Here is a 115,343-nt window from a genome sequence, read left to right as displayed (position 1 = left end):
GTTAGACCAATATATGGTGATAACGTATCTTATGGCAACACCCTTCCAAGTGATTTCAACATATTTAAGGGCGATTTTGTGAAGTTGAAAAACGTTACGTTAGGGTATAATCTACCTAAATCAATTGCCTCAAAAATAAAAGTTAACAATGCCCGCATATATGTAAGCGGTCAAAATTTGGCTATCGCTACTAAATATCCTGGTCCGGATCCGGAAGTTGCCTCCAACGGAACAAGTTCTTCTGGTCAGGGATCTGACAGAAACGGTGGCCCTAACGCCCGTACCATTACATTCGGTGTGAATTTCGGGTTTTAATTATTGTTATACGATTCAAAAAAAAGCAATGAACAAGAAATATTTATTTGCAACAGTTCTGGCAGTGGGTACTTCGGTATTTACAGCTTGCAATAAAGAACGATTAAATGATGTGCCGAAAGATTCTATTGTGGCAGAAACTGCTTTAACCACGCCAGCACGAATTGTAGCCGGGGTTAACGGATTATACGCAACAATCAGGAGTGGTACATTTTATGGTGGCCGTTACCAGGTTTATAATGACATTCGTGGAGAAGACTTTCAGATAGAAACATCTAACCTGGTTACTGGTGCAGATGTATATCAGTTAAATTTAGCTAACAGCGCAACGGCCGTACAAGGCCTATGGGCTCAGGCTTATCTAGCCATCAACCGTATTAACGTATTTTTGGAAGGAATGGAAGCTACCGGGACAGCTACTATTGGTAATGCCGCTACGTCTAATGCTTATATAGGCGAGGCTCGCTTTTTGAGAGCTTTGTGTTACTATAGTTTATTACAACTGTATGCAAAACCCTATATAGATAATAATGGCGCTAATCCGGGCGTGCCGCTGCGTTTAACCGGAAATACCGGTGCCGGCAACTATGATTTAGCAAGAGCCAGCGTAGCACAGGTTTATGATCAGATATTACAGGATTTGAACTTTGCAGAAACTGCAGTACCGGTAGGCGCCTATGCAACGGTGGGTACCGTACCCAGCGCTACAGTTACTGTAACCAGGGCACACAGAAATACTGTAATTTCGTTCAAAACACGTGTTCTTTTAACCATGCAGCGTTATAATGATGTAATTATTGAGGCAAACAAGATGGTGCCGACTACAGCTCCTTTTAAAGCAACTTCTGGTGTTGCACATGAGTTGCAGGCCGACCTTAAAACAGTTTTTACAAATTATACCACTACTGAGTCTATACTATCCATGCCATTTGTTGCCGGCGTTGAAAACCCGGGCGGCCAAAATCAGCTGGGTTACTACTGGTTTCAGAATGGTAGTACGCCGGGCGTGGGTGAGTATGCAGTTAGTTCATTACCTAACGGTATATTATCTAACCCACAATGGGGGGCTGCCGATAAAAGAAGAACAGATCTCTTGTTCGCAAGATCAAATAAGTTCTGGGTTTCAAAATTCCCTACGGGTGGCCAATATCAGGATTATGCACCTGTAATGCGCTGGCCCGAAGTGTTGCTTAACCTGGCCGAAGCCCGTGCACGCACCGCCGCCGCTGCTGCCGTTCCAGATGCACAGGCATTAGCCTTATTGAATGCGGTTCACCGCCGTTCGGACGCAACAGTTACCCTGGCGCCTGCTACCAATGCAGCATTGATTGATCAGATACTTACTGAAAGACGCATCGAGTTTATAGGTGAAGGCTTGCGTAACATTGACCTGATGCGCTTGAGGCAAACTATACCGGCTAAACAGTCTGTGTCGGCAAAATCACCTACTGAACAGGGTTATATTTGGCCAATATCAGCTAATGAGTTGATATTGAATAAATTGGCAGTAGATAACAAATAATTAATTATAGTAGAATAAATAAAGCCCGGAGGCACTCGCCTCCGGGCTTTTTGTTTATGAGCCCTTTTCTTACAGTAGTTTTACAACAGCACTTTCTACGTCCAACCGCACTTCCCTGCCAAAAATCAGCGCGCAATTATTAGCCACATGCCCGGCCGGAAAATCAAAGCATACGGGGTACGTATATTCATCAACCAGTGCCTTTATAATTTCTTGTGCATTTTGGCCAAAGGGAATGTCGTTGTCCTTTATTTCCGTAAAGCCGCCTACTATAAGCCCCGCTAGTTTAGCCAGTCTGCCTGCTCGTTTTAAGGTGTACATCAGTCGGTCAATGTTATACAGGTACTCGCCTACATCTTCAATAAATAAAATCTTGCCTTCATAATCAAAGTCTGATACCGAACCTGAAAGTGAAACCAATATTGCCAGGTTTCCACCTGTTAAAATGCCCTGGGCTTTGCCACTTCTGTTTAAGGGGTGCGCCGGTATCTGGTAACTTACTTCGGCTCCAAAAAGGGCTTTCCGCAGTGTTTCAAGCGAGGTTGATGTGGCATCGGGGATGTTAATTGGCATCTGGCCGTGTAGGGTTTCTATGCCTAAGTTCTGTTGTATATGTGCATGCAGCACAGTAATGTCGCTAAAGCCAATAAGCCATTTAGGGCTGCTTTTTAATCTGCTGAAATCAACTTTATCAATCATCCTAACGGTACCATAGCCACCGCGGGCGGCAAAAATAGCTTTAATGCTGTCGTCATCAACAAAGCGTTGCAGGTCGCGGGCACGGGTGTCATCATCGCCGGCAAACTGGTGGTAATCGGCCGTAATAGTTTCGCCTAATACTACTTCCAAACCCCAGCTTTGCAGCAGAGCTACGGCATCATCCATAGGCTGGGGGAGTTTTTTTGCCGGGCACACAATGGCCACACGGTCACCTTTTTGAATATATGGGGGAGTTATGCTCATATTTGAATTATCTTTGCAAAATAGAAAAACGGAACAACAATTTGGAAGCTCAAAAATATAAACGATATACCATAACTGCGGCATTACCTTATGCTAATGGCCCAAAACATATTGGTCACCTGGCGGGCGCTTACATTCCGGCCGATTTGTATGTGCGTTACCTGCGCCTGCAACGCCGCGATGTAGTGTTTGTATGCGGGTCTGACGAGCACGGCACAGCCATTGCCAATCAAGCCATGAAAGAAGGTACAACCCCAAGGGCTATTATCGATAAATATCATGAGCTGATCAAATACTGTTTCGAAAAGCTGAATATCTCTTTCGATATTTATCACCGCACTAGTGCCCCCCTGCACCACGAAACGGCGCAGGATTTTTTCAGGGTGCTAAACGCCAAAGGCGATTTTGTGGAGCGCGAGTCGGACCAGTATTATGATGAAGAAGCCAAGGCTTTTTTGGCCGACCGTTATATAATAGGTACCTGCCCTGTTTGCAGCAACGATAATGCCTATGGCGATCAGTGCGAAAAATGCGGCAGCTCCCTGAGTCCCGATGAGCTGATTAATCCGCGCTCTACCCTGAGTGGTAATAAGCCGGTATTAAAACCTACCAAACACTGGTATTTACCGTTAGATAAGTATGAAGGCTGGCTGCGCGAGTGGATACTAGAGGGACATGCCAACGACTGGAAAACAAACGTATACGGCCAGTGCAAAAGCTGGATTGACGGAGGCTTGCACCCACGCGCCGTAACGCGCGATTTAGACTGGGGTATAAAAGTGCCTGTTGAAGGTGCCGATGGCAAAGTGCTGTATGTTTGGTTTGATGCGCCTATAGGTTATATATCGGCCACTAAGCAGTGGGCCTTAAATAACGGTAAAGACTGGAAACTGTACTGGCAAGACCCCGAAAGCAAATTGGTACACTTTATTGGTAAGGATAATATCGTGTTCCATTGTATCGTTTTTCCGGCCATGCTAAAAGCGCACGGAGAGTTTGTGTTGCCTGATAACGTACCTGCTAACGAGTTTATGAACCTGGAAGGCGATAAAATGTCGACCAGCCGTGGTTGGAGCATTGAAATGCATGAGTACCTTGAGGATTTTCCGGATAAGGTGGACGAGCTGCGTTACTACCTAACGGCCATAGCGCCCGAAACCAGCGACAGTGAGTTTACCTGGAAAGATTACCAGGCCCGTGTAAATAACGAGCTGGTGGCCATCTTAGGTAACTTGGTTAACCGGGTAATGATACTGATGCATAAGTTTTTTGACGGTAAGGTTGAAGCCGATACTGCGCAGATTACTTTAAAAGATGAAAGCTTAAATACCGAACTCCATCGCTTGTACAACGAGCTGGAGCAAAGTTTTGAAAGCTATAAATTTAGGCAGGCACAGCAGATTGCTATGGAGATTGCACGCTTGGGCAACCGTTATCTAACCGAGCAGGAACCCTGGAAGACCATTAAAACTAACCCTGAAGCCGCACGCGAAGCACTGCACAATTGTTTGGTGCTGATGGGGCATATTGCTACCTGCCTGCAGCCGTTTTTACCGGGTACCGCGCAAAAGATATTGTACATGCTCAACTGGCCCGATGATGTGATCTACTTTGATCAGGAAATGGTATTTACCAGTGGTCATCAGCTGAATGCGGCCAGTCTGTTATTTGAAAAGCTGGAAGACGAAGTGATTGAAAAACAGATACAGAAACTGATTAATAAAAAGCAAGCTTTGGAAACCGTAATAGAAGAAACCACACCATTGGTGCCTGCTAAAGAAAACATCAACTATGAGCAGTTTGCAGCTATGGATATACGTACCGGCACTATTTTAACAGCCGAAAAGGTGGCTAAGACCAAGAAGCTGTTAAAGCTCACTATTGATACCGGACTGGATCAGCGCACGGTAGTGTCGGGCATTGCCGAGTATTTTGAGCCGGATGCCATTATTGGCAAGCAGGTTAGCATACTCGTCAACCTCGAGCCACGCGAAATCAAGGGTATCCTGTCGCAGGGGATGATCCTGATGGCAGAGAATGCCGAGGGTAAGCTCAGCTTTGTATCACCCGGTGCCGATATGCACAACGGCTCGGTGGTCAGGTAAAAAAGCTGCAAAAAATAAGCAGCGCTGTAAATGTGCAGATAAATCAAAAAATTTGCACATTTGCACTTTAACCGAACCGCCCCTGTAGTTCAACGGATAGAATAGAAGTTTCCTAAACTTTAGATATGAGTTCGATTCTCGTCGGGGGTACAAAAGCCCTTCCATGGCAAATGGAAGGGCTTTTTTGTATAATGTGTATAATTATTGTATTAATTTATAACATTAGTAAGAAATACAGATTTAATCTACCAACCTCCATTTATTAAAAAAGGCCTTGCTTAGCAAGGCCTTTTTTAATAAATGGAGGTTCTAATAACCTGTGTTCTGCCTCAGTTGCGGGTTATTGTCCAGCTCACTCTGCTGAAACGGCAATAGGTAATTGTTAGTGCCAAATACCAGCGTTGTGCCCGCAGGTGTTTTTAAAGTTGGCAGCTTAATGTGGGCTATATTCCAGCGCTTCAAATCAAAATAGCGTTGTCCTTCCAAGGCCAGCTCAATGCGCCGTTCGTGGCGTATCGCTTCGCGCAGTAGATCTTTGGTGCTATAGCGGGTTCGATCCAACGGCGGCATATTAACGCCGGCGCGGCCCCTTACGGCATCCACGGCATCGTACACGCTACTGCTTGGGCCGTTGGCCTCGTTCTGCGCCTCCGCATACATCAATAAAACATCAGCATAACGCAGATGTACATAGTCCTGGTCGGTAGACTGCGCTGTTGAGGTGGTAAAAGGCGCTCGCGAAAGGTCGACATACTTTTCCATAATGAAGGTGGTTTGCGACACGTAGCTACCTGACCAAACCGTGCCCTGTGCGTTACGCCAGACTTCACCCGGCAATTTAATCGTAAGATCTAAACGCGGGTCCCGGTTAGCATAGGGTGTCGCAGCATTATACAAAGGAGATTCTGTAATACGCCTGCCATCGGTCATCTCATAATCATCAATCAAATCTTTATATGGCATAATGAGCGAGAACCAGCCCAATTCAATATCCATACCCTGGTTGGCCCTTTGAATGTTGTTAGGCGCCAGGTACTGGGTGGAAAACATAATTTCGTTGTTACTGCCTGCACCGCTACTCTGCCCGGCTGTTTTAAACAGGTTGGCATAGTTGTTAGCCAAAGCAAACTTACCTGAGCTGATGATTTCCTGTGCAAGGCCTGCAGCTTCAGCCCAGCGTTGCTGGGTTAATAGGACTCTTACCTTTATGCCTTTGGCACTGCCTCTTACCGCATGGCCGGTATATCGGTCATCGGGCAGGTTGGCAATGGCAAAGTCCAGGTCTTCGTTTATAAAGGTATATACGTCTGCCGCACTGCTTTTGGCAATCTTGGCATCATCTGCGGTAGGCGGACTGGTACGGTATATAGGCACACCGCCAAACAACTGCACCAGGTCAAAATAGGCCAGTGCCCTGATGAATCTTACCTCGGCTTTGTACACGTTCTTTGCGGCATCCGTAAGTGGTGCTTTGTCTACGTTATCCAAAAAGAAGTTACAGCTTGATATAGCCCGGTAAGGTGAGCTGTATAGGTTGTTGATGGCGCCGCCTGTGGCAGCCGAAAGGTTACCCGTGGTAAGAGTATTCATGTTACCACCTTGATTGGTATTGTTATCCAGAAAGGCATTATCTGAAAGGCCGTCCAGATAAACCCTTTCGTAACCTAAAAAGTTTTGCTGCAGTCTGGAGTACACGCCTGTAAGCGCGGTTTGCACATCGGTTTCAGACTGCCAGAAGATCTGACTCGAAACACTGTTGAGAGGATTGCGATCTAAAAAGTCCTTGCTGCAGGATGTTATAGCTACCAGCACAATCATTGAGGCCGACCGCAGTAAATATTTTGTTTTCATGATGCTCAGTTTAAAATTTAACATTGATGCCAAAGTTGTAGATACGGGTTTGCGGATATTGCGCGTAGTTACCCGTTACGCTAGGGCCCCCAACGCTGCCGTTCAGCCTTTCAGGATCAGCACCTTCATAATTAGTTATGGTAAACAGGTTTTCGCCTGAGAAATAAATACTGGCGCCCTTGGCCCCCACTTTCCGTATCAGGTCGGTTGGCAGTGTATACGTAAGCGTAACATTCTTCATACGCAGGTAAGACGCATCCATCAGGTAATAAGTTGAACCTACATAATTGGCCACCCCGGTATAACCGGCAATGTAAAGTGCAGGTAAGGTTTGGCTGCGGTTCTCAGGTGTCCAGGCGTTGCGCCACTTTTCCGTTGGTGCAGTGCCCTGCATAAATGGATCAATGCCCCAGTTATTTACCCGGTTTTTTAAGCCTTGTACACCCTGAAAGAAAGTACTCAGGTTAAATGCTTTGTAGCCCACATGAAAACCGAACGAGTAGGTGTAGTCAGCATAAGCGCCATCAACAACAGTACGATCATTGGCATCCACTACGTTATCACCATTAAGATCTTTCATCTTCAGATCGCCGGCTTTAGGATTAGGGTTAAGTGCGTGGCGTGGTACCGCCGGATTACCTATATCTTCTACCTGGAAAATGCCGTCCCATACATACAGGTAGTGGGCATCGTATGGTAAGCCAACCTGCCTTATACTGGTGCCGCTGGTACTTGGCGTACGTATTTTAAGCAGCTTGTTTTTAGCAGTAGCAAACACCACGTTGGCACCGTAGGTGAACTGGCCAATCCGGTTATCGTGTCTTAGTTCCAATTCCACACCACGGTTTTGTAGTTCGCCGTCGTTAGTGGTGGGGGCACCTAGACCCAAACTCGCGGGTACGGGTTGTTGTGCCAGTACGTTGTAGGTCTTCTTATTAAACCAATCAAACGTAATACCTAACAAACCCCGCCAGGCCTCAAAATCAAAGCCCAGGTCAACTATACGGGTTGATTCCCAACGCAGGCTCTGGTCGCGCAGTATGCTGATTACGGCGCCTTGCTGCAAAGCCGTGTTGCCAAATGGATAACCAATATTATCAGTCACCAAGTTATCCTGGTACAAGTAAGTACCTACATCCTGGTTACCCAGTACACCGTATGATCCACGCACTTTAAAGCTCGTTAACCAGTTAAACCGGCGCATAAAGCTTTCCTCGGAAACCAGCCAGCCTGCCGAAACTGAAGGGAATGCTCCCCAGCGGTATTGTGGCGAAACTTTGGAAGTGCCGTCATAACGCAAGTTAGCTTCGAGCAGGTATTTGTTCTTAAAGTTATAATTCAACCGGCCGAAAAATGACTGCATGGCCCACTCCGATGGGTTAACCGGTATTCCCGGCAGCCTGGGTGAAGTGTTAAATAGTGTCTGATTGGTTGGCGAATAACCGCTCAATTCCTCCAAAATAGGAAACGCGCTATTGGGCCGGTTTGCGCGCAAGGTTTGATAGCGGTTGAATAGCTGCTCATACCCGGCCAGTACTTTAAAGTTGTGATCTTTTGCTACGGTGGTTTGATAAGTTAGCGTACTGTAAACGGTAGGTGATATGGTTTTGGTATACTGATCGGTAACGCCCAGAATATCTGGCGGACCATTATCAAAAAACTTGTAATCGCCGTTGGCGCCCCGTTCCTGCAGCAGGTAGGTATTGATACCGTGCTGGTACATCTTATAGTACTCATCCACATAATTTACCGCTACTTTCGTAGACCAGGTAAGATTAGGCAGAAACTTTACATCCAGGTAGGCCTGTCCGTTAAAATTGTACTCCTTGGTATTTTGGTAACCCATGTTGAAAACCGTTTCTGGGTTACGGTTACGGCCTTCGTTCTCGTATGCGCGCTGTGCAATACGGCCGCTGCCATCGGGCAGGTAGGGACCATAAAGCGGACCAGCAGCCAATACCAGTAGCATCATGTTCTCGCTTGTAAAAGGCGGATCAGTACGGTCACGATAGGCCAGGTTTAAGGATGTACCAAAACTTACCGCTTTGCTGATTTGGTTGGTATAGTTAAGCAATGTGTTATACCGCTTAAACTTGTAATTGGGCAATACACCGTTCTGATTCAAATAGCTGGCCGATACATTGAATGCACTTTTATCACTACCACCCGACACGCTGATATTATGGTTGTTAACCACTGCTGGCTGGATATAATAATCCAGGTAGTCGAAATTGGGGTACTGGTTTTTATCCGAAGCGTTGCGGTAAGCATCAATACGTGCTTGGGTGTAAATTTCGGGCAGGCCCTGCCTGCGTGCTGCCGTGCGGTACATTTCCATATAGTCTACCGAGTTGGTAATCAGATCAGGCAGTGCATTGGCTACGTTGATAGAGACGTTACCACGGTAGCTTACCGTGGTAGTGCCTTTTTTTCCTTTTTTAGTGGTTACCAGCACGACGCCGTTAGCTGCACGTGCACCGTATATAGAGGCCGATGCGGCATCTTTTAACACCGTAACATTTTCAATATCATCAGGCGAAAGAACAGACATATTACCAATCACGCCGTCGACCAATACCAAAGGCTGTGTATTTGTACCCGAATTGAACGAGCCACGTCCCCTGATGAGAAAGCCCGGATTGTCACGACCTGGTTCGGCCGAAGGCTGGGTTACCTGCAGGCCTGCTATACGACCTTGTAACAAGTTAGCCGCGTTTGGGGCAGGCCTTTCGGTTAGGGTTGCCCCGGTAACTGTGCCTACTGAACCAGTAAGGTTGGCCCTTCGTTGCACGCCATAGCCTACCACTACTACGTCTTCAAGCGCTTTATTATCGTTTTGTAAGGTAATATTCACGTTTTGCCTTCCGGCAAGCGCAACTTCCTGGGTAACATAGCCTACATAAGTAACCACAAGGGTGACATTGTCAGGAGCTATTATTTTGAAGTTACCGTTCACATCAGTCATGGTAGCGGTACTACCATTTTTAATTCTAATGCTGACGCCTACCAATTCTTCGCCACTATTAGCGGTAATACGGCCGGTAATAGGCACAGGTGTGTTGGTTTGGGCCGTAAGCCGGCTAGTGCAGAGCAGCAGCAACAGAAAAAGCACCTGAAAAGTGCGGCTGCCTGCTTTTTTGAGCAGAGTAAAGTTTTTCATAATCGTTGGTTTTAGTAATTGGTCTTGTAACAAGCGTGGTAGCTTACCAGAATCGCTTTTGCGTGAGGTTAGATGTACTGTTAGGTCATAATGTAAGTTTTAAGGTTAACGAAATTGTAGTTTAACAAACAGCTCAGACCACCCACAAATTAGACAATAAACTGCTGGCCTGTTTGTATACACAAGCGCAAACGAAATTGAAGTCGAAGCAGTACCCCCGGCAGTAGCATTAGCCTGCCATGATGATGCTTGCTTTACTCGGTTTAAAAAGCAATTGTCTAGCTTCGGTTATGGTAATTGGTAGCGGCTGTTAAAACCTGTGGTAATAGTAATTATAGATAGCGTGAGATAATTGCACTTGATTATCATTTTCTTGTAGCATTTTGACAACGATTATGTACGGAGCTTGAATTTTGCGAGTATTGAGGTAAGTTTCTGTTTAATTGCTTAAGAGTGTTTAATAAAACCATGCATACTTTTTATGAAATTAATATCAGCAATAAATCACTGATACTAAAAGGCTGGATTGAAGATAAGCAGGTCGGCTCAATGAACCCTTACCTAGTAAGCCGGGGAGACAAGATTTATACTTACGGAAATTAGCAATCAAGCGGTTATGTGTCGATTTATTCATCGCTTTTTGCGATGTATAACTTGGAGGATGACAAACGGCCACCAGTCAAGAATTACAGTTATTATACCGGCTGGGTCTGTTAAACTGAGGGATTCATGATGGAAATAAACAATAAGCTATACTTGGGTTTAGGACGCGACCGATACTTCGATAGTAAATATGTATGCCAGTAAAATAATAAGAACTTGTACCAGGTCTCGATCATTTACATCCTAAAACGAAATAGTGATGTGAATTTAAATCTTTAGTTCTAAGCAGGTTACTAATGCCAAGTAGTCCAGTTTCCACTATGAGTTTACATTTTTGTGGTTAAGGAACAACATCAAATCTAGCTGAATAACTAGCGAATCATCAATGCCGGTGGGTTGCATGTTTGTGACACCCGGGATGCTCAACTGATCAAGGTGCTCGACAATCTCAGCTTCTGATATTTTAAGTTTGGATGCAGTGCTTGCAAACTGGTATTAAATAGTATGTTTTAGATGGGTTGATGGAAATGCTTCTTTGTATTTAGGTGTCAGTATTAGCAATGAGGTTTCTTATTTAGAAATTCGGTCCCAATTAAACCACTTGTATTCTGTAAGGCAAGAGTTAGCTGCCGATGGATAAGTTACGCTATAAAAACCTAATGCGGTTTCACTGAATTCGTGAAACTCAAACTTAAAATTAGAGATTGCGTTTACTAGCAAATCATCTGGTTTTGAATTTACAATCTTATAGTTGGAAAACTTGATAAAGAAGTGGTCAATATCCTGATCAGAATAAGTCCAATTGAATGTTGCTAAAAGCTCCCCGTTTGCGGTAATATTGCCAGAGCCATCAGGACTGATCAAAAGAATATTCGATAATTGACTTCCCTCTCGCGTTACACTGCTGCTCCCAGGGTTGCCTGCATTTCCGCAATTAACCACATCAAGGCTAAATTTTCTGGCCTTCCAGGTACCAACAACAGTGAATTCAATTTCTTCGTCTTCTTTCTTTTCACATGAGGTAATAAACAGTAAACTCAACAACGACAAATAGACTAACTTCTTCATGATTATAAGAATGATATTCTATAAACATCTGTAAACTAAACCTTAACAGTACAATAATATAGTTGATTGTGTATTTAATTGTGAAGGCAGTGGTTGGCGATTTAGACCAACATTCGCGTTAAATAGCTTTGTAGCCCGCACTAACACTCCAGGCCCGATTTTTAAAGTAATATATTTGAGAGCGATTAAATATTATGAAAGGAAAGCTTTTTGTTGCTATGTTGACTGTGCTTATAAGTGCATCATCGTTCGGACTGTGGGGTAGAAACGAGACTGCTCTTTTCGATAAAGAAGGTGAAGCTAAAGCATTTATTAGTGAAGATTCGACAATATACTTATGGGACGGCGCGCCGGTTGCCTATTTAAGTGATGCATATAATGCCTGGCATATTTACGGGTTCAATGGCGATCATTTGGGTTGGTATGCAAACGGCATTATATATAATAATGACGGGGACATTGTTGGTGCTCAAAAAGGCGCTGCCAACTTGATTACCTTAAGTGAAATAGGAAAGGGAATGAAAAGTATGAAGCCATTTCCAAGTCTCAAGAAGATAGCTCCTGGAAAACCCATATTTTCAAGTAGTTGGAGCAAAACACCATTAGAGGGGTTTTTAAAAGCAGGTAAAGATTAAAGTCAGATAATACTACACTGCACACTTTTTCTCACCATTGCGCAATCTGCTTTACGAGGGTTTAAAGACGTTCATAATGCCGTTATTATTAGATAACTATGCTCTAAATAATGCGCAATGATCAGGCTTTTTGCTTCAGTACTCATTTCATCAGCGTCTTTGACCCAAAACAGCTACTACGAACTGAACCTGAAAGCACGTTTGTCTATCAATCTATCCATTGAAATAGCTTACTAATTTTGGTAGCGTGTATGCCATCATCCAGGTTAATGGAAAGATTATATAGAAGTAATGGTGAACCCGAAGGGGTTTCTAAAAACCTATTCAAGGTCGTTAAGCACCCCGCATTGAAATAATTGCAGAAGATTTTCTGTTGGCTAGATATATCGCTTAATGATGTGACTTACGTGTTGGGCGCTTAAAAATTTAATAAGTCAGTTAATAGTTAGAGCCGGCAAGGGTTTCATAGTACCTGAGCCGGCTTATTTTTAATTACGTTCTATTGCTGTTGTATTAGGTGATGCCTGATTGCTTTGGTATCAATAAACTATGGGAGACTTAAAACCTCGCTGGTATGGCTGGTAACGTAGTTCTGCAGTTCATGTACATACTTTATGGTTTGACTGTTATTATTTGCCTCACTTGAAATGGTGATTTCTTCCACGTCTGCGTCAGTTGGTTGCAACGATAGGGTTATGCCATTGCGAGTAAACTTTTTTTGTGTGGGTATGGCAAAGTTTTGGTCTCCGGGGGCTTGGGTAAAGTTAAGCTCCAGTAGCCATAAATCTGTCAGCGGAATGGGTGCTACTTCTGCAGGCTGTAACTGCAGGTTTGCAAATGGATCATTGATAGATGCAACTGTGATTTGGTCGCCGACACCTAAAACACGGCAGATTTCTAACGCCCCGGCAGCTTGCAGGTGTACATAATTATTAACTGCTATTTTATCAGTTTCCATAAGTAATATATAAAGGATTGGCCCGATAGAATTGTTTTTTTAATTGATTATAGCCGCAGGAAATTGCTTGATAGAGAAAGAATAAATTGACAAATCGAAGCTCTGATTTAATTTTTATTTAATTTATATTCTCGATAATTAATATGTAGATTGCTCACGCAAAAATCTTAATCACATGAAAAAAAAATTACATTATGCCAGCTACCTGCTGGTTATGCTGCTGATTTTCAGCGGTTGTAAAAAAGACCGTAACGAAGATGAACCCGAAAAAACAGATTCTAATAAGGAGTTCTTTGTGTCGTCTGCAACTTCGGGTAGTTTTACAAAAGTACAATTGCAAGCTTTAGCTGCATTGCAAGGTTTTGGATCTTTTTTGCCGCTTATACAGTATGATGTAGACTTTTATAAAATTACTTACCAAACAACATACAAAGGCAGTAAGATTAATGCTTCCGGCTTGTTGTGTATTCCCAAAGGCATGACCACAACTCCCGCGTTGCTCAGCGCGCAGCATGGTACTATGTTCAGAGATGCTGATGCGCCGTCGAACTTTCCAAACACGTTTACCGGTTTTGAACTATTTGCATCAGCTGGTTTCATTACGGTTATCCCCGATTTTATTGGCTATGGCGTATCAAAAGATATTATTCATCCTTACTATGACATGCAAACTTCAGGTTTGGCTGTAACCGATATGCTGAAGGCTGCCAAGTATTACCTGAAGGATAAGAACATTGCAGTTAATAATAAGCTGTTTCTGATCGGGTATTCGGAAGGCGGGTATGTAACTATGGCGGCTCAAAAAGAAATTGAAACCCATACCAGTCATAACTTAACCTTAACAGCCGCTGCTGAAGGTGCTGGTGGCTATGATGTTTCGGGCATGTTAGCTAAGGTGGCCACGGTTCCTACCTACCCTGATCCGTCTTTTTTTGCGTTATTTATGATGGGTTATAATTCTATTTATAATTATAACCATCCTTTAACCGACTTTTTTACCCAGCCCTATGCCACTAATATACCAGGCTTATTGGATGGCAGCAAAACCAGCGACCAGATTAACGCTGCCCTGCCTGCTGCCCCTTCTGCGCTTTTTAACCCCACTTTTTACAGTAGTTTAAGTAACCCGTTGGCCGAAACTAATTTCAAAGCTCAAGTAGCGGCCAATAGCTTTCCTAATTGGTATCCGGTTAGCCCAACCAGGTTATACCATGGCACGGCAGATCAAAATGTTTATTATGAAACCAGCCAATCTACATTTAACAGGTTTAAGGCGGCCGGTTCGGCGCAAATAACGTTAACTTCAATTCCGGGAGGCACACACGAAACCAGTGTAACGCCCATGATGCTGGATGCCTTACCCTGGTTTAAATCATTAGCGCAATAATCCTTTTTAAGCTTGCTTGGTAGTTAATAATATAGCAAGATGTTATAACTAAAACGCAGCTTTATCCAAAGGAAAAGCTGCGTTTTTCCTAAAGGTGAAATTTTTAATAAACCAACAGTTAAATATACTATTAGTTGATTGTGTATTTAATTGTGTATTAATATTTTACAATTGAAATGTTATATTTGTATTGTCACCCCTAAATTGACTAATCAACTATATAACCCATTTCATGAACGCCCCTAAAAATACATGCCCTAAATGTGGTATTGCGCCGTTACACCGTATTAAGCGAAGCAGGCTGGTAAAAAGCCTGTTCTTTTTCTTGCCCATACGTAGGTTTTGCTGTTATTATTGTAATGATACGCTATACCTTGTGGGAAAGCAAGGCAATTATTTGTCATCACAATCCTTTATCAAGGAGTCATCTTCATCTTTCACATCCTGATAGGTCTGGATGCTTCTCTAATCATGCTTTTCGATACAAAATGGCATAAGTAAGGCAAATTAGTTGTAACAAAATCCAGTATATAACGTACACAAGCTACATACCCCCTAAATCACTATTGTATGTATAAAGCTTTTCGTAGTATACTAAGCCGTACTTTTACATTAAGTGCCCTATTAGTGCTTGCATTTATCAGTAATTTTTTTTTATTGGCAATGGTTGCCAACCAGCTAATAGAAAAGTGTATGGAATACATTAACCCCGACCGTGTTGTGTCAATGAAGCAACCAACAGTTAAACGCGAGGAAAGATTTACAACACCGGCAATCGTTTAACGTTCTGCAGGCTTTTGTTCCTCCTTGCGTTGTTGATATAGTTTTAACGGATGTTTAAGAAGTTAACATTGCTTTTTATTCGGCCGTTAAAACATTCTCTTTTTAAAATTCCTTTTATAGTTTTGACATACGTTTAGTGGGCATGTAATAATGCATACACTATACGTATTGGGGCAAATGTTATGCAAAATTTATCTGTTCTCTTATTATCTACAACCTCTTGGGTAACTATTGCTATATGCAGTGTTATAGTGCTGATGCTTTTCCTGAAAATTGTTAAGTTCTGGCTAAAGTTGATACTCATTATTGCGCTTATCTTCTTTATAGGGAAATGCTATTTTACTAAGAAGAGCACTGGCCGGTCTGCATACCATTCTTCGGCTTGTGCAATGGGCCATAGCCTTGCCTAAGGATATAACCTCTCTACCTAACTGTGCAAAATTCAGAACAGAAGGCTGACAAGTGACGTATTTAATGATTAGGCAAGGGATATTTAATTGTGACGATGAGGCTTTGCAAGTAATGATATTGATTGCGTAACCAGATGAGTCTGCGCTGGTTTGCAGCATTGCTCAGCTTTTAATTTTTAAGCTTTAAGTTACTTCTTTTGCATGTCAGCATGCTGATGTGCTATACACCGCTGCTATAAAACAACGGTGTAAGCTATTTATTCATGTACCTCGTAAAGCATTACCGGTTTGGCCTTGTTTTTTAAATGCACTTCGCCAATAGCTTCGCAACTAAAAGAGGTTTTTGCTTTCTGATAAGTTTCTTCGGTAATAACAATTTGGTTGGCTTTGGCTGCCGATTGAATGCGCTGAGCCAGGTTAACCGCATCGCCAATTACCGTATAGTCAAGCCGTTTAAGGGAGGCTGAACCAATGTTGCCAGAAATCATTTCGCCAGAATTTATTCCTACCGAAATTTGTGGTTTGTAAGTCTTGTCGCCAGCAGTAATGTCTTGTACATCGTTCAGCGCATGTTTTATCGACAGCGCGGCATCAATGGCGCGGTCCAGGTGGTAATCGCCCCTAAATACCGCCATTACCGCATCACCCATAAATTTATCTACGTGGCCGCCCTGGGCTATAATTTCTTTTACTATCTTATCAAAAAGGCTGTTCAGTAGCTCAACCACCTGGTTGGCCGGCACCTGCTCGGTAATGGCAGTAAAGCCGCATACATCTACAAACATCACCGTAGCTTCCAGCAGTTCATTTTTTAATAAGCTGCTTTCAAACTCCTTGTGCGTCATAAAATTGAGTACGTTCTCATCCACATACATTTTCAGGATGTTGTTCTCTTTTATGGCTTTAAGGGTATCCTGAAGCTGCTTTACATGATCTATCGTCTTTTGCATGGTGAGTTCAAGATCCTCAAAATCAACTGGCTTGCATACAAAATCATAAGCGCCGCGGTTCATGGCGGTACGAATATTCTGCATATCGCCATAGGCCGATACTACTACTGCTTTTATCATCGGGTTGGCCTCGGGTAATTTGCTCAACAGGGTCAACCCGTCCATAATGGGCATATTGATGTCTGACAGGATAATGTCCAGATCGGGGTGTGCCGCTACCTTTTCAAGCGCTTCCTGGCCATTGCGGGCAAATACAAACTCATATACATGCTCTCTTATCTTGCGCCTAAACTTTTGTTTTACCAGCACTTCCAGGTCTTCTTCATCATCCACTACCAGTATTTTGGCCATTATGCAGTAAAGTTTTTAAGTTTTTCTTTTAATAAACTAAAATCGAGAGGCTTTGTCAAAAAATCGTTGGCGCCATTTTGCATGGCCTGGCGGTGGTTTTCCTCATCACCATAAGCCGTAACCATCATTACCACCGGCGGTGGTGGCGGGTTAGCAAAATCATGTCTAATGTGGCCAAGTAGCTCAATGCCGCTCATGCCCGGCATATTAATGTCCGAAAGGATAAGTACAACTTCGGAGTGTTTGTTATGCAGGTAAGTAAGCGCCTGCTCCCCAGACAGGGCAAAATCGAACTCCAGCTCTCCACTACGAATTTCTTTGCGAAAACGCTGTAAAAAAAGTGGCTGTACGTCGGCCTCATCATCTACAACTAAAATTTTCATAGCCATCAGTCAAATATAATCAATAGTTTAAGTTATGCCTGTACAGGCAGGGTAATTATAAATTCGGTGTATTCACCTTCCTGCGTATCAATGTCAATCTTTCCGCCGTGGCCTTTTACTATAATGTCATAGCTGAGGGATAAGCCCAGCCCGGTACCCTCGCCGGTTGGCTTTGTGGTAAAAAAAGGTTGCATAATTTTGCCTTTCACAGCTTCGGGTATACCGGTGCCGTTATCCTTAACCGATACGTAGATGCGGTTACCTATGAGCGATGTTGTTACCTGCACCGTTGGCTTAAAGTTAGGGCCTTGTTGTGCGGCTTTTTGCTTTATGGCATAAAAGGCGTTGGTGTACAAATTAAGCAGCACACGGCCAACATCCTGCGGCACTGCACTTATTTTGGGTAGTGCCTCCTGGTACTGCGTAATCATCTCGGCATTAAAGCTTTTATCTTTGGCTCTAAGCCCATGGTAAGCCAGGCGCAGGTACTCATCGGCCAGTGCATTAATATCGGTAGGTTCTTTTTGGCCGTTGCTGGCCCGGCTGTGCTGCAGCATGCCTTTCACAATGCTATCGGCCCGGTGTCCGTGGTGGGTTATTTTCCCCAGGTTTTGCTTAATGTCTGAAACGATAGCTGTAATCTCCTCGCTATCACCTTTAGTAATTTCTTCCTCCAGTTCATCCATTAATTCGATGGTAACTTCAGAGAAATTGTTTACAAAGTTTAAGGGGTTTTGTATCTCATGCGCTATACCGGCTGTAAGCTCACCTAATGAGGCCAGCTTTTCGGCCTGAATTAATTGCTGTTGGGTGGTTTTTAGCGTATCAACTGTTTGCTGAAGCTCATTCTTTTGCCGCGTAAGCTCGGCCGTGCGTTCGGCCACCAGCATTTCCAACTGCGTGTTTTTACCAGTAACGGCTTCCACTTCTTTCTGTTGTTTTCTGAAGGTGGCTGCCCGGCCAAAAATCCAACAAAACGCGCCTAATATGGCTAATTGCAAGTATTTGTGCCAGCTGTAATCTGGCGCTATTAGTTCGGCTAACCCATATATTATAGATAGTGCACCAAGCGGAACATGTGAGTAAGCAAACGCTCTGAATGATTTAAAATCCTCTTCATTTTGCGCATACCAAACCAAACCAAGCAATATTAAACCGCTTATGATGTTATTTATCCAATCATCCAGCAAATTTTTTGTGGCGAAAAACACAGCAACTATAATCCATCCTGTTGTGGTTAGTAGAGCGGTCCATTTAAGGAATACATCTGTGGTTTTTAACCCTCGTTTTACATGCCGCAGAAAAAGGAAAGCTGCCAGAAGGGGGAAAATCTGCATATAATCAATTACGGTTCTAAGTTGTGGTTTAAAGATAGCTATTTGCCTTACAAATGAAAATTATATTACTTAAGGGGATAATAGCTGGTTGATTGTTCGAAGTATTTATATTAGCCTGCAACAATTACGATCAACACATGCAGTTTGAGCCCGCCGGCACCTATATTCTTCAAAAGCTACAGCGCGAGTTGCCCCATCACTTCTATTATCATAGCGTTGAGCACACGCAAGATGTATATCATGCAGCCGCTGAGATTGGTGCACAGGAAGGCTTAACGGAATACGAGATGAAACTGCTGCTTACAGCGGCATGGTACCATGATGCCGGCTTTTTAGAAGGCCCCAATCAGCATGAAGAAACCTCCTGCAGAATAGCACTGACCGTATTACCAGGCTTTAATTATACGGGCCAGGAGATTGACCGTATTTGTGGCATGATTAGGGCTACCCGCATTCCGCAATTGCCGCAAAACAAGTTGGAGATGATATTGGCCGATGCCGATCTGGATTATTTAGGCCGCAACGATTTCTTTGCCATAGGGGAGAAGCTTTTTGCGGAGTTATGCACATTAGGTGTAATAAGTACCCGCAATGAATGGAATAAACTGCAGATACGCTTTTTAGGAAATCATCATTATTTTACAAATACTGCAATTAATACCCGCCAGGCTCAAAAAGACAGGCATTTAATGGCACTTAAGTTAAATAATAAGTAAGTTTGCGAGACATGAAAGGTTTGAATTTACCGCATTGGCTTACAGACTCTCTTTATACTGTAGCCGGTATTTTATTTTGCGGATTTGCATTAAAAGGCTTTTTGGTTCCTAATAAATTTTTTGATGGTGGCGTAACCGGCATATCTCTTCTGCTGCACGAGCTGTACCATTTCAATATTGCCTATGTGATTGTGCTGGTAAACCTGCCCTTTATAGTGATGGGCGCTTTTCAAGTAAATCGCAATTTTGCCCTTAAAACTCTTGTTGCGGTTATTGGCTTGGGGTTATGTCTGCAGTTTATTCCTTATCCGCAAATTACGTCCGATAAATTGCTGGTTTCTATTTTCGGCGGCGTATTTATGGGTATAGGCGTAGGTTTGGCCATGCGTGGGGGTTGCGCACTTGATGGTATCGAAGTGTTGGCCTTGTATACAGGTAAGCGCATCAGCTTTACCATCAGCGAAATTATCCTGGGTATAAACATTGTCATTTTCCTTATAGCGGCGTTAGAACTGGGATTGCCTACTGCTTTGTATTCTATACTTACGTATTATACAGCATCGCGCACTATTAACTTTGTGATTGAAGGTTTGGAAGAATACACTGGTGTTACCATTATATCGAGCCAGAGCGAAATGGTTAAACAGCGGCTGGTGATGGAGTTAGGGCGCGGTATTACCGTTTATAAAGGCGAACGGGGCTTTTTGAAAGAAAGCTTTGATATTAGCCAGCCTGTAGATATTGTATTTACGGTAGTAACCCGCCTGGAGGTAAGACGCCTCCGCAATATGGTGCATGAGATAGACGACAAAGCCTTTGTATTTACCAGTACCATTAAAGAAGCAGCGGGCGGCGTTTTAAAGCGCCGAGCCAGGCACTAGCCTCACACGTAGACGCCAAAGTGCCATTCCATTCACACTCTGCAAGCCTTGTTATCAAAAACAGAGAGGCAGACGACGTGCTTTCGCTTTTATTCGTCATACCTGTTCGAACCTTCGGAAGGTGATTTTGCTAAGCAAATATCTATAGATTTAAGCCGATAAACACCGCCTCTCTTTACTGTGCAGCTATGCCTATGGCTCCTTTTTGATAATACGCTTTAACAGCATTGCGGAGGTAGCCTCCGTCGTCATCGGCGCTTTCGTTGCTGCCGGTTATACCGTCGTTTTTCTGGTCAAGGTAACTGGTGCATCCGCTGGCGCCGCGGCCAAATAAAAATCCTATTACACCGGCCTGTGCGTACTGGCTAATTTTATCCATATTGCCATTAGTTAATACCGGCTGCAAAAAGTATTCAGAGCGGTTATCTTTATAATGGCCGTTAGTATTGTTACAGGTTTTGGTTAGCGTGTTACCGATAGGTATTTGCCACAGCATAATTTTTTGGCCGGTATCAAAGTTTAGTCTTTTTAAGTAGCGCTGAAAGCGATCAAAATCACTCAGGTTGCCATTAGATGAATTAGCTTGGGTAGACCAAAGCGTGTTACCCTTGCCACCTACAAACTCATCATAGCCAGAATCACGGTCAGAAAATTCAGCAAAAATGAGATCAAAATGTGCGTTTAAAGATTTATAATAAGCAGCCGTTTGTGCAGCTAATTGCTCAGGGTTGTTTTTGCCTTTAATTAAATCCTGGCCAGTTGCCCACTGCGAGGCATGCCACCCTAACATCACATTAGGTGCATATTTATCGCGCATGCTTACAATAGCTTGTGCAAGTCCTCTGGCATCATTGGTAAAGGCTTTTACGTCTGGATAATTGCTTTCGCTTACCTTAATGGTGCTTTTAGCTGCATCGTTTTTAAACATTTGCATGTAACCCAACAGATCGGGTTCGTAATGGATAATAACCGGTCCGCCATATTCTCTGCATATTTTTAATAATAGCTTCCAGTCATCAAAGTACTTGTTCATTACCTCAGCATCGTTCAGGTTTGTAAAGCCTGGATCCTCAAAACGCCCTTTAGCTGGAACAATGTTGTAATATGAAAATATAGGCATTTTGCCCATTTGGCGGGTTTGATTTAAAAAAGTTCGGGCCCATTCGCCCGTTGGTGAGTTCCAGCTGGCCCAGCCATTCGAAAAAATGTCGCCAGCTAAGTAATGGTACCGGTAGTCGCTTTCTTGAATAATCTGACTAGTTTGAGAAATATCGTTTTCGACACCAAATCCAACTCGCTTAGGTAGTGCCGACGGCATTTGTTGGGGTGCCGGTGTTGTGCCTAATTCAATAGTATTGCTCTCGTTTAAGGGTGTATTGGCTGTTTCTTTTTTACAACTGGCAGCAAATAAGACTACCAGCGCGAGTAAAGCTATTTTGCGCATCTAATCAAATCAGTTTAATATCAATAGGGAATCCTAAAATAGTAAATTTATTTCGTTATACGCAAGTGCTTGGCTTAAGTTATTTTATTTTAATCGGGCTATTATAGATATTAAATACTAGTAACAATGCTTTAAGTAAGCGTTAAACATGATTTAGACAGTACTACTCAATATTATTAATAAAGTTTGATGCTTATGCGCTGTAAATGTAAACATTAGCCATAAATAGACCACCCGGCTTAAAAATGTTAAAGCCGGGTGGTCTAAATAAATGTTGAGTTTTTAAGAGAATAGGGATTCTGCTTTTTTCAGGGTTCTCTCTAAGTCAATACCTTCACCTAAAACAGCTTTAAACAAATCGCCTTCAGTTTTTAAGCGTTCTACAGTGTTAAATATGGTAAAATCGCGCATGGTAAGGCCTGGTTTAACCTCGTCCCAATGAAGCGGCATAGATACCGTAGCACCAATTTTAGGCCTTAAGGAATATGGTCCGGCTATGGTAGCTCCGGGCCTGTTTTGTAAGAAATCAAGGTACATTTTGCCGTTGCGGTGCGCAATGATGCGCTCCACGCTGGTAAAGTCGGGCAGTTGTTTATTCACTACATGTACCAGTTTGCGAGCAAAGTCCTGCGATTCGTCATAAGTATACTTAGCGCCCAGGGGTATATAAATATGCAGGCCAGTAGAGCCGGAGGTTTTTGGAAAGGTGGGTACGCCAAGCGCGTCAAGCACTTTTTTTACTTCAATAGCCGCTTCTATTACCTGCTCAAAGGTGTTCTTATCAGGGTCAAGGTCAATCACGCAATAATCGGGATTATCGGGCGAATGTGTTCTGCTGAACCAGGGGTTCATCTCGATACAGCCAGAGGTGGCAGCCCATAGTAGCGTGTCTTCATCATTTCCCACCAAAAACTCTTTATGCTGGCCATCGCTGGTGGTGTACGGAAAAGTCTGTGCCCACTCGGGCGCTTTTCCTTTAACGTTTTTTTGGTAAAAACTGGTGCCGTGTATGCCATTAGGGAAACGGTTAAGCGATAAAGGCCTATCTTTTAGGTAAGGAAGTATATAATCGGCTATCTGGTAATAATAGTTGAGCATATCTCTTTTGGTAACGCCATCTTCGGGCCAGTAAACTTTGCTTAGGTTACCAAACTTAATATCATGACCGCAAACCGGCCGTACCTGGCTATCATTAGTAGGGTTGAGCAGTGTTCTTCTTTCTCTAACCTCGGGCGGGGTAAGCGCACCGGCAAAAGCCTCACTTGCGGTAATGGCCGTTACTTTAACTGCCTTGGCGGTAGGTTGGGCCACCTCACGCACAATTTCAATCGCTTTCTTGTCCGATCGCATCCCCTGAAAAGATGGCTGCCTGAAAATGCCATCGCTGGTAATCTCAGTAAAAGCAACCTCACCCACCAATTCGGGCTTTAACCAGAAAGCCTCTGCTTTGGGCGGATCGGGTCTGAAACGCGAAGGCTTATTGATATCCGGAACTACTTTGAAAGCGCTTTTCTTTGTTAAATAGGGCTTAAACAACGCTATCAATTCTTCCTGTACTTTCTTAGTAAAACCGGTACCTACCTTGCCCACAAATTGCAGCTCGCCCTTTTCATAAACTCCTAGTAAAAGGGAACTGAACAGCTTGGATGTGCCTTCATTTTTGGTATAGCCAGCTATAACAACTTCCTGCCGTTGGTGTACTTTAATTTTTAGCCAGTCTTGTGAGCGTAAGTCAGGCGTATAAGTGCTGCTTCTTCGCTTGGCCATAATGCCCTCCAACTGCAGTTTTTCAGCATCTTGATAAAAAGAGGTGCCTTTGGCTGTAAATACCTGCCCAATACGCACGCGGTCGTCGCCTTTTGGCAAAATGTCTTTAAGTATCGCCTGGCGTTGAAAAAGAGGTAGCTCCATCAGGTTCTTACCCTCGTACCAAAGCAGGTCAAATACGTAGTAAACCAAAGCGCCATCAGCCTCGCTGCGCCAGTTTTGCAACTCGCCAAATTCGGATATACCTTTTTCGTTCAGCACCAGTATTTCACCGTCGAGCACTACGTTCATTTTCCACGCTTGCATCAGGTGATGGATGGGGTAAAACTTATCGCTAAAGCTTTTATTGTTTCGCGATAGCAGTTCCACCTCACCTTGCTGTATAAAAGCCAGCGTACGGAAACCGTCCCACTTTACCTCGTACTGCCAGTCAGCGTCATCAAAAGGTTTATCTACAAGGGTGGCAAGCATAGGCTTTAACCCGGTGGGTATAGGCGTTTCGGGTGCATGCTTTAGCAGCGCTTTTGTGTCTATCTTTTCCTCCTGGGTGGTGTTTGATTGGGTAATCTTATCCAGGGTATCAGCTATCTTGCTTTTCATGGGTGTATTGCTTAGGTAAAATAAAGGTGTCGGTAGTTTACACTCCGGCTTGCATAATATCAACACGGCGCAAATCATAAAGTTTAGGCAAAGCCTTGATGTAACTGCTGCCATCGTAAATATGAATGATAATCATTGCCAATACCACCGACACCTGCTAACTTTGCAGCGTGACGCCCGATAAATTGCCTGCGCCTGGTAAAAGGACAAGAACCGTGAACCCCAAGCCGACTGTTAAAGCTAAAAAGCCGGCTAAGCCCCGGTCTAATAAAAAGGCACAGCAGGGCCCGGCCATCCCCTGGAAACTGATTGCTGCAGGCGCATTGCTTGTTTTGCTTTCGCCGTTTTACTATGGTTATGTAGCTGGTTTTTTCTCATCTACCTGGCAGTGGATACGTAATATAGGGGCCTCGCCGCATTACCGCACCTATAAAAGTTTTGGCATACGCATACCTACACGCTATCATATACATGGCATTGATGTATCTTATGCACAGGGTAAGATTAACTGGCCTAAGGTAAAAGCTATGGAAGAAGATAGCGTACATATCAGCTTTGCATTTATTAAAGCTACAGAGGGCTTGCTAACGGTTGATCCGTACTTTAAGCGTAACTGGCGCGAGGCGGCAAAGGCGGGTATACGCTGCGGCGCTTATCACTTTTTCAGACCTAAAAAAAGCGGGCAGTGGCAGGCGCGCTTTTTTTTGCAAAATGTTAAGCTGGAAACCGGAGACCTACCCGCTGTAGTAGATATTGAACGCTTAGACGGTGTGGCACCTGCTGAGATGCGCAAGCAGCTTAAGGAATTTTTAGACCATGTACGAGCTAAAACGCATGTAAAGCCCATTATATATACCGGCTTGAGTTTTTACAAGGATTACCTGGACGGTTATTTTGACGATTACCGCCTGTGGATTGCCCATTACAACCGTGAGGAACTCAAAGCCGGAAAAAACACCAACTGGTGGTTTTGGCAACATTCAGAGACTGCCCGTGTAAACGGTATTAACCATGCAGTTGATTTTGACGCCTTTAAAGGTGACAGTTTGGAGTTTGAGCGGTTTATGGTGCAGTAATTATATTATTGGGTAACGGCTGCCGCTTGGTCGGCTTAAGTATAACTTTTTGATTTCCTTTCGCCTTGAGGTTATGCCGTTTGATGTGACCCTCTTTATACCATATTTCGCTGTGCTTGTCCTTAAAGTTTCGGGTGCTTATGGCGGCCAGTGTGCTATCATTCTTCAAGAAAACGGAACTGAAATAAGCTCCCTCGTTTTCGGGCAGGTTGGGCCAGGGGCACGATACGTTCGAAAAGTTTTTGGCTACACTGTTGCCCACCAGTACCAGCATGGTGTTCTTTTTCCACTGTGTGTACCGTTCTATAGGCCTGCCGCCAGCATCCTGAACGGATAGTATGGTTTCGCCGCTGGGCAATTGCAGCAGGCTGGGCGCACCGCCCCATATGTTTTCGGTACCGCACCAGCGCCGGCCATTATCGGCTGTGGCCGGGTCCTTATAACGCCACTTCGCTTTTTCAGATGACCATACAAAGCAGGGCGATTGTGCATTGTAAACCGACTCAAAAGCAAACACTATCCCTTTATGGTCTTTTAGCGCAACCGGTGTAGCCATCCCGTCCCGGCGCCCTCTAATAAAGGTTATGTCCCGGGGCTTTTTCCAATGAATGCCATTATCATTAGATGCAGCCATTACTATCTTCTGCTCGTGCCTGCCGCGCGCGCCTTTGGAACTGGTTAGTTCTATAGAAAAGAACATCTCTACAGCGCCATCTGCAAGCTGCACCAGCCCGGGCTCCCAGGCACGGCCCGTGGCTATAATGGCCGGCTTGGTCCATGACCTGCCCATGTTTTTGCTGAGGCGTACTTGGATATTGTTATGCGTACTGTCATCTGGCCGCCCCCTACCGGTATAGGCCAACACTAGCCAGCCATTTTTAAGCTTAATTAAGTCTGGTGTTGCAAAGCCGTAATAACGCTTGGGATGGTTGTCAGGCACAACAACTTGTGCAGGTTGCCAGGTTTTTCCGTTGTCGTAACTGCGGCGCAATGCAATATTGTCCCACTCATTACCAGGAGTACCACAGTGATAATAGAGCAACAACGTGTCCTTATTCCAGCGGCGTATACGGGCATACTCGGCAAAGTAAACGTGGTGTGATATTTTCCGGGCGACACTATCCCATACAATTTTTAATCGCGGACTATCAGTATCTACCGGCGGCTTGTCATCATCATACACTTGTTTGCCCGCATGGTTGCATTTTGTACAGCCAGCCGTAATGCATACAAGCAGAAGTAATATGACACACTTAAATTTCATTAGCCTAACAGGTTCACACGCTTTGAAGCAAGCACCAGTATAACCTTAAATTACAGACATAAGTTTATCTGCACACGAATATAATGAGAACCGGTATTTACACCGATGCTAAAATGGTGCCATTGCCACCCACCTCAAGCGTATGTATGGCGCCACACCTTAGGGCAAAATTATTTTTTTGATGCCCTACCGGAAAATCAAAGCACACGGGGTATTGGTAAGGTTTTACCTTATCTAATACTATATCATATATGGTTTTGCCAAAAGCGTCGTCCGCTTCTTCGGCTTTTACTTTGAAACCGCCAATGATAAGGCCGGCAAGATGGCTGAGCTTGCCGCTTCTTTTTAAATTATAAAGCATGCGGTCGATATTATACAGATACTCGCCCGTGTCTTCCAGGAAAAGGATTTTGCCACGGGTATCCAGGTCTGATGGGGTGCCCGTTAAGTTGGCTACAAGACTCAGGTTTCCGCCTACCAGGGGTGCACTTACCTTACCCATCCGGTTAAATGCAGATGCTGTGGCATTATACTGCAGTTTTTCGCCGGTTAAGGCTTGTTTTATAGAAAGGATGGTTTCGATTTGAATAGGTTCGGCCTTATTCCAGTCGGCTGGAAAACTGTTGCACATTTTGCTGTGCAGCGTAGCTACGTGGCAGTTTGTGTGAATATGGTTATGTAGCACTGTAATATCGCTGAAGCCAATAACCCACTTAGGGTGTGCCTTAAACTGTGTAAAGCTTAATCTATCAATTATCTGAACAACGCCGTAGCCTCCGCGTGCACACATAATGGCTTTAATGTTTGGGTTGTTGAGCATATACTGCAGATCATCGGTACGTTCGTCGGCCGTTCCGCCCATGGTAAAATCGCGCTTACCTACCGTTTTACCCATCTCAATTTTAAAACCCCAGCTTTGCATTAATTGTACAGCCGGTTGTACATCCTCCAGGCTAATGTAGCCGGCTGGTGAGGTAATGCCAATAGTGTCGCCAGGTTTTAAATAAGGCGGTATCCGTAAATTCTGATGTTTTGGCTTTACAGCATTATTGCCTCCAACTTTAAAAGATGATAGTGCTAGTGTTGCTGGTACCAATGCAGAAAGGAACTGTTTGCGATGCATAAGCCAAATAAGCTAAAAAACTTAAATTATAACGGGTTGACGGAAAATTTTATGTCAGGAATTTTCGGGCTTGGTGTTTATCGGCGATAAATGAGGTAACCTGCTTGCGTAAAGTTTCGTATAAGTTGAAACCGGCGCTGTGTAAGACCGGCAACCCGTTAAATAATCATTGTAATAGTATTTTTATCCCATATGGTCAAAATCTTACTTATTGAGGTCATTTCCACTCTTATTATTGGCTATTTAGGCATTTTAAGCCGTAAGGCTTTGCGCCCTGTATTAGCATTGCAGCCTGTTAATTTATAAAGTTTGCTTCTTAAATGCCGACGCATTCCTGTTGGAGTTCTTTTAGAAGAGGCTAGCGGGGAATTTGAATAGCTATGACAAAAAAATACATTCTTAGAGTACTGCTGCTTTTTGTGATGCTGGCCTGCGCCGTTAAGCCGGCTGCGGCACAGTACGCTATAGGCGGTAGTGCTGGTACTAACCTGGCTAACTCCGTTTACTGGTTAACCTGGGATAAAAATGCAGTGGGTACAACCTTAATATCTGCCCCGGCCTCGGCCAATGCTTCAAATATTGTAAATGGCACCTATGTATGGCAGTTTTCGCCAACGGTGCGTATCACCGCTGTAATCAGTAACCAGGTGCTGTCATTAGGAGCCGGAATGACCTCTTACACACCGGGTAATTATTCGGGAGATGGTTTGGATCTCATCTACTCAGGCAATAATCTGCCCAAACCTAATTCGAGGGGGGTGCTTAACTCTGCACTGGCCACTACTAACGGCGGTACAGTGACCTTCGATATCGATATCAAGGTAGCCATCCTTATCAATAACGTGTGGACAAATGTGGCCTACCCGGGTATGATTATAGCCGACGCAGAATCAATAGATGTGGGTGGCGAATATATATCGGGCAGTACGCCTAATGCCGTTGCGTGGCAGCTGCTCAACAAACGAACGCAGGGCAATATTGCTGATATTCATTACAAAATGGATTTAACCAACTCGGGCAGGTCCTTTAAATTATACGCTGATCTGCCCCTGGGCAATTTTGGCGTGCAGGCTGTAATGTTTGCACGCGGTGCCAGCAACCTCAACAATGTATCTATGAAGGGATCGGGTATAACTGCCCTTGCTTTGGGCTTTGTACTTCCCTTTGATTTGGGCGATGACCCCGCAACCTATGGCACTACCGGTCATTACATAGATGATTTTCAAATAACCGATTATTACCCGGGTGATGGCACCTACGAGGTGGTTAATTACAACACCACCCCGTTAGCTCCAAAGGCCCATGTGTACATAGGCACCAATAATCTGGATCCTGACGGGCAACCAGATTTTGGCGAAAACGCCGATAACGACGACCTTGTGGGTAACGCAGATGAAAGCACCCTTACACCTGCTTCTATACCGGCCGTGAAAGTTAACCAGCAGGGTAATGTTGTATTAACAGTGCCCGCTACCAACGAAAAGGCTGTACCTGCTACTCTTTACGGATGGATAGACTTTAATGGCGATGGCCTGTTTGCGCCCGATGAAATGATTAGCGTAAACGTACCAGCTAATACAGCAAACCAGGTATTTACCCTTACTTTCCCCAATGCCATGTTTGCCGGTAAAGTGAAAGTTGGGGCTTTATACGCCAGGCTGCGCCTCACTACAACCAGCTTGTTAGATGATGGCGGAACTCCGACCGATGAAAGAAGCATATCTTTCGCTGCTGATGGCGAGGCCGAAGACTACCGTTTAAGAGATGTTGTTGGCGTTAATATTTCGGGCGCTGTAGTAAGCGATGGGAATGGCGCTACGGATGGAGTCATTGCAGGAGCAGGGCTTCAGTTGGTAGGCGGAAAGCAGTTGTTTGCTTACCTGGTAAACAACGCCGGTACTATTGTTAATAAAGCAATTGTAGCTGCCGATGGCACTTACACATTACTTAATAATAACAGCGGTAGTTACAATGTGGCCATATCAACCAACAATGTTGCTATAGGCGGTAATATTACAGCAATTGCAGCTAATCTACCAGCCGGTTTCCAGGCCTCGGGTGCAGCTTACGGTGTTAATAATGCCGGTAACACAGGCCTCAAACCAGGCACTCCCGATCTGCAGATTAGTGTAAATACACCCGGTACCAGTTTAGATGTTAGCGGCGTAAATTTTGGTATTAACCGAGCCCCTGTTACGGTGGCCGATGCCGGTACGACAAACATAGCGCAGCCTATCACCCTGACCATTCCAGCCAATGACACCGACCCTGACGGAACAATAAATGCGGCCACAGTGTTATTAATAGATCCTGCTGATAACGGTAAAAAGACAACGGTTACCATTGCCAACCAGGGAACGTACACGGTTAACGCAACGGGGCAGGTAACCTTTACGCCATTGGCTACCTTTACCGGTAAAACCACACCTATAGCTTATACTATTAAGGATAATTTTGGAACTGAAAGCGTAAGCGCACTTATCAGCATCAATGTTAAACCTGTGGGCGTTAGTGATGTTGACGCAACTGCCATTAACACGCCGGTTACCACCATAGTAAAAGGCAATGATGGTGCCAGTGCTACCGGTACCACCGTAGCGGCTATTAACGGTACGCATGGCACCACAGTGGTTGATGCTACCGGCCGTATCACCTACACGCCTGCAACCGGCTATGCCGGTACCGATACTTATACCTATACGCTGGCCACGGCAGATGGTATTGTATCAGACCCCATCACAGTGACCATCAGCGTAAGGCCGGTTGGCGTGCCCGATGCGGATGTAACGCCCATTAACACACCAGTAACCACCATTGTAAAAACAAATGACGGTGCCAGCGCAATTGGCACAATTGTAACCGCCGGCAACGGTGCACACGGTACCACTACCGTTGATGCTACCGGCCGTGTTACCTATACGCCTGATGCGGGTTATTTAGGTAAGGATACCTATAACTACACTTTAACAACAAGTGATGGTGTGGCATCAGCCCCTATCGTTGTAACTATCAGCATCAAGCCGGTAGGTGTAAATGATGCGGTTACCACGCCGGTGAATACGCCGGTAGTAACCACTGTAAAAACAAATGATGGTGCCAGCGCTAATGGTACTACGGTAACGCCAACCAACGGCTTGCACGGCATTACCACGGTTGATGCAAGCGGCCGGGTCACCTACTCGCCGGTGGCTAATTACGTGGGTACCGATACCTATACGTATACACTCACTACACCCGATGGTGTGGTGTCAGATCCTATAACAGTAACGGTTACGATTTATAATGCTTCCCTTGCTTTAACTAAAGTGGCCAACAACAGCTACAGTAAGGTAGGCGATATTATTAACTATACACTAACGGTTACCAATACCGGCAGCTCGCAACTATCAAACGTAGTGGTTACAGACGTAGGTGCCGATGCAGGTTCTGTAACACCGGCTAATATTGCCAGCCTGGCGCCCGGTGCCTCGGCTACGGTAACTGCACGCCATACGGTAACACCGGCTGATGTAAGCAACCGCAGCTACAGCAACCAGGCCAGTGCCAGCGGTACTGATGCCAGCGGCGTTCTTATAACCCGGCCACGTTCTGATAATCCTAATACGCTGGCCGCCGATGACCCTACCGTAGTAGCTGCCACAGCAGTGGGTGCCGTAAGCTTAAGCAAAACCGGTGTGTTCAACTCGTATTACATTACTTACACTTTTGTAATTACTAATACCGGTAATTCGGTGCTTACTACCGTTAACTTAACCGATAGCAAGCTAGGACTTACCAACTCGGCGGTTGTGCTGCCGGCAAGTGGGTTACAGCCCGGCGCAAACGTTACCCTAAACTACAATTACACCCTAACCCAGGCCGATAAAGATGCAGGCACGGTAACTAATAATGCCAGCGTTAACGGGCGCGATCAGGCGGGCAACGCAGTGAGCAGCAATGCCAGTATCACTACCAGTTTCCCCAAATCTCCTGCGGCCGTTGCCGATAATGCTTTTACCAGCATTGACTTGCCGGTGGTTATAGACATCCTTAAAAACGATGATGCGTTGGGCAGTACTTTCAACCAGCAATCGGTAGAGTTACTAACCCAGCCAGCTCATGGTACGGTTACTATTGGCGGCAACGGTACAGTAACCTACACGCCAAATGCAGGTTATGCAGGTACCGACAGCTTTACCTACCGGGTTAAAGATCTGAATGGTTATTACACCAATCCGGCTACGGTAAATGTTACCGTGAGTGCGGTGTCATTGTTGCAAATACCTAACCTGTTTACACCAAATGGCGATGGAATAAACGATGTGTTTGAGATACGTGGACTGGAGAAGTTTGCCGAAAACGAACTGGTTATTGTAAACCGCTGGGGTAACGAGGTGTACCACAAGGTTAACTACCAAAACAACTGGACAGGCGAAGGCCTCAACGAGGGCACTTATTACTACATACTCAAAGTACGAACTACCGATTGGCAGGTTTTAAAAGGATACATCACTTTAATGCGCACGCTCAAAAACCAATAAAACAGTATTTGCCGCACGCAACAAACAGGATGACATGAAGAGATTTTTAATATACATTATATTTACATTAAGCAGCAGCCTGCTTTACGCCCAACAGGATGCGCAGCAAAGCCAGTATATGTTTAACGGTATATACATTAACCCGGCTTATGCAGGTTATAAGGAAAACCTGAACTTTCACAGTTACTTCCGCTCGCAGTGGACGGGTATTGAGGGGGCGCCTAAAAGTATGTCGCTGGCTGTTGATGCTATTGCTAATAACGGCAATGTAGGTTTGGCTTTGCAAATATCAAATGACAGGCTGGGTGCGCAAAGCAATCTTTCGGCCTACGCTAATTATGCCTATCGTTTGCGTATGAACGATGAAGGGAGTTCCCGATTAGCCTTAGGCTTTGGTATTGGCGTAATGCAGTTGGGCATTAATGGTGCATTGCTAAACCCTAACGACCCGGAGCCCAACATGCCTACCGGTATGCAAAGCACCATTGTGCCCGATGGCAGGGTAGGTGTCTTTTATTCGGACGATAAATATTACGCAGGTCTCTCGGCCGATAACCTCATTTCTCAATTTATTAATGTGCGCAACCGTGGATATATTGCACAGCCAAAGCCGCACTATTATTTAACCGGCGGTGCGTTGTTCCCGCTGTCTGAGGATGTGCTGATCAGGCCCAGCATGTTGTTAAAGGATGATGTCGGCGGACCTACCAGTTTAGATTTGAATGCGTTTGTGATGTTTGGCCAAAAGTTGTGGGTAGGCGGCTCTTACCGTACCGGTGTAAAACTTTACAACAAGAGTTATTTACAGAATGACCTGAGCAACCTCAATTCGTTTGTAGCGGCTATGGAGGTTTTCCCCGTAGAGAACTTGCGCGTGGGTTATGCTTATGATATTTCTGTAGGGCCGCTTAAAGGCTATAGCAGCGGCACGCATGAGATATCTATCGGCTTTTACATCAGAACGCAGAAAGCCCGTATGTTAACCCCCCGATTTTTTTAACAGGCTAAGTGAAAATTATGAAGCAAAGAGTACTCATCATCATTTGTTTTTTAACGCTTGGCCAGGCAGTTAAGGCGCAATATGTGCTTAAACAAGCTAATGAGCAATATAGCCTGTACAATTACAGCAAAGCTGCCGAATTGTATCTGAAAGCCTATCAAAAGAACCCTACGCTATATACGGCCGAGCATTTAGCCAACAGTTACCGCCTTATGCGTAATTACTCTGAGGCCGAAAAATGGTATGCTACTACCGTGAATATGCCCAATAGCAGCACCGATAACATTTTAAAGTATGCCGAGGTACTTAAGAACAACCTGAAATATGCTGAGGCAAAAACGCAGTATACCCGTTACTATACCCTAAGCCGCGGAGCGGACCAAACCCTGCTAAAAACATGGATTTCATCTTGCGACTCGGCCATCAAATGGATGAAGAGCCCCGTACCGGTACTGATTAAAAATGAACAGGCGCTTAATACGCCCGAATCTGACTGGGGAGCGGTTCGGTACCAAAATACGGTGGTATTTACTTCGGATAGGGAAGTGAAGCCTAACAAGGATGAACAGAAAAAGAAAAGCCCGTTTTACATTAAGTTTGACGGGAATGACGGGTTAGATAAGCGCATTTACGGTTGGACGGGCAATAAGTACCTGAATTTATATGAATCGCCTGTAGGTGCAAACGCCGCCGATGCTGTGAAGTTGTTCCCGTTTATTGCCGGTACCGATTATCATATTGGTGCAGCCAGCTTTACGGCCAATGGCATGGAGATGTTCTTTACTTTAACCCGCCTGCCAAAAGGCAAGGGGAAGGATACTGCCAAAATAAAAACCATCACTGTCGAAGTTTATTCGAGCAAACGCAATGCAGTAACCAATAGCTGGGAAACACCGGTTGCATTCCCGTTAAATAAAGAGGAAGTTTACTCCGTTGGCGACCCATTTATTACGGCTGACGGGAAAGGCTTATATTTTACTTCAGATATGCCTGGTGGGTTAGGTGGTACCGATATTTATTTTTGCGCCCGTACGCCCGATGGTACCTGGGCTCAACCGGTTAACCTGGCAGGCGTAAACACTGCCGGTAATGAGCGCACACCTTACCTGGATGCCATGGGCACGCTGTATTTCTCTACTGATGGCGACAAGGGTATGGGCGGCCTGGATGTTTTTAAGGCTGTGCAGCAAGGCACAAGCTTTGGCCTTAAACAAAACCTGGGCTATCCTATCAATTCGGCACAGGATGATTTTGCTTATGTGCTGGTGAATGACACCGCAGGCTACCTGTCATCAAACCGCATGAACGGTGTGGGTAGTGATGATATTTACAGCTTTTCGCCGTTGCCGGTGGTCAGTTATCAGCTGCAAGGGGTTGTTTATGATAAAAACTCGCGCAAGCCCATAGGTAACAGTGTGGTAACCTTAAGTAAAACCAATGGCGGAAAAATAAGTGTTAGTACCAATGCATCCGGGCAGTTCAATTTTAAGCTGTATGAGAACACCGAGTATCAGCTGAGAGGCGAGAAGAAAGGTTACCTGGCTGATAATTTAAATCCCTTCACGACCACCGGGTTGGAACCGGGGGCAACAGTTAAGAAGAACCTGTACCTGAATAAAATTGAAATCAAAAAGACCATCCGTCTTGAAAATATCTATTATGATTTAGATAAATCCTACATCCGGCCTGATGCGGCAGTGGAGCTGGATAAACTGGTAGCCATCCTGAAAGAAAACCCGACATTGGTAATAGAACTTGGCTCACACACGGATAGCCGCGGCGACGATGATTACAACATGGCGCTCTCGCGCCGCCGGGCTAACGAGGCGGTTGAGTACATTATTACCACTGGAGATATTGACGAAGACCGCATCATAGCCCGCGGATATGGCGAAACCCGCTTGCTTAACCGTTGCCGCAACGGCGTTCAGTGCAGCGAGGCCGCACATCAGCTAAACCGAAGAACAGAGTTTACAATAATTAAATATTAAGGAGCCCTCCCAAACTTCCACCGGGAGGGCCTGGGGGAGTGCTCCAAACTAATTGGCGGGCTTTTTGTTGTGAACAGGAATAATTCAACAGCATCAGCCATCGTTGCTGCATCTATTATAGTGCAGTTTTATCAAACAGCTTTCAACAATGGTGCTGATGCGTAATGTTTAAATTTTAGCACATAACTATGAAAGTTTCAATTTTGCCAATAGCTTTACTCGCCGTCGTTCTGGCGTCGGGCTGTGTAAGCTCCAAAAAGTATCAGCAGCTGCAAACCAGTTATGATACCCTGCGTACCAAGCACCAGGATCTTAATGTACGGTATTTAAATAGCCAAAAAGATTTAGCTTCTGCAAAAACACGCGTTACCAGTTTAGAAGATCAGATTGCTTCTGAGCGCTCTAACCTAAAATCGTTGCAGGCTGCGCTCGATAAGTGTTTAACTTCATCCGGCCAGGGTAACGTAAACATCTCTAAGCTGGTTGATGAAATTAATTCATCCAACAAATACATTCAGCAGTTGGTGAACAGCAAAAATAAGAGTGATTCGCTCAATATGGTGCTTACCAACAACCTTACCCGTTCATTAAGCCAGCAAGAATCTAAAGACGTAAACGTGCAGGTGCTTAAAGGCGTGGTTTATGTGTCGTTATCTGATAATATGCTGTACAAATCAGGCAGCTACGAAATTTCGGATGCGGCAGGTGCAACCCTGAGTAAAATTGCCAAGATCATTACTGATTATAAAGACTATGATGTACTGATTGAAGGTAATACCGATAATATTCCAATTTCTAAACCTAACATTCGTAACAACTGGGATTTGAGCGCGTTGAGAGCTTCATCAGTAGTGATGGCTTTGCAAACCAATTACGGTGTTGATCCTAAAAGGCTTACTGCCGGTGGCCGCGGCGAGTTTAATCCGCTAACCAGCAATGATAACGAAGCCGGCAGAATACGTAACCGCCGTACGCAAATTATCATCACACCAAAACTTGATCAGTTTATGGAACTGATAGACAAAGCTCCAGACAAGAAGTAAATCATCCTGTATATTGTATTAAAACAAGAACAGCAGTTGCTCGGCAACTGCTGTTCTTGTTTTATAGAGGGATGCTTAAATGTTTAATTAAACAGTGATGTCAGTTTTTCGCTCAATGCTTTACTAACCTCACCCGCCCCACCATTGCCAATTACATGGCCGTCTATTTCGGTAACAGGCAGTATGTTCTTAGTTGAACTGGTGATGAAGGCTTCTTTACAGGCCATTACTTCTTCCAGGCTTATTTCGCGTTCCTGTACGTTGAAGCCTTTGCCGTTAAGTCCTAATAATTGTTTGCGTATAATGCCTTTTAGCACACCTGTTCCGCTTGTAAGTACCTCATTATTGGAGGTAACAATAAAGAAATTAGCCCGCGGTACCTCCTTCACCATACCGTTATTATGATACAGCACATCATCAGCGCCTTTCTCTTTAATAAGGGGCTGCAGCCATATAGCCATTAAATAGTCTATTGTTTTAATGTGGGCCATTTGGCGCTGGTGAGGGTGAGTTATAACTTTAATGCCCTGGCTGTTAATCTCCTTACTTATGGTAAGCGGCTGTTGTGTAATGATCATGTTCGGCTTAACTACTGTATATCCATCAGGTGAGTAGCCGCCGGTAAGCGTAATCCGGATGCCGGAGTCGGATACTTCATTCTTTTTCATCAGCTCAAACAGCACTGCTTTCAGCTCATCGCGATTATAAGCAACGGGCAGACGCAATTGCCCGGCCGAATGATAAAAGCGGTCCAGATGATCTTCTAAAAAGATGGGCTGCCCATTAATGATTTTAAAAAAGTCAAAAATACCATATCCTCTTTGTACAGCTAAATCTGTAATTAAAACCGACGCCTCGCCAGCTAATACAAAATCATTATTAACAACGGTATACTTACTCATTTTTTCACAACGTTATATTTTTTTAAAATAGGCATTACCCTATCCAGCGGTAAGGCTGGTACTTGATGGCCTTCTTTGCCTTTCATATCCACACCTGCAAAGAGCGAGTTAATGATCGCTTCTTCGGTTGCCTCTATAGCAGCCATAAACACTGGTGATACGTAATCGTTTTGTAAATACTCCGCTTGTTGCAAGGGTTGGACAGGCTGGTGAAAAACCCGCACCGAGGCTGCTGTCGAAAAAGCGATCACATAGTCGCCGCTGCCGTTTGAGGCAATGCCACCTGTTTTGGCCAGACCCATAAAAGCACGTTTAGCCAGCCTTTGCAGATTTCGGCTATCCAAAGGCGCATCGGTGGCAACAATCATCATGCAAGAGCCATCTGCGTTGTTCATTAACTGGTTGCTAAAGTCGAACTTGCCCAGCTCGCGGCCTACAGGTGCGCCATCAATCTGCAATACGCCTCCAAAGTTGGTTTGAACTAAAACGCCTACCGTGTAACCGCCCAAGCTTTTAGGCAATAGCCGAGATGCGGTACCAATACCGCCTTTGAAACCAAAGCAAACCGTACCGGTGCCGGCACCAACAGCGCCCTCGGCTACATCGCTTGCTTTAGCGTTCCGGATGGCTAGTAAAACATCATTCTTGGTAACATGCCGGCCTTGTATATCATTCAGGTAGCCATCGTTGGTTTCCCCAACTACCGCATTGACCGACTGTAGTTTCTCATTACCCTTTTGCTGTAAAGTGTAATCTATCAGCGCATCCAGGCCGGTAGATACATTAAGTGTATTGGTTAATACAATGGGCGTTTCCAGGTTGCCCAGCTCCGCAATTTGTGTGCTGCCGGCCAGCTTGCCAAAGCCATTGCCTGCAAACACCGCAGCTGGTACCTTTTGCTGAAAAACGTTACCCTCATGCGGCATAATTACCGTAACGCCGGTACGTATGTTGTCACCTTTAATTAAGGTGGTTTGCCCCACCTTTACACCGGCCACATCTGTAATTGCATTCTGTTTGCCAGTGGGTATTACGCCAAACTGAAGGCCGTAGTCGCGTGCTCTCTTTAAAGGCTGGGCCCGCGCTTCCAATGCAGCAATAACAATATACAAGCAAACTAACAGCTTTTTCATACTACTTTAATTCAGCGCAATCCCTTTTACTGTGCGCTGTTGCGTGGATCCGGTTTAGTTTTTAGCTGGTATTCTTTTGGCGGCTCGGCACCCAGCAGGTTACGCACAAAATAATCCCACCGGCGGCGCATCATGTAGGGGCTGTAAGGGCCGTAACCATGTGCACTGTTAGGAAAAATCACCAAATCGTAATCCTTATTAGCTTTTTCCAATGCCTCAACTACCAGCAGGGTATTGTATGGCGGCACGTTATCATCCATCATACCGTGGGCCAGCATCAGCTTGCCTTTCAGGTTCTTGGCGTAATTTTGGTTAGCCTGATCCTCATAGTTTGATTTGCCGCTGGCATCTTTGGTTAACAACCCAATATAGCGTTCGCCCCAGTCATCCTCATAGTTGCGGTTCTCATGGTTGCCCGATTCTGATATGCCTACTTTAAAAAAGTCGGGGTATTTAAACATGGCCGATGCTGTGGCAAAACCACCGCCCGAGTGTCCCCAAATACCGGCACGGTTAATATCAATGTACGGGTACTTTTGGGCCAGTTGCTGCATGCCGCCAATTTGGTCGGGCAGTGTGTTTTCGGCCATGTTACCGTAGTTCATATCATGGTAACTTTTGGAGCGCAATGGGTTGCTGGTGCCTTCAATCAGTACCACTACAAAGCCCAGCTCAGCCAGTGCCTGGTGGTCGCCCCGTACAGGCGAAAAAGACCAGCTACCCACACTGCCGCCCTGCGGGCCAGGGTAGATGTAATTGATGATAGGGTATTTTTTAGAAGGATCGAGCTTAGTAGGCGTGAACATTAAACCAAATAAATCCGTTTTGCCATCGTGTGCTTTAACGGTTATAGCGGTGGGCGCTTTCCAGCCGGTAGCGGTAAGGCGCGATATGTCAGTTTTCTCCAGCAATACAATCAGCTTGCCATTCAAGTTGCGTAAAACGGTTACACCCGGTACATCGGGCTTCGAATAACTATCTACAAAATAGTTTTCGGTGGGTGAGAAGGTAATCTGGTGGTTGCCATCCTCGGGTGTAAGCAAAGTTAATTTCTTACCATCAAACCCTATGCGATATAAGTGGCTGAAGTACGGGTTACCCGGCTCGCGGCCACCGGCCAAAAAGTATAACTGCCGGTTTTTTTCATCAACCTTTAGCAGTTGTGTAACCACAAAGCTGCCCTTGGTAATCTGGTTTTTTAGTTTGCCGGTGCGCGCATCATACAAATACAAATGCCCCCAGTTGTCACGTTCCGAAAACCAGATGATCTCATTACTACCTGCCAGGTATTTCCAGTTAATGCTGTCCCAACCCGATTCGTATTGCGTGGCCACGGTTTCCTCAAACACTTCGCGTACATCACCAGTAGCTGCATTGGCAATGCGTACTTTTTCCTGCTTATGATCGCGCGAGGTGGATACGAAGGCCAGTTGCGAGGCATCAGCATTCCAGTCAACATCATCGAATGTGCCACTGCTCGATATATCATCACTCAAAGTAGCGCGGTGAGGATCGGGCTGCACCTTCAGCATAATCACTTTTGGCTTTTCCACTTCAATAATGCAGCGGTGTATCAACGGTATGTCCTTGTCGCCAGGCAGGGGATATTTCCAGGCCTCCAGTTTAGGCGTGCCTACGTTGGTGGTCACCAGGTACATATCGCCAACCTTGCGCTGGTCTTGTTTAAAAGTGGCAATTTTTTTAGAATCTGGAGACCAACGCAGAATAGCCATATCACTATGTTTCCAGCCTGCGTTATCGGTTGCATAACCGAAATCTTTAACGCCATCGTTAGTGAGCTGCGTTTGTTTGCCGCTGGCCACATCGCGCACCCATAAGTTATAATCTTTTATAAAGGCAGCCTTCGTACCATCGGGCGATATTACCCCCGTTAGGCCACCGCGGCGGCCTGGCATTACAGAGCGAGGTGCTGCAGCATTGGCATCTTCGGTTAAGGTATAATTCTGCAAATCTGCCTTCCACATCTTTCCGGCGGCGTAAAAGCTTAACAACTTACCATCGGCAGCCGGTATGATGGATTGAAAAGGTAATCTATTGGCACTGTAATGGTTGCCTGTCGCTTTAGATAGAGACTCTGCCATTCTTTGATGATCGAAAGCCGGTGTACGGGTTCCCTTAGCAGGGTCAACCATTACAAATTCGGCACCGTTAGCAGTTAAGTTGCGGTACCATAATTTATCGCCCGGCAACCAGTTGGGGCGTATCATGCCGCCATCAATAAGCGGTGTTGCGCTATAGCCTAACATGCTTTCGGCACGTTCATAGTCTTTAGCGGTTAAGATTGGTGCTTGCTGGGCATAAGTAGTTGTTGTAAGGGTAAATACAAATGCCGTAAGTAAGAGTTTATTCATGCTCAATGATGAAATATGTATAATATGTAGTAAGCTTTTTAGACCACGCAATATAGGTAAATTACTATTTTTTGGCTGGGCAATGGGTTATCACTTACAGATTTGTTACCTTGGGGGCTAACAGCAGGATAAATAATCCGTACTCATTATCGTTATTTATAACGTAAATTAATATTTTGGCCCTATGCTTACTCTATCTCATACCCAGCAATACATTGATACCGAAGAGCGCTACGGCGCGCATAACTATCATCCGCTGCCCGTTGTACTTTCACGTGGCGAGGGGGTGTATTTGTGGGATGTAGATGGTAAGCGGTATTACGATTTCCTGTCGGCCTACAGCGCAGTTAACCAGGGTCATTGCCATCCTAAAATTATCAATGCGCTAATAAGCCAGGCGCAAAAGCTTACGCTAACCTCACGGGCATTTTATAACGACCAGTTAGGAAAAGCAGAAGAATATGTATGCCGTTTGTTTGATTATGATAAGGCGCTGTTCATGAACTCTGGCGCTGAAGCCGTTGAAACCGCTATTAAACTGGCGCGTAAATGGGCTTATCAGCACAAAGGGATTGCTGATAACAAAGCTGATATACTGGTAGCGTCTGGTAATTTTCATGGGCGTACAACCGGTATCATTTCCTTTTCAGACAGTGCCGAGTCTAAAGACGAGTTTGGGCCATACCTGCCAGGCTTTACCATTATTCCGTACAATAATTTGCAGGCGCTTGAAGATGCTTTAAAAAGCAATCCTAACATCTGTGCTTTTTTAGTAGAACCCATACAGGGCGAAGCGGGCGTAATTGTGCCGCAACAAGGTTATTTAGCCGCTGTACATGCCCTATGCAGGCAATATAATGTACTGCTTATGGCCGATGAGATACAAACCGGTATTGGCCGTACAGGTAAAATGCTGGCCAGCTATTATGATGATGTACATGCCGATGTGCTGATTGTGGGCAAAGCCATGGCTGGTGGTGTGCTGCCAGTATCGGCCGTTTTGGCTAATGATGATATTATGTTATGCATTCGCCCGGGCGAGCATGGCTCTACCTTTGGTGGTAACCCTTTGGCGGCGGCAGTTTGTGTAGCCTCACTGCAGGTAATTGTAGATGAAACTTTACCTGAAAATGCTGACAGCCTTGGCTTACTGTTCAGGGAGCGCATGGAGCAGCTCAAAGCTAAGTACCCCGCAGTAGTAACAGCAGTTAGAGGAAGAGGGCTACTTAATGCAATTGATATTGCCGACAACCTACCCTTTACTGCCTGGGACGTATGCTTAGCCCTACGTGATAACGGTTTGCTGGCAAAACCAACTCATGGCCACACCATACGCTTTTCGCCGCCGTTAGTAATAAATGCTGTGCAAATGGATGAATGCTGTGCTATAATTGAGCAAACCATAGCAAAGCTTACAAACTAAAGAAGCTGCATGTAAACCTTACTTGTTTAACTCGCCAGAAGTTGAATTTACAACTTGGTGTTGTGCGTTATTTGGGGTGTGTTTACAGAGTATAAGCCTGCAAATGAATCTTTTTGTACTTTGTGTTGCTATCTTTTTAGATAATATTTGTGCGCAATAATATACTTTAAATAAGCGCAAAATTAATTTATTGAGATAAAAAGCAGTACCTTGTACACACTTATCAAGTAATCATGTCCGTTTCTCAGTCCGATAATTTAAATAATAGCATTATTAATTTACCTAAAACACCCACCGGCATAAGCGGATTGGATGAGATTACCTTAGGGGGATTACCTACCGGCCGGCCAACTTTAATATGTGGTAGCGCGGGCTGTGGCAAAACATTGTTTTCTTTAGAGTTTATTGTAAGAGGCGCGCAGGAGTTTAATGAACCGGGCGTGTTTATTGCTTTTGAAGAAAAAGCTGATGAGCTGGCTACCAACGTAGCCTCCTTGGGGTTTGATTTAAAAAAGCTGCAGGAAGAGAAGAAGATTAAAATTGACTACATACATGTAGACCGTGCCGAGATTGAAGAAACCGGCGAGTATGACCTGGAAGGCCTGTTTATACGCCTGGGTTATGCAATTGACAGTATTGGCGCTAAGCGCGTGGTGCTCGATACGATCGAAAATCTGTTTTCGGGCCTATCTAACCAGGCTATTTTGAGAGCCGAGTTGCGAAGGCTATTTCAGTGGTTAAAGAACAAAGGGGTAACAGCTATCATAACAGGCGAGCGTGGCGACGAATCGCTGACCCGCCAGGGCCTTGAAGAATATGTGTCAGACTGTGTAATCCTGCTCGATCATCGCATTATCAACCAAATATCAACGCGGCGGTTGCGTATTGTTAAGTACCGGGGTTCGGTACATGGCACTAATGAATATCCTTTTTTAATTGATGAAGAGGGCATTTCTGTATTGCCTGTAACCTCATTGCTTTTAAATAAAAAAGTATCATCTGAAACTGTAAGTTCAGGTATAGACGCGCTAAATGGTATGCTGAGCAAAGGTGGTTTTTACCGCGGCAGCAGCATACTGGTATCGGGCACGGCAGGTACCGGTAAAACCAGCGTTGGTTGCAGCTTCGCAAATGAGGCCTGCCAGCGCGGTGAACGCTGCTTGTATTTTGCTTTTGAGGAGTCGCCCCGGCAAATTATACGTAACATGCAATCTATAGGCATGGATCTGCAAACCCATGTTGATAACGGCTTGTTGCAGTTTTATGCATCAAGACCAACTATGTACGGTTTAGAAATGCACCTGGTGGCTATTCATAAAGCCATCCGGAAGTATAAGCCGCAAATTGTAGTGCTCGATCCTATTACCAATTTGATTACCGTGGGTACCGTAAGCGACGTAAAATCGATGCTGGTACGGTTGATAGACTTTTTACAGGAAGAGCAGATAACAGTAATGTTTACGGCGCTAACTTTAAACACCATTGTTAATGAGCAAACCGACGAAGGTGTATCCTCATTAGTGGATGCCTGGCTGCTCATTAAAGATATTGAAATGAACGGCGAACGTAACCGCGGTTTACACATCATGAAATCGAGAGGGATGCAGCACTCTAATCAAGTACGTGAGTTTATTATTACCGATGAAGGACTTGACCTGGTAGATGTGTATTTGGGCCCCGATGGCGTGCTAACCGGCTCGGCCCGCGAAGCGCAGATGCTGTTAGAAGAAACCGGCCAAATGCTGCATACACATGCTATTACCCGAAAAGACCGCGAGTTGTTAAGAAAACGCAAAGTGCTTGAAGCAAAAATTGATAGCTTAAAAACAGAATTTGAGTCGACTGAAGAAGAGTTAAACAAAGTATATATTGAAGAAGATCTGAAGAAGGAAATTTTGGAACAAAATCGCCAAAAGGTTACCGATATTAGGCGGGGAACGAATAAACCCGATTCCGGAAAATAATAATTAGCAGCAACATTGGAACAAATTTATGAACTGCGGCTTTATGTAGCAGGGAAGACGAGTAAATCGGTTACGGCACTGAACAACTTGCGCAAGTATTGCGAGGAACATTTAGCTGGCCAGTACACCATTGAGGTAATTGATTTACTTGTGCAACCGCAACTGGCCGAGGGCGACCAGATATTGGCTATACCTACCCTTGTAAAAAAGGTTCCGGAGCCGGTACGTAAAATAATCGGCGACCTTTCTAATAAAGAAAAGGTGCTGGTAGGTTTAGATATACGCCCCAGATAATTTATAGAAGCGATTTTTATATGCAGTACAATGATTAATGATGGGGACTTATCCTACGATTGGGGAAAAGAAGAGGATACGGTTTACGTACTGCGTTTGTTTGTAGCCGGAACATCTCCTGTTTCTGTTCGCGCCATAAATAATCTGCATGCTATACTCGAAACACACCTGAAAGGCAGATACGAACTGGACATAGTAGATGTGCATCAGCAACCGTTGCTGGTACAAAGCGAAGACGTAACGGCCGTGCCTATGTTAATTAAAAAAACACCCATTCCCAAAAGACGCCTGGTTGGAGATATGTCTGACACAGATAGGGTACTACGCGGACTGGGACTATTATAATTTTTGTAGTTGGAAACTTCAAAGTCATACCAGGAACTTTTAAATGAGCTGAGCGATTTGCGCATACAGCTGGAAGAAGCTACTGATACCATTGATGCCATCAGGTCGGGGGAGATTGATGCCTTGGTGGTAAAAGTTAACGACGGGCATCAACTTTACACCCTCAAAAGTGCCGACCAAACGTACCGTATTTTTATTGAACAAATGACTGAGGGTGCCGTAACCCTAAGCACCGACGGTAATATATTATATAGCAATTCGCAATTTGCCGGCTTGGTAAATTCTCCGCTTGAAAAAGTAATAGGTAAATCATTCTTTAGTTACGTTACCGACGATTGCCAGCTGGAATGCAAGGAGCTTATTGCCAAAGCGTGGGCGGATAATATTAAAGATGAGCTTACCCTGCTTGCTGCCGATGGTGCCGAGCTACCGGTTTTGTTATCGCTTAAAACGCTCGATTTAGATGAAGGCTTAGCATTAAGCATTATCATAACCGACCTTACCGGGCAAAAGGAAACACAAAAGCTGCTCAAACAAAAAAATGCTGAACTGGAAGAGGCACAAAAAGTGGCGCAGCACCTAAATGCCACTTTGGAGCATACAGTTAAAGAGCGTACCCGCCAACTCGAAAAAAATATAGAAGAGAAGACCAGGGTGGAGGAAGAGCTGCGCAGCAACCAGCAACAGTTGAGCCGCATACTCGAAACAATGGCCGAGGGAGTAGGTATAATTGACGTTGAAGGTAAATTAATTTACGCCAACCCCATGGCGCAAAAAATATTAGGCGTAAAGGAGCATGAAATTCTGAAACGAACTTATGACGATCCGAAGTGGCAGAATTTAAGAATTGACGGTACGCCATTGCCAGACGGGGAGCACCCCATGGCTGTGATTATGCGTACAGGTGAACCTCTTTTTGATCAGGAGATTGCTGTGCAGCCTCCAGAAGGTGAGCGTTTTTACATCTCTATTAATGCTGCACCTTTACGTGACGATAACGGGCACATTGTTGGGGGCATAGGTACCTTTATGGATGTAAGCATCCGCCGGAAAAACATACAGAATAAGGATGAATTTATAAGTGTAGCCAGCCACGAGTTACGTACACCAGTTACCAGCCTTAAGGCATCGCTGCAATTGCTTTCACGCATGAAGGATAACCCTTCACCTAAAATGCTGCCCGTACTAATAGATCAGGCTAATAAAAGCTTGAACAAGTTGAGTGTGCTGATCAGCGACTTACTCAACACCACTAAAATGACAGAAGGCCAGCTGCACTTAAATAAAAGCAGCGTTGCACTAAGCAGCCTGGTTACCGAATGCTGCCAAAATGTACATACAGAAGCAGGGCATGAGGTGGTTGTAACTGGGAATAAAGATTTGCAGGCATATGCCGATGCAGATAAAATTGAGCAAGTGATCACCAATTTGGTTAATAACGTTATTAAATATGCACCTGATGCTAAGGAAATCATCATAAACCTGGAGAAGCAGGGTTCGATGGCTAAGGTGTCCGTAATTGATAAAGGTCCGGGTATTCCGCCCGAAAAGCTGCCCAACTTGTTCGACCGCTATTACCGGGTTGACAACAGCGGTATACAATACTCAGGATTGGGCCTAGGCCTCTATATCTGTTCTGAGATTATTAAAAGGCACAATGGCCAGATCGGGGCCGAAAGCGAGTATGGTAACGGAAGTACCTTTTGGTTCACGCTGCCGCTCATTAATGCTTAAATAATAATGAGTTAATCATTTACTTGATATCAACAAAGCTTTTTAATAAACTGCCTCTTTTATTCCTGATAATTATAATTAATAGCGTTAATCAGATAATCAAACAGTGGCACGTCTGATGGTATCTGCATTTTCTTACGTAAACGGTATCGGCTCACTTCTACGGCTTTAATGGTAATGCTCATCAGTTGCGCAATTTCTTTGGAGGTAAGGTTCATTTTGAGGTAGGCGCAAAGCTTCAGATCATTCGGGCTTAGATCCGGGAACCGCTCTTTCAGGCGGCTCAGAAAGTTAGAGTGAATCATATCAAAGTGAATGGCAAACTGCTCCCAGTCGGCATCATTCCTTTCTGCCTCATTCAATAGCTTAATCACCCTTTTAAATTCGGCAGCTTTATCGCCCGAGCTGCTGTTGGCTAAAGGCAGCAACTCCTCTTTAATTTTTGCCAGCAGTTTACCCCGCTGCACCAGGTGCATAGTGGTTGATGCCAACTCCTTGTTCTTGTAAACAACATCGGCCACCAGCTTTTCGTTCTGCAGCTTCATAATCTCCCGCTCGTTGTGTTCCAGCTCCAGCTGATGCAGATATTTTAGTTTTTCTTGCTCTTGTACGTGTTGCTTTTGCTGCCGTTTAGTTAGCAGATACATAAATCCGGCTGCTATGCACACACAAAACAGGTAAAACCACCAGGTTTGATACCAGGCCGGTTCAATGATTACTAAATGCTCAATCGGTTTCGATTCGTTACCTAAATTATTACGCGCCTTTACTTTAAAAATATATTTACCCGGTGGCAAATTGGTGTACTCTTTCTCTGCCTTGGTGCTCCAGGCCGACCAGTCTTTATCAAATCCGCTCAACTGGTAGCTAAACTCGATAGTGTTTTGCTGCTCATACAGGGTTGATGAGAACTCGAACTGCAGCGAATTTAAATCATAAGGTAATTTTACCTGGCTGATGTTGCCGTTGCTGTATCCGCCAAATACAATGCTATCCTTTTTACCAAATATTTTAACTTGAGTTAGCAACGCGTTCAATTGCTTGCTCTGCTCGCGGTATTTTAAAAAGTTAATGTGGTAAATTCCCTTGTTAGCACCCACAAATATATTTTGCTGGTTAAACGGATAAATATGCTCGAAACCAGATACGAGTTTAGATGTCAACTCCGGAAAATAAACTACCGTAGGATGGTTCTTATTAGTCGAAAAATCAATAACACCCAGCTTTTTCTCGTTTACAAACCAAACGTTGCCGGCCCGGTCCTCGTTCAAATAATGCAGGGCAGTGTTTTTTACATACGGATAAAAGAAAGCGGAGCGCTCAAACCTTTGCGTATGGTCGTTATACTCATAAATGCCTTTAAGGGTAGCCACTACAATCCGGTTTTTGATATGGAAAAGATAGTTACCTAGGGTTGATGGCAACCCATCCTTAACAGTAAGCAGTTTACTCTTAAGGATGCGTTTATGGTCGGCCGAAAGGTTCAACTTAAACACGCCACGGTATGGGTGCGATGACCACACAATGTTGTTGCTGTGGTCATAAGCCATAAACCGCAGAGAAATTTTATCCAGCCCCGTAATAGGTCCGGCGTTTACAAAGGTGCCTTTGTCAAAATGCAATAGTTGCAAACCTTCGTAAGTGCCAGCCAAAGCATCGGGCGATGGCTCAATGGGCGATATGGGTTCAAACAACCAGGTGCCAATAGATTGATTAACCGGTTTTAATTGGTTTTGCTCTACGTTAAAAGTGCCATCCTCATGCCCTAATAACAACTGGTGATTAATTTCTCGCAAACCCCACACCTGCCCTTTAAGGTTGCTTACTTCTTTAAATTCGCCGCGCGAGTAACTCAGGTCTTTAATGCTGTTATTAATGGGCAGGTGAAATAAGCCGTTTGATGCACCTACGTACAAGTTCTGGTTAAAAATATACGAAGTGTAGCTACTGATCTGCTTTTTATTATCAGGAAAGATCTGCTTTATGGCGCTGTTAAATGCAATAAAATCAATCCCGTCATCCAGCGCCAGCCAAAGGTTTTTGGCGCGGTCGGTAAACAGGTTTCGAATGTAGTTCTTCTGTAACCCCTCGTCGCTCGAGAAATGCTGTATGACTTTGCCGTTTCTGTCGATGATATAACAGGCAGAAGTAGTGGTTCCAACAGCAAACCATTCCCTATTTACCGGAATAGCACAATAAATATAGCTGGTATTGAAAATTTGATCGGCCTCGGTATTTTTAGGTATAAGCTGGTTTCCGGTTAGCAGAAAAAGCCCGTTTTTAAGCGTGGCAATGAGCAAGGTACCGGGCGCATAATCTAATACTGCTGTAACAATGCCTTCTTTTAAAATCGGGGCACTGCAGGCAGTTTGCCATGTGCCTTCTCTAAACACCATAAGCCCTTCATGCTTCTGCTGAGCATAAACCTGGTTTTGCGCCGAACCTAAAAACGTCCACTCGTTGTTCGTTTTAAAAACGCTTACAATTCCGTCTTTCAAATAAAATATCTTCTCAACCGTACGGAAAAACGTGGCGCCGTCCTGCTGACAAATATTCCAAATATCCGCAAATTGCCGGCTCGATTCGGGCATAAGCGGTTTTAGCGAATGATAGGTTAATATTCCACGGCTATCAGGCAGGTAGTAGCCTATCTCATCCTGAGCACCCACGTAAATTTTTCCGCTTGCATCTACCTTTAAAGCATGAACTACTGTATTATTAGGCAAACGGTTAAGTTTCCAGTGCTTACCGTCAAAAGATAACAGCCCTTCGTTATTGGCAAAATATACCCTTCCATCCTTATCCTGATCAATAGCCCAGTTTTGAATACCGCCCTTGTAATCCAAATTAGAATAATTTACAATTTGCGGCAGCCCAATGGGGTTTTGTGCGTACAATAATAGGAATGAAAAGCAGGTGAAAATGGTTAGTATTGCTTCTTTCATTAATGCAGTAAAGCTATAAAAACGCCGAATAATACCTACAAAGGTTATGAAATTTGTCTTTTTGGTGTGTAGGTGCAGATCAAAATATGAATATGTTAATAATCAGTGGTTTGTGTTCTTAAATTATTAAGCTTGTAGTGGCAAAGTAGGGGAGTTAGAGGGGGTTACTGCATACTTGTATAGGTTATATAGGATGGCAAAATAGCGTATTAGTTAAATGGCCCTATATATTTGCTTCATCAATAAACAGGCCCCATGCCTGTTAACCAGTTAAACCAATTTTATAAACCATTTACGATTTTCTATGAAAGGAAAAATTACGTTTTTTTTTATGCTTTTCCTGTTGTCGGCATTTGGGCTTAAGGCTCAGGACCTTCAGGTATCAGGAACGGTAACTCAAAAGAGCGACGGCTCTCCGGTACCTGGAATTACCGTAGCCATTGAGGGCGGAGCAGGCGGTGCAGCCACCGGCGCAAGCGGCGAGTTTCGCGTACGTATACCACATTTAGGCACTGTGTTGGTGTTTAGTGGTATAGGGTATGAAACCCAACGGTACACTGTAAATACTGCCAGCCCTATACAAATCGTATTAACTGATAGAGCCACTGCATTGAGTGATGTAGTAGTAATAGGTTACGGTACGCAGGTTAGGCGTAATGTAACATCGGCTATATCATCGGTAAAGCCAGATCAGATTACGCAAACACCTATTACGCGCGTTGAACAGGCTTTACAAGGCCGTGTTGCCGGCGTGCAGGTAGCCAACGTGTCTGGCCAGCCGGGCGATGAACCTACCGTGCGCATACGCGGTATTGGAACCAATGGTAATGCATCTCCCATTTACATTGTGGATGGTTTTCAGGTAGGTGGTATTGATTACCTTAACCCTGCCGATATTCAATCTATGGATGTGCTAAAAGACGCTGCCTCGGCAGCCATTTATGGTGCTCGCGGTGGTAACGGTGTGGTATTAATTACCACTAAAAGCGGATCGAAAGATGGCCGCAGCCGCGTTACTTATGATGGTTACTACGGTATACAAAACCCGTGGCGCCAGCTAAACATGCTCGATGCACGGGAGTATGCAGTAATGCAGAACGAGGGCTCTATAAACGGTGGTGGCTCTCCCATTTTTACCGACCTGAGCAAATACCCCGCCGGTACCGGCACCGACTGGCAAAAAGCGCTGTTTGAAAAGAATGCGCCAATGTACAACCACCAGATAGGTGTTAACGGCGGCACTGACAAGAACAACTACGCCATCAACTTCTCCTTATTTAACCAAAAAGGTATAGTAGGCGGCGATAAATCAAACTTTAAACGCTACACTTTCCGTGCTAATACCGATAATAAGGTTAAGGATTTTCTGAAAGTAGGCGCTAACGTAGCCTATTCACACATTAACCGTACGTCTATTGATCCTAACCAGGAGTTTGGCGGCGTACTGAGCAATGCGCTCAACCTTGACCCAATCACACCGGTAATAGAAACAGACCCCGCCGCTTTATCAGCTCCGCGTTATGCATCACCTAATTTAGTAAGAGATGCAAACGGTCAAGTTTATGGTATATCGCCTTACATTACCCAGGAGATTGTTAACCCGCTGGCCCGTTTCGCCGTTACGAACGGCCGTACCCGGGTTGATAAGGTGGTTGGCAATACCTATGCTGAACTGAATTTGATCAAAGGCTTAGTTCTAAGATCAACCTTCAGTATTGATTTAGCTTACGTAAATACGAACAATTATACCCCGCTATTTTACCTGAATGCCGCACAGCAAAGCACTAACTCAAGCGTATCAAAAGGAGTAGATCGCTATTATACCTGGGCTCAGGAAAACGTGTTGACCTATGCCAAGACGTTTAATAAACATAACCTTACCCTAACTGCCGGTAATACCTGGCGTCGCGAAAATTCGGAAGGTTTATATGGTTCTAACACCGGCCTGGTAGTTAGTGATCCTAACATGGCTTACCTTAACCTGGCTGTTGATGCCGGTACGGCTAAAGCTACAGGCGGTGCTGGTGAATACGCTTTGTTCTCGCTGTTTGGCAGGGCCAGCTACAGTTATGCCGATAAGTATTTATTGTCGGCTTCTATTCGTCGCGATGGTTCGTCAAGTTTCGGGCAAAATCATCCGTTTGGCTACTTCCCGGCAGTATCAGCAGGCTGGATATTTACCGAGGAAAGTTTCATTCCCAAAAATGACTTTTTGACATTTGGTAAGCTACGTGCTTCATGGGGCCAAAACGGTAATGACCGTATTGGTAATTACCCATGGGCAGCTGTTATTGGCGTTGGTCGCGGTTATAGCTACTACAACGGTTCGGGCAATGGTTACATCAATGGTGCATCACCATCGTACATTGCTAACCCCGATATTAAATGGGAAGCCTCAGAACAAATCAACATTGGTTTAGACCTGACCTTCATGCGCAATATGTTCACCTTAACGGCCGATTATTATATCAAAACCACCAAAGGCTGGTTATTACAGGTGCCTATCCCACTTAGCGTAGGTGTGCCGGCCGGTACTGCCAACGGCGGTTCAGTGCGTAACTCAGGTATAGAGCTTTCATTAAACTATCAGCAAAACTTTGGTCAGTTTAGAGTTAACGCCGGTATCAACGGCAGCTTCAACAAAAACGAAGTGACGGAGATTAATAACGCCGAAGGTATACTGGGCGGTGCCGGTATTTCCACTTACGGCCAAGTACAAAGAAGTACCGTTGGCCAGCCATTCTCATACTTTTATGGCTATCAAACCGATGGTATCTTCCAAAACGTAGCCGAGGTAAATGCCTATAGCCGTAATGGTGTACGCATACAGCCCGATGCTGTACCGGGCGATGTTAGGTTTAAGGATTTGAACGGTAACGGAGTGATTGACCCTGACGACCGTACACAAATTGGTAACCCTACACCTAAAATTAATGCAGGCTTTAACTTTGGCCTGTCATACAAAGGCTTTGATTTGAATGGGTTTTTTACCGGTGCCTTTGGCAACCAGATTTTTAACGGCATACGCCGCCAGGACTTGGTGTCATCAAACATGCAAACCACTTATCTGAACCGCTGGACAGGCGAGGGCAGCACCAACCGTTATCCGCGCTTTACTTATAACGATGCTAATGGTAACTACACCCGCATATCAGACCTGTACCTGGAAAATGGCGATTATGTACGCTTGAAAACCCTGCAGTTAGGGTACACTATAAGCAAAAACCTGGCTTCAAAAATTAGGCTGCAGGCCCTGCGCATTTATGTATCAGGCGATAACCTGGTTACCTTGACCGATTACACCGGCTTTGACCCAGAGATTGGCGCCCGTGGAAGTCTGGACATTGGTATAGACCGTGGCGTTTATCCACAATCCCGTACGTTCCGTTTAGGTTTAAGTGCAACTTTTTAATTGCTGAATAATGAAGAACTTGAATAAATATACAACCTCCATCATATTAGCCGGCTTACTAACACTAAGTCAAACCGGCTGTAAGAAATTTTTAGAGCTAAGCCCTTTAGATAACCGGGTAGAGCAAAATTTTTATAAAACAGAAAAGGACGCTAACGAAGCGCTTAACAGTGTTTATGATGCGCTGCAATGGCATACTAACGCAGGTGGCGGCGGCTTTAGCCCCGATCCTATGATGGCCGACATTGCATCAGACGATGCTTATGCAGGCGGGGCCAGCCGGTCAGATTCGCCTGATATGATCCAAATTGATCAGCAGAAAATTTTAACTACCAACTCGCTTACCCGCGTATATTGGGGTAACCATTATACAGGTATTTACCGGGCTAACCTGTTGCTGCAAAAGCTGCCTAATATACCTATGGCCGATGCTGCTAAAGCCAAAATAGCTGCCGAGTGCAAATTTTTACGCGCTTTCTTTTATTTTGATTTGGCTAAGTGGTTCGGTAATATTCCGCTTATATTAACGCCACAACAACCAGGTGAGTATTGTACGGAGCAAGCAGCACCATCGGCAACGTTTAATCAGATTGCCAAAGATTTGGTTGAAGCTATACCAGTATTAGATAAATCGGACTTGCGTACCAGCAAAGCGCATGCTACACGCTGGTCGGCGCAAGGCCTGCTGGGCCGTGTATACCTGTTCTATAAAGGTGTTTACAACGGTGAATTGCAGGCTGGTTCGGTTGCTGTAAATGGTTCGTATGTTTTAACCCAATTGCAAGACCTCATCAACAACAGTGGCCATGATTTACTGGGCAATTATGCTGATAACTTCACCAAAGCCAATGAGTTCAGCAAAGAGTCGGTTTGGGAGATTTCGTACTCAAATGATAACCCGTGGTTTGATTGGAATTACATACAAGGTGGCGAAGGCAACATGCAGCCGCAAATGGAAGGCCCGCGCGTAAGCGGCGATCCGGTTTATACTACTGGCTGGAGCTTTGCACCGGTAACACAGCAGCTGTACAACGCTTACGAAGCTAATGATCCGCGCAGGGATGCAACTATTTTGAATACGGCGACAGATTTAACGGGCACTTTAACTACCGGTTACCAGCATACAGGCTTTTTCAGCAAAAAATATACAACTACTGCTGATTACCGCCCAACATCAGGCCAAACCGAGCTTAACTGGGGTAACAACTACCGCTCTATCCGTTTTTCGGATGTGTTGCTGATGGCTGCAGAGCTTGATGTAGTTACCGGTGGCAGCCAAGCACAAAATTATTTAACCCGTGTGCGTGCCCGTGTAGGCTTGGGTAGTAAACCCGCAACACTTGCCAATATTTACCAGGAGCGCCGTGCAGAGCTGGCTTTAGAAGGTATCCGATACTGGGATCTGTTGCGTCAGGGCCTTGCCGTGGCAAATGCAGCTATTACTATACAAGGGCAAAGAGGACCAGGCTATGTTGGCGATCAGGTTGACTTTAACGTGACGTTTAACCAATCCACCCGCGGTTTATTCCCAATACCGCAAAGCGAGCGCGATTTGTGCCCGGTATTAAAACCCAATTTTTAAGATCAGTTTTTTGAACTTTTAATATAAGACAAGAACAATGAAGACATATTTATTGAAATCGGCCGCAGTACTGCTTATGGTACTTACCTGGATGGGGTGTAAGGTTGACGACCCGGAACTAGGTAGCGCGCCTACCAGCGATCAGGTTAAGTTTTCGGCCACGCCAACAGCCGCAAATGCTAACATCATCACTTTTAAAAATCTTTCGGGCCCGGTAACCAAAGCAGTTTGGGACCTGGGTAACGGCCAAACCGGTTCGGGTGAGGAAATCAACGGATCGTTCGCCCTGGCCGGAGAGTACACCGTTAAGTTAACGATATTAACCAGCGGTGGCTATGTATCCAGCACACAAACCGTGCGCATAGCCAACTCACGGTATGATATGCTTAACCGGCCCGACTTCAATTCCTTAACCGGTGGAGCCAACAATACAGCAGGTAAAACCTGGGTTATTGATAAAGTCTCAACTGGTCATTTGGGTGTTGGTCCGGCCACGTCCGATTTTCCGGAGTGGTACCAGGCTGGCCCAAATGAAAAAGCCTCTGAAGGCTTTTACGACGACGAGATGACCTTTACGCTGGCTAATAACCTGAAATATACTTATGCAAATAATGGCAACACCTTTGTTAACGGCGCTAATGCAGCCGGTTTAGGTGGCGCTGCCGGTGCCGATGTAACGCTGAATTACACGCCGCCAGCAAACATGAGTTGGATTATTACAGATGAAGGAACTAAAAAGTTCCTGACCATTACTAACGGATTTATAGCCTATTACACCGGTGTTTCCAAATATCAGATCCTATCCATATCTGATGATGAAATGTGGTTGAAAGTTGGCGATAAAGCTAACGCTGCCAATGCCTGGTACCTGAAGCTGATCCGCAAAGGGTTCGTGCGTCCGGTAATACAAAAGCCGTTAAAAGCTGCAGATATTGTAGATAAATTTGATGGCATAAAACCCATCAACTGGAAGGCTGATGGTATAGTGTTTCAGCCCAACTTTAGCAATCCGGTACCTAAAGGACTTAATACCGCAGCCAAAGTAGCTTATTATGAGCGCTTAACCGGCGATGCTAACCAGTACGGTAACCTGCAGTATACCTTCGATTACCGTTTCGATTTAACTACCCGCAACAAGTTTAGGGTTAAAGTGTTCTTCCCAAGCCTCAACAATTATACCGGCACATTAAAACCACAGGTAGCCTTAAAACTACAAAACTCATTGATGGGTGGCAATGCGTGGCAAACCCAAACCGAAGTGGTTAAGCAGGTAACCAAATTTAATGAGTGGGTTGAGCTTGAATTTGATTTCTCGGGTGTGGCCAGCAATACTTTGTATGACCAGATTGTATTACAATTAGGCGGCGAAGGCCACCAGGTACCGGGCATATTTTATGTAGGCAGCATACAACTGCTATAAAATGATTTACAGGCCGCAGCCTCAAGCTGCGGCCTAATTATGGCGCCGGTGGCGGCTATTTGATTTGTGAAGAAAAAGATACCATATGAATTTCAGTACAACAAAAAATTCCAAAATGTATACCTTGATTATTGGAAAGATTATCATGGCAGGCATGCTAATGTCTTGCTCGGGTAAAGAAGATTTAAAGCCCCTTCCGCCTGATCCTGCGCCAGTAGTAACTGGTCCGCCTACCGACAAAGGCTGGGCATTTGAAACCACACCCGTTTGGGCCGATGAGTTTACCACCAGCGGTGTGCCCGATGGTACAAAATGGGGTTACGATTTGGGCGGTACAGGCTGGGGTAACAACGAGCTGCAAAATTATACCAACAGCTCCAGTAATGCCAGTATATCTAACGGCGTATTAACCATAACTGCCCGCAAAGAAACTTCTGGTACCAATGCTTATAGTTCTGCCCGCCTGGTAACTAAAGGTAAAGGCGATTTTTTATACGGCCGGTTCGAAATTAAAGCTAAATTGCCTTCAGGTCGGGGTACGTGGCCGGCTATATGGATGCTGCCTACTGACTTTGCTTATGGGCAATGGCCAAAATCGGGTGAGATTGATATTATGGAACACGTGGGTTATGACCCTACTAATGTACACATCACTGTGCATACCGAGGCTTATAACGGTGCAATAGGCACTCAAAAAGGCGATGCTAAAAAAATTGTTGATGCTTTTGATGCTTTTCATATTTACCGGGTAGACTGGACGCCCTATGCCGTACGCGGATACATTGACGACCAAAAGATATTTGAGTTTGTAAACGATGGCAAAGGTTACGCTACCTGGCCTTTCGATAAAAAGTTCCACTTGTTGTTAAACGTAGCCGTAGGGGGTAACTGGGGTGGTGCGCAAGGTGTTGATGAAAGCGTTTTCCCGAAAGCCATGGAGGTAGATTATGTGCGCGTTTATAAAATGATCGACAAATAAATCTTGTCTTCTTTCTTAACTATTGATACTATAATCTATTAATGAAACTGACTAAATTAATTTACAAAGGCTCGGCACTGCTGGCGCTATTGCTGCAGCAGGCCGGCGCTTTTGCTCAAACCGATGCTGAGGTTTTTAAACAAGCTGATGCCCTGCTCAAGCAAATGACTTTGCCCGAAAAGGTAAGCATGATACATGGCAGCTCATCGTTTACCTCGGGCGGCGTACCAAGGCTGGGCATCCCCGAGTTTGTAATGTCTGATGGTCCGCATGGCGTAAGGCTGGAGCATGGCCGTACTTATAAAGACAGTATGGGTATTGCCGATGCCAGTACCTACCTGCCAACCGGTGTTTGTTTAGCCGCCACCTGGAACCCTAAACTGGGCTATGCTTTTGGTTCGGTGCTCGGAGCCGAGGCTAACTATCGGGGCAAGGATGTAATTTTAGGCCCTGGCATTAACATTATTCGCTCGCCGTTAAACGGCCGTAATTTTGAGTACCAGAGCGAGGATCCATACCTTATTTCGCGCCTGGCAGTGGGCTACATCAAAGGTGTGCAGGATCAGGGTGTATCGGCCTGCGTAAAACATTATGCGCTTAACAATATCGAGGCCAAACGCACCAGCATTAATGTAGAAGTAAGCGAGCGTGCATTACGGGAGATTTATCTACCGGGTTTTAAGGCCGCTGTGCAGGAAGGGGGCGTATATACGCTGATGGGCTCGTACAATAAAGTACGCGGCGAGTGGGCCACGCACAACAACTACCTCATGAACCAGATCCTGAAAAAGGAATGGGGCTTTAAAGGCATAGTAATAAGCGACTGGGGCGCTGTGCATAATACACAGCAGGCCCTATGGAACGGAACGGATATTGAAATGGGTACCGATCTTTCCTTAGGTGACAAGCCCGATTACCGCAAATACTTTTTAGGCGATACCGTATTAGCTTTGGTTAAAGCGGGCAAAACGCCCGAGTACTTAATAAACGACAAGGTGCGCCGCATTTTATATGTGATGATTAAAACACATGTGATTGACAAGCAGCGCAAAAAAGGAACTTTCAATACAAAAGAACACCAGCAAACCGCACAAAAAATTGCCGAGGAAGGTATAGTGTTGTTAAAAAATCAGAATAACATATTGCCCTTGGCACCTGCAGTTAAATCAATCGCTGTAATTGGCTTTAATGCCAATCGTCCGCAGGCTTTGGGTGGCGGCAGTTCGCAAATCAAGGCTTTGTACGAGGTTACCGCGCTGGATGGTTTGAAGAAGCAAGCTGCCAAAGGTGTTAAGATCACGTACGCACAGGGCTATAAAATTGAGCGTGGCGCCAAGGCTGATGCCGGCATGATTCAGGAGGCGGCTAATACAGCTGCCAAAGCTGATGTGGCCATTGTAGTTGGCGGCTGGACGCACGGTTACGATTACAACAAATGGGCAGACAATGCTTACGATGCAGAAGATACCGACAAGCCCGACATGAACATGCCCTTCGGTCAGGATGAACTGATTAAGGCTGTACTAAAAGCTAACCCTAAAACCGTAGTGGTGTTATTAGGTGGCGGGCCGATTGATATGACGCAGTGGGCGCAAAATGCCCCCGGCATCATTCAGGCCTGGTACCCCGGTATGGAAGGCGGTACGGCATTGGCTAATATTATCTACGGTAAAACAAATCCGTCGGGCAAGTTACCCATGACCTTCCCTAAAACCCTGGCCGATGCACCCGACCATAAATTAGGCGAGTTTCCGGCCAGTAAGGATGGCGTTAACGTGTATTACAATGATGATATTTATGTAGGCTACCGTTATTTTGATACCTACAAAGTTGAACCGCAGTTTGCTTTTGGCTACGGCTTATCTTATACCACATTTGCTTATAGTGGCCTGCAAGTTAAAACACAGGGCAACACGGCTACCGTTACTTTTACCGTTACCAACACGGGTAAAAAAGCAGGTGCCGAAATTGCACAGGTTTACGTAAAGCAGCAGCAATCCCTTTTACCCCGACCCGAAAAGGAGCTGAAAGCATTTGATAAAGTGTTTTTGCAGCCCGGGGAGAAAAAGCAGGTAACCCTAAGCCTCAACGCTGATGCTTTCCAGTATTTTAACGATGTAACCAATAACTGGATGCTCGAAAAAGGCAACTACAATATACTGGTAGGTGCATCATCAAGAGATATTAAGCTTACCGCAGTAGCAACTTTATAATCTTTTTTCTATTTCTGCTTTACAACAGCGCAGCCTGCAAGGGCTGCGTTTTTATTTTAAAAAACATTATAAATCAATTAGATCAGTATTGTAAAAACTTACTGTAATGGCAGCTTCGTGTGGTTGTTACAAATCCTAAACAGTTGTGTTAGGCTTCTTTAAGCTTAAAGTAAATAACAACAAGTATTGAAGAGGTGCATTAAACAGTGATTGGTCAATGCACTTCTTCGCTTTTGAGGGGTTTGTATCATCTTATCATATCTTTATATTATCTCATCAAACAGTCTGTTCTGACTAGTAGGAAGCTTACAGCTAGTCAATTTATTGCCTAACTTTCAGCATTATAAGCCTGTTTCATGTACAAGATAATAAAAAGCTATACTGGCATATTTCTGCTGTTGATGCTATTGCTGTGTTTTTCAAAAACATGGGCAATTAGTGCTACACCTTATAACGCATCCGTTAAGCCCATCAGCACTATTGATACCCTTAAGCCCGATTATGTAGTGGCCAAAGACGGCTCAGGCAATTTTAAAACCATTGCCGAGGCGCTGTCATTCATAACCAATGCCTCTACGCATCGTATTATCATCTATATTAAAAACGGAGTATATAATGAAAAGCTCACCATTAACCGGCCTAACATAACACTGATAGGCGAAAGCCGCAAACAAACCCGTATTGAGTTTTCTATACCTGCCGGGGTGGAGCAGCCATCGCGTGGGGTACTAAATATTTTTGGCGATGGGGTTATCTTAGAAAACCTTACCATAGCCAACACTTACCCGCAACGGCGGCATACATTCGCACTGTACGGGCGTGGTTCATTTGTGCTTACCAAGGGCTGCGATTTTATTGCCAATGGAAATGATACCGTGGCACTGTGGGCAGTAGGCGGCGGCTATTATTACCATGCCGACTGCCATTTTGAGGGCAACGTTGATTACCTGTGCCCCCGTGGCTGGTGCTATGTAACCAATTCTACCTTTTACGAGGTTGATACACGCGCTGCGCTTTGGCACGATGGTGACCTTGATCCCAGCAAAAAACTGGTTGTTAAAAACTCATCGTTCAAGGGTGCACATCAATATTCACTGGGCCGTTACCCACGCGATGCACAATTTTATCTGATAGGCTGCCGGTTTTCTGACAGCACTACCAACATCCGCGATGACGATGCGCCCGCTAAACTAACCGAAGAGTTTAGATACGGCCGCAGGGCATACTTTTACAATAGCCATAAAGATGGTGGCGACGAACCCTGGCATGCCAACAACCTGAGCCAGGCACCCGGCGCACCTAAGCCGGCTGATATAACGGCTGAATGGACCTTTAACGGCGTTTGGAATCCGGAGACAACTGCGCAGCCTAAAATTGTAGCAGTAAAGTTTGGCTCTCCTTATCGTACCGTGCAAGTGATGTTTTCGGAGCCGGTTACCGTGCGGGGAAAACCAGTATTGAAAACCGTAAAAGGCAAATCTTTAAAGTGGACATCCATCAACGGTACCAACGTTATCACTTTTTCTCCAATAGACAAAGGCGATGCACCGGTTGGTATTGAGGTGCAGGGAGGTAGCATATTCGGCTCAAAACCCAGCACAACTATAAGGTATGCCAACCTGCGTTTAAAGGACTGAAAACTACTTGCGAGCTTTTTTTGCTTTGCTGGCATATGAATTTAAGCTACTTTGCGGTGCTTAACAGCCCTAATTAAATAAACTGATCATGACTTATTGCCTAGGCATTAAAGTAAAAGAAGGCTTGGTTGCCATTGCCGATACCCGCATCACTTCGGGGACTGATGTAACCACCAAAAAGAAACTCACCACCCTGCAAAAGGAGTGCTGTTCGCTGTTCATCATGACCAGCGGTCTGCGATCGGTGCGCGATAAGGCCATTGTGTATTTTGACGAATTGCTGGATAGCAACCTGCAGCAATACAATAAGCTGTACAAAGTGGTAAATGCTTTTGGTGAGCAGGTGAAACGGGTGGCCGAAGAAGACCGCGAATCATTAGAGAAGGCCGGGTTTAAATTTAACCTTAACACCATCATAGGCGGACAGATGAAAGACGATGAAGAACACAAGCTGTTTCAACTGTACCCGGAAGGTAACTGGGTAGAACTGGGGCAGGGTGCGCCATACGTTATTATTGGCAACGCTGCGCAAGGTAAAGCTATTCTAAATCGCATCCTGAGGGGAGACACCAGTATGAAGCAAGCGCTTAAAGCGGGCTTTTTATCTTTTGATTCTACCCGCATTAGCGCTGCCGATGTGGATTTTCCAATTGATGTGGCGCTGTACCAGAAAGACAGTTTTAATATGGTTGATTATCATTATGAAAGCACCGACCTTGAAAGCGTGTCGGCACAGTGGCACCAGGAACTAAAAAATGCGCTGAATAACATATCAAACCAATGGATTGATACCGCGTTTAGTAAGCTGGAAAATAATATTGTAAAGGCGGATAATGAAATTTAGAGTAGCGGGAACATTGGGGTATGACGTATTAGCGCCAGCCACGTTTATTCTCAATATACATGCCTTGCGTACCCAGGCCCAGGCCGTGCTCGAAGAATCATTTTTGATCGAGCCCTACCATAAAATAGAAGAACTTACGCCGCAGCATGCCGAAAACCGTTTTATACGGGTGGAGGTTACCGAGCCGGCCAAGTTAAATATTGCCTATAATGCCGTTATTGATACGTCGTTTAAGCAAACGGAGGGTAATTTGTTAACCAACGTGCCTGTTATGCAAATGGACACTTCTGTGCTGCCTTACCTTTTCCCAAGCCGTTATTGCCAGTCCGATAAATTATTCAGGTTTGCCCATAACAAGTTTGGCAAAATAAATAATGCCTTCGAGAAGGTACTGGCCCTTACCGATTGGATACACAGCAATGTAGAGTACCTGAGCGGTTCTACCAACTCGCAAACCTCAGCATATGATACCGTTACCGAGCAGGCCGGTGTATGTCGGGATTTTGCACATTTGGGCATAGCGCTTTGCCGCGCGCTCGATATTCCGGCCCGTTATTTCACCGGCTATGCCTATCAGCTTAACCCACCCGATTTTCATGCCTGTTTTGAAGCCTTTATGGGCGGCGAATGGGTAATATTTGATGCCACTAAACTGGTGCCGCTTAACGGCTTGGTTAAAATAGCTACCGGCCGCGACGCTGCCGATGCTGCCATAGCTACCATATTTGGCCAGGTTAACTTTCTAACCATAACTGCTTCCTGCGAACTGGCCGACGAAAATTTTGAGCCAGTGTATTACGATAGTAACAACCCTATGGGGCTAACTTATTTGTAATGGCTTACTAAACTTCACCATAAGCGTTTTTCCAGTAAAAGTAGTTAGCTACTTGCTTTTCATGTCTAATATCGTTTGATAATGGCTGTATTAATTAACAACGATTTTTTAAATCTTAATCAATGGCATACTATGGCTTCAAAAAGTGATTGGTCTCTAGGAGCGTTGTTGGTTTTTGAAGCTGTAGGTAATGTGTTTTTGCTGTGTTATGCAGCATTCTGTTTTGTGCTGCTCGTTAACAGGCGCGATATTTTGCCTAATTATATCACCGGGTTATACATTTTTGTACTGGTGTTTACCATTGCCGATTATGCCGTTGCCTCCATGATTGGGTATGGTTCGCTTGATGACAAAGGTGGGTCGGGCATCTTTAGGGCGGTATTAGCCGCATCCATCTGGATACCTTATTTCCAGCGCTCAGCACGTGTGCACCGCACTTTTATTGTTCCTTATCCTGCCAGCAATTATGCCTATGAGCAACCTGCCACAACGCAAGAAAAGCCTGCTCATGACGGGATTGAACAAGCGGAGGAGAGCAGTATCTAAGAAAGAAAGTTGTTTGAAAACTTTGATGACGGATCAATTATTCCTGAGTTGCTGAAATGAGGCTGGCATAGCATTGAAGATTTTATTCAACTATAATTCGCCTATTTTACAGCTTTGCAAGCTTTTAAGGAGCACTATACAACACTCCGTAAACGTTTATGCGTTGTAGGTTGTGGCTATAACAGCGTTAATCTCACCAATAAGATTTGTCACTAACTTTTATAATACTGCTCGTCGGTGCTATTCAACAAGCGGCCAGCATCGGATCCAATACCCGTTCAACTTGTTTTTCAGTGGTAATTAAAAAGAAGAGCCGCCCGTAAAAACGGAACGGCTCCGGGTCAAACAAACACTGAACTTAAACAAAACTACAAGATATAAAACATCGTATTCTGCGGTATGGCTACGCCATCAGTTTTAACAGGCCGCTCGTCTTTAAGCATCTGGCGCAAATCCTGCTCAATTTTACGGCTAATAGAGGTCATTGGTGTGTCGGTTGGTTTGCACTCAAACGGATCCTGCAGATGAATAGCCATTTTCTCAATCAAAAAGAAAGAAGATGCGATGGCCACTACCAGCGGTATTTGCAAAATACCGAAGTGCTCAATAAGGCCAAACGGTAGCAGCATTACAAACAGCAGTACCAGAAAATGAATATATACACTGTAAGTAACCGGGAACACTGTGTTTTTGATACGTTCGCAAGCACCCATGGCATTCGAAAAGCGGGTGAGGGTTTCGTCCATGCATACCTGCTGGTACTCGTTAATCCAGCCCATACGCAGCAGCAGGCGCAGGTCGGTACCGTGCTGTTCCATTAAGGCCAGTGGCACATTATTTTGGTTGGCAAGCGCCTGGCGCTCATCATCGCTTACAAACTCATGGAGGCTTTGGTGTGCATCCTGGCCACGAAGTTGCTGGCTTAAGCTGTAGCACCAGGCCATCTGGCGTTTAATAAGACGCTCTTTCATGTCGTGCTTATCATTGTCATCGTATAAATTATCGATGTAGGTAAGCACCTGGCGTGCAAACGAGCGCGAATCGTTTACAATAGCACCCCACAGGGTACGGGCTTCCCACCAGCGGTCATAGGCCTGGTTAGAGCGGAATGCCAGCAGCAGGGAGATAATGGTACCTAAAATGCCATGTATGGCCAAGGGTACCGATACGCCCGAAAAAGCAAAGTAAGTATGCGCAAAATACACCGCAACGGAGTAAACGCTAACCAGAATCAACTCTAATTTAATTTTCCCGAAAACGTAACTGATAGGGATGTTCTTTTTTAATAACATAACAGTAATATTTAAGGGTTATACACTTTCTTCAACCAGTGCCTCGTCGGTTTTTACAACTGTAAGCTTTGGAGTAGTAGCGCAATCGGTATGTATTAATGGCAAACCGCTACGGCTAACCAGCAATGAGGGTTGAATGCTATTTTTGTTGAGCATGCGGTATTCATAATTCTCGAGCATCACAATGGCATCCACTTCCTGTGCTTCTAAAAAGTTTTTAAAAACGGCTACCGTGCTCCCGTAAAAAAACTCTACTTTAATACTACTAATAGCCGCGTTACTACGCTTCATTTCGGTACAAGTATTATAAAAGTCTTCTGATATGTGCTGATAGTCGGTAGAACGGCGGGATAACATCAGTAGCTCCTGTATATTATCCGTAATTTTCATCATATGAACCAGAATAATATTTACCTTTTCAGGCGCATAACGACGTGCCAATCCTGGTACGCAGTTCAACGATTTTAAATTGAAATCGGTAGGAATGAGCAATGTTTTCATGGTTATTGATATCTTTGGTTGTTACAATTGATGTAATACAATTGTACCCCGCGCTTATTAATAACTTTTAAGAGAGTTATTAAAATCTCATTAGAGTTTTAACTTGCTGTCTCAATTGGGAGGAATACCTGCAGTTCCGTTCCGCTATCCACTTCCGTACGAATGCCGATAGAGCCCTTATGTAGCCTGATAATGTTTAAGGTTAACGGCAGGCCCACGCCATGACCTTCATAATCGTGCGTATTGGATGCCCTGAAAAAAGGTTCAAAAATATGCTGGACCTCTGTAGAGGGAATGCCAATGCCTTGGTCGGTTACGCTGATAACGATACGTTTGTTTTGCACAGATAGCTTAATGTTTACCAACTCGTTATGTGAATATTTACAAGCGTTGCTGATAATGTTTGTGACGGCCAGTCGGAGCAAATTGCTATTGCCCGATACGTGCAGCATATCTTCATTATCGGGAAGCGCCGAAAAATCGACTTGTATGTTGCTATCTGGATGGATTTTTTTGGCCGACTCAATAGACATCCAAATCAGCTCGTCCATGCGTATGCTTTGCCAATTTTGCTTTTTGCCATCGAAGCCCGATTGCGCCAGCAATAACAAACTGTTTAAAATTTGTATTAGCTTATCGGTTTCACTATTGATGGTGTGGAGCACTTGACGCTGCGCTGCGTTTAAGTCGGCTTTATTTAAGGCAAGCTCTATTTCGCTGTTGATAATAGTTAGTGGCGTGCGCAGTTCATGCGAGGCATTGCTCACAAAGTTATTTTGCGTAGAAAAGGCTGTTTCCAGCCGGTTGAGCATGTTGTTGAATGTATGGGTTAGCTCGGCAACTTCATCCTTGCCCTGTGGTTCATCAAGGCGATGGTGCAGATTATCAGATGTGATGCTTTTTACTTTGTCGGTAAGTTTGCGTATAGGTGTAAAAGTATAATAAGAAAACGCCTTGCCCACAAAGTATACGATGACCAGTGAGCCAAAAAAGCCGATAAGCAATATTTTTTGCAGTTCGCCAATCTCACGCAAACCGTAAGGATTCAGGGCCGATACAATGACAAGATACTTATCCTTTCCCTGGACTATAACCTTACCTGCAAAAAATTTATTCTTAACTTTAAAACGTGCACGCCCTTTAGCCAGTATTTCGGCAACAAAAGCGGAGGGTAAGCCTTTCGTGTCAAATGTTCCGTTTGAGGCTTTGATGAGTTCTTCTTTTTCGTGATCAAGCTTTTCTAAATACCGGTTACGTACCTCCTGGTAAGCGCGGCTTTCTTCGCCGGGAAAAAGCCGTACCTGTGAGTTGATATTTACGCGGGCTTCCAGTCGTTTAAAAAAGTCTTCATAATTAAACTGGTATTCAAAATATAGGATAAAAGCGTTAAGGAGTAACAAAATACCGGTTGAAAGCGCCAGGAAAAGTAGGGTTATCTTACTTTGAATTTTCATGCTGCTCTGTGTCTTTCATCATATAGCCCATGCCAAAAATAGTGTGTATATATCGGTTGATATTGTCTTTATCCAACTTTTTGCGCAGATAATTTACATACACATCTACTACGTTGGTGCCTAAATTGAAATCTATATCCCAAACGCTTTCCAGTATCTGAATGCGTGAAAGTACCTTTTTTTGATTTTTAATAAAATATTCCAGAAGCCTGTACTCAGTGGGGGTAAGGCTTAGCGGTGTATGATTGCGGGTTACAGTCTTGGCATCAGTGTCTACTTCTATATCGGCTATTCTGTGAACACTTTTTACGGACTGATCGCCGTTACGACGACGCAACAGTGTTCTGAGTCGTGCTGCCAGTTCCATAATTTTAAAGGGCTTCACCATGTAATCATCGGCGCCACTATCCAGTCCGGTTACAATATTTTCAGTAGAGTCGAGCGCCGTAAGCATTAATATAGGTACCTGCGTGTTGTTTTTACGAATATGCTGGCATACTTGTATGCCATCCATGCCAGGCAACATTACGTCCAGTATAATTAGGTCAAACTGATGCTCGGTTGCCATCTGGAGGCCGGTGAGCCCATTGGTAGCTACGCTTGTGTCAAAGCCGTACTCGTTCAGGCCGCGTTTAATCACAGATACAACATTGGGTTCGTCTTCAATAATTAAAATGGCCATAAGGGTAATGTGTTAAAGCTATCGGGTTAATAATAGGTATCTAAACAAACTTAAACGCTAAACATTAAAAACTGTTAAGAAAGCTGACGATGTTGCTATTTAATTACGGCTTTATTAAGGTAAAGGTTTTACTCAATGATAGCCGCAGGCACGTGTATTACTATACTATACACCGGCATGAATTGCTTGTGTAACAATGGTGTATTTTACACACTAATTGCCCCTTTGTTTGGTCTAATTGCACTATATTCACGATCTTAAATAACCAATAAATAATCCCTTTACGTAAAGGCTTATTCATGCGTTTCAAATTTTAATGATGAAGAACTTCCGCAAATTTTCTTTTTCGGCAATAATGTGCTGCGGCCTTTTTATTAGCGCCTATGCACAGCCTGTTACTGCACCGCTACCTGTTAAAGTTGTTGCAGGTAAACAAGGTTTCAACTTAACACGAGCCGGCAAGCCGTATTTTATAAAAGGAGCCGGCGGTACTAATTATAGCGACAGGTTGGCCAGTTATGGCGGTAACTCGCTGCGTACCTGGGACAGCCGCAACGGGCAAGATGTGTTAGACAAGGCGCAGAAACTCGGACTGAGCGTAACTATGGGTTTGAATGTTGCTCGTGAGCGCCATGGTTTTAATTATGATGACACAGCCGCCGTACACCAGCAACTCGAAAGGCTCAGACAGGAGGTAAGAAAATACAAAAATCATCCGGCGCTGCTCATTTGGGGTATTGGTAATGAGCTTAACCTGCAATATAAGAACCCGAAAGTTTGGGACGCTGTGAATGATATTGCCAAAATGATTCATCAGGAAGATCCCAATCACCCGGCTACTACTATGCTGGCTGGGGTTAACAAACGTGAGGTGGATTACATCAAAGTACGCTGCCCCAATCTTGATTTATTATCAGTGCAGGTATATGGCGGCCTGGCCAAGGTGCCTCAGCAAATGCTTGATGCAGGCTGGCAAGGCGCTTATATGGTAACTGAATGGGGGCCAACAGGCCATTGGGAAGGACCGCAAACTCCCTGGAAGGCATCTGTTGAGGAAACAAGCAGTGAGAAAGCAGCCGTTTATAAAAGCCGTTATGAGGCATCTATTAAACAGGATAAGCATTGCGTGGGTTCATACGTATTTTTATGGGGACAGAAGCAGGAACGTACTCCCACCTGGTATGGCCTGTTTACCGAGGCCGGCGAAGAAAATGAAGTGGTTGACGTGATGCAATACCTTTGGACAGGCAGTTGGCCTAAAAACCGAGCGCCTCATATAAGTTCATTTTTGTTGAACGGTAAACCGGCTGCAGACAATATTTTCCTGCAACCTGGTAAAAGCTATAATGCAGTTGCTGCCGTAACTGATCCAAACCAGGATAAATTAACCACCCGATGGGAGTTGCTGCCCGAAAGTACCGATCTGAAAGAAGGGGGTGACCATGAATCGAGACCCCAACCCATCAACGGGTTATTATCATCAGCTGTTACGAACAAGGCCATCCTTAAAACACCCGAAAAAGAAGGCGCTTACCGTTTGTTTGTATATGTGAGCGACGGGCATAACAAAGTAGCAACCGCTAACATTCCATTTTATGTTAGAGCAGCTGCACAGTAAGGCAGATATACTATCTTAGCATTTAAACGTTTGCTGCATGCGGTTAAAAAAGTGGTTGTTCTTAGGTATATTCAGTTTGGCTATTAGCTCATTTGTTCCTGAAAAGGAAATCAAGTGGGTAGCCATTGGCGATTCCATTACATACCTGAATGACCATTTAGACGAAACAGGCAACCGGGTTACGAAGGGTTATTTAAGCCGGGTCACAGAAAAACTTCCTTATATACAATATACCAACCAGGGCCATAACGGATGGACCGCTATTCGCATAGCTAAGCAAATTGAAAAGCTGGGCATACAGAAAGCTGATGTATATACAGTGTTGTTGGGAACTAACGATTGGTGGGGAAGCCAGCCTTTGGGCACCATAACTGATTACAATAACAATACCGGTTATGCTACAGTTTACGGCGCATTTCGGGTTATTATAAATTACTTGCGTAAGGTAAGCCCGCAAGCCCAGATTATACTCTTAACACCTATGCAACGTGCCGATTTTGTTTATCTGCGCAATCCTAAAAATAATGCATGGGGCTCATACAGGCAAAAGAATGAGCGATGGCTTGCCGAGTTTGCAGATGCTGTTAAAGAGATTGGTAGGCAGGAGGATTTGAATGTGGTTGATCTTTACAGCAAAGGCAGTTTAAAGGTAAAGCGTTTAGTGAAATTTAAGCGATTAAGAGATACCGTAAGCGGTAGGTATCAAAACTTCCGTTATCCGGATTATACTACCTTAAAGTTCAACCCCGTCGAAGACGATTATCCGTACCCGCCTGAAGCAATTGGCATTACCTACGATGGCCTGCACCCTTCTGATAAAGGCAACCAGGTGATTGCTCACCTATTGGTTAAGGTAATGAAGAAGCTGAAATTTTAGATACACATTTCTTTTAAAATATGGTCTTCAACCGCTATGGCCTATAAGTATGAGCTTAGCGAAGCAATATTGCCCTGCTAAAAGCCTTCAATAAACCCCATACCGACAGCGTATTTGTTAGGCAACTGGTTCTTCCTGTTCTTTAATCACCAGTTTATCGACGGTCAATGTTCCTACCTGCAAATCTTTAATCACCATACGCTTAATAGCTACGCGGCCAATGGCCACAGCCCCTATGGCAACCGCACCAACGGCCAGCGCGCCAAGAGCCCATGCGCCCAATGCCGAAGCTCCGACGGCCGAAGCGCCCACTGCTGTTGCGCCAATGGCCCGCGCACCAATGGCTTCGGCGCCAATAGCTTTTGCACCGGTAAGTTTAGTTAATGTATTTGCTAATAATTTCATTCCATTTGTTATTAAGTGACGATTCTAACAATTAGTCCTGCTTAATAGATTGGCTTTTTATGCATGTTCTTTTAAAAGGGCTAATGCCTTTTTTAAGTCGGCTTTGGTTTTGTGTATATCTTTCCAGGGATCTTCTACATTTTTAAGTCGGTCTTTTAGCGTGTATATGGTAAAGTCGGCTAAAGATAACTGGTCGTTTACCTCATGCCAGTGCAAGGGGGTAGATACTGTAGCGCCAGGCTTGGGCCGTACCGAATAAGGTGCAGCAATGGTTTGCCCGCGGCGGTTCTGTAAAAAATCGATGTAGGTTTTGTTTTTACGCTTGGCCGGGTTGCGTTCAACACTGGTAATGTCTGGCAGCTCATCATGGATCAGGTGAGCAGTGTACTCAGCAAACATCTTTACAAAATCATAATCGTACACAGCACCCAGGTAACAGTAAATGTGCAGTCCTTTAGATCCCGATGTTTTGATGAAAGTTTTAAGTTTCATGCGGTCAAACACCTCTTTAGTTTTTAAGGCCACCTGCACAGCTTCGGTAAAAGGAACATCGTGCGGGTCAACGTCTATTACCACATACTCGGGGTTATCTGGCGTTTGATAGTTACTCAACCATGGGTTTATCTCAATAGAGCCCAGATTCACTACATAAAGCAATGTTGCTTCATCATCGCCTACAATGTAATTGATATCTTTATCGTTGCTTTCAGAATATAGCTTTTCGGTCTTTATCCAATCGGGTAAATGGGTTACATCCACATCTTTTTGGAAAAAGCCGGGGTCGTCAATTCCATTTGGCTGCCTGCGCATAGAAAGGGCTTTATCTTTAAGATACGGCACCATTAGCGGGGCAATATCCCGGTAGTAGTTAAGCATTTCGCCTTTGCTAATGCCTTCTTTTTTCCAATACAGCTTATTTTGGTTGGTAAGCTTCACTTTCTTTTTGCCGTAAGTAACGGTAGTTTCATCAGCCAGTTGTTTGTCGGGTGTTTCCATTAACACGTGGTCTGGCTCTTTATCCATGCGTAGGCCCTTAAAGACCGGATGGCGCATACTGCCGTCGGCAGTCCACTCCGAATAAAACACTTCGCAAACCAATTTGGGCTCCACCCAGGTTACCTTACCGTGGTAATTTATCTTGTCGGGAAAAGGCCTTTCTGTGGTAACAATGGGTTGTAGCTTATCAAACAAATCCTGCAAGCTTTCGGTATTAAAGCCGCTGCCGCAGTTGCCTACGTATTTAATGTTTTCGCCCTGCTGTACGCCCAATACCAGCGATCCGATGTGCTTACGGGCACCTTTAGGAGGCGTGTAACCGCAAATAATGGCTTCCTGTGAGGCCTGCACTTTAAACTTCAACCAATGGTCGCTGCGGCGGCCGCTTTCGTACACGCTTTGTGCGTCTTTACCAATTACACCCTCCCAGCCTTGCTTTTGTGATTTAACCATCATCTCGGTACCATTGCCTACCGTATGTTCCAGGTAGGTGATAGATGATTCTTTTGGAAAAGATGCTGTAAAGGCTTTTAATAACTCCTTACGTTTAACGAGCGGCAAGTCACGCAGATCATGCCCGTCCAACTGCAATAGATCGAACACATAGTACCTTAATGTGCGTTTATTCTTCTGGCTGTTATAGTTTTGCAAATCCTGAAAGATACTGCGCCCATGGCTGTCTTCCAGTACAATTTCCCCATCAAGCACAGCTTTTTCAGGCAGTTGCTTCAGCTCGTTAAAAACCTTTTCATACTTCTCATTGAACTCAATGCCATTGCGCGAAATTAACGCCGCTTTTTTGCCGGTGTAGCCGATAGCGCGGTAGCCGTCAATCTTTGATTCATATAGCCAGTTAGCGTCGTCAAACAACTGCGGTTCAAGCTTGGCCAGCATGGGCTTTATATAACGTGTGCGTTTACCGCTTTCGTCTTCAGATTTCTTTGCAGCGCTTTTTTTAGCAGGTGTTGCTGCTTTGGCAGGTTCCTTTTTAGCTGGCATGTCAACTTCCAGTAACGCATGCTTAGGCAGCTTTTTAACTTTGCCGTCCTTATTATTTTTAAGCACCTTAATATTATCAGGAACAAAAGCCTCGCTGTCAAATTTAGCGGTTACGGCAAAATCATCTTTGTGCTTTATCAGCAGCCAGGAATTGTCGTCCTCTTTATCAGAGTTGTGCAGTTTAACCAATGCAAACTCGCCTCTAAGTATCTCACCATTCAGCCTGAATTTCAGATTTCCCGAATGAAGGCCGGCATGCAGGGTTTTTACATCGTCTTTGCGGTCGGGGGCCAGCGACTCGTACGTGCCATGATCCCAGGTTATCACAATGCCCGCACCGTACTCGCCATTGGGTATCACGCCTTCAAAATGCTGGTAATCGTAAGGATGATCTTCCACCATCATGGCCAGCCGTTTATCGCCGGGGTTCATGGACGGGCCTTTGGGCACAGCCCAGCTTTTGAGCACACCATCCAGCTCCAGCCTAAAATCGTAATGCAGGTGTGATGCATGGTGCCTTTGCACTACAAAACTTAAAGTTTTGCCGCTACCCTTGCCGCCCTTAGGCTCCGCTGTTTTCTTAAAATCGCGCTTGGCTTCATACTTCTCTAAACTCATGGCTTAAGCTCCTTTCCGTGTATTGAGACTTTGCATTAATTGATCGTACAAGTCGTCGCTGCTGGTTTTGGCAACCTTAAGCTTCTTAATGGTTGGGCGTTTACCTTTAGCCTTGGCTTTAATGATCTTTAACAGCTCAGCCGTGTACTCATCCTTAAATTTTGATACGTCAAAATCTTCGGTATACTGCTTAATCAGAGCCAGACCCATATCTAGTTCTTTTTTGCTTACCGTAGCATCAGGCAGTTTAAGGTCGTCGGTTGAGCGCAGTTCCTGGGCAAAACGGATGCGGCTAACCACCAGTGCTTTTTCAACCGGGTGGATAATACACAGGCTCTCGCTGTTGCGTAATACAAAGCGCCCTAAGCCAGCTTTGCCCGTTTTTTTGAGCGCTTCCAGCAATAGTATATAGGCTTTGCTGTTTTTGGCATCGGGCTCGGCATAATATGATGTTTCGTAATACATGGGGTTTATGTCTACCGCTTCCACAAAGCTTTCAATCTCAATCAGCTTTGTTTTTTCAGGACTGGCATCCTCAAAGTCTTGTTCGTCAAGCACCACGTAATCATCATCCAGCTTGTAGGCGCGTACTATTTTATCGTACGGAACCTCTTTATGCGTGTGCTCGTTCACCCGCAAAAAGCGAATATGCGAATGGTCGCGGCTATCGAGCATATCCAGATCGAGCGTGCTGTTTTGCACGGCCGAGTATAATTTAACAGGAATGTTTACCAGCCCAAATCCAATTGAGCCTTTCCAGATCGACCTCATCATAACAGTAGTGTTTATATGGATATAACTATTAAATTGATGAATGAGTTTGCAAAGAGGATAATAAGCGTATCGCGTTCACTTAGAATGTGTTAAAACTTGTGTTGAGATTGGATGCAATAAGCCGCTGTAAATCAACGACAAATTTACTGGACACGGCTTAGTGTTTTGAAGTTGTTAACATGCGTGTGGAAAACTTATTAACGTTTGTAGATAAAAACCCTGATAAACAAGGTAGTAGGGGCGTAGTTGTTGCTTTGTATAAGTTACAAGGTGTTAGCTGATATTTTAAATTTACTTGCTTTTTGAATGCTAATTTATAACGATGATTCAAAATGCCAGCTACCAGATAATAGACACAGTAATGTTAATGACATAATACAAAACCTTTGCCTCATGACTGCACAATTACAGGAGATACAGCAAGCACTGAAAAGTATGGTGCTCACTTATATAGACGCGCAAAAAATAAACATTGAGGCATCGTATGATACTAAGGTAAACGCTGCCGAAACCAATATTCGCATTATTGCCAATAAGCGCCTGCCGTTTTTAATTTATGACCTGATGAAGCAGCTACATGTGCTCGAAGCCATTGAGTTTGAAAGTACAGAAGCATCGGTTCAATATGTGGTGCAAGTTATAGCCAGCATGACTAATTTTGGCGACATATGGGACCAATGCCTCCTTAAATGGGGTAAACGTTCGGCCGCCCAGGTCACCATTCAAAACCTGTTTGAACTCTTCGATGATATTAAAACCAACTTTGATACGCTATCCGGTTTTACCCATCAGCCAGCAAAGTGATTTAGAAAGTAGAGCAATATCCTAATAAAGAGCACAGGTAGCTATTGCAGCAGCCGGAGTATGACCTTGTGTGATGACGTTATCACGGAGTTGAATTGTTCACACCTTGTTTTGAGGCATTCATGCCGTCGTTACGCGTATTTTTCTTCCTTTTTTAAAGACACAAGATGTAGCCGCTGTGGTAATAAGGAAACGAAGAGAGAGTTAATAACACGTGTCAGTTTCCTGCCGTAAAGCGTAAGCTACAAGCAAACCACCCTCACAATGACGATTGGAAGTTTACTTTTCTAACGTCATCACAAATCCCCCATTCCCTTTTATTTTAACCGTTTGTGTAGCTCCCGAACTGATAGCCGCCGTAGAAAATGAGAACTCCTCGCTGCCGTCATTAATCAGCGTGCGTTTAGTAAAATACTTAAAGGCAGATAAATTGAGCTTGAGGTTTTTCTCTGTATTCTCACCATTAATACCGGCTATGATCCAGCGGTTGCCGCTTTTGCGGGCTATAATAGCCAGTTTACCGGGGTAGCCGTCTATAAACTTCACCTCATCCCATCGGGCGGGCAGGTTGCGCAAAAAGTTTTTTACATATTCAGGGGCTTTTTGCATGCTCTGATCAGTTTCGGCCATGTGCTGTATGCCCGATAGGAACAGTACAGGCAAAGCCAACTGAAAGGCGTTGGTGGTTTTGCGTTTAATGCGCGGTATCTCACCAAACACCATTGGCGTAAAATCCATTGGGTCGAATACGTTGCGGGTAAACGGTATAGTGGCGCAATGCTGGGCTTGTATATCCTGGTTGCGCTGTTCAAAGGTTGCAAATTCCATCCCTTTAATAGCCTCGGTAGTAACCAGGTTAGGGTAGGTGCGCTGCAAGCCACGGGGCAGCGTAGCCCCATGAAAGTTTACCTGTAACTTGTGGGTCAAAGCATCTTTTAAAATATCAATGTAGTACTGCATCATTGATTGGCCGTCGCCGCCAAAAAAGTCGACCTTAACGCCTTTAATGCCCAGTTTTTGCAGGCGGGCAAATTCCTGCATGCGGCTTTCATGCGTTAGCATTTTATTGCGGGGCGTATAAGGTGCTGTGTTCCAGGCCCCGGCGGAGTTGTACCAGAGTATGATGCCCACGTTTTTTATTTTGGCATAGTCTGCCAGTTCCTTTATCTTCTCATATCCTATTTTTCTGTCCCAGTCGGCGTCAATTAAACAGTAGGCCCAGTGCATCTGAGCTGCATAATCAATAAAGCGTTTTTGTACGCTGTATTTGGTCGAGTCGTCCTTTAAAATCACCCAGCTCCATGAGGCCTGCCCTGGTTTTACAAATGAGACATCTGCCTTAACGGCGGGTGGAGCCACATCGGTGCCCATGGTAGATTCGGTAATGGTTTTAAGCGAACCAATTGTGATAATACGCCAGGGTGTATACCATGGCAATCTTGACTCAGGTCCTAAATTGCCGCCTGTAAAAACCTCAGTCGGTTGCGGAAAGCCTATTGCGTACTCGCCATCAGGCGATTCGGCCTTAAGGCGCGTGCCGCAATAGTTGCCCTCAGGAAAAGTTTCACTAATGAGCGCCCAGTTACTGCCCGACTGAAACAAGGCAGGGTAAACCCAACCCGCTTTAATAGGCGATGGCTTGCCAACCGGTATGCTCTGCTCATAATATTCTTCGTAAGAGGGATTGGTTTGTGACCAGCCAGTTTTAGCATCAGACATGGGCTGCAAAAAACCTTTGGAATTTGTGCTGAATTTGTATGTAGTGAGTTCTTCGGTTATCTTCTTGACGTCTGTTGATCTTTCCGGGAAGTAATAACGGAAAGCCACCCCGTCGTTAGATACCTGGAATATGACATCCATCAGTTTGCCCTCTTGATTCTTCAGGTGAAAAAACTGCCGGGTTGCCTTGTAGGTAATATTCCTTTTTTTAGCCGTCGCCAAATTATACCGGTAAGTAACTATCAGCTCTTTGGGCACGTTTTCAAACACCAGTCCTTTCGAAAAATCCGCATCTTCACGTATCAGCCCAAGTTTCGACTTTAAAATGATAGGAGACCCTTTATAACTTACTTCATAGTATAGTCTCTTATCATCGAGCCCAACCTTTACTAAAATTTGTTGGTTAGGGCTACGTACCTGAAAAGGTTGTGCACTGGCTGTTTTAAGCATTGATAACAGCAATACTGTGATGCTGAGCAATTGCAGCTTTTTCATGGCAGAGGTTATTGTTGTTTATTTGGTTTTATTCATCAAATAGCCACAGCTTGTTGATGAAAGGTTAACTATTGGCTGTTACAAATAAACAGAAAGAAAACTTCAAAGCCATCCTGTTCCATGATTTTTCGCACAACGGGAAAAAAGTGCGTTGGCATCATTGTCTGTCCTGATTGAAGGGTGAGCTATTTTGAAATTAGCGTTTGTTTGTTCACATTAGCAAAATAAGCCCAATTACCTAAGTTTCCTATTAAGCGGTTATGCCGCCAACTGTTATTGATATGTCTTTGCCGCGTTTCATTCTACCACGACTGAAAAATATTGCCTTGTTTTCATTTGCTGTATGCAGTCAATTGTTGTGCATAAGCGATAGTTATGGCCAGTCGCACAAGTTGCTCTGGCATGGCAAAGAGCGCGAGATAAGATACCAGCCTGATGGGCAGGATATTGTGATTCACAATGGCACTAGGCGCTTTAACCGTGCTATATATGGTACCAACACTGCGTTTAGAATTGAGGCAGGAGATTTGCCCGAATTTGCCTTGTACCTGCCCGGAATGGGCGGTAACCTCAAATTGGGCCTGGTTAAGAATAAAGAAAGCAAATGGCTTATTGAAGCCAAAGCTATTGAAGCACGGTACCGTGCCGGCTCCATGCTGTACACCATTCATGATCCTATATTAGGCAAGGGAGTTATTCATGTTCAGTTGCTTGCGGCTGCCAGTACTGAACACATGCTGCTTAAAGTAGAGCTAAAGGATGCACCAGGCGTAGAGTTATTTTGGGCCTACGGCGGTGCAACGGGTAAGAAGTTCTCGCGCGATGGCGATATAGGTGCCGATCCGGAATCCTCGTTCTACCTAAAGCCAGAGTATTGCGTAAATAATGCGGTAGAAATAAACCAGACGATCTTCCGCATAAACTTTAACGCTAAAGCGACAACGGAGGCTACCCGGTATGAGAATGAGCAAAGTCCGGCTAAAAGGAATGAAACCGAAACATCAAAGAATGCGGTTTCTGGTCTGTTCCCCGCTTCTGTTATAGCAAAGCAGGGCAATGCCGAACAGCAAAGCACACCTTTAACGTTGCTAAACTCAGTGCCCACTGGCAAGCCGCTTGCCTGCGGACTGGTTAAGAACACACAAGCGCCTTTATACTGGATGATAGGCCGCGGTGCAACTTTGGGCAACAACAATCAAATTACCCAATTGATGCAGGAGGCAGAGGTGGCCCGTCAGACGTTAACCTCGCGTGTGCAGCTGCATACGCCCGATGCTTATATCAATACACTTGGTTCGGCACTGGCGGTAGCCGGTGATGCCATTTGGGAAAATCCATCTTACATGCACGGCGCGGTGGCCTGGCGTATGCGCCTGCCGGCTTGGCGCGGTGCATACGTAGCCGATCTTTTGGGCTGGCATGACCGAGCCTCACAGCACTTTAACAGCTATGCGCTATCGCAAGTAACCACGCCCGAGAGCGGACCCATCATAGCCGACACTGCCTTACACCTGGCACGCCAGCTTGAAAAGTTAGGTACCGCTATGTTTAGCAGCGGCTACATTAGCCGTAACCCCGGCGGCGATCTGCGCCCGCATCATTATGACATGAACCTCGTGTTTATTGACCAGTTGCTCAATCACTTTAACTGGACAGGTGACGTTACCGAAATTAAAAAGCTTTGGCCGTTAATTAAACGGCACCTGGCCTGGGAGAAAAGAAATTATGATTTGGATGGAGATGGGCTTTATGACGCTTACTGTGCCATTTGGGCCAGCGACGCCCTGCAATACAGTGGCGGTGGCGTAACGCATTCATCGGCCTATAACTACCGGGCTAACCAAATGGCCGCCTTGCTGGCCCGTTTGGTAGGTGAAGATCCGGCACCATATGAGCGTGAGGCTGCACATATCAAGCAAGCTATTGCTACTACGTTATGGATGCCGGGCAAAGGTACTTATGCCGAGTTTAAAGACTTGTTGGGTAACCGCCTGCTCCATACATCGCCGGCTTTGTGGACCATTTACCATGCTATCGACGAAGGTGTTCCGGACAGCCGCCAAGCTTACCAAAGCCTGCGATATGTGGATACGGATATACCACATATACCTATAACAGCCAAAGGCTTAACCGGTAACTACTGGTTGCTGAGTACCAGTAACTGGCTGCCTTATACCTGGTCAATTAACAATGTGGCCATGGCCGAAAATCTGCACACAGCTTTGGCTTACTGGCAGGGCGGCCGTTCGGCAAATGCTTATCAGCTTTGGAAAAGCACTTTACTGGAAAGTATGTACCTGGGGGCAAGTCCGGGTAGTTTTCAGCAATTATCTTTTTATGACGCACAGCGCGGCGAACTGTACCGTGATTTTGCCGATCCGGTGGGTATGGCTGCCCGTACCCTGGTTGAGGGCTTATTTGGTGTAAAGCCCGATTTATTGAACAATACCCTTACCATCAAGCCGGGGTTCCCATCGGCATGGAACTACGCTGCTCTAAAGGTTCCAGATATCAGCATTGATTTTAAGCGCAATGGTCTTACCGACAGCTATACCATAGCCTCATCATTACCCAGGGCAACTTCACTCAAATTACAGATCAACGCCCGGGCAGCTCAGCTAAAACAAATAACCGTTAACGGGCAGCCAGTTAAGTGGAGTTGCATAACTTCCTCAGTCGGGCAGCCGGTTATACAAGTTGAGGCAGGCGTACAAAAAAGCTATGCCATTAAAATACTCTGGAGCGGGAATACTATTTTAAACTTGCCTGTTGAAGCCGATTGTGCTGCTGGTAAAACATACACGCAAACATTTGGCAAAGCAACGGTGCTGCAAATAGCCGATCCGCAGAGCGTGCTGCAAAGCAAACGCAGCTTGCCTCACCAAATCAGTTGGGCAGTTAAACCCTTAACCGGCAATTTTACAGTATTTGTTCAGCTAAAAGAGGCCGCGTTAACTTGGTGGCAGCCAATACATATTGCCGCCTATGCCAAGCCGGTTGAAGTGAAGTATGATACCAACCAGCCCGAAAACGAAATCAGGTTCGGGGTACAAAGCCACGGCTACAAGGGTAGGGTATTGGTACAGGTTAACCCGTATACCAAGTCAACCTATCAAAGCAGCGTAAATGCTGTCGAAAATCAATCTATCGCCGAAATCACGGTTTCGGCGGCGCATTTAATTCCGGGTAGTAACCGAATCAGATTGCAATATGGCGGACAGGTCATTGATACGACTATTATAAACTGGAGAGTTAATGCGGCAAATAGCTCAGCCATGCAAACGGTTGATATGTCGGCCAGCTTTAACGATGAGCTTACACACATTTTTACCAATCAGTACCTGTCGCCAAGGCCTAAAAGTGCAACGCTGCAGCTGCCGGTACAAGGAATTGGTAACTGGTGTTATCCGCTTACCACGGCCAAAATTGATGATAGTGGTTTGCGTAAAGCGGCCGGTTCGCAAAACAAGTTTACGCTGCCTCAGCAAATTCCGTTTAGTACCCTAAATACGGGTAAAAACATTGCTTTTACCTCGCAGTGGGATAATTACCCCCGCAGTTTAAGCGTACCGTTAAACGGGGCGGCCTCACATGCCTACTTGTTAATGGCTGGTTCTACCAACCCTATGCAGAGCCGCTTAACTAACGGTACTATTACAGTTAACTACGAGGATGGCACCAAAGAACTGCTGGAACTGAAAAACCCCGAGAACTGGTGGCCCATAGAGCAGGACTATGATAATGACGGTTTTGCATTTAACCCGGGTGCTGCAAAGCCCCTGCGTGTTTACCTTAAAACAGGAACCGCATCATTAGATTTTACAAATTACACCACCATTAAAGGCTTTAGCAATAAAGCCATAGACGGCGGGGCAGCCACCGTGCTAGATTTGTGCCTCAACCCGGCTAAGAAGTTAAAAAGTTTAGAGTTAAGAACCGTTGCCAATGATGTAGTGATAGGCTTAATGGGAGTGACGTTGGTAAGGTAATCGGAATAGGTTATTAACCTGACAAACTATGTCGTTTTAAATGAAAAGACTGAGTTAATATAGTATGAAAAACATCTCCAGAATATTGATCGGCGCTTTATGCGGCCTGGGACTTATGCCGGCTGTGCATGCACAGCAACGCATTAACCGGGAACAATTGGTAAAGCGCCATAATGTGGTGGTCAATGCGATTGATTCGCTGTCGTCCTTATCGGTAGGCAATGGTAAGTTTGCCTACACCGTTGATGCCACGGGTATGCAAACCTTTCCCGAAAAATATGATAAAGGCGTGCCGCTGGGTACGCAATCTGAATGGGGCTGGCATAGCTTCAAGGATACAGTAGGTTATAAGTTCGAAGAATCATTAAAAACGTATACGCTTAACGGGCGCAAGGTTACTTATTCGGTGCAGTGGAATGATCCTAAACGCAATAAAGATGCATCTAACTGGTTCAGGCAAAATGTGCACCGGCTGCAGTTAGGTAATCTAGGGTTATGGCTTAGCAAAAAGAACGGTAGCCAGGCTACTGCCGCCGATATTCAGAACATCCGGCAAGAGTTAAACTTGTGGACCGGTGAAATTACCAGTTCTTTCACACTCGAAGGGGAGCCGGTTAAAGTAGTAACCGTATCGCACCAGCAGCAGGACGTGGTTTCGTTTAACATACAATCTGCCTTAATAGCACAGGGGCGCTTAAAAGTTAGGCTGCGTTTTCCTTTCCCAACCAATGAGTTCGCCGATGCCGGTACAAATTGGAAAAACGGCGGTAAGCACCAATCGTCCATTGTACAGGCGGTGGGGCAGCAGGCGGTCATCAAGCATCAGTTAGATACCAATAGCTATTTTACACAGCTAACTTGGAGTGGCCAGGCTTCGGTGGCCAGTGCTGCAACGCATGATTTTGTGCTGTCGCCTGCCGGAAAAAGCAACCAATTGCAGGTAAGCTGCCTGTTTACACCTAAGCGGCAGGCACTGGTACCAGCTTTTGGCGCCGTGCAAATCAATAGCGTACAAAGCTGGAAAGCTTTTTGGCAAAGTGGCGGCGCAATTGATTTCGCAGGGAGTACTGATCCTCGTGCGCATGAACTGGAGCGGCGTATCATCCTTTCGCAATACCTTACTAAAATACAATGTGCAGGCTCACAACCACCGCAGGAAACCGGCCTTACTTATAACAGCTGGTATGGCAAACCTCACTTAGAAATGCACTGGTGGCACGGTATTCATTTTGCCCTATGGGGAAGGCCCGAGTTGCTGGAAAAAAGTATGCAGTGGTATAATCATGTTTATGATAACGCCAGAGGTATAGCTAAAAGGCAGGGCTATGCCGGTGCGCGCTGGCAAAAAATGACCGACCCTGATGGTAATGAAAGTCCTTCATCGGTGGGTGCTTTTTTAATTTGGCAGCAACCACATTTTATCTACTTTGCCGAGCTGGCTTACCGTGCGCACCCTAACGCAAAAACCTTAAGCGCCTACAAAAAGTTGGTGCTAGCCACGGCCGATTTTATGGCCACCTATCCATATTACGAGAAAGATAAAGACCGTTATATTTTAGGCAAGGGGCTCATCCCAGCCCAAGAGCGCTATAACGCCGAAGAAACTTTTAATCCCACTTACGAACTGCAATACTGGTACTGGGCGCTCAATACCGCTCAGCAATGGCGCAAACGTTTGGGCCTGGCACCCGATAAAAAATATGCCGATGTGATGGCTAAGCTATCGGCCTTGCCCAAAGCCAATGGCGTTTACCTTGCTGCAGAGAGTGCGCCCGATTCATACAGCAATCCAAAATACAAAACGGATCATCCGTCGGTACTGGGCGCGCTGGGTATGACGCCTTATAATGATAGGCTGGATATGGATGCTATGCGCAGAACTTTTGACCTGGTTTGGGATACCTGGGACTGGAAAGATACCTGGGGCTGGGATTTCCCGATGGTGGCTATGACAGCAGCCCGCCTGGGTAACCCGAAAAGGGCTATTGATGGCTTATTTATGCCCATTAAAACCAATACCTACCTTATAAACGGGCATAATTACCAGGATGACAGGCTGCGCCTCTACCTACCCGGTAATGGCGGCTTGCTGGCTGCTGTGGCAAGTATGTGTGCTGGCTGGGATGGTAGTAAAGGCACTAACCCCGGTTTTCCTAAAGATGGAACCTGGAAGGTAAAATGGGAGGGCCTGAAGCCAATGCCGTAATTACGGTTGAGAAAATCAAATAAGAAAAGGGAGCCTGGCTCCCTTTTCTTATTTAACAGTGTAAGTTTTTACAGCTGCCACTGGTATGCCGGTACTGGTTATCCCTTGTACTATTACCCGTACGGTTGTTTTGTTGTCGGTATTAAAAAAAGTTATGGCGCTATGGCCGCTTGCATTAGTATTGCCGTTGGGCTCCCAATGTAAGGTAGCCCGTAAGTCTTGACGGCTGTCCGGAACCGATGGATTATAGGCGGGGCTGTAAAAAGTACGCGCTTCGTAATAGCCATTTACTGCGGCCTGCATAGCGCCTGGTTCAGGCGATCTTAGCGCTTGGGGTTTAAGGGTGATGTAAATGATAAAAACCACGCCTAAGTTTAAAGACGATGCACTGGCACCTGCCGGCCGGAGTGCGGCGGCAGTAGCGGCAGAGCCTTCGGTATTTGCAACTAATAAAGAGGGGCCGCCAATTGCTTTCTTTATAACAACCTTTTCAATGGCGGTTACAGGCAAATCGTAATAAGAGTTCGATATCAGGTCGATCACGTCATCCGGGTCATTCTCTGAAAACATGGCTTCCCGATTATTCAGTACAATACGTGGCGGAACTTTTTGGCCATCGGCCATAAAATAAAGTCGATTGGAGCTGGCATCTACGCGTGCTTGCTTAGAAGCAAACTGGATATAGTCGCGCAGGGTATTGTACCTGTAATCATCTTTGGTAACGGTAAGCACTTCATCTTTGTAACCAAAATCGGTAATGGTACGGTCGCGCAAAACTTGTTTGGGCTTGTTTTTTACTTCAACTTCTTTTAGCCGTATCAGGGTATCGCTCAGGCTGCGTTGCTTAGTTAGCGTTGCTTGCTTAAGCAGGGCCTCGGCCTTAGTTGCAGTAACCGCAGGGCTGTTTAAATCCGGAGATGTGTTCTTAATATCCGGATAATTGGCATTTAAGGAGTCTAAGGAAATAAGGCCGATTGACTTACCCTTAATATCCTTGGCATTTAGCCTTAAGCTTTGTGAGCCATACAGTTGCATGTTGTCGAAAAAGTACTTGCCCTGGGCGTTGGTTTGCGCCGAAAACAACCTGCCGTTAACTGCTTTAGGTGCAATTAGTGTTATGTTGGCGCCTGTTATTGGTGTGCCTTGTTTAGGCAGTTTAACGGACCCTGATAAACTGATGCCCTGTTCAGGAATATAGGCTATGCGCAGGGTGGTATCAGCCAGGCGTTTCCATATAAAGTCGCGCCAGCCGTGGGTTAGCAGGAGTAAGTCGAGCTGTTTTTGGCGCTGTACATTGGTGGTATCAAAATAACGGGCAGCGTGTTTAATAGTACCTCTAAGTTCTGATTGCAGCATTAAGTAAGCTATAATATTACTTTCATCAGCCGGTACGGTGGTTGCATCAACTGCTGTTAACGAAAAATGAGTCGGTACTGAATGGCCTTGGTTGTCAGTTGTGTTAATGTCTAAAACCACCTTTTCACGCTTTGTGTAATCTGGTTTATCGGTTTTAATCATAAGGTTGGCGTTTTGTTTGTTATCAATATACATTAGCCTTTCGCAGTTAGGTTTTTGTTCGCCGTCATACAAGGTAAGGCTGGCAATGCCAGCTGGTAACTGGCCGGAAGGAATAGCAATTACAGCCGTGTTGCCTTTGAGCTGAAAGCTTTGCTGGTAGGTAAGCCGGCCAAAGCTGCGGGCCTTAAGCGTTAAGGTTTGGGCTGTATATATAGGTATAGCCTTTTCATTACAGGTAATAACAGCGTATGTAGCGGTATCTTTTCGCAACACCTTTAAAGTAAGCCCGCTGCTTAGCGGTTTAGGAAAAACCGGCGGTAACACCTGCATGCCATTAAGTATCTTAACCTGATAGGTCTGGCCGGCAAATGGCAGCAGGGTAAATAGACCCATACCCAGGCTGTCGGTACTAAAATGCGCAACCGTATCGCCCTGTGATGATAAGATTGCACCCCGCAAACCTACGCCCTGCCCGTTCTGCATTTCGGCCTTAACTGCTATTATAGATCCTAAACCTTCTACCAGTGAGCCGCCTTCGGGCAAAAACTGGATGCGAGCTGTACCTGTTGCCTGGGTGGTGGTTTTAGCAGGGCTGTTTGTACTGATAATTGTTATAGGTTTTTCAAACACAAAGTTATCGCCAAAGTTGCGCATCCAATTGGTATAAGCCCTGAGCCGGTAGCTGCCTGCTGCTAAGGAATCGCGCAGTTTAAAGTCGCCTTTGCCCAAGCCTTCTGTCAGAGCAATAATTTCGCGGGCAGCTATTTTGTTGGCCGGGGTAATAAGCTCAACATAAAGGTTTTTGCTGGTGTTTAGCGGTTGGTTAGTTTGTGCATTTAGCAGGTAAGCTTTAAACCAAATATCGTCTCCAGGGGCATAAAGTTGCCTGTCTGTATGCAGGTAAACTTTTTCAAAAAACAGTTTTACCTCCTTTTGAGGCCCTTGGTTTTGTGCAAACACAGGCAGGACAGTTACCCATAGCAGTGCAAAGGCAACACAGTTGATAATTCTTTTCACGTGAAATTAATTTTCTTTTAAAAGAAGGGTTTATTGGTTATTGATATGGCAATTTAAACAAGTTTCGCTTAATCAATTTTGTAAAAATCGGAAATCAAGGATAGTGCAGGATGGTTTGTCAACATTAAGTCAATAATTTTATTGACTGATAATATCGTATACCTCCCCGCTAATATCGTATACTGTAGTATCAATACCAATTATTAAACCCAAAATATGGAAAAACTTTTACTTACCAACTTCATGGCTTTGTGCACAGCTGATTTTCATACGTCAGTTTGACACTTAATTACAAGCGGTTAGCTTCTCTAACCGCTCATGCTTTATACCACATTCCAATTAATTAAATCTAACTGTAATTAGATTCTTTATGATGTATAAATTACTCAAAAATTTATCTGTTTTATTTTGTGCTGTTGTTTTTTTCGGGAGCTGTCGGAAAGAAAAGGAGGAATTTTACGAACGTCCTGAAAACCTGGCGCCTCCTATTTATCAAGTGCTGGCTTCGAAGGGAAACTTTACTACCTTACTGGCTGTCATTGATAAATCGGGCTATAAAAATACCTTAAGCAACGCGGGTTACTGGACACTTTTTGCACCTAACGATGCCGCTTTTCAGAAGTATTTTTCTGAAAAGAATACCTCACTTGCTGCAATGGATTCTGTTACTGCGCGTAAGATTGTTACTTACTGCCTGGTATATAACGCTTTTCAAACCAATCACATAGCTGATTTTCAGTCAACTGCGCAACCAGTAGGTTGGGTGGCTAATGCAGCTTACAAACGCCGTACCGCATATTACGATGGTTTTTATACCGGTACTGGCCCCGACGGTGCAAACACTACACTTTTAAGCAGCAACCGTAACGGCTCATACCTGCTTAATGATAACAACAATAAGCACATCCCGTATTTCTATTCGACTTACATGACGGCTCGCAACCTTACCGAGAGTGATTACAAGTACTTTTTTCCAAACAGTACTTATAACGGCTTCAATGTGGTTGATGCGCAGGTATTAAGCAGAGACATTTTAGCTGAAAACGGTGTAATACACGAGATTGACCGCGTGGTGCTGCCATTACCAAACCTGGAAGACCAACTGGCCAGTAACCCTCAGTATAGCCTGTACAAGCGTATACTGGAAAGGTTTATGGTTACCTATGCAACCAGCAACGATATTAACAATCGTTACCGTATCCTTACCGGTAAGTCAAACAACGTATATGTTAAGTTTTATAGCCCAACGCTGGCTTTTTCGCCTAATAACGAAAACTTCCTGAAAACGCAGGAAAACGATGCTCAATCTGACGGGTATACGATGTTCATACCTACTAACGATGTGCTTTATAAATATCTGAATGATGTAGTGCTTGAGTTTTTTAAAACCACGCCTAATCAGCAGTTAAGCAACGCCGAGATTGATGCTTTGGTTAATACATTGCCGCCGAACATTGTTACCGATCTGCTAAATGCGCACTTGTTCCAAACTACAGTATGGCCTTCAAAGTTTACGGCTACGGCCAACTTTCTTAACGAGCCGGCCCGGTTTAATTTGAATACCGACATTATAGACAGGAAATTTTGCAGCAACGGTATATTCTACGGTACCAATCAGCCGCAAAGAACCAACGTGTTCAGTACTGTTTTTGCCAGGGCTTATCTTGATCCACGCAACTATTCTATTATGACTACGCTGCTTAATAACGGTTTGCGTACTGTTGTATCTAATCCAAATTTAAAATATACCATATTCATGATGCCTGATGCGGCATTACGTGCAGCCGGGTACAACTACGATGCTGCTACAACAACATACAGCTATACGTCTAATGGCGCAACAACCACTGGTAACGGCGTGCGCGATCAATTGTTGAGAATATTACAGCTAAGCATTGTGCCAACGCCTAATAATGAACTGGATAATTTATCCGGAAACGGTATAATAGAAACGGTTAACGGCGAGTATATACGCTGGGATAATAATATAATATCATCAGGCGGCACGGTAGAGAAAGGGCTTACCTTCAGAGCGGTTGATTCAAAACCTTACGTTAATGGCAAAGTATATTATTTAGACAATAACGGGTTGCTGTTTTATCCTGAGAAAACGATTCCGCAGGAAATTTTATTCAACAATGCAGATAACAGCTCTTCACCTTATTATGCATTTTATCAATACCTTAAAAATTCTCAAATCTACAATGCGGTAACTCAGGATATTACTGGCTTAACTGTAGGCGCAAGCTACACCGTACTTATACCAACTAATGCAGCCATTTCACAAGCTGTGCGAGACGGTATTTTACCGGGTACCATAGCTACAGGTGTGCCCAATTTTACCCCAAGTTTATCAACCGATAAAGACAAGGTATCCAGGTTTATTTTATATCACATCATTAATGGCTTAACCATTGCGCCCGATGGTAAAAAATCTCCTAACGGAACAGCACAACCAACTGTGCTGCGCGATGGTAACGGTAACGTGGTAAACGTATCTGTATTTAACCAGCCCAACAACTTACGGATTCAGGATAATTTTGGGCGTTCGGCTACGGTGTTACCGGCAAGCAGCAGCAACACTCCTGGCCAAATAACCAGTAATTACCTCGGTAACCGTACACTGTTTCACCTAATTAATAACTATTTACAATACACTTATTAAGACCTGGCTTTACACATGAGAAATATTTATAATGCTATTTTTTTTACAGTATTAGCATGTTGCTTGGTTACTGTAATAAATGTACATGCCCAAACAGCCGAAAAGATTTTGATCAAGGGACGGGTTACCGACTCGAGAGATAAATTGCCTGTTGTTGGTGCCACTGTTGTTGAACAGGACAAAGACGGCCGTACCATCAGCGGTCAGGCTACAGATATTGACGGTAACTTTGTACTCAAAGTAACTGATGTATCACACAAGATAGTGATATCCACCATCGGCTATAAAAGCCGTACTTTAGAAATAGGTACCCGCCGTATAATTAACGTTACGCTGGAATCAAACGCGCGCGCACTAACCGATGTTGTGGTAACTGCCCGCCCGCCGGTTAACAATGGTACCGGCTTAGTGATTGATAAGCGCGACCAAACCACCTCCACCGTTACCTTAAATGCAAAGGATGTGGAAGAATTGCAGGCCACTAGTATTGACCAGGCTATACAAGGCCGTTTACCCGGTGTGGATATCATTGCCAACTCAGGTGACCCGGGTGCTGGTATGTCTATCAAAATCAGGGGTACATCCACGCTGAATGGTAATACCAACCCGCTTATTGTGGTTGATGGTGTGCCATTTCAAACTACTATCCCCAATGGCTTTAACTTTAGCACGGCAGATCAAACCCAATATGCCGACTTGTTGAGTATTGCTCCGTCTGACATTAAAGATATATCGATACTTAAAGATGCTGCCGCCACGGCAGTTTGGGGTGCGCAGGCTGCTAACGGTGTTTTAATTATTACAACCAAGCGTGGCCAGAAAGGTCCGCCGATTATTAGCTATACCTTTAAAGGTACTATGTCTGCGCAGCCATCGCCAATACCGCTGCTTACCGGCGATCAGTATTCTACTTTTATTCCGGAAATGTATATGAACGTGGCTGGTGTGCCATTGCCTACCAGCATACGCGAATTTGCTTATGATTTGCAGGATCCGTACTCTAAAAATTATAGCCAAAATACCGACTGGCTAAAAACGCTTACCCGCACCGGTTATCTTACCGATAACAACCTTTCCATATCGGGTGGTGGCGATAAAGCCCGTTACTTTGCATCAGTAGGGTATAACGGCCAAACAGGTACTACATTGGGTACAGGTTTTTCGCGTCTAAACACCCGTTTGAATCTGGATTACATTGTATCAAGCAAAATCAGGTTCACTACTTATATTTCTTACGCCCATAACGTTACCGATTATAACTACGCTACTGCAAATAACGGTACCGGCTCAGATGCGGTACGTAATATTGCAACCATTCGTATGCCTAACATGAGCGTATATGAGTATAACGATGCTGGTATATTAACACCCAACTTTTTCTCACCAGCCTCTAACATACAAGGCGCTTACAGCCCGCCGGCCAACTCTAATACAGTTACGTTTTACAACCCGCTGGCTATGGCCGTTGCTGCTAAAAATACATCAGCAACCGACCGTATCATCCCGCACTTTAACTTAACTTACAACATCATTCCGGATGTGCTCAATTTGAACGGCGATATCGTTTTTGATATCTCTAACGGCAGGCAAACCCGCTTTTTGCCACAAATTGCAACGGGCCGTCCGTTTACAGAAACTTCGGTTAACCGGGCTGGAAGCTCCGATTACGATACCTACTCGGTTGCATCAAAAACCAACTTGATTTTTACGCCGCGGTTAAACGAAAAACATTCATTTACCGGTCTGATCTCTGTACAAACCAGTGATGTTAAATCGGTAACCCAATCGCAGTTAATTGCCGGTACTGCATCAGCGTATCTGCAGGATCCTTCGGTTCCGGGCCGCTTAAGCAACTCCGATTTAACCAAGGGGTTTGCTTCGGGAGTTGAACAAACCCGGTGGGTGGCAGCTTTAATTAACGGTCAGTACAAGTATCTGGACCGTTACATTATCAACGTAGCTTTACGTGGTGAGGGTAACTCTAACTTCGGTGCCGACAGGCGTTATGGTCTGTTCCCTTCCATCTCTGCCCGTTACCGCCTTTCAGGTGAAAAGTTCATGAAGCGGTTTGAAAATTTCCTGGATGAGTTTAGCTTCAGGGGTGGTATAGGTCGAAGCGGCCGTGCACCTTCAGACCCTTACTTATTTTACAACAATTATGTAAGCACGGGTTCGAGTTACTTAGGCCAGGCCGGTTTGTATTCTAACAATATTCAGTTGGATAACCTTCGCTGGGAACAGCTTACAGGTATCGATGCCGGTGTAAACATCATTCTGTTTAAACAAAGGCTTAACATTGACCTGGGGTTTTACAAGAACCGCACCCGCGATTTATTTGTAGACAAACTGAACCTTCCAAGTACAACCGGTTATGCTAACCTGCCGTACAACGTAGGTACCATTGATAACCAAGGTTACGAACTGAACATCCTGAGTACGCCTATTAAGACCAGAGACTGGTTAGTTGATTTTAACTTTAACATATCGCAAAATATAAATGCAGTTAAAGAAATATCACCTTTATATGCAACCTCGGATGGTAACGTTTCCCGAAACGGAGATTATTTGCAGCTGTTGCAGGTGAACAACCCGTTGGGCTCGTTTTATGGTTACAAGTTTGCCGGTGTTTACAAGGATGCTGAGTCTACCATTGCGCGTGATGGCAACGGTAATAAGATCATCAGCCCTAACGGTACACCGGTGCAAATGCGCTTCAACTATCCGGCTACCGATTACCTGTTTCAGCCTGGCGATGCCGTTTATGAAGACATCAACCACGATGGTAACATTAACTACCAGGACGTAGTTTACCTAGGTAACGGTAACCCTAAATTTACAGGTGGTTTTGGCCCAAGCATTACCTGGAGAGGCAGTATTAAGTTGAATGCTTTCTTCTCATTCCGTACAGGCGGGCAGGTTATTAACCAAACCAAAATGCTTACCACCAATATGTACTCGTTTAATAACCAAAGTACTGCCGTACTCAGAAGATGGCGTACTCCTGGCGATGAAACCGACATGCCGCGCGCCGTATATCAAACCGGTTACAACTGGTTAGGTTCATCGCGCTACGTGGAGGATGGTTCCTTTATGCGTTTCCGTTCCATTACAGCACGCTATACTTTCAACAAAAAGTTAGTAAACCGTTTAAAGCTAAAAAACTTGAGCGCCTATATAACAGCAGAAAACCTGGCCACCTTCACCAAATATACTGGTCAGGATCCGGAAGTATCACTGAGAGGTACGGGTATATTCCAATTGGCAAAGGATGACAGCGCTACGCCGCCATTAAAACTTTACACCTTAGGTTTATCAGCATCATTCTAATATACTGCAACATGTTTAAAAGAAATATATACAAAGCAATACTGATTACCATTATGACGGTATCAGCAACCTCGTGCAACAAGTACCTGGAATTGCGGCCGCAAGACGGTATCACACGTGATAAGTTCTGGCAAACTAAAGAACAGCTTTCTTCTGCAATTGTAGCGCTGTACAATGCCATGGGTAGCACTACCTCACAATTTTTTATATGGGGTGAGCTAAGAGGAGATATGGTTATACCGGGCCTTAACGCCAGCCAGGACGATATCAACATGGTGGCCGATAATATTTTGCCTACCAATAGCATAACCAACTGGAATAATTTTTACCGCGCAATTAACTTGTGCAATAACGTGCTTGATTTTGGTCCGGGCGTTATTGAGCGCGATAATACCCTAAGCCGCGAACAGTTGAACGTTTACTTATCTGAAGCATTAACCATCCGGGCGCTATTGTATTTTTATCTGGCGCGTACCTTTAGTGATGTGCCGCTTAAACTAACCTCAACTTCGTCTGATTCTGACTTGGGGCAGATATCAAAAAGCTCGCAAGCCGAAATTTTGAATCAGATTGTTTCCGATTTAAATAAGGCCGAAGGTTATGCAACGGTAAATTTTGGAACTGTAGCTTCTGATAAAGGCCGTGTAACCAAATATGCAGTAAATGCCCTGCAGGCAGACGTATACTTGTGGATGGAAAAGTATGCCGATTGTATTACGGCATGTGATAAGATTATCAACTCAAACCGGTATGCACTGGTTGCGGGCGATGCAGGCTGGTTTAATGCACTGTATGTACAAGGCAACTCGGCTGAAGGAATATTTGAGCTGCAGTTTGACAACCAGTTCCTGAACCCTTTTTATACCATGTTTAACCTGCCGTTGCGTTACAAAGCGCCGGCTGATGTTATAGATAATTTTTGGGGGTTAGATGATGTTGACCCGATAAATGTTAAGGATATACGCGGTGTTGATGCCTCCGTACGCCAGTCTGACCAGTACATTTACAAGTACCTGGGCCTATCGCCAACTACGGTGCGCTCTACCGATAACTCTTACGCACACTGGATTTTTTACCGATATGCCGATATATTGCTAATGAAAGCCGAGGCGTGTGCCAACTCGGGCCGCGGTCAGGAAACCGTGAACCTGGTTGCTCAGATACGTACCCGTGCCAAGGCTTTGCCAAAATCGGCTCCTGTTACGCCACCTGCAGTAACTGATATTAATGGATTAAATGATTACGTACTGCAAGAACGTGCACTTGAACTGGCTTATGAAGGCAAACGTTGGTTTGACTTGCTGCGCCATGCTAAACGGAACAATTATGCACGTTTGGAGATTCTATTATCAGCACTCAGCAGAGTTATACCGGCCGATGCACAACAGTCAGCCCTGAACAAGCTGCGTGATAAGAATAACCATTACCTGCCTATTTACCAAAACGAGATACAACTTAACCCTAACCTTGTTCAGAACCCTTTTTACAGATAGTTCTTTAACAGCAAAAGCAAAAAGATTATGAAAAAAATATTCGAACGTGTTTACCTGGTGCTAATTGGATTAGGTATTACTGCACTAATGGGTTTAAATGGATGTAAACGCGAAGCGCTTACGTATACCACAAGCAGTACGGTTAATATGTACACGTATTTGGGCCAAAACCCCGATTACTCATTATTTAAGCAAATAATTGATAAAGCCGGGTACGCAAGCTTTTTAGATGCATACGGGGCGTATACCTTGTTTGCAGCTAACAACGCTGGTGTAAATGCCTACCTTAAGGCAACCAATAAAGCCAGTGTTGATGCCATTGATGCCGAAACAGCAAAGAAGATTGTATCGGTTAGTTTGATAGCCGATACTTTAACATCGAGTGCCTTTAAAGATGGCCGGCTGCGTACTGCAACCCAAACAGGCCAGTACTTAATTACCGGTGCCCGTAACATTAACGGCGAAACCAAAGTGGTAATTAACAAGCAAGCGAACTATGTCACCGGCAATATCCGTGCAGGCAATGGTATCATTCATATTATTGATAACGTGCTGGTGCCATCTGATTTAACGCTGGCTAAAACGGTGGAGCAAAACAGCAAGTATTCCATATTTACTGCTGCACTTAAGGCTACAGGATTTTATGATACCTTAAATGTGGCATCATCAGCCAATACAAACCCAACCCGCAGATTGCTTACGTTAATGGCCGAAACAGATAGCGCTTTTAGGGCCAGTGGCATTGCTGATTTTAATGCGCTTAAAGCTAAATTTTCAACCAAAAATGATCCTAAAGATCATGCCGACAGCTTGTGGCTGTTTTGCGCTTACCGCGTATGGCCTGAGCTGGCTTACCTGTCTGATATTGCTACCTCAACAGCACATGCTACTTTAGCGCCGCTTGAGATTACTACCAGCCAGTTAAGCGGGCAAACTGTGTTATTGAACAACGATACCTTTAACGGCGTGCTGGAGCCTGGCTTTGCACTCGACCGCCCTAATAGTGATATAACGGCTACCAATGGTGTTTTGCACCGGGTTTTAGGTACTTATAAAATTAAGGTTCGTTTCCCTACAGCGGTTTATTTTGATGTGGCCGACCAGCCCGAAATTAGAAGATCTGGTTTCTATCGGGTACCGGGTCAAACTAACAAAGTATTTGCTTACAATGCACTTTCTGAAGTAACGCTGCTTGGTGCGGCAGATATGAACAACAACGCTTTATTTTACAATACAACTCCTGCCACCCCGGGTTCTGCCGATTACTATTTCGGTAACGATTGGGTTCAGATAGGTAACCGCTTCAGAAACGGTGCTAACGCATCCAACGTTTCATCGGCTACGTTTACTACGCCTGTAATTGTGAGGGGCCGTTATAAAGTATGGGTGGATATTAAACGCAATGGTAATAACCAAAACATACCCGTAGCATTTGATGGCCAAACTTTGCCAAACCTGGTTAACACTGCTGATGCATTAAGCACAACTGAAACCGAGGCACAAGCCGAGGCCCGCGGATTTAAAAACTATTCAGAATCAGATGTAACTGTTGCTGCCAACCACGTAGGCCGTTTGGTAGGTATTATAAATGTAACGGTAACCGGCCGGCATAAAATCACCTTTACCTCAACAGCACAATCGGGCGATGCCAGAACCTTCCTGCTCGACGCAATTGAGTTCAGACCGGTAGATATGAATCAGCTGCGTCCGAAACTGGGCAGAAGCGGTGCATTGATACCTTAGTAGAGGAAGGTCATATTTTATACACTAATCGAATTTATCAGAAGAATGAATAGTTTCAAGAATAGATATATAATCGCGATACTACTGCTTACCACTGTTTTTTACGCTTGTAAAAAGCAATGGGACGATCGCACCGAAGCTGTAGACCAGCAATTGGACAAGACAGTAATGCAACAGATACAGGAGAATGGTAACCTAAGCACTTTTGCCGGTTACCTTACCAGGCTGGGTTATGATAAACTGCTAGCCAGTTCAAGAACCTATACCGTTTGGGCACCTACCAACCAGGCGCTGCAAGGCGTTGATCAGGCTACTGTTAGTGATACAGCCAAACTGCGCGTGTTTGTAAACAATCATATTGCCAATCAGGTGTATTTAACAACTGCGCCCAAGCCGTCCTTACGGGTGCGCACGTTAGGCGGCAAAAACTTAACATTTACCACCGGCATGGTCGAAGAGGCTAATATTACTGTGGCTAACCAGTATGTAAAAAACGGGGTAGTACATACCATTGATAAGGCGCTGCCACCAAAAATGAATATTTCTGAATTCATCAGAAGTTTGAACGGTGTGGCCGATCTTCATAGGAACTACATTACACGGCAGGATACTAATTTCATCGACACATCTAAAGCTACTATACAAAGCTATGATCCTAAAACCGGTAAGCCTGTTCTGGTTCCGGGAACGGGTGTAGTTAACCTGAATAAGTACTTTACACGGGTGGCCAGTTTAGCCAACGAAGACAGTACTTATACTTACTTCGTATTAACGGATGCTGCTTTAAATACTGAGCTCGATAAAGTGGTAAAATATTTTGCCACTGTAACCAACTCAACAGATACTACACGTAACATGCTGGCTTCTTTTAACATATTGAAGGATGTTGCTGTTAGAGGCGCAATAGCTGAAGCTAACTTGCCTGCAACTGGGCTTATGTCTGTAAATAACGTGCCCATACCGGTTAACAAAGCTGCTATTGTGCAACGTTACAGCGCCAGCAACGGTATGGTGTATGTAATTAGCAGCATGCCATTTGCCCTTGCCGATAAAATTACACCGATTGTAATTCAGGGAGAGAATCCGAGCTTTTTTGCACGTACAGATGCAAATTCGTTCACGTTTTACCGTAGCCGCCGCGATCTTCAGGGTCAGGTGTTCCGTGATATTTTACTGGGAACCAATGCTAACTTCCCGGCTAACTTTTTTGCAGCTTACAAGCTTAACAATTTGTATACCTGCCAGTATAAAATTGTTGTACGGGCCAGTAATGATGTCTTTACTACCGCTACCGATATTGTAGAGAGTTTCAATTTTGGCCAAACTACGGCAGCAGTACTGGGCGCAAACGGAACCATTACGCCTAATGCGGTGGTAAACTTTCCGGCACAACGCATGGGGCCGGTTAGCCTTACCAAGTACGAAGAAATACCGTTGCCTACACCGGCTAACAGGAGCGCTACCAGTACGCTTACCCCGCCTACCAATATTGCAGGAGGCAATCCAACCACAACAGCAACGGCAGCCAATACCATTACTTTAACATCGGGTAATCTTAACGTGTTAAAACGGACATCGGTAAATATGTATGTAGTGGGTGCTAACGCCACGGGTGCAAACAACAATAACATAACTTTTGATTACGTAAAACTGATACCTATTTTACAATAACGACCAACCTTAACTATGCAAAATTTTACTAAATCATTAGGTTTACTGCTCCTTTTATGCCTTTTAGGAGGTGTAAAAGCTCATGCGCAGGAAACAGATAGCGTATCAGTGGTGCGGCTTGCAGATAGTATTGCCCGTTATAAAGCCGACTCTACTTTGAGGGCAAAGGGACCTAAAATAAGCGGTGTTATAAAAGATGCAGCCACCAAAAGGCCGGTATCCGGTATCAACATTGGTGTGCCGTTGTACTCATCAGCTATTAGTGATGAAAACGGCCGTTTTACCATAAACCTGCCTAATCTTGATGTTGTGCTTACCGTAGGCGGACAAGGATACCAGGAAAAACAAGTACCTATCAAAGGCCGTAGTGTGCTGCCGGATATTTATCTTTTTGAAGGCTCCTACAGTTCAGTTTATGATGTTGCACGTATGCCGTTCGGGCAGGTTCCGCAAAGTCAGCTGTCAACTGCAGTATCGGCTGTAAATACATTTGGCTCGTGGGAAACATCCTCGCTCGAAACGCCCGACAGTTATTTGCAGGGTAAAGTAGCCGGCTTGGATGTGGTACGCCGTTCAGGAACGCCTAACGTAGGCGCCAATTTGTTTTTGAGAGGCTATAACTCCTTGTTTGGCGGCAATGCGCCGCTGGTATTAGTTGATGGTATGATATACGATACTTACCGTTACGGAAGTTCGTTAATAAGCGGCCATGTTCATAACCCGTTCAGTAACCTTGACCTGCGTGATGTAGACAGCTATACGATATTAAAAGATGCTTCGGCAAGTATATATGGTACAAAAGGTGCCAATGGTGTAATTTTAATTAACACCAACAGCAACCCCGAACTGGCTACAAAAATTGACTTGGGCATTTATAGCGGTTATAATTATGTTCCTTCCAGCTTCCGTTTGCCTATTATGCAAGCTGGTGACTATCGCACTTATCTGTCAGATCTGTTGCGTACAAGTAACTTGACTTCGGCTCAGATTGCGGCACAACCTTATTTTAACGATAACCCCAGCAGCCCCAACTATTACGTTTACCATAACGATACCGACTGGCAAAAACAAGCATTCAAAAACGGTTATAACCAAAACTATAACCTGCGTGTATCAGGTGGAGATGATATAGCCAGGTATGTGCTTTCTGTAGGTTATACCGGTAACAAGGGCATCTCTCCCATGACCGATTTAACCAAAGTGGGTACACGCTTCAACGCCGATTTAAATATTAGCCGTAAGCTTACTGCAAAGGCCAATTTGTCTTTCGAGTATAATGAGCAGAACCTGCGCGACGAGGGTTTGTCTAATACCACTAATCCATTATTCCTTAGTTTAACCAAATCACCTTTTCTGCGTACCAATGATGTGAACGCAGCGGGTATTCAATCGCCTAACCTGGCCGATGTTGATATTTTTAACATAGGTAACCCGATTGCGCTTATTCAAAATTCACGTGCGCTTAACCGCAATTACCGGTTTTTTGGTAACATTAGTTTTAAATATCAAATCAGCCGGTATCTGGCCGCTCAAACGCTCATCGGTATTACTACCGATAAGGTTCGTGAAAGCACTTTCATTCCGCGGGCTGGCGTAGCTAACGATACTACAGCTACTATGGTAATTGATAGTCGTTTAGGTAGCCAAACACAGCGTTTATACAGTTTGTATAACGATACCTATGTTTCGTACAACCGCACATTTAACAGAATTCATACCCTGGGTGTTTATTTAGGCACCCGCTTTACCCACTTCACCAGTAATTATAATGTTGACAGAAGCTACAACTCAGCTATTGATCAGCTGATTACTGTAGGTAACGGTGTGGCAACCAGCCGTACCGTTGGTGGCGATATAGGTAAATACCGCTGGTTAAATAATTATTTAAGTGCTAATTACCAGTTGTACAACAAATACATTTTTGGCTTTAATTTAACTGCCGATGCCTCTTCCCGCTTCGGTACCGAGGCCGACGGAATATCGTTGGGTGGTGTGAAAATGGCCCTATTGCCATCTGCGTCAGCCGCTTGGGTGGTATCGTCAGAAAAATTTATGGCCAATCTTAACTTTATAGAAATGCTGAAGTTAAGAGCTAGCTACGGCTTAACCGGTAATGATGACATTGGTAACTATGCTGCCCGCCAGTATTACATATCACAAAACCTTTTAGGTTTGCAAGGTTTAGTAAGAGCTAACATCGGAAATCCTGCCCTGCAATGGGAAGTTGGTAAAAAACTGGACATTGGCGTGGACGCATCGTTCTTTCAGGAGCGTTTAAGCATTACGGCTGATGTATTCAGAAACACCACTACCAACATGATTACCCGTGAACCAATCACTACAGCCGGAGGTTTGGCCTTTGCCGTTACTAACAACAGCGGTATGCGTACCAATGGTGTAGAGCTATCCGTTAACGGCCGCATTATCAGCAAAGCTGACCTGAAATGGGATGTAGGCTTTAATGTTGCTGCTTACCGTAATAAAATCACCAGCTTGCCTTCTCCAATCAGAACGCAGTATGCCGGCGGTACAATCTTAACCCAGGTTGGCCTGCCTGCCGGAGTATTCTACGGATATAAAACCAATGGTGTTTACACTACAAATGCGCAGGCGGTTACTGTCGGCATGTCTTACCGTGATGCTCAGGGTAACCTGATAGCTCAGCAGGGAGGTGACGTTCGTTTTGTAGATGTGAACGGCGATAAAATTATTGATGCGCAAGATATGCAGGTAATTGGTAATCCTAACCCCGATTATGTAGGCGGTATAACTACCGGCGTTATATATAAACGCTTTACGGTAAACGCTTTGTTAACCTTTAGCAAAGGCAACCAGTTGTACAATTATACGCGTCGTCAAATTGAGTCGCAAAGTAATTTCAACAACCAATCTTTAGCTATCAATAACCGTTGGAGAGCCGATGGTCAGGTTACCAATATTCCGAGAGCCTCTTACGGTGATCCGAGCGGTAATGCAACATTCTCTGATCGTTGGATAGAAGACGGATCTTACCTGCGCCTGCGTACTATATCTGTAAGCTACGATGTAAACCTGAGAAAGGCCAGATTCCCTAAATATGTTAAGGTTTATGCCACCGGTAACAACATCATCACCTTTACCAAGTATTTGGGTTATGATCCGGAGTTTGCAGCCAGCGAAAACGTGCTGCTGCGTGGTGTGGATACAACACTGGAGCCACAGTTCAGAACAGTACAATTAGGTGTGCGCATAGGTATATAGTTTAAGTTGACTTATAAGTATTATGAAAAGATATTCGTATAAATTTGTTTATAGAATTTTACTGGCCAGTTGCCTGGTTACTGCATTTTCCTGCAAAAAGCTGGTTGATGTAAAACCCGAAGACCAAGTAGATATAACCAATCATTTCCAGAACGTATATGATGCCAATGCAGCGGTTATTGGTATCTATGGCCAGCTGCAAGGCATCGCCGATCGGTACATTGTATTGAACGAGTTGCGTGCCGATTTAATGAGCCCTACAATGAATGCCGACCAGTACCTGAGGCAGCTGAACACGCATACGGTAACCGAAGATAACCCCTGGGCCGATCCAAAACCGTTTTACCGCATTATTATGAACTGTAATGATGCTTTGGCCAACTTTGATATCATGTTGAAGGATGCTAAGTTAACACAGCGCGATTATGACGAACGTTATGCTGACGTTAACGCAGTTAGAGCCTTTTTATACCTGCAACTGGGTATACACTGGGGTAACGTACCCTACGTTACCGACCCATTGGCTACGGTCGACGCGTTGAAAGATGCAGCCAAGTTTCCGAAAACTAATTTTAATGATCTGCTGGATAAACTAATAGCTTCAATGGCAAACCGTAATCTTGATGATTATGCGGCTGCCAATGCTACAGGTGCAACCAATACCTCATTAAACACAACGGTTGATGGCTACCCAACCAACTTGTTTTTTGTAAATAAACGTTGCTTGTTAGGCGATTTGTACTTATGGAGAGGCAGATACAGAGAAGCTTCTACCATGTATAAATATGTGACCGAGACCGGCTACCGTGCTGCTGGTGGTGCTAACGACGCCAGCTTCTGGCAGTACAAGCCCAATTATAGCCGTTTCTTGATCACTTATACCAAAGCAGGTGACGAAAACACTTTAATAGACGATAATACCAACAACAACGGGTGGAGAGGCATTTTTGCAGCTACTACGCAAGGTACTGAAACCAGCTCGGAATGGATATGGACAATACCTTTCGACCGGAACTTTGCACCTGTAAATCCATTTATCGATTTGTTTTCTAACCAGGGTGGGCGTTATTTGCTTACCGCATCAGGCTTGGCTCTTGATAACTGGAATTCTCAAACCCAAAGTAACGGCTTTGCCGGTGATGCGCGTGGCCGTATCTCTGTAAGAACCATAAACGGGCAGCCGGTAATTGCTAAACAGTTGTATTACTACCTCAATAATGCCTTAATACCTACCAATATTTTACAAAAGCAAGGCCGCTGGTTGCTTTACCGCGCTGCCACGCTTAATCTGCATTTTGCCGAGGCCGCTTGCCGCGACAATCAGGTTCAAGTTGCCTATGCTTTAACCAGTGTAGGTTTCGCCACAGTATATAATAGTATATACCCGGGTACGGGCACTGTACCGGCCGATAAAACAAACCTGCAGCAAACGCTTTTGCCAGCGCCTTATGATATTGATGCACGTAATGGCGATGTTCCTTATTACAGGGGGCCATGGCACAGGCAGATAGGCACACGCAGCCGCGCTAATTTGCCTGCGTTAAATCCCAATCTATATCAGCCGACTCCAAATGTACCAGGTATGGAAGATGCTATTATAGCCGAAGATGCTGCAGAACTGGCTTTTGAAGGCCAGCGCTGGGGAGACCTGCTGCGCGTAGCCCTTCGTCGTAACGATCCTAACTATTTGGCCAGTAAAGTGGCTGCCAAACTGAGCCGCGATGGTAATGCTGCTGCTGGCGCTACTGCACAGTCCAAACTGTCAAGTATAGCCGGATTGTATCTGCCATTTAAACTTTAAATTATTACGCACTTGAAAGGCAGCTTCATTTTTTAACGAAGCTGCCTTTTTTGTTTTAGAGCAGGCATGTATACAGTTTAACCTATTACTTATTATGTATTGCATTAAAATACGGTTCCGGTTTTGAAACGCGCTTCAGCTAAAATTTAATAAATCACCTCATGAAAATATTTTTAAACAAAGCCTTAAAGCTCACGCTGATAATTACAGTATGTGTTACAGCAACTGCCTTTGCTCAGCGCCAAATGGAGTACCTAAACAGGGGCTTGGTTGCCGTAAACCAAGGTGGGGGCAGTGTATTTTTAAGTTGGCGTATGCTGGGCACCGAGCCCGATAATGTAACTTATAACCTTTATCATAAAGCGGGCGGCAAGCCGGCCGTAAAAGTGAATGCCAAACCCTTAGCCGCGGCTACCAGCTATACCCAGCAAAAGGTAGACAGTACCGTTGCCAACAGCTGGTTTGTAAAGGCAATCATCAACGGTAAAGAAGAGGCTGCCGGAAATACCTATACCCTTAATGCAAATGCACCGGCCCAGGCTTACTGGAATTTGCCGCTCAAAAACCCCAAAGGTTATATTCCCAACGATGCTTCAGTAGGCGATTTAGATGGGGATGGGCAATACGAAATCATACTGCACCAAACCGGTCGAGGACGCGATAACTCATCGGCAGGTATAACCGACCCACCTGTTTTTCAGGCGTACAAATTGGACGGTACCTTACTTTGGGAAATTAACCTGGGACATAATATCAGGGAAGGCGCGCATTATACTCAGTTTATGGTGTATGACCTGGATGGAGACGGCATTGCCGAACTGGCCTGTAAAACGGCCGATGGTACCGTTGACGGTAAGGGCAAAGTAATTGGCGACAGCACCAAGCGTTATGCCAACGCGCAAGGCCGCATACTGGATGGCCCCGAGTACTTTACCATATTTGATGGCCGCACAGGCGCTGCTTTAGCCACTACCGATTACATACCTGCCCGTGGCAACATTGGCGGCTGGGGTGGCCGCGGGGGCAATGGCGGTAATGATAACAGCGGTAACCGTGTCGATCGTTTTTTGGCTTGCGTGGCCTATCTGGATGGTATGCATCCCAGCGTAATAATGTGCCGCGGCTATTACGGCCGTACAGTACTGGCCGCGTGGGATTGGCGCGGCGGTAAGCTTACCTCGCGCTGGGTTTTTGACACTAAAGATGGGGCTAACCCTTACTCGGGCATGGGTAATCATAATTTAACTGTTGCTGATGTAGACGCCGACGGTAAGGATGAGATAGTGTACGGTTCTATGTGTGTGGATGATAACGGTAAAGGCTTGTATACAACTGGCCTGCGCCACGGCGATGCTGTGCACGTGAGCGATATGGATCCTTCGCGCCCTGGCCTGGAGGTTTTTGGTGTGCACGAAATTGAAGAAAAAACCAAAGGAGCAGGCAGTGCTATGTATGATGCCCGCACGGGCGAAATACTTTGGCAGGGCGATCCGGATATGGACGTAGGTCGTGGCATGTCGGCAGACATTGACCCTCGCTATGCTGGTGTGGAACAGTGGGGTGGCGCCGAAGGCTTGAAGACCGCAAAAGGAGAAAAAATAGGCGCAGCTCCACGCACTGTAAACTTTGGTATTTGGTGGGATGGTGACCTGCTACGCGAACTGTTGGACGGGAACCGTATCATGAAATGGGATTACCAAAACAGTAAAATAGATAATTTGCTGGTGGCTGATGGTTATCAGTCCAATAATGGTTCAAAATCGACTCCAACCCTAAGCGCCGACCTGTTTGGCGACTGGCGGGAGGAAGTAATATTGCGTGCTGCCGATAACCAAAGCCTGCGCATTTACACCACCACTATTCCAACCCAATATAAATTTCGTACACTAATGCACGATCCACAGTATCGTTTAAGTATTGCCTGGCAAAACGTAGGTTATAATCAGCCCCCGTACACCAGTTTCTTTTTAGGTAATGGTATGAAAGCGCCCGTTAAACCTAATATCGTGATACTGAAAAGTAAGTAAACCAGTTAAACAAGTAGTGAAGTAAGGCATAAACTTTTTGAGGAAGCGCTTTATCAACAGGCTTTTAGAATAGGACAGGGGCGTCTGTAAAAATGACGCCCTTATAATTTTATCAGGTTCTTATTTAAACGCTTAATTACGGCCGATTCCTTGTCTGCCTTTAAGGTAAATATCACCAGCCCATTTTGCGCTTTGATTCCATACAGGGCAGTATTTTCTATTTGGTTGGTTTTGACATGCATTTTTTCTACTTCTTCTTGCTGAAGAAGTTCAACCGACAGTAACTGATACGTCTTATGCTTAGTATGGATAATATACAAAGGCCCGAGTGGAGTTATAGTGCCAAAGCAGGGCCCTATTCCTGTGCGTTTAACAGAATCTGCCGACGCCACTGAGGTTTGCGCCATGCCTACGTTTTCTAAGGCTGCAATAAATAACACAGACGATAAGAATGCTTTCATATCACAAAATGCTTATTATACAAAAGTACCGGCCTATTGTTAACTGAATATAACGTACGTATTGGCTTTAAATAATAAGCTTAGCCTTTGCTTCAACAACAGTGCCTTAGCCGCCATCGCCATAGGCCAATATGATTAATATCGTTCCTAATCCATTTGAATCAGCAACATATGGAAAAGTGCCTGGGTTTGTAATGTTAACTTTAGTAAAAGTAAATCAGGGGTACGTTGTGTAAGTGAAAGAACGTATGCGACGCCAATAAGCTGCTTGTTAAAGATTCAACGTTCCTCAAACTGGCAAGTTGGACGACTGACTCAAATGATCGCTTCGAGGCATGCGAGCTTTAGACCGATCAGTTACCCACTGCTGCATGTACCTGGCTGATGAATTCAGCAGGTTGATCTATACTCATCATTATACTGTGGCTCATAATGGACTTGTGATAAAGCCGCTCAATACATACTGGTTGGTTAAAGGTTATCAGCAGATTGGCACTGCTTTTAATGACGCCCCCTTTGAAGCAAACACTGTATGACTGCTCGTATTCCTTAACCTGCCGGATAGCTTTAATATTCTGAATTTCGGTTTGTGCACGCCAGCGAATGCCTGTACGCAGCAATAACTGGTTATCTAATATAATTACCGGACTTTTCAGGATAGCAGAAAAATCGCTGATGATGAACATTATTCCGTATACGCTAATAAATGAGAGGACTATCGCGGCTTTATAACTGTATTGCAACACTACCAGGTGCACGGCCACCAACTCAATAATTCCAACAAATAAAAAAACGCCAAATAAAGCTGCATAGCCTGAATTGCGATGGGTGGTAAAATATTGAGCATTTGAAGGCAAATTAGTTGGCCTTTTCCAGCATAGTAATCCAAACCGAACAACTGTTAGCTCCGCAGCCAGCAATTTAACAGGTAGGCTGTTGCCCAGTACATGAATTAAACTTTGCCGTAAATGGTGAGCACTGTCAGGCATTTGGGTTTGCAGTGCCTGGTAATAGCGGCGTATCTTTGAAATTTGGGTAGAGGCATAAATAATAATGCCCAGTTCGAGCACGAAGGTAAGTTTGCGTAGCTGTAAAATATATTGCCGCTGATGCGGCGGCAATAACAGATAGGCCGCGCCACAACAGCAACTAAATACAAGCAGTAAACTTCGTTTTCGCAACCGAAGCGGCCTGATGAGCAGGAAGTAATAAGCAATGGGAAAAGTAATGATCATATCGGCCAACAAGCCTGTAGCTACTATATCATGCCTCGCAGCTGATGCATGATGCAACAAGTACAAGCCACCCAACAGTATACTTAAGCCGGCTAGAATAGTATAACCTGCATTCTTAACAAAGTGCAAACCTACAAACAGCATAACCTGCAATTATTTATTTGATAAAGACGGCCTGAATGTTCATGATGAAATTTTAATTTTTCATCATCACTGCGCTGTCATTCACTTCAAACGTATGATTCTTCAATAAATTAATTATTTCAGCGCCAGCCAGCAAAACAGGGCCATAACCATGTGCGGCATAAACATTTACCGGGCGGTAGTAATAAAATGCCGGGTCGAAAGCCATACCGGTACCTACACAAACGCCTTCAACCTGTCCTTGTGCATTCACCTTGGTAGCTGTAGCATTCCAGGCCAGCAAAGTTGCCGGTCCAAATGCCTTGCCGTTAAGCCAGCCCTGGTTAATGCCCCGGGCAAAACAGTAAGCATAAATAGCCGTGGCCGATGTTTCCAGGTAGCTGTCATTGCGGTCTAATAACTGGTGCCAAAAGCCTTGGCTAGATTGGTAGGTAACCAAGCCTTTAGCTAAGGCCTGGTATTGCTGCAATACCGCTTTGCGGCCCGGGTGTTGCTCGGGTAGTACGTCCAGCAGCTCCGTCATGGCCATCAGGGCCCAGCCATTGGCACGGCCCCAGTGAAACTGTGGGTGTACGTCCATTTCCTCAACCCAGCCGTGCATGTAAACCCCTTTTTCGCGGTTAAACATGCGGGCGCTAAATTGTAAAACCTGTTTTACAGCATCATCATAATATTTATTATCGCCGGTAAGCTTACCCATTTGGGCCAGCGCCGGTACGCTCATAAACAAATCATCCAGCCACAAAGTATTCTTAAGCGGGCGGTTACGGGCTAAAGTACCGTCGGCAAAGCGCTGTTGTTTGGCCGATATAAAATTGATAAAATTATTGGCCATAGGGCGCAGGTTAGGCGATGCATTGCCGAGGCGTATAGTTTTAATGGTAGCCGCACACAAAGCGCCGGCATCATCCAAAGCGCCCGGTTCCATCACTGAGTGCAGCGGGTTGCGGCGTGATGGGTATTGCAGGTTCAGTTTCTTGAAAACCGGCACAGCATCAGCCAAAAAGGTTAAGCGGGTTTTGGTATAATCGGTATAGCGGCTATCGCCCGTAGCCTGGCCAGCCAACAACATACCAGCATAGGTAACGCCCCACTCATAACTGGTTAGCCTGAAATCGCCGGGTTTAAATATGGTAGCCGTATCGGCATTATTTAAAGCAACAGTAGCATTGGTGCGGCGGTTAATAAACTGCGTTGGGGTGCCCTTGTCCAGGTAGTCCAATATACGGTCGAGCGTTTGCTTTACCTTGGCCTGATCTGTGATGTCATACGGAACAGGATAGTTCACTTTCATGGCATGCAGCGGTGTTACCACGTCATTTACTTTCTGGCTAAAGGCCAATTCACTGGCAAGTAATCCGCAGCAAAGCATTAATCCGGCTTTAGTGGCTTTCATATGGGTTATTCAGGTTGTAGATGCTATGGCTATAGCATAAATAAGTAACAATTGGTTGATGAAGATACGATGATCCGCATCCTTACAAATTAAAGTGAAATAAAGTTAATTAACCAACACGAAGCAGACAGTATAGGACGGTTAAACTATTACCAGCTCAACTAATCTGTTAACTTTGGCTGCTTGCCTTTACTAACCTAAAGTACATGAAAAGATTTGTATACCTATTGACTATGCTGCTGGTAGCAGCAGGCGCCTTCGCGCAAAATGCTAAAAACGAAGTTTACCTGTTTTGCTATTTTAAAGGCAGTAGTGCCGATGGCCTGCACCTGGCCGCCAGTACCGACGGCTTAAAATGGCAAGCCTTAAAAGGTGATAGCTCATTTTTGAAACCTGCCGTAGCGAGTGATAAACTGATGCGCGACCCCTGTATACTGCGTGGAGCCGACGGGCTTTTTCATATGGTGTGGACGGTAAGCTGGAACGATAAAGGAATAGGCTACGCTAACTCGCCCGATTTGATCCACTGGTCGGAGCAGCGCTTTTTGCCGGTGATGGCTGCTGAGAAAGGTGCGCGTAATACCTGGGCGCCAGAGGTAACTTATGATGCCGCCACCAAACAGTACATGATTTACTGGGCCAGTACTATCACGGGCCGCTACCCACTGGCCGATACCATAACCGAAAAGGGGTACAATCATCGTATTTATTACACCCTGACTAAAGACTTTAAAACCTTTACAGCAACAAAGCTCCTGTACAATCCAGGCTTTAATTGCATTGATGCCAGTATACTGCCTTTTGGGAAAAAATTCATCATGTTTTTTAAAGATGAAACGGTGAAGCCGGTACAGAAAAACATTAAGATTGCTTATGCCGATAAAATAACCGGTCCGTACAAGCAGGCAGGTACGCATATTACAGGCGATTACTGGGCCGAAGGACCAACCGCACTGCAAAAAGGTAAAGAGTGGATACTATATTTCGACAAGTACCGCAACCACAAATACGGAGCGCTTACCTCAACCGACCTGAAAACTTGGACGGATATATCTGACCAAGTACAATTACCCTCCGGCATACGGCATGGTACGGTATTCAAAATTACCGTTGCCGAATATGAGAAGTTGAAGGCGGCAAAAAATTAAGAACGAAGAAATTATAAACATTGATTAAGCTGACGCTACAGGAGTAAAATTTACTGGACAAGCCCAATGTTACTTATATAAAGTTAAAGTATCCCCATCAAATAATGAAAACGGTTATAAAGTTATCTTTTGTGTTCTTGCTACTTGTTTCATCTACCAGCATCTTTGCACAAACTAACAAACATAGCAAACCAGCACCGAAACCCCTTTTTCGCGACCCGATTTACGATGGCGCAGCCGATCCGGTAGTGATATGGAATAAAGGAGAGAAGAAGTGGTTCATGTTTTATACAAACCGCCGGGCAAAGGATACCACTGTGGGTGAGGTAGAGTGGGTTCATGGCACCCGCATTGGTATTGCTGAATCAAAAGACGGCGCTACGTGGAAATATCGTGATACCGCTGATATTCAGTATCGCCCAACCGCTGGTTATACACACTGGGCTCCAGAGATTATTGAACACAACGGGTTATATCATATGTACCTTACGTATGTACCAGGCGTGTTTAAGGATTGGAGTCACCCCCGAAACATTTTACACCTCACCAGCACCAACCTGCTGAACTGGAAGTATGAATCAACCCTCAAACTGGCTACCGACAAGGTTATTGATGCTTGTGTGGCTCGTATGCCCAATGGCAACTGGCGCATGTGGTACAATAACGAGCGCGACCATAAGTCTATTTACTACGCCGATAGTAAAGACCTGTATAGCTGGACCGACGGTAAAAAAGCTGTAGCCGACCAAGGGGGCGAAGGCCCCAAAGTATTTACCTGGAAAGGTAAGTACTGGATGATAACCGACGTTTGGCGTGGTTTGGCCGTGTATAGCTCTGATGACATGCTGAACTGGAAACGCCAGCCCGATAATATTTTACAAGCCCCCGGTACCGGTGCTGATGACGGCGTAATAGGGGGCCATGCCGACATTGTGGTGAACCATGACCGTGCCTACATCTTTTACTTTACGCATCCCGGCCGTACTACACCGCCGGCTACCAGCCAGTATGAGCGGCAACGAAGCAGTTTACAGGTGGCCGAGCTGAAGTATGCAGATGGTAAACTTACCTGCGACCGTAATGCCCCAACCTACATTAGCTTAAAGCCTTAGCAGTGATTGTATCATTGCTGTTATAAAGTGGTTGTAATTGCCGGTTCACGGCCTTTTCAGGACGGTACAGGATACCCTTTAGCCCTGCATCAGATAAATTTGAGCCTACAGTATCTAACCAAATCTGCACCGTGCAGTTATAAACCGCTGTATAATATTTAATGTTACAGATCATGAAGCCGATGGCTATCAAATATTTGGCCCTGTCGTTTGCCGGGCTCTGCGCAAGCTTAGCTACGCCTGTTTGGGCACAAAGCGCGGCAACCAACTACCGGTTCGACCTAAGCGGAGCTAAGCCTAAAGCCGGTTTTACGGCCGTTGGCACGTCAAAAAATTATAATAACGATTATGGATTTGACATGGGCACTGCTTCGCAGGTTATCATGCGTAAAGGTCATAGCAGCAGCTTTGTAACCAGCAATAAACCATTTTACTTTTCGGCAGCCGTACCCGAGGGGAATTATAAAGTAACACTAACCCTTGGTGATGCTGAAGGCCCTACCCAAACTACCGTTAAGGCCGAGTCGCGCCGTTTAATGGTCGAAAACTTTGCCACCAAGCCTAATGAATCAAAAAAGGTAAGTTTTATAGTTAACATCCGTATGCCGCAGATTGCTAACGGCGAAATGGTAAAACTGAAACCCCGTGAAAATGGCAAGCTGGATTGGGACAATAAGCTTACACTTGAGTTTGCGGGTAACTCTGCTGTTAGTGCTATTGAAATTGAAAAGGTAGACAATCAAATTACCGTTTACCTGGCAGGCAACTCAACCGTGGTTGACCAGGACGATGAGCCCTGGGCTGCCTGGGGACAAATGATACCTCGTTTTTTTAAGCCAGGTGTAGCCATTGCCAATCATGCTGAGTCGGGCCTTACGCTGGGAAGTTTTATAGGCAGTAAGCGCCTGGAAAAAGTAATGAGCCTTATTAAACCCGGCGATTACCTGTTTATAGAGTTTGGCCATAACGATCAGAAAGAGAAGGGCCCTAACGATGGCGCTTATAAATCTTATACCGAGCGCTTAAAGCTGTTTGTAATGCAGGCACGCGAACATAAAGCCAACCCAGTTATTGTAACTTCAACAGCCCGCCGCTCATTCGATGCCGAAGGTAAAACGGTAAACACACTGGGCGATTACCCAGCTGCCGCCCGCAAGGTAGCCCAAGAACTTAATGTGCCTTTGATTGACCTGAACCAAATGGTAACGAAATTTTACGATGCCCTGGGTGTCGAAAATTCTAAGAAAGCACTGGTACATTATCCTGCTAATACCTTTCCCGGTCAGGATAAGGCTTTAGAAGATAATACACACTTTAACCCTTACGGTGCCTACGAATTGGCCAAATGTATTGTAGAAGGAATTAAAACGAATAACCTGGGCCTGAAAAAGTATCTGGTTGATACCAAAACGTTCGACCCATCAAAACCTGATCCCATCGAAAGCTTCAACTGGCCGCTAAGCCCCAAAAATTCTGCCATTAAACCAGATGGTAACTAACCAAAACTACCTGTTATGAAAAAGAAACTGTTCGCCCCGCTGTTCGCTCTTAGCTTCTACTGCATAGCTGCACAAGCGCAACCCGTGCTCGAAACCGGCGCTAACAAACAGCCCATGGCCGTTGCCCAATGGATTGACAAAGATACCGGCCACAAAGTAGTGCGCTTAGTTAACCGACCCGGCGGCAACACCAGTTTCTATTTTAACAACAACTGTTTTGTACCTCAGCTAAAAAGCGAAGGCGATATCATGGTTTTCTCAGGTGGTACAACAACTGATGGCAAACAGTTATTCACCCTTAATCTGAAAACAAAAAAAGTTGCACAGCTAACCAACAGGGCTCGCGTGGCCGGCGAAATGGTTTGCGCTAAAACACGTGAGGCCTATTACCAAAGCGGCGATAGCGTGTTTGCTGCCAACGTAGATACCCGTAAAGAGCGTTTTATTTATGCTTTCGACCCCTCATTTAAGGGCAGGGTGGGTACGGTAAATGCCGATGGTACTTACATGGCCTGCGTAAAAGCAGTAGGCGACCAGGAGCGTGAGATATTAAAGCAGTACCCTGAAAAAAAAGATTTCTTCCAGCGGATTTACAACGCACATATTGAGCATGTGCTGTATATACTCAACACTAAAACCAAGGAATTGAAGGAAGTAAACCGCGAGAACGAGTGGACCAACCATCTGTTGTTTTCTACTACTGATCCAAACATACTTTCCTACTGCCATGAGGGCCCTTGGGAAAAAGTAGACCGCATCTGGAACTACAATATCAAAACCAACAAATCTACCCTTTTGCATAAGCGTACAATGCCTATGGAAATTGCCGGTCATGAGTTCTGGTCGCCAAATGGCAACACGGAGTGGTTCGATCTGCAAAAGCCTAAAGGGCAAACCTTCTTCCTAGCCGGATACGATATGAAAACGGGTAAAGAGAAGATTTACGAAATGAACCGTAATGAATGGTCAATCCATTTTAATGTAACGGCAGATGAAAAGCTTTTTTGCGGTGATGGCGGCGACCCGGGCCAGGTTGCCAAAGCGCCCGATGGCATGTGGATCTATCTGTTCAGGCCCGAAGGTGATAAGTTCAAGTCAGAAAAGTTGGTTAACATGAAGAATCACTATTATAAGCAAGAGCCTAACGTACACTTCTCTCCCGATGAAAAATGGGTGATTTTTCGAGCTAACTTTGAGGGGCACGATGAAATTTACGCAGTTGAAGTAGCCAAAGCTGCCAAATCAAACAAGGCAGAATGATTTCATATATGACGATTAAGATGAAATACTTGCTGCTTTTAGTTACATCGGTGGTGTTAAATTTACCCCTGACTAAAGCTGCTGACGAACCAGGCTGGGTTAAAACGGTAGGCGCGAAAAATTTTCCTTATAAAACCAAAGTTTACCTCGTTAGCGATTACAAAGCAGTAAACGATGGCAAAACACTCAGCACCAAAGCTATTCAGCAGGCCATAGACAAATGTTCAGCCGCTGGTGGCGGTATTGTTGAAGTTAAGTCTGGAAAGTATTTAACCGGTTCACTGTTCATCAAAAGTAATGTGAACTTGCAACTGGACGAAGGTGCCGAATTAATGGGCAGTCAGAACATTGCCGACTACCCGGAAATAGATACACGTATAGCCGGTATAGAAATGAAATGGCCCGCAGCGCTTATCAACATTATGGGGCAGCGCAATGCAGCTATTACAGGTAAAGGGTTGGTAAATGCACAAGGCAAGCCTTTTTGGGATTTATACTGGAATATGCGTAAGGAGTATGAGCCTAAAGGTTTACGCTGGATAGTGGATTACGATGCCAAAAGGCCACGAACACTGCTGGTAACGAACTCAACCGACGTAACCATCAAGGGCATTACCCTGCAGCAGGCCGGTTTTTGGACGGTGCAGTTACTTTACTCCAGCCAAGTGACCGTTGATGGCATTACCATTCGTAATAATGTAGATGGCCACGGACCAAGCACCGATGGAATTGACGTGGATTCATCAACCAAGATATTGATTGAAAATTGTGATATTGATTGTAACGACGATGATTTTTGCCTGAAGTCGGGCAGAGATTGGGATGGCCTGCGGGTGAATAAACCTACCGAGTACGTAGTTATTCGCAACTGTGTGGCCCGGGCAGGCTCGGGCTTGCTTACGCTGGGTAGCGAAACATCGGGGGGAATACGCCACGTGTACGCAACCAACCTGGTAGGCAACGGAACAAGCAACGGCTTAAACATTAAATCGGCCACTACGCGTGGTGGAACGGTGGAAGATATTCATTTCACTAACATCACTATGAACAACGTACGAACGGCCTTCCAGATCACCATGAACTGGAACCCGAGCTACAGCTATTCCAAGCTGCCCGACGGTTATACCGAAAGTACCCTGCCGCCGCACTGGAAAAAAATGCTCACCAAGGTAGAGCCGGCATCCAAGGGTATTCCGCATTTCAAAAACGTTTTTATTTCTAACATAAAGGTCAACGGCGCTAAAAAAGCCGTTAATGCTATCGGTTTGCAAGAATCACAACTGCAAAACTTTCAGTTTGATAAGGTGAATATGACGGTTGAAACAGCGGGCGAAGTAAAGTATGCTCAAGGCTGGAAATGGAATAATAGCACTATTACCGCTACTGATAATTCAAAACTAACTATACCTAATCTGCTTTCGGCTAAACCTTAACGGTATGAAAAAATATTTCGTTACAGCCTTCTCATTATTGGCTATTGCTGTTACCGCACAAGCCCAGCGCCCCACAGTTAAACGTGTCAATGTAGCTTTTGATACCAATTGGAAGTTTCACAAAGGCGATACCACCGGCGCCGAACAATTGGCTTTTGACGATAAAAAGTGGCGTGAGGTAACCGTACCTCACGACTGGAGTATTGAGGGGCCCTATAGTCAAACCAATCCTACCAGCCGGGGAGGAGGGTACTTGCCATCAGGCGTGGGCTGGTATCGCAGTAAACGTTTTACGTTTAGCAAGCCGGCTACTCCTAAGTTAATGTATGTGGAATTTGATGGTGTGATGGCTAATAGTGATGTGTGGATCAATGGGCATCATTTAGGCAAAAGACCTTATGGCTATAGCACATTCAGATATGATATCACACCTTACCTTACTTATGGTAGCTCAAATGTTATTTCCGTAAGGGCTGATAATAGTATTCAGCCTGCATCGCGGTATTACACAGGCGCAGGTATATACAGGCATGTAAGGTTAGTGCAAACCGATTTGGTACATTTAACACCTAACGGCGTATATATAACCACACCGGTTGCCACCGCCGCAAAAGGTACTGTTAAAATTCAGGCACAGGTAAAAAATGAATCTGATAAGTCAGCTGATTACAAGGTAATTACCACCATAACCGATAATGCTGGTAAAATCGTAGCCACGGTTGAAAAAAGTCAATCGGTTAAGGCAGGTGTAACGGCTGATTTTATGCTGCAAGCCGATGTGAAATATCCAAAGTTATGGAACCTGGATCAACCTAATCTCTATACCGCTATCACTACGGTTAATCAGGGCAGTACAGTAATAGATGATGAGAAAACCGTTTTTGGCATCCGCGAAGCAAAATTTGAAGCGGCGACTGGCTTTTGGCTTAACGGAAAGAATATAAAGATAAAAGGTGTGTGTTTGCACCATGATGGTGGCGCCGTGGGTGCTGCAGTACCTTTAGATGTTTGGGAAGAACGCTTTAAAACGCTGAAACAAATTGGTGTGAACGGCATCCGCACATCTCACAACCCTGTAGCACCTGAGTTTTTGGACCTGTGCGACCGCATGGGCTTTGTAGTAATGGATGAAACCTTCGATACATGGAATGCCTCCAAACCCAATGGCGAAAAAGGCTACAACCTGTATTTTACCGACTGGTGGGAACGCGACACCCGCGAAATGGTTATGCGTGACCGCAACCACCCATCTATCGTTATTTACAGCGTAGGGAACGAAATTCATGATAACCTGAACGATTCTACTGGATTTAAGAAATATCGCGATCAGCAAAATCTCATTCATCAGCTTGACCCGGGCAGGCCGGTTACTATGGCGCTGTTCAGGCCCAACGTATCTGGTGTGTATGCCAATGGTTTTGCAGCTATGATGGATGTAGTAGGTCAAAATTATCGCGAGAAAGAAATCATAGCTGCGCATGAAGCGCACCCTGATTGGATTGTAATTGGTACTGAAAACGCGCATGACATAGCCCAGTGGCTGGCCCTGCGCGATAAACCCTATATGGCAGGCCAGTTTTTATGGACGGGCATAGACTACCTGGGCGAAGAAGGCTGGCCTAATACAACGCATGATTCTGGCCTGATAGACCGCATGGGTAACTGGAAGCCGCTGGGTCTGCAACGCCAAAGTTGGTGGAGCGACAAGCCGGTTGTACACATGGTAAGGCGTGCCGATAACGATGGTACAGGCAACTGGGTAGCCAACTGGACACCCGCCGATTTCGGGACCTACGATAATGCCAAAGTGCAGGTGTACAGCAATTGCGACGAGGTAGAACTGTTTTTAAATAGCAAATCACAAGGTATAAAGCCAAAACCGGCCAATGATGCGCCGCGCGAATGGGACCTTACTTTTGAAAAGGGAACATTAAAAGCGGTAGGTCGCAACAAGGGTAAAGAAGTTGCAACAGAAGAATTTAAATCGGCCGGTGCGCCGGCCAAACTGCTGCTTACGGCCAGCCGCAATCAGTTAACGCACCGGTGGGACGATGCTGCACAGGTAAACGTTACCGTAGTAGATGCAGAAGGTAACGTTTGCGCTAATACTGATGATCTGGTGAAATTTAGCATCAGCGGCCCGGCCGAAATTGCAGCAGTTGACAATGGCAATGTAGCCAGTCATGAATCATACCAGGGGGGCGCGCGTAAAGCTTATCAAGGCCATTGCATGGCGTTGGTAAAGGGGAATAATCAAACTTTAAAAACAGGGCCGGTTACTTTAAAAGCTACCATGGCCGGTTTGCCCGAGGCCGCTATTACTTTACAAATTGTACAGTGATTAAACTATGCCAACTATTAACTATCCTAATTAAGTAACAATATATCATTATGAAGCTAATTAAAATAACCACTGTAGCCGCCTTAGCTTGCTTAGTGGTACTGGCTTTTAAACAGCCATCCAAACCAACTATTTACCTCATTGGTGATTCTACGGTGCATAACAGCGATAAGGTGCAGTGGGGCTGGGGCTCCATATTGGGCAGCTATTTTGATGAAAGCAAGATCAGCGTAAATAACCAGGCTATGGCCGGGCGCAGCACCCGTACTTTTATAAAGGAAAACCGCTGGCACCGGGTGGATAGCATGCTTCGTCCCGGCGATTACGTGCTGATGCAGTTTGGCCACAACGAGGGCAGCAAGCCGGATACAAACAAGGCAGGTTACCGGGGTGTTTTAAAAGGAACTGGTGAGGAAACAGTGGAACTAACCTGGCCAAACGGTACCAAGGAAAGCGTGCATACTTACGGCTGGTACCTGCGCAAGTTCATCCGCGAAACCAAAGCCAAAGGCGCTACACCAATTGTACTGTCTATGATTCCACGTAACGAATTTAGAGACGGCAAAGTGCTGCGTGCCGATAATGATTATGGCAAAT

General features: G+C 44.9%; 75 protein-coding genes and 1 tRNA gene (2 of these 76 running past the window's edge). 48 read left to right on the top strand and 28 right to left on the bottom strand.

Features of this window, described 5'->3' with window-relative positions:
* Both ABDD94_RS20845 and ABDD94_RS20840 read left to right on the top strand, forming a co-directional pair.
* On the top strand, positions 1 to 315 hold the end of the coding sequence (locus ABDD94_RS20845) for a SusC/RagA family TonB-linked outer membrane protein (RefSeq protein ID WP_345953852.1). 2,889 nt of this gene lie to the left of the window's left edge; 315 of the gene's 3,204 nt are visible here — the last part of the coding sequence; its start codon lies off the left edge, out of view; its stop codon occupies positions 313 to 315.
* 28 nt (positions 316 to 343) lie between these two features.
* Positions 344 to 1,837: a RagB/SusD family nutrient uptake outer membrane protein gene (locus ABDD94_RS20840; RefSeq protein WP_345953851.1), complete on the top strand. Its 1,494-nt coding sequence runs from the start codon at positions 344 to 346 to the stop codon at positions 1,835 to 1,837.
* Between the two features lie 69 nt (positions 1,838 to 1,906).
* Here ABDD94_RS20840 and ABDD94_RS20835 read toward each other — a convergent pair whose 3' ends face one another.
* Positions 1,907 to 2,800, bottom strand: coding sequence for an LD-carboxypeptidase (locus ABDD94_RS20835; RefSeq protein ID WP_345953850.1), 894 nt, complete (start codon positions 2,798 to 2,800; stop codon positions 1,907 to 1,909).
* Between the two features lie 41 nt (positions 2,801 to 2,841).
* On the opposite strand from ABDD94_RS20835, the gene metG reads away from it, so the two are divergent.
* Entirely contained in the window at positions 2,842 to 4,905 is a 2,064-nt protein-coding gene (metG, locus tag ABDD94_RS20830) for a methionine--tRNA ligase (protein WP_345953849.1), read from the top strand.
* Between the two features lie 78 nt (positions 4,906 to 4,983).
* Positions 4,984 to 5,055, top strand: a tRNA-Arg gene (locus ABDD94_RS20825).
* 159 nt (positions 5,056 to 5,214) lie between these two features.
* On the opposite strand, the gene ABDD94_RS20820 is transcribed toward ABDD94_RS20825, so the two are convergent.
* Together ABDD94_RS20820 and ABDD94_RS20815 are read right to left on the bottom strand one after the other, a co-directional pair.
* Complete coding sequence (locus ABDD94_RS20820) at positions 5,215 to 6,756, bottom strand: RagB/SusD family nutrient uptake outer membrane protein (RefSeq protein ID WP_345953848.1); 1,542 nt, start codon at positions 6,754 to 6,756, stop codon at positions 5,215 to 5,217.
* Positions 6,757 to 6,766: 10 nt separating this feature from the next.
* Positions 6,767 to 9,916, bottom strand: coding sequence for a TonB-dependent receptor (locus tag ABDD94_RS20815; protein WP_345953847.1), 3,150 nt, complete (start codon positions 9,914 to 9,916; stop codon positions 6,767 to 6,769).
* A 468-nt stretch (positions 9,917 to 10,384) separates the two neighbouring features.
* Here ABDD94_RS20815 and ABDD94_RS20810 point away from each other — a divergent pair, with 468 nt between their 5' ends.
* The gene (locus ABDD94_RS20810; RefSeq protein WP_345953846.1) at positions 10,385 to 10,519 is read left to right on the top strand and encodes a hypothetical protein; all 135 of its coding nucleotides are present in this window, start codon (positions 10,385 to 10,387) and stop codon (positions 10,517 to 10,519) included.
* A 570-nt stretch (positions 10,520 to 11,089) separates the two neighbouring features.
* On the opposite strand, the gene ABDD94_RS20805 is transcribed toward ABDD94_RS20810, so the two are convergent.
* The gene (locus tag ABDD94_RS20805) at positions 11,090 to 11,587 is read right to left on the bottom strand and encodes a hypothetical protein (protein WP_345953845.1); all 498 of its coding nucleotides are present in this window, start codon (positions 11,585 to 11,587) and stop codon (positions 11,090 to 11,092) included.
* Between the two features lie 194 nt (positions 11,588 to 11,781).
* Here ABDD94_RS20805 and ABDD94_RS20800 point away from each other — a divergent pair, with 194 nt between their 5' ends.
* Positions 11,782 to 12,222, top strand: coding sequence for a 4-fold beta flower protein (locus ABDD94_RS20800; protein ID WP_345953844.1), 441 nt, complete (start codon positions 11,782 to 11,784; stop codon positions 12,220 to 12,222).
* 547 nt (positions 12,223 to 12,769) lie between these two features.
* Here the strand turns inward: ABDD94_RS20800 and ABDD94_RS20795 are convergent.
* Positions 12,770 to 13,180: a hypothetical protein gene (locus ABDD94_RS20795; protein WP_345953843.1), complete on the bottom strand. Its 411-nt coding sequence runs from the start codon at positions 13,178 to 13,180 to the stop codon at positions 12,770 to 12,772.
* Between the two features lie 175 nt (positions 13,181 to 13,355).
* Here ABDD94_RS20795 and ABDD94_RS20790 point away from each other — a divergent pair, with 175 nt between their 5' ends.
* The gene (locus tag ABDD94_RS20790; RefSeq protein ID WP_345953842.1) at positions 13,356 to 14,567 is read left to right on the top strand and encodes a prolyl oligopeptidase family serine peptidase; all 1,212 of its coding nucleotides are present in this window, start codon (positions 13,356 to 13,358) and stop codon (positions 14,565 to 14,567) included.
* Between the two features lie 1,450 nt (positions 14,568 to 16,017).
* On the opposite strand, the gene ABDD94_RS20785 is transcribed toward ABDD94_RS20790, so the two are convergent.
* The 3 genes from ABDD94_RS20785 to ABDD94_RS20775 are packed head-to-tail and all read right to left on the bottom strand — an operon-like array spanning position 16,018 to position 18,781.
* Entirely contained in the window at positions 16,018 to 17,061 is a 1,044-nt protein-coding gene (locus tag ABDD94_RS20785; protein ID WP_345953841.1) for an adenylate/guanylate cyclase domain-containing protein, read from the bottom strand.
* Complete coding sequence (locus tag ABDD94_RS20780) at positions 17,061 to 17,444, bottom strand: response regulator (RefSeq protein WP_345953840.1); 384 nt, start codon at positions 17,442 to 17,444, stop codon at positions 17,061 to 17,063. Before ABDD94_RS20780 ends, ABDD94_RS20785 begins: the two co-directional genes overlap by 1 nt.
* 32 nt (positions 17,445 to 17,476) lie before the next feature.
* On the bottom strand, positions 17,477 to 18,781 hold the full coding sequence (locus ABDD94_RS20775) for an ATP-binding protein (protein ID WP_345953839.1): 1,305 nt from the start codon (positions 18,779 to 18,781) through the stop codon (positions 17,477 to 17,479).
* A gap of 137 nt (positions 18,782 to 18,918) precedes the next feature.
* Between ABDD94_RS20775 and ABDD94_RS20770 the strand changes: the two genes are divergently transcribed.
* Together ABDD94_RS20770 and ABDD94_RS20765 are read left to right on the top strand one after the other, a co-directional pair.
* Complete coding sequence (locus ABDD94_RS20770; RefSeq protein ID WP_345953838.1) at positions 18,919 to 19,497, top strand: HD domain-containing protein; 579 nt, start codon at positions 18,919 to 18,921, stop codon at positions 19,495 to 19,497.
* Between the two features lie 11 nt (positions 19,498 to 19,508).
* Entirely contained in the window at positions 19,509 to 20,378 is an 870-nt protein-coding gene (locus tag ABDD94_RS20765) for a YitT family protein (RefSeq protein ID WP_345953837.1), read from the top strand.
* 175 nt (positions 20,379 to 20,553) lie between these two features.
* Here ABDD94_RS20765 and ABDD94_RS20760 read toward each other — a convergent pair whose 3' ends face one another.
* Positions 20,554 to 21,822, bottom strand: coding sequence for a hypothetical protein (locus ABDD94_RS20760; RefSeq protein WP_345953836.1), 1,269 nt, complete (start codon positions 21,820 to 21,822; stop codon positions 20,554 to 20,556).
* Between the two features lie 282 nt (positions 21,823 to 22,104).
* Positions 22,105 to 24,189 carry a DNA ligase D gene (gene ligD, locus ABDD94_RS20755; RefSeq protein WP_345953835.1) on the bottom strand — a complete coding sequence of 695 codons (2,085 nt, stop codon included), beginning with the start codon at positions 24,187 to 24,189 and terminating at the stop codon, positions 22,105 to 22,107.
* Between the two features lie 170 nt (positions 24,190 to 24,359).
* Between ligD (ABDD94_RS20755) and ABDD94_RS20750 the strand changes: the two genes are divergently transcribed.
* Positions 24,360 to 25,265 (top strand): glycoside hydrolase family 25 protein, encoded by a 906-nt coding sequence (locus ABDD94_RS20750; RefSeq protein ID WP_345950188.1) that lies wholly within the window; start codon positions 24,360 to 24,362, stop codon positions 25,263 to 25,265.
* Here the strand turns inward: ABDD94_RS20750 and ABDD94_RS20745 are convergent.
* Entirely contained in the window at positions 25,252 to 26,529 is a 1,278-nt protein-coding gene (locus tag ABDD94_RS20745; protein WP_345953834.1) for an exo-alpha-sialidase, read from the bottom strand. The two genes, ABDD94_RS20750 and ABDD94_RS20745, sit on opposite strands and share 14 nt — an antisense overlap.
* Positions 26,530 to 26,626: 97 nt before the next feature.
* Positions 26,627 to 27,652: an LD-carboxypeptidase gene (locus tag ABDD94_RS20740; protein ID WP_345953833.1), complete on the bottom strand. Its 1,026-nt coding sequence runs from the start codon at positions 27,650 to 27,652 to the stop codon at positions 26,627 to 26,629.
* A 380-nt stretch (positions 27,653 to 28,032) separates the two neighbouring features.
* Here ABDD94_RS20740 and ABDD94_RS20735 point away from each other — a divergent pair, with 380 nt between their 5' ends.
* From ABDD94_RS20735 to ABDD94_RS20720, 4 genes are all read left to right on the top strand, one after another.
* The gene (locus tag ABDD94_RS20735) at positions 28,033 to 32,172 is read left to right on the top strand and encodes a CshA/CshB family fibrillar adhesin-related protein (protein ID WP_345953832.1); all 4,140 of its coding nucleotides are present in this window, start codon (positions 28,033 to 28,035) and stop codon (positions 32,170 to 32,172) included.
* Between the two features lie 34 nt (positions 32,173 to 32,206).
* The gene (locus ABDD94_RS20730) at positions 32,207 to 33,172 is read left to right on the top strand and encodes a type IX secretion system membrane protein PorP/SprF (protein WP_345953831.1); all 966 of its coding nucleotides are present in this window, start codon (positions 32,207 to 32,209) and stop codon (positions 33,170 to 33,172) included.
* A 17-nt stretch (positions 33,173 to 33,189) separates the two neighbouring features.
* Positions 33,190 to 35,163, top strand: a complete 1,974-nt coding sequence (locus tag ABDD94_RS20725) for an OmpA family protein (RefSeq protein ID WP_345953830.1) — start codon at positions 33,190 to 33,192, stop codon at positions 35,161 to 35,163.
* A 188-nt stretch (positions 35,164 to 35,351) separates the two neighbouring features.
* The gene (locus tag ABDD94_RS20720) at positions 35,352 to 36,206 is read left to right on the top strand and encodes an OmpA family protein (RefSeq protein WP_345953829.1); all 855 of its coding nucleotides are present in this window, start codon (positions 35,352 to 35,354) and stop codon (positions 36,204 to 36,206) included.
* Between the two features lie 83 nt (positions 36,207 to 36,289).
* On the opposite strand, the gene ABDD94_RS20715 is transcribed toward ABDD94_RS20720, so the two are convergent.
* From ABDD94_RS20715 to ABDD94_RS20705, 3 genes are read right to left on the bottom strand one after another with little or no spacing between them, the layout of a single operon-like run.
* Entirely contained in the window at positions 36,290 to 37,108 is an 819-nt protein-coding gene (locus ABDD94_RS20715) for an aminotransferase class IV (protein ID WP_345953828.1), read from the bottom strand.
* Positions 37,105 to 38,241, bottom strand: a complete 1,137-nt coding sequence (locus ABDD94_RS20710; protein WP_345953827.1) for a P1 family peptidase — start codon at positions 38,239 to 38,241, stop codon at positions 37,105 to 37,107. The genes ABDD94_RS20715 and ABDD94_RS20710 overlap by 4 nt, the downstream gene beginning before the upstream one ends.
* Before the next feature lie 26 nt (positions 38,242 to 38,267).
* Entirely contained in the window at positions 38,268 to 40,613 is a 2,346-nt protein-coding gene (locus ABDD94_RS20705; RefSeq protein ID WP_345953826.1) for a DPP IV N-terminal domain-containing protein, read from the bottom strand.
* A 184-nt stretch (positions 40,614 to 40,797) separates the two neighbouring features.
* On the opposite strand from ABDD94_RS20705, the gene rocD reads away from it, so the two are divergent.
* The 5 genes from rocD to ABDD94_RS20680 all read left to right on the top strand — a co-directional run bounded on the left by rocD (position 40,798) and on the right by ABDD94_RS20680 (position 46,373).
* Complete coding sequence (gene rocD / locus ABDD94_RS20700; RefSeq protein ID WP_345953825.1) at positions 40,798 to 42,036, top strand: ornithine--oxo-acid transaminase; 1,239 nt, start codon at positions 40,798 to 40,800, stop codon at positions 42,034 to 42,036.
* Between the two features lie 233 nt (positions 42,037 to 42,269).
* On the top strand, positions 42,270 to 44,000 hold the full coding sequence (gene kaiC / locus ABDD94_RS20695) for a circadian clock protein KaiC (RefSeq protein WP_345950198.1): 1,731 nt from the start codon (positions 42,270 to 42,272) through the stop codon (positions 43,998 to 44,000).
* A gap of 15 nt (positions 44,001 to 44,015) precedes the next feature.
* Positions 44,016 to 44,294: a circadian clock protein KaiB gene (kaiB, locus tag ABDD94_RS20690; RefSeq protein WP_345950199.1), complete on the top strand. Its 279-nt coding sequence runs from the start codon at positions 44,016 to 44,018 to the stop codon at positions 44,292 to 44,294.
* A gap of 30 nt (positions 44,295 to 44,324) precedes the next feature.
* Positions 44,325 to 44,639 (top strand): circadian clock KaiB family protein, encoded by a 315-nt coding sequence (locus ABDD94_RS20685; protein ID WP_345950200.1) that lies wholly within the window; start codon positions 44,325 to 44,327, stop codon positions 44,637 to 44,639.
* Between the two features lie 9 nt (positions 44,640 to 44,648).
* A complete protein-coding gene (locus ABDD94_RS20680) occupies positions 44,649 to 46,373 on the top strand; it encodes an ATP-binding protein (protein WP_345953824.1) in 1,725 nt (574 codons plus the stop codon).
* Positions 46,374 to 46,432: 59 nt separating this feature from the next.
* On the opposite strand, the gene ABDD94_RS20675 is transcribed toward ABDD94_RS20680, so the two are convergent.
* Positions 46,433 to 49,318, bottom strand: a complete 2,886-nt coding sequence (locus ABDD94_RS20675) for a triple tyrosine motif-containing protein (protein ID WP_345953823.1) — start codon at positions 49,316 to 49,318, stop codon at positions 46,433 to 46,435.
* A 304-nt stretch (positions 49,319 to 49,622) separates the two neighbouring features.
* Between ABDD94_RS20675 and ABDD94_RS20670 the strand changes: the two genes are divergently transcribed.
* The 9 genes from ABDD94_RS20670 to ABDD94_RS20630 all read left to right on the top strand — a co-directional run bounded on the left by ABDD94_RS20670 (position 49,623) and on the right by ABDD94_RS20630 (position 62,786).
* Positions 49,623 to 52,730 (top strand): TonB-dependent receptor, encoded by a 3,108-nt coding sequence (locus tag ABDD94_RS20670; RefSeq protein WP_345953822.1) that lies wholly within the window; start codon positions 49,623 to 49,625, stop codon positions 52,728 to 52,730.
* Between the two features lie 10 nt (positions 52,731 to 52,740).
* The gene (locus ABDD94_RS20665) at positions 52,741 to 54,312 is read left to right on the top strand and encodes a RagB/SusD family nutrient uptake outer membrane protein (RefSeq protein WP_345953821.1); all 1,572 of its coding nucleotides are present in this window, start codon (positions 52,741 to 52,743) and stop codon (positions 54,310 to 54,312) included.
* Positions 54,313 to 54,349: 37 nt separating this feature from the next.
* Positions 54,350 to 55,732 (top strand): PKD domain-containing protein, encoded by a 1,383-nt coding sequence (locus ABDD94_RS20660; protein WP_345953820.1) that lies wholly within the window; start codon positions 54,350 to 54,352, stop codon positions 55,730 to 55,732.
* Between the two features lie 115 nt (positions 55,733 to 55,847).
* The gene (locus ABDD94_RS20655) at positions 55,848 to 56,711 is read left to right on the top strand and encodes a glycoside hydrolase family 16 protein (RefSeq protein WP_345953819.1); all 864 of its coding nucleotides are present in this window, start codon (positions 55,848 to 55,850) and stop codon (positions 56,709 to 56,711) included.
* A 41-nt stretch (positions 56,712 to 56,752) separates the two neighbouring features.
* Positions 56,753 to 58,924, top strand: coding sequence for a glycoside hydrolase family 3 C-terminal domain-containing protein (locus ABDD94_RS20650; RefSeq protein WP_345953818.1), 2,172 nt, complete (start codon positions 56,753 to 56,755; stop codon positions 58,922 to 58,924).
* Between the two features lie 356 nt (positions 58,925 to 59,280).
* Positions 59,281 to 60,561 carry a pectinesterase family protein gene (locus ABDD94_RS20645; protein WP_345953817.1) on the top strand — a complete coding sequence of 427 codons (1,281 nt, stop codon included), beginning with the start codon at positions 59,281 to 59,283 and terminating at the stop codon, positions 60,559 to 60,561.
* An 88-nt stretch (positions 60,562 to 60,649) separates the two neighbouring features.
* Positions 60,650 to 61,405 carry a peptidase gene (locus ABDD94_RS20640; protein ID WP_345950209.1) on the top strand — a complete coding sequence of 252 codons (756 nt, stop codon included), beginning with the start codon at positions 60,650 to 60,652 and terminating at the stop codon, positions 61,403 to 61,405.
* Complete coding sequence (locus ABDD94_RS20635) at positions 61,395 to 62,240, top strand: transglutaminase family protein (protein WP_345953816.1); 846 nt, start codon at positions 61,395 to 61,397, stop codon at positions 62,238 to 62,240. The genes ABDD94_RS20640 and ABDD94_RS20635 overlap by 11 nt, the downstream gene beginning before the upstream one ends.
* A gap of 81 nt (positions 62,241 to 62,321) precedes the next feature.
* The gene (locus ABDD94_RS20630) at positions 62,322 to 62,786 is read left to right on the top strand and encodes a DUF2569 domain-containing protein (RefSeq protein WP_345953815.1); all 465 of its coding nucleotides are present in this window, start codon (positions 62,322 to 62,324) and stop codon (positions 62,784 to 62,786) included.
* Positions 62,787 to 63,154: 368 nt separating this feature from the next.
* Here ABDD94_RS20630 and ABDD94_RS20625 read toward each other — a convergent pair whose 3' ends face one another.
* From ABDD94_RS20625 to ABDD94_RS20610, 4 genes are all read right to left on the bottom strand, one after another.
* Positions 63,155 to 64,078: a bestrophin family ion channel gene (locus tag ABDD94_RS20625; protein ID WP_345950212.1), complete on the bottom strand. Its 924-nt coding sequence runs from the start codon at positions 64,076 to 64,078 to the stop codon at positions 63,155 to 63,157.
* Positions 64,079 to 64,096: 18 nt separating this feature from the next.
* Entirely contained in the window at positions 64,097 to 64,579 is a 483-nt protein-coding gene (locus tag ABDD94_RS20620) for a hypothetical protein (protein ID WP_345953814.1), read from the bottom strand.
* Positions 64,580 to 64,677: 98 nt separating this feature from the next.
* The gene (locus ABDD94_RS20615; protein WP_345953813.1) at positions 64,678 to 66,033 is read right to left on the bottom strand and encodes a HAMP domain-containing sensor histidine kinase; all 1,356 of its coding nucleotides are present in this window, start codon (positions 66,031 to 66,033) and stop codon (positions 64,678 to 64,680) included.
* Positions 66,017 to 66,715, bottom strand: coding sequence for a response regulator transcription factor (locus ABDD94_RS20610; protein ID WP_345953812.1), 699 nt, complete (start codon positions 66,713 to 66,715; stop codon positions 66,017 to 66,019). Before ABDD94_RS20610 ends, ABDD94_RS20615 begins: the two co-directional genes overlap by 17 nt.
* A gap of 316 nt (positions 66,716 to 67,031) precedes the next feature.
* Between ABDD94_RS20610 and ABDD94_RS20605 the strand changes: the two genes are divergently transcribed.
* On the top strand, positions 67,032 to 68,333 hold the full coding sequence (locus tag ABDD94_RS20605; protein WP_345953811.1) for a glycoside hydrolase family 2 TIM barrel-domain containing protein: 1,302 nt from the start codon (positions 67,032 to 67,034) through the stop codon (positions 68,331 to 68,333).
* A gap of 37 nt (positions 68,334 to 68,370) precedes the next feature.
* Complete coding sequence (locus ABDD94_RS20600) at positions 68,371 to 69,210, top strand: SGNH/GDSL hydrolase family protein (RefSeq protein WP_345953810.1); 840 nt, start codon at positions 68,371 to 68,373, stop codon at positions 69,208 to 69,210.
* A 117-nt stretch (positions 69,211 to 69,327) separates the two neighbouring features.
* On the opposite strand, the gene ABDD94_RS20595 is transcribed toward ABDD94_RS20600, so the two are convergent.
* From ABDD94_RS20595 to ABDD94_RS20585, 3 genes are read right to left on the bottom strand one after another with little or no spacing between them, the layout of a single operon-like run.
* Positions 69,328 to 69,615, bottom strand: a complete 288-nt coding sequence (locus ABDD94_RS20595; protein WP_345953809.1) for a hypothetical protein — start codon at positions 69,613 to 69,615, stop codon at positions 69,328 to 69,330.
* Positions 69,616 to 69,672: 57 nt separating this feature from the next.
* The gene (ligD, locus tag ABDD94_RS20590; RefSeq protein ID WP_345953808.1) at positions 69,673 to 72,228 is read right to left on the bottom strand and encodes a DNA ligase D; all 2,556 of its coding nucleotides are present in this window, start codon (positions 72,226 to 72,228) and stop codon (positions 69,673 to 69,675) included.
* Positions 72,229 to 72,231: 3 nt separating this feature from the next.
* Entirely contained in the window at positions 72,232 to 72,999 is a 768-nt protein-coding gene (locus tag ABDD94_RS20585; RefSeq protein ID WP_345955999.1) for a Ku protein, read from the bottom strand.
* Positions 73,000 to 73,395: 396 nt separating this feature from the next.
* Between ABDD94_RS20585 and ABDD94_RS20580 the strand changes: the two genes are divergently transcribed.
* Complete coding sequence (locus ABDD94_RS20580; protein ID WP_345953807.1) at positions 73,396 to 73,806, top strand: hypothetical protein; 411 nt, start codon at positions 73,396 to 73,398, stop codon at positions 73,804 to 73,806.
* A gap of 279 nt (positions 73,807 to 74,085) precedes the next feature.
* Here the strand turns inward: ABDD94_RS20580 and ABDD94_RS20575 are convergent, their stop codons facing one another.
* Positions 74,086 to 76,020 carry a glycoside hydrolase family 97 catalytic domain-containing protein gene (locus ABDD94_RS20575; protein WP_345953806.1) on the bottom strand — a complete coding sequence of 645 codons (1,935 nt, stop codon included), beginning with the start codon at positions 76,018 to 76,020 and terminating at the stop codon, positions 74,086 to 74,088.
* Positions 76,021 to 76,280: 260 nt separating this feature from the next.
* On the opposite strand from ABDD94_RS20575, the gene ABDD94_RS20570 reads away from it, so the two are divergent.
* Together ABDD94_RS20570 and ABDD94_RS20565 are read left to right on the top strand one after the other, a co-directional pair.
* Entirely contained in the window at positions 76,281 to 80,009 is a 3,729-nt protein-coding gene (locus ABDD94_RS20570) for a DUF4450 domain-containing protein (protein ID WP_345953805.1), read from the top strand.
* A 64-nt stretch (positions 80,010 to 80,073) separates the two neighbouring features.
* On the top strand, positions 80,074 to 82,215 hold the full coding sequence (locus ABDD94_RS20565; RefSeq protein ID WP_345953804.1) for a hypothetical protein: 2,142 nt from the start codon (positions 80,074 to 80,076) through the stop codon (positions 82,213 to 82,215).
* A 48-nt stretch (positions 82,216 to 82,263) separates the two neighbouring features.
* Here ABDD94_RS20565 and ABDD94_RS20560 read toward each other — a convergent pair whose 3' ends face one another.
* Positions 82,264 to 84,750 (bottom strand): MG2 domain-containing protein, encoded by a 2,487-nt coding sequence (locus tag ABDD94_RS20560; RefSeq protein ID WP_345953802.1) that lies wholly within the window; start codon positions 84,748 to 84,750, stop codon positions 82,264 to 82,266.
* A gap of 370 nt (positions 84,751 to 85,120) precedes the next feature.
* On the opposite strand from ABDD94_RS20560, the gene ABDD94_RS20555 reads away from it, so the two are divergent.
* From ABDD94_RS20555 to ABDD94_RS20520, 8 genes are all read left to right on the top strand, one after another.
* Complete coding sequence (locus ABDD94_RS20555) at positions 85,121 to 87,415, top strand: fasciclin domain-containing protein (RefSeq protein ID WP_345953801.1); 2,295 nt, start codon at positions 85,121 to 85,123, stop codon at positions 87,413 to 87,415.
* A gap of 15 nt (positions 87,416 to 87,430) precedes the next feature.
* On the top strand, positions 87,431 to 90,742 hold the full coding sequence (locus ABDD94_RS20550) for a SusC/RagA family TonB-linked outer membrane protein (protein ID WP_345953800.1): 3,312 nt from the start codon (positions 87,431 to 87,433) through the stop codon (positions 90,740 to 90,742).
* Between the two features lie 11 nt (positions 90,743 to 90,753).
* On the top strand, positions 90,754 to 92,235 hold the full coding sequence (locus tag ABDD94_RS20545) for a RagB/SusD family nutrient uptake outer membrane protein (protein WP_345953799.1): 1,482 nt from the start codon (positions 90,754 to 90,756) through the stop codon (positions 92,233 to 92,235).
* Positions 92,236 to 92,262: 27 nt separating this feature from the next.
* Positions 92,263 to 93,978: a fasciclin domain-containing protein gene (locus ABDD94_RS20540; protein ID WP_345953798.1), complete on the top strand. Its 1,716-nt coding sequence runs from the start codon at positions 92,263 to 92,265 to the stop codon at positions 93,976 to 93,978.
* A 45-nt stretch (positions 93,979 to 94,023) separates the two neighbouring features.
* Positions 94,024 to 95,649, top strand: coding sequence for a fasciclin domain-containing protein (locus ABDD94_RS20535; protein WP_345953797.1), 1,626 nt, complete (start codon positions 94,024 to 94,026; stop codon positions 95,647 to 95,649).
* Positions 95,650 to 95,664: 15 nt separating this feature from the next.
* Positions 95,665 to 98,889 (top strand): SusC/RagA family TonB-linked outer membrane protein, encoded by a 3,225-nt coding sequence (locus ABDD94_RS20530; protein ID WP_345953796.1) that lies wholly within the window; start codon positions 95,665 to 95,667, stop codon positions 98,887 to 98,889.
* 22 nt (positions 98,890 to 98,911) lie between these two features.
* Positions 98,912 to 100,690, top strand: a complete 1,779-nt coding sequence (locus ABDD94_RS20525; RefSeq protein WP_345953795.1) for a RagB/SusD family nutrient uptake outer membrane protein — start codon at positions 98,912 to 98,914, stop codon at positions 100,688 to 100,690.
* Between the two features lie 161 nt (positions 100,691 to 100,851).
* On the top strand, positions 100,852 to 102,717 hold the full coding sequence (locus tag ABDD94_RS20520; RefSeq protein ID WP_345953794.1) for a rhamnogalacturonan lyase: 1,866 nt from the start codon (positions 100,852 to 100,854) through the stop codon (positions 102,715 to 102,717).
* A gap of 101 nt (positions 102,718 to 102,818) precedes the next feature.
* Here ABDD94_RS20520 and ABDD94_RS20515 read toward each other — a convergent pair whose 3' ends face one another.
* The 3 genes from ABDD94_RS20515 to ABDD94_RS20505 form a co-directional block, all read right to left on the bottom strand.
* On the bottom strand, positions 102,819 to 103,178 hold the full coding sequence (locus ABDD94_RS20515) for a hypothetical protein (protein ID WP_345953793.1): 360 nt from the start codon (positions 103,176 to 103,178) through the stop codon (positions 102,819 to 102,821).
* A 353-nt stretch (positions 103,179 to 103,531) separates the two neighbouring features.
* Entirely contained in the window at positions 103,532 to 104,557 is a 1,026-nt protein-coding gene (locus ABDD94_RS20510; protein ID WP_345953792.1) for a hypothetical protein, read from the bottom strand.
* 52 nt (positions 104,558 to 104,609) lie between these two features.
* A complete protein-coding gene (locus ABDD94_RS20505) occupies positions 104,610 to 105,953 on the bottom strand; it encodes a glycoside hydrolase family 88 protein (protein ID WP_345953791.1) in 1,344 nt (447 codons plus the stop codon).
* Between the two features lie 206 nt (positions 105,954 to 106,159).
* On the opposite strand from ABDD94_RS20505, the gene ABDD94_RS20500 reads away from it, so the two are divergent.
* From ABDD94_RS20500 to ABDD94_RS20470, 7 genes are all read left to right on the top strand, one after another.
* The gene (locus tag ABDD94_RS20500) at positions 106,160 to 107,101 is read left to right on the top strand and encodes a glycoside hydrolase family 43 protein (protein ID WP_345953790.1); all 942 of its coding nucleotides are present in this window, start codon (positions 106,160 to 106,162) and stop codon (positions 107,099 to 107,101) included.
* 104 nt (positions 107,102 to 107,205) lie between these two features.
* A complete protein-coding gene (locus tag ABDD94_RS20495) occupies positions 107,206 to 108,213 on the top strand; it encodes a family 43 glycosylhydrolase (RefSeq protein WP_345953789.1) in 1,008 nt (335 codons plus the stop codon).
* A gap of 161 nt (positions 108,214 to 108,374) precedes the next feature.
* Positions 108,375 to 109,712 (top strand): rhamnogalacturonan acetylesterase, encoded by a 1,338-nt coding sequence (locus ABDD94_RS20490; protein ID WP_345953788.1) that lies wholly within the window; start codon positions 108,375 to 108,377, stop codon positions 109,710 to 109,712.
* 15 nt (positions 109,713 to 109,727) lie between these two features.
* The gene (locus tag ABDD94_RS20485; RefSeq protein ID WP_345953787.1) at positions 109,728 to 110,972 is read left to right on the top strand and encodes an oligogalacturonate lyase family protein; all 1,245 of its coding nucleotides are present in this window, start codon (positions 109,728 to 109,730) and stop codon (positions 110,970 to 110,972) included.
* Between the two features lie 20 nt (positions 110,973 to 110,992).
* Positions 110,993 to 112,405, top strand: a complete 1,413-nt coding sequence (locus tag ABDD94_RS20480) for a glycoside hydrolase family 28 protein (protein WP_345953786.1) — start codon at positions 110,993 to 110,995, stop codon at positions 112,403 to 112,405.
* A 4-nt stretch (positions 112,406 to 112,409) separates the two neighbouring features.
* Positions 112,410 to 114,746: a glycoside hydrolase family 2 TIM barrel-domain containing protein gene (locus ABDD94_RS20475; RefSeq protein WP_345953785.1), complete on the top strand. Its 2,337-nt coding sequence runs from the start codon at positions 112,410 to 112,412 to the stop codon at positions 114,744 to 114,746.
* 50 nt (positions 114,747 to 114,796) lie between these two features.
* Positions 114,797 to 115,343: the 5' portion of a rhamnogalacturonan acetylesterase gene (locus tag ABDD94_RS20470; protein WP_345950242.1), read on the top strand. 221 nt of this gene lie beyond the right edge of the window; only the first 547 of its 768 coding nucleotides appear in the window; its start codon is at positions 114,797 to 114,799; the stop codon falls past the right edge of the window.

Origin of the sequence: Mucilaginibacter sp. PAMB04168, assembly GCF_039634365.2 — a bacterium.
Classification (GTDB): Bacteria; Bacteroidota; Bacteroidia; order Sphingobacteriales; family Sphingobacteriaceae; genus Mucilaginibacter.
Note: the sequence above shows the minus strand (reverse complement) of the source record. Positions and strands in the feature narration are given on the sequence as shown.

Coding starts and splice junctions, on each gene's coding strand:
- ABDD94_RS20840 (WP_345953851.1), top strand. CDS start 344: ATGAACAAGAAATATTTATTTGCAACAGTTCTGGCAGTGGGTACTTCG.
- ABDD94_RS20835 (WP_345953850.1), bottom strand. CDS start 2,800: ATGAGCATAACTCCCCCATATATTCAAAAAGGTGACCGTGTGGCCATT.
- ABDD94_RS20820 (WP_345953848.1), bottom strand. CDS start 6,756: ATGAAAACAAAATATTTACTGCGGTCGGCCTCAATGATTGTGCTGGTA.
- ABDD94_RS20815 (WP_345953847.1), bottom strand. CDS start 9,916: ATGAAAAACTTTACTCTGCTCAAAAAAGCAGGCAGCCGCACTTTTCAG.
- ABDD94_RS20810 (WP_345953846.1), top strand. CDS start 10,385: ATGCATACTTTTTATGAAATTAATATCAGCAATAAATCACTGATACTA.
- ABDD94_RS20805 (WP_345953845.1), bottom strand. CDS start 11,587: ATGAAGAAGTTAGTCTATTTGTCGTTGTTGAGTTTACTGTTTATTACC.
- ABDD94_RS20800 (WP_345953844.1), top strand. CDS start 11,782: ATGAAAGGAAAGCTTTTTGTTGCTATGTTGACTGTGCTTATAAGTGCA.
- ABDD94_RS20795 (WP_345953843.1), bottom strand. CDS start 13,180: ATGGAAACTGATAAAATAGCAGTTAATAATTATGTACACCTGCAAGCT.
- ABDD94_RS20790 (WP_345953842.1), top strand. CDS start 13,356: ATGAAAAAAAAATTACATTATGCCAGCTACCTGCTGGTTATGCTGCTG.
- ABDD94_RS20785 (WP_345953841.1), bottom strand. CDS start 17,061: ATGGCCAAAATACTGGTAGTGGATGATGAAGAAGACCTGGAAGTGCTG.
- ABDD94_RS20780 (WP_345953840.1), bottom strand. CDS start 17,444: ATGAAAATTTTAGTTGTAGATGATGAGGCCGACGTACAGCCACTTTTT.
- ABDD94_RS20775 (WP_345953839.1), bottom strand. CDS start 18,781: ATGCAGATTTTCCCCCTTCTGGCAGCTTTCCTTTTTCTGCGGCATGTA.
- ABDD94_RS20770 (WP_345953838.1), top strand. CDS start 18,919: ATGCAGTTTGAGCCCGCCGGCACCTATATTCTTCAAAAGCTACAGCGC.
- ABDD94_RS20765 (WP_345953837.1), top strand. CDS start 19,509: ATGAAAGGTTTGAATTTACCGCATTGGCTTACAGACTCTCTTTATACT.
- ABDD94_RS20760 (WP_345953836.1), bottom strand. CDS start 21,822: ATGCGCAAAATAGCTTTACTCGCGCTGGTAGTCTTATTTGCTGCCAGT.
- ligD (WP_345953835.1), bottom strand. CDS start 24,189: ATGAAAAGCAAGATAGCTGATACCCTGGATAAGATTACCCAATCAAAC.
- ABDD94_RS20745 (WP_345953834.1), bottom strand. CDS start 26,529: ATGAAATTTAAGTGTGTCATATTACTTCTGCTTGTATGCATTACGGCT.
- ABDD94_RS20740 (WP_345953833.1), bottom strand. CDS start 27,652: ATGCATCGCAAACAGTTCCTTTCTGCATTGGTACCAGCAACACTAGCA.
- ABDD94_RS20735 (WP_345953832.1), top strand. CDS start 28,033: ATGACAAAAAAATACATTCTTAGAGTACTGCTGCTTTTTGTGATGCTG.
- ABDD94_RS20730 (WP_345953831.1), top strand. CDS start 32,207: ATGAAGAGATTTTTAATATACATTATATTTACATTAAGCAGCAGCCTG.
- ABDD94_RS20725 (WP_345953830.1), top strand. CDS start 33,190: ATGAAGCAAAGAGTACTCATCATCATTTGTTTTTTAACGCTTGGCCAG.
- ABDD94_RS20720 (WP_345953829.1), top strand. CDS start 35,352: ATGAAAGTTTCAATTTTGCCAATAGCTTTACTCGCCGTCGTTCTGGCG.
- ABDD94_RS20715 (WP_345953828.1), bottom strand. CDS start 37,108: ATGAGTAAGTATACCGTTGTTAATAATGATTTTGTATTAGCTGGCGAG.
- ABDD94_RS20710 (WP_345953827.1), bottom strand. CDS start 38,241: ATGAAAAAGCTGTTAGTTTGCTTGTATATTGTTATTGCTGCATTGGAA.
- ABDD94_RS20705 (WP_345953826.1), bottom strand. CDS start 40,613: ATGAATAAACTCTTACTTACGGCATTTGTATTTACCCTTACAACAACT.
- rocD (WP_345953825.1), top strand. CDS start 40,798: ATGCTTACTCTATCTCATACCCAGCAATACATTGATACCGAAGAGCGC.
- kaiC (WP_345950198.1), top strand. CDS start 42,270: ATGTCCGTTTCTCAGTCCGATAATTTAAATAATAGCATTATTAATTTA.
- ABDD94_RS20685 (WP_345950200.1), top strand. CDS start 44,325: ATGATTAATGATGGGGACTTATCCTACGATTGGGGAAAAGAAGAGGAT.
- ABDD94_RS20675 (WP_345953823.1), bottom strand. CDS start 49,318: ATGAAAGAAGCAATACTAACCATTTTCACCTGCTTTTCATTCCTATTA.
- ABDD94_RS20670 (WP_345953822.1), top strand. CDS start 49,623: ATGAAAGGAAAAATTACGTTTTTTTTTATGCTTTTCCTGTTGTCGGCA.
- ABDD94_RS20665 (WP_345953821.1), top strand. CDS start 52,741: ATGAAGAACTTGAATAAATATACAACCTCCATCATATTAGCCGGCTTA.
- ABDD94_RS20660 (WP_345953820.1), top strand. CDS start 54,350: ATGAAGACATATTTATTGAAATCGGCCGCAGTACTGCTTATGGTACTT.
- ABDD94_RS20655 (WP_345953819.1), top strand. CDS start 55,848: ATGTATACCTTGATTATTGGAAAGATTATCATGGCAGGCATGCTAATG.
- ABDD94_RS20650 (WP_345953818.1), top strand. CDS start 56,753: ATGAAACTGACTAAATTAATTTACAAAGGCTCGGCACTGCTGGCGCTA.
- ABDD94_RS20645 (WP_345953817.1), top strand. CDS start 59,281: ATGTACAAGATAATAAAAAGCTATACTGGCATATTTCTGCTGTTGATG.
- ABDD94_RS20640 (WP_345950209.1), top strand. CDS start 60,650: ATGACTTATTGCCTAGGCATTAAAGTAAAAGAAGGCTTGGTTGCCATT.
- ABDD94_RS20635 (WP_345953816.1), top strand. CDS start 61,395: ATGAAATTTAGAGTAGCGGGAACATTGGGGTATGACGTATTAGCGCCA.
- ABDD94_RS20630 (WP_345953815.1), top strand. CDS start 62,322: ATGGCTGTATTAATTAACAACGATTTTTTAAATCTTAATCAATGGCAT.
- ABDD94_RS20625 (WP_345950212.1), bottom strand. CDS start 64,078: ATGTTATTAAAAAAGAACATCCCTATCAGTTACGTTTTCGGGAAAATT.
- ABDD94_RS20620 (WP_345953814.1), bottom strand. CDS start 64,579: ATGAAAACATTGCTCATTCCTACCGATTTCAATTTAAAATCGTTGAAC.
- ABDD94_RS20615 (WP_345953813.1), bottom strand. CDS start 66,033: ATGAAAATTCAAAGTAAGATAACCCTACTTTTCCTGGCGCTTTCAACC.
- ABDD94_RS20610 (WP_345953812.1), bottom strand. CDS start 66,715: ATGGCCATTTTAATTATTGAAGACGAACCCAATGTTGTATCTGTGATT.
- ABDD94_RS20605 (WP_345953811.1), top strand. CDS start 67,032: ATGATGAAGAACTTCCGCAAATTTTCTTTTTCGGCAATAATGTGCTGC.
- ABDD94_RS20600 (WP_345953810.1), top strand. CDS start 68,371: ATGCGGTTAAAAAAGTGGTTGTTCTTAGGTATATTCAGTTTGGCTATT.
- ABDD94_RS20595 (WP_345953809.1), bottom strand. CDS start 69,615: ATGAAATTATTAGCAAATACATTAACTAAACTTACCGGTGCAAAAGCT.
- ligD (WP_345953808.1), bottom strand. CDS start 72,228: ATGAGTTTAGAGAAGTATGAAGCCAAGCGCGATTTTAAGAAAACAGCG.
- ABDD94_RS20585 (WP_345955999.1), bottom strand. CDS start 72,999: ATGAGGTCGATCTGGAAAGGCTCAATTGGATTTGGGCTGGTAAACATT.
- ABDD94_RS20580 (WP_345953807.1), top strand. CDS start 73,396: ATGACTGCACAATTACAGGAGATACAGCAAGCACTGAAAAGTATGGTG.
- ABDD94_RS20575 (WP_345953806.1), bottom strand. CDS start 76,020: ATGAAAAAGCTGCAATTGCTCAGCATCACAGTATTGCTGTTATCAATG.
- ABDD94_RS20570 (WP_345953805.1), top strand. CDS start 76,281: ATGCCGCCAACTGTTATTGATATGTCTTTGCCGCGTTTCATTCTACCA.
- ABDD94_RS20565 (WP_345953804.1), top strand. CDS start 80,074: ATGAAAAACATCTCCAGAATATTGATCGGCGCTTTATGCGGCCTGGGA.
- ABDD94_RS20555 (WP_345953801.1), top strand. CDS start 85,121: ATGATGTATAAATTACTCAAAAATTTATCTGTTTTATTTTGTGCTGTT.
- ABDD94_RS20550 (WP_345953800.1), top strand. CDS start 87,431: ATGAGAAATATTTATAATGCTATTTTTTTTACAGTATTAGCATGTTGC.
- ABDD94_RS20545 (WP_345953799.1), top strand. CDS start 90,754: ATGTTTAAAAGAAATATATACAAAGCAATACTGATTACCATTATGACG.
- ABDD94_RS20540 (WP_345953798.1), top strand. CDS start 92,263: ATGAAAAAAATATTCGAACGTGTTTACCTGGTGCTAATTGGATTAGGT.
- ABDD94_RS20535 (WP_345953797.1), top strand. CDS start 94,024: ATGAATAGTTTCAAGAATAGATATATAATCGCGATACTACTGCTTACC.
- ABDD94_RS20530 (WP_345953796.1), top strand. CDS start 95,665: ATGCAAAATTTTACTAAATCATTAGGTTTACTGCTCCTTTTATGCCTT.
- ABDD94_RS20525 (WP_345953795.1), top strand. CDS start 98,912: ATGAAAAGATATTCGTATAAATTTGTTTATAGAATTTTACTGGCCAGT.
- ABDD94_RS20520 (WP_345953794.1), top strand. CDS start 100,852: ATGAAAATATTTTTAAACAAAGCCTTAAAGCTCACGCTGATAATTACA.
- ABDD94_RS20515 (WP_345953793.1), bottom strand. CDS start 103,178: ATGAAAGCATTCTTATCGTCTGTGTTATTTATTGCAGCCTTAGAAAAC.
- ABDD94_RS20510 (WP_345953792.1), bottom strand. CDS start 104,557: ATGCTGTTTGTAGGTTTGCACTTTGTTAAGAATGCAGGTTATACTATT.
- ABDD94_RS20505 (WP_345953791.1), bottom strand. CDS start 105,953: ATGAAAGCCACTAAAGCCGGATTAATGCTTTGCTGCGGATTACTTGCC.
- ABDD94_RS20500 (WP_345953790.1), top strand. CDS start 106,160: ATGAAAAGATTTGTATACCTATTGACTATGCTGCTGGTAGCAGCAGGC.
- ABDD94_RS20495 (WP_345953789.1), top strand. CDS start 107,206: ATGAAAACGGTTATAAAGTTATCTTTTGTGTTCTTGCTACTTGTTTCA.
- ABDD94_RS20490 (WP_345953788.1), top strand. CDS start 108,375: ATGTTACAGATCATGAAGCCGATGGCTATCAAATATTTGGCCCTGTCG.
- ABDD94_RS20485 (WP_345953787.1), top strand. CDS start 109,728: ATGAAAAAGAAACTGTTCGCCCCGCTGTTCGCTCTTAGCTTCTACTGC.
- ABDD94_RS20480 (WP_345953786.1), top strand. CDS start 110,993: ATGAAATACTTGCTGCTTTTAGTTACATCGGTGGTGTTAAATTTACCC.
- ABDD94_RS20475 (WP_345953785.1), top strand. CDS start 112,410: ATGAAAAAATATTTCGTTACAGCCTTCTCATTATTGGCTATTGCTGTT.